Genomic DNA, 113996 nt, shown 5'->3' with positions numbered 1-113996 from the left:
CACGGAGGCCGCGTACGCGTCGTCGGCCGAACGCAGCGCGGTCAGGCTGATCCTGTAGTCGGAGCCGAGGACCGCCGACGCGACCTGCCGCTTCTGCGGTGCGGCGGTGTCCGCGCTCGACGCCCCGGTGCCGGCCGCCCCGAGCGCGGCGGCCGTCAGGACGGTGAGGGCCACGGCCGTGCCGCGGCGGGTGAGAGAGCGAGTCGGGCTCATGAGGTCCCCCGGATGGAACGAGTGGGAATGATCGGAACGACACGGAGAAGCGTTTTGCTCCGGTATCACTGGTTCGGACCCTCCGCACCGCCCGGAGGTTGTACGTCCGCGCGGAACCCGTCCGGACGGGGCCGGCCGGCGAAGCCGACGACCGCGCACCACCGGCGTCACCCCGCCGCGGACGTGAACCCGGGACCGCCCACGGCCGGCCGGGGCGTCCTCACGGCGCCCCGGCGCCGGTGGCGGGGCGGTCCTCGCCGGTCAGGGCATGGGCGAGCGGCATCCGCGAGAGCGTGAACACGCCCGCGGCGATCAGGGCGACGCCCAGCAGCTGGGGCAGGAGCCACCAGCCCGCCCGCACGTACTCGGCGTAGACCGTGATCCCGAGGGCCAGGCTCACGCTCGCGTCACCGAGCGTGATGGCGGGCTGGGACGCCACCAGCGGCCCGGCCTGCAGCGCGTTCTCCAGGAGGAACAGCGCGGACGCCCCGAAGAGCGCGAAGCCGTAGGTCTGCCAGGTGCTGAGGAACGCGGTGACGCCGCCGTCGTCGAGCGTGTGCATCGACGTCTTCATCAGCGCCGCCGTCAGCGCGTACGCGACGGCGGTGGCCAGCCCGAAGCAGGCGGCGCGGGCCCGCCCCTCGGGCCGGCGGAGCGCCGCGACGACCAGGCCGGCGATCGCGGCGGTGCAGACGGCGAGCGCCGGGATCCACCGGTCCATCGGCGCGTGCGTGCGGTTCCCCGCGGGCGACGCGCAGACCAGGACGACGGCGAGTCCGGCCACGACGGCGGACACGGCCGCCCAGCCGGACCGGGACATCCGCCCGCGCAGCAGCACGGTGGCGATGACCAGGGCGAACGGCAGCTCCAGCACGAACAGGGGCTGGACGACCGTCAACGGCCCCGTCGCGAGCGCCACGGCCTGGCAGACGGCCGCGGCGACGACGGCGACGATGCCGGCGAGCCAGACGGGGTGCCGCAGCAGATCGAGCATGAGCCGGGCCCGTAACTTGTCGGACCGGGGCACGCTCAGCGCGGCCTTGCGCTGGAGGACGGTCGCGAGAGCGTTGCTGAACGCGCCGCTCAGCGCGAACAGGACCGGCACGAGGACGTCCACCACGGCCCTCCGGGATGACGAGACGGCCCACCCCCGGGTCCTGCCATGGTGACCTGCCGTCCCCGGTTCCCGCGAACCGGGCGGGGCGTGTCGCGGAGCATCCGGCGCCCGACACGCCGATCACGGCCCGCCGCCCGGTGGTGGGCGGGCGACCGTCGCGGCGGCGGAACCCGGAGACGACTCGACCGGCGGATCACCCTTTATGATCACATGATGCCTCCTGTTCCCGGATGGGCCCTGCTCTCGTCGGGGTGCGCGCCCGTCCTGCTGATCGCGGGCTGGGCGGTCGCGGCGTCGCTGGAAGGGCCCGCCTACGACCCCGCCACCCAGACGATCAGCGTCCTGGCGGCCCACGGAGCGTCGGGGTACTGGGTGATGACCGGCGCGTTTCTCGCCCTGGGCGCCTGCCACCTGCTCACCGCCTGGGGACTGAGGGCGGCCGCTCCGGCCGGACGCGCGGCGCTGGCCGGCGGCGGACTGGCGGCGCTGGCCGTGGTGCTGCTCCCGACGCCGAGCAGCGGCGGGTCCCTGCACCACGGTTCAGCGGCCGCGGTCGGATTCGCGCTCCTGGCCGTGTGGCCGGTCCTGGCCACCGACGGCAGCGGAGCCGCCCCGTGGGCGCTGCGGCCCGCACCCTCGCTCGTGGCGACCGCCGTGATGGTCGCCGGCGCCGTGTGGTTCCTCGTCGAGACCCATCGGCACGGCGTCGCCGGTGTCGCGGAACGCGTCGTGACGGCCGTCCAGTCCCTCTGGCCCTTCGTCGTCGTCACGTCATGCCGCCACCGTCCGCAGGACCGGGACCGGCCGTCGACGTGACCGGCGCGCAGGCCCGGGGCGCGGCCGGTCGGCGCGTCGTCCGGTCAGCGGTCGGACACCCGGTGGGCGTCCGCGGGCCAGGACCCACCGCCGACGATGTGATCCACGATCCTGAACGCCTCACCGATCGGCACGGTGTCCTCGTCCGGGTACTCGTCGTGCTGCCCGTCGGCGAGGACGAACCCGCCGCTCGATCCGCGGGCTCCGGGATCCGCGGCGTGCTCGCCGGGATCGCCCTCCCCGTCGAGGAGCATCACCATCGCGCGCTCGGTGTTCGTCACGACGGCCAGCGAGCGGCCGGCGGAACCGATCAGCCACGTCTCGAGCCGCCCTGCGCCGATCCTCGCCCGAAGGGTCTCCAGCGCCCCCTCGGACGACACCGGGCCGGCGCCGCCGTCATCGACCGTCCAGAACTCGACCATGAGGAGGACGATCCCACGGACGGACCGGGGAGAGGGCCCTCAGCCGGTTCCGCGTTCCAGGACGCGGCGGGCCGCCTCGGCCTCCGCCGCCGACGGGGACAACTCGTCGAGGATGTCGAGCTCGGTGTCGGCCTCCAGCTCCCGCTCCCAGGCCGCCGCGAGTTCCTCCTGCTCCTCACGGGACCTGGCGCCGACGGACTCCCGGTGGTCCGGGTCCAAAGCCGCCAGGAATCGTTCGACCGCGTCCGCGGGCATGCCGTGCTCCTCGTCGCTCGGAAAGGGACCCTCCCGGCCCAGCATGGCCAGCCGGGCCGGGGCCGGCCGTCCGACACGTCCGGCGACCACCCTGATGGCCTCAAGACGTGCGTCCGGCCGACGAACCGGCCCCCGTACCGGTCCGCAGCCGAACGACGGGGGTCAGAGGCCGGTGACCTTGGCGCTCGCCGACACCTCGTAGACGAGGGTGACGGTGCGCCGGCCACCGGGGGCCAGGGGGACGTTCCAGCGGACGATGCCGTCCGCGTCGATCGCGTCGGGCAGGGGGGAGCAGGCGTCCTCGCGCAGGCGTACGTCCACCGCGGAGACCTCGGAGACCGGGATCCGCTCCCGCAGGACGATCACCCTCTCGTCGTGCTCGTCGGGGGCGGAGAACCGGGACAGGTGCAGCCGGACGGTGCGGGTGAGCACGGTCCGCTGGGTGATTCCGGCGGTGTCACGGGTCTCCTCGGTGTGCCGCAGGACCCGGTGGTCGTCGCGGCTGCCGAAGGCGAGGTCGACGGGGGCGCCGGGGGCGGTGAAGTCCAGTGTGCCGCGGCCGCTGAACCCGCTGCCGCGGACGAGGTCGACGGGCCCGGCGAGCAGGGCGTGGCCGGACAGGTTGTCGAACCGCACCACCTGGTCGACCAGGGGCGACAGTTCGGGCGAGCAGGCGTACTCGCTGCTCGCGGCCGTGACGAAGGAGGAGAGCGGCACGCGGTGGGCGCGGCCGTCCGCGGGCACGGAGACCGCTCCGGGGGAGTGCAGCACGCGCACCTCGCCGCCGTCGTCCACCCCCGGCAGGCCGAGCACGGGGGCGGGGCCGAGGTCCGCGATCTCCTCCTCGCGCAGTTCGACGTGGACGGTGCGGCGCTCGGCGGCGGAGCGGTCCTCGAGCGTCAGCCGGTCCTCGCCGAGCCGGGGCGGTTCGGTGGCCCGTGCGGAGCGGGCCGTCGACAGGGTGAGCCGTACGTCCGACCAGTCCTCGCCGGTGCCCTGCCAGACCATCGCGTCGGTGTCCAGCGTGAGGGAGTCCCCGTCGAGCACGGCCCGGTAGGCGGGCCGCCACAGCGCACACGGGGTGAGGTGGCTCAGGCGCAGCCGGGCCGGTCCGGCCGCCGCGGACCGCACGGTCAGCTCGACGTGGCCGACCAGCTCGGCGGGTTCCGTCTCGGAGAGCTCCAGGGCCCGCTGGGCCTCGGAGAGTTCGGTGGCGAGGGCGGCCAGCCGGGCCTCCGCGGCGCGCAGCCGCTCGGCGTGGGAGTCGCGTTCGTCGTCCACCCGGTCCAGTTCGCGGGTCCAGCGGGCCCCCTCGTTCTCCCCGAAGCCGGCGCCCTCGCCGATCTCCCGCAGCAGGTCGGCGGCGAGACGGCCGAGCAGGTCGAGGCGTGCGCGCAGCCGGTCACGCTGCTGTTCCAGGGTGAGCCGCTCCTCCTCCAGGGCCGTCACGCGGCGGCGCAGGGCGGAGTCGTCGTCGGCGGGCCGCGGCCCGCGCGGCGTCCAGCTGCGGACGATCCGCACGTCGAGCACGGCCGTCGGGTGGTCGGCGGTCAGCTCGGCGTGGAGGGTACGGTCGACGGCCAGCGCGCTGACCGGTCCGAGGCGCAGCCGCCGGGTGCCGGCCCTCAGATCGAGCACGGCGGCGCGCTCGACGTGGGCGCGGTCCTCCAGACAGGTGACGGCGGTGACGGGGAGGGGGATCGGCTCCGGTGTCGTGGACATGGGTGTGTCAGCTCCTGCGGTTGCCGCCTGTCAGGGCCTTGCCGGCCGGGATACGGATTTCGTAGCCGCCGTCACGAGCGGCGGTGCCGCCGGGGGGCAGCTCGATCCGCCACAGGCGGGTGCCCGGCGCGTGGTGCTCCGCTCCCGCGCCGTCCTCGGGTGCCGTCCAGTCGGCTCGTTCCTCGATGCGGACGTCCGCGTCGGAGGTGACCGGCACCCGCTCGCGCACCTCCACGGTGACGGGCACCGCGAGCCGGTTGGCCAGCTCCACGCGGACGCGGTGGTCGAGCACCGTGATGTTGTTGCGCAGTCCCGAGGTCGACTCGTGCAGGTTCGTACGGCGGGTGACCCCGATGGCCTCGGCCGGCCCGAGCCCCACCCGGCACACCCCGCCCGGGGCGAGGGTGGGCAGCGCGGCGGTCAGCAGGAAGTCCTCGTCCGCGGTGACCTCCACCGGGCCGGCCAGCAGGGCCTGGTCGGTGGCGTTGGAGAGCACCAGCGTCGTGTACACGACCTGCTCCACGGACGGCACGCAGACGTACTCGGTGCGCAGACCGACCGGGATCTCACCGACGGTGACGGTGTGCCAGGTGCCGTCCGAGGGGATGTCGGCGGGGGCGGCGGCATCGAACCGGTGGTCGAAGGACCCCGCCGACTCGCGGGGCCGCACGGCGTGTCCGGGCAGGGGCAGCGCGGCCACCCGCTCGGCGCGGCGGCGGTACTCGGCGGTCACCGGGTCGAAGGCGGGGCCCGGGAACAGCCGGCCTCGCCGGCCGTCCTGCTCCTCGGGTCCGCACAGGACCAGGGAGGCGTAGTCGAGCTCGGCGCCGCTCGGCTGCGGCGGCCCGGTCACGGGCGCCGCGGGCGCGGGCCCGGCAGGGGCCGCGGACACCGGGGGCGGTGGCGGTGCGGCCCGGCCGGGGGCCGCGGGTGCCGGGGCGGGGGCCGCGGCGGGCCTGCCGCCGGTACGCGGCCTGCCGGCCGGTGCGGGCGGGGGCGGCGACAGGAGGGCGCCGGTCTCGCCGAAGACCCCGGGGGAGGAACCCGCCGCGCCGCCGGGGACCGGGAGCGCGCCGTGCGGCCCGCCGTAGTGCACCGGTGCCGGCGGGGGCGGCGGTGGCGTCGGGGGAGCGGACACGGGACCGCCTCCGACGGCCACGGGCGCGGCGTACGCGTCGGGGCGGGGGCCCGCGGCGTCGTACCCGGCGAACAGGTCGGCCAGCCCCGCCGGGGGCTCGCGCCAGCCCGAGGGCGCGGGAGCGGGCTGGCGGCGCCCGATCCGGACCGAGCGGAGCCGGGGCAGGTCGGTGCGGCGCCGCAGGTCGGCGGTGGCCAGGGCGATGCGTACGCCGGTCCAGTCCTCGCCGGTGCGCTGGGCGACCGACGCGCGCAGCACCAGACGTCCGGCGCCCTCGCCCTGACGGTGGGTGAGGCGGTAGGCCGGCACCCAGACGGCTCCGGGCACCCCGTACTCCACCTCCACCTCCGTCTCCCCCTCCGCGTCACCCGCGCCGTCGAGGGTCAGGACCGCGCACAACGCGGTCGACACGTGCGCCGGCGGTGCGTCGGTGGAGGCACGGGAGAGCCTGTCCTCGGCGACGGTGAGGTCGTGCTCGACCCGGCGCAGCTCCTCCTCCAGTCCGAGGAGCCGGCTGTGCAACCCGGTCAACCGCTCCTCGACGAAGTCCGCGAGCCCCAGCCACGCGTCGACCGGGGTGCGGCGGTGCGGATCGTCCCGCTTGCGGGCCGGCGGCACCGGACGCAGGGCCCCGACCTCCTCGATCAGACCCAGCTGCCGGTCCCGGCGGGCCTGCGCCGCCGCGTACGCGTCGCGCAGCCGCTCCACCTCGCGCCGCAGTTCGTCGGGCGTGCCGGGGGCGAGCGGCTCGGCCTCGACCTCCACCCGGGCCTCGGCGACGCGCACCCCGGGAGCGCCCACGACACGCGCCCGCAGCGACCCCGGATCCATCGAGCGGGGCAGTCCCGCCACCCGCACGCGTCCGTCCGCCGGTACCGTCCCCCGGGCCAGGCGACGGCAGAGCGCGCCCTGCGCGTACACCACCACCGAATCGAGTGCCGATGCCCATCTCCGGGCCGTCTCAGCCGTCATGTGCTCCCCACCCAGCCGTGTCCGTGCGGAGGGAAGCCTACGCCCGGACACGCCGCCGACTCCCCTCGAGTCCCGGTGCCGGTGCGGTCCTCCCGCCCGCGTCCGGCACCCGTCCCGGTGGACGCCCCGGTTCTCACCGGCGGGCCGGCCGGTGTCCGGACCCTCCGGGGGCTCCCACGGCCGTACCGGGCGTCACTCCCGGCGCGGAGGAGCGAGCCGGCGGGGAACGGCAGGGGCCGGCCGGGTTGCGGCGGCACCGGGGCGCGGGTGCGTCCCGTGCCGTTCCGCGTCACAGCCCGGCGTCGGTGAGGATCCGGTGCATCAGGGCGTGCGGCAGCGCGGGGTTGGCGGCGGCCTCGTCGGCGACCTCGGGCTCCGGATCCGACAGCAGCCGCTCCAGCAGCGGATCCGTGACGTTGGGGTGACCGGCGACCCCGCGACGCAGGAAGGGCTTCGCGTCGGAGGCGAGTCGCCGGAGGGCCGCCACGGGCAGTGCGGGGTCCCGCAGGGCGACGTAGCGCACCCACGGGCTCGGCTCGTCGACCAACGTCCGCAGCGTGTGACGGGGGAAACGGGGGTGCTCGACGAGCAGGGGCCGGATGTGGAACACGTCGCCGTGGGCCCGTACCAGCCGTTCCAGGACTTCCGGTGGCGCGTCCGGCCGGCGGGCGGCGGTACGGCGGACCGTGAGGTCCGGGTCGTCGTCCAGCCGGCGCCACGCCTCCTCGGGCAGGTCGCGGCAGGAGGCCAGCACGCGCCGGAACACCGCGTGCCGGCAGTCCAGGTAGGTCATCCGCTCCTCGAGCGGCGCTTCGCGCAGCCAGTCCGGTCCGGTGGAGCACCAGCCCAGCGCCACCTCGGCCGCGATGCTCCCGTCCGCGCGTTCGGCCTCCACGAGTGCGTACAGCCGGTCCCGGGTTCCGGCGTCGACGTGGCGGCTCTGCGCCACCGCGACGCGCACGACCGGATCGTCGACGTCCAGCAGCCGGGCCACCATGTCGGCGGACAGGTGCGGGTTTCCGGCGACGGACCGAAGGACCTCCTCGTCGCCGGTGCGCATGAGCTGTGCGAACTGGTCCGACGTGAGCGGGAGGTGGCGTGCCGCGTTGACGCGCACGGCCGGGTCGGCGAGACAGCGGTCCCTCCACTCCGGCGGGACACCCGGGTGTTCGCGCGCGGTGGCGGCCGCGCGGACCAGCGGATCCGGGTCGGCCAGCAGTCGCACCTGCACCGCGACCGGCCGGTCGTACCAGGTCTGCGCGACTGCGGCGCGCAGCTTCGGGCTCGACGCGCCGACGAGCGCCGTCCGGGGGCGGCCGTACGCCTCCTCCAGGGCGTCGATGCCGAGCGGCACCCCGCGGTCCACGGTGTGGCGGACGAAGTCCGCGTACGCGTCGCGGATCGCCGGATCGGGGTGTTCGGCGATCCTGCGGCGCATCGCCGGGGAGATCCGGTCTCCGTGAAGGTTCACCGCGGTGTCGCCGTCGCCGTGCGCCAACAGGGCCTCGACGACGGCGTCCGCCAGCCGCCCGGGACGCAGCGACATCCCGTGCCGGCCGGCCTCGTGCACCGCCAGGCGTATCAGGACGTCCTGGGGAGCCTTCGGGTTCCGCCCCAGTCCGGACAGCCGCGGGTGGAGGAGGTTCGTCATGCGCTCAACGTAGTCGGCTCCTGCGCGCCGTCCCTCCGTGAGGCGGTCGGCCGCGGCACCGGTGACCGCCGCGGCGGCCGGAGCGGGACCGCCGGCGACGGCCCCCGCCCTGCGGCCGAGCCCCCGTGCTCTCCACCGCTCCCACGTTTTGAACACGTTCAATTCAGGGGTAGGGTTGCCCTCACGCAGAGGGGGAGAGCCGGATGAAGATCGTGATTCCCGGGGGAACCGGGCAGGTGGGCACCGTCCTGAACCGCGCGCTGACCGCGGCCGGGCACGAGGTCGTGGTGCTGACCAGACGGTCGGCGGGGCCCGGTGAGGTCCACTGGGACGGCAGGACACCGGGACCGTGGACGGAGGCGATCGACGGCAGCGACGTCGTGGTCAACCTGGCCGGCCGCAGCGTGAACTGCCGCTACACCGCCGCCAATCTCCAGGAGATGAGGGACTCGCGGGTGCTTTCCACCCGCGTCGTGGGCGAGGCGATCGGCGCCGCGGCACGCCCGCCGCGGGTCTGGCTCCAGATGAGCACCGCCACCGTCTACGCCCACCGCTTCGACGCGCCCAACGACGAGGGCACCGGTGTGATCGGCGGGTCGGAGCCGGCCGTTCCGGGCTACTGGTCCTTCAGCGTGGACATCGCCAGGGCCTGGGAGCGGGAACAGGAACGGGCCGGCACTCCGCACACCCGCAAGGTGGCCCTGCGCTCCGCCATGGTGATGAGCCCCGACCGGGGCGGGGTCTTCGACGTCCTGTCGTGGCTGGCCCGTCTCGGGCTCGGCGGCCCGGTCGCGGGCGGCGCCCAGTACGTGTCGTGGATCCACGACCGCGACTTCGTCCGCGCGGTCGAGTTCCTGGTCGACCGGGACGACCTCGCCGGCCCGGTGAACCTGGCCGCCCCCGAGCCGCTTCCGCACCGCGCGTTCATGCGTGCCCTGCGCGCCGCGTGGCGCGTCCCGGTGGGCCTGCCCGCGACCCGGTGGATGGCCGAGGCGGGTGCCCTCGCGCTGCGCTCGGACACGGAACTGCTGCTCAAGAGCCGGCGCGTCACCCCCGGCCGGCTGCTCGAGGCGGGCTTCGCCTTCGCGTACCCGAGGTGGCCGGAGGCGGCCCGCGACCTGGTGCGGCGCCGGCGGACCGGCTCGCCGAAGGGCGGGCCGGCGGACTCCGCTGCGTGACGCCACGGGACGCGCCCCTGCCTCGGGCGCCGGGGCGCGTCCCCTCGGCCGGGCGACGCCGGGGGCACCCGGCTCGACGGGCGGGTCCACGCCCGCCCGTGGCGGGGACCGGGGCGGCGGAGGACGTTTTCAGGGCACCGGCCACGGGTGACGCCGGCGGCGGAGAGCGGCATCACGCCGGTGCACAGGGCGGCGGGGGTCAGCCCCGGCCGGCGCGCCCCGGCCGGGGCGCGGGGCAGGGCGCCGCGCCGGATCTCCGCCCGGCCCCCGGGATCCTCCTCGCGGGCGTACCCCCGGCTCGCTCGGCGGGAGCGGCGACCCGGCCGGCCGCCGTCCTGGTCACAGGTCGACGCTCTCGCCGGGGCGGAGCCGCCGGATGTCGGCACCCGCCCGTTCGGCTTCGGCGGCCAGGACGTCGTCCAGGACCTTCAGGCCCCAGTCGTTGAGGAGGCCGTCGTGAAGGGCGTAGGCGCGGGGCGGTGCCGTGCGGCGGAGGTACCCGATCATGTCCGGCACCGTCAGCCACGGCGCCTGGCCGGGCAGCAGGAGCGTGGGCGCGTCGGTCACCGTCAGGGCGTCGCCCGGATGGAAGACCTCCCCGTCGACCAGGAAACCGACGTTGTCGACGGGCGGCACGTCCGGGTGGCTGAAGTGATGCCTGTCGCCCACCACCGACACCTCGAAACCCGCGACGGAGAAGTGGTCGCCCTCGCGGACCACCCGCACGCGGTCGCCGAGCCCGCCCAGGTGCCGGGCGACGCCGGCGCAGGTGTAGACGGCCGACCGGGATCCGCGCAGGACCTCCGGGTCGAAGTGGTCGAAGTGTTCGTGCGTGACGAGGACGGCCTCGGCCCCCGCCGTCGCCTCGGGCTCGGGCGTCATCACGCCCGGGTCGATGACGATCGCCCGGCCGTCGTTCTCCAGTCGCACGCACGCGTGACCGTACTTGGTGATCCTCACGGTCCGTACTCTGCCGACCGCCCGGCGGGGCGACGTCGGCGTTCGCGACGAGCCGAACCGGCGAAGGGCGCACGTGCGGCCGACCGGTGCGCCCGGGACCGGCCCGACGGCCACGCCGCCGAGGCGCCCCCTGCCCGGGCAGCGGGCACGGAACGCGCGTGCGGCTCGTCGCCGGCCCGCCGGACCGCCCGCCGGAAAACGAGTTGTCCGCCCGCCGGGGGTGCGGTGAAGATGATCAAGAAAGATCGGCAGCCTGCGCGAGGTCCCATGCACGTCACCGTCCCCACCACCGCCGGCCGGGTACGCGGACGCCGGGAGGGCGAGGTCACGGCGTTCCTGGGCGTCCCCTGCGCGGCACCGCCGTTCGGCCCGCGACGCCTGTGTCCCCCCGAGCCGCCCGGACCGTGGGCGGGAGTGCGCGATGCGTTCGTTCCCGGCCCGTCCGCGCCCCGGCCCGGCTACCTCCCCGCGACGGCCGGGCTGCTGGAGGAGGCGGCGGAGCCGGGAGAGGACTGCCTGGGCGTCGACGTGTGGACGCCGGCCCCGGGCCGCACCGGGGGGAGGCTTCCGGTCATGGTCCGGATCCACGGCGGCGCGTTCCGCAACGAGGCCGGTTCCCTGCGCTCCTCCGACGGCGCGCGGCTCGCCGCCGACGGCGTCGTGTGCGTCACCCTCGACTACCGCCTCGGCGCGGAGGGCTTCCTCCTGCTGCCCGACGGCACGTCCAACCTCGGCCTCCTGGACCGGATCGCCGCACTGGAACGGGTCCGCGACAACATCGCCGGCTTCGGCGGCGACCCGGAGAACGTCACCGTCTTCGGCGTGGCCGAGGCCCGCGCCGCGCACGGAGCGGACACCTGCGTGTACGAGTTCGCCCGGCCCTCGCCCGCTCCCGGCGGTGCCCTCGGCGCCTGCCACAGGGCGGAGATCGGCTTCGTCTTCGGTCACCTCTCCGACCCGCTCGTCGGCCCCGACGCCCCGCGGGAACTCTCCGACGGCATGCGTGAGGCGTGGATCTCCTTCGCCCGCACCGGCCGCCCCGGCGCCCACGGCGGCACGCTGCCGCCGTGGCCCCCCTGGGCCGGGCGACGGCTGGTCATGCGGCTGGGCGACGGCGCCGCCCGGACGCACGAGGACCCCGGGTCCGGCCGGCGGAAGCTCTGGGAACCGCTGCGCCGCCCCCGGCCCGCCGGCTCCCGCCCGGTGAACGCCGGCTCCTGACACCACCGAGCACTTCCCGAGGACGACGATGCCCCTGCCTGCCCCGCACGTGCGGCCCGCGACGCGCGAAGACGTGCCCGTGGCCGTCCGCACGCTCGCCCGCGCCTTCGCGGACCACCCCTTCACGCGGCACGTGGTCGCCGCCGACGGCCACCGGGAACGGGTGCGCCGCTTGCAGGAGCTGTTCCTGACCCGGGTCGCGCTGGAACACGGCCGCGCATGGGTCAGCGACGACCGGCTCGCCGTCGCGGCCTGGACCACTCCCGAGCGGGACCCGGGCCCGGCCCTCGCCGAGGTGGGGCCGCTGGTCGCCGGGCTCGCCGGGGACCGCGCGGCGGCGTTCGAGTCCGCCGAGCGCGCGCCGGCACCGCACCGCCCCGGCGAGCCGGTGTGGTTCCTCGCCACGGTGGGGGTGGACCCGAGCGCCCAGGGCGCGGGTCTGGGCACCGCGGTCCTCCGGCCCGGCCTGGCGGCAGCCGAGCGCGCGGGGTGCGCCGCGTTCCTGGAGACCTCGGACGCGCGCAACGTGCGGTTCTACGAACGTCTCGGCTTCACCGTCACCGCGGAGGTGCCCCTGCCCGACGACGGCCCCGTCACCTGGTGCATGCTCCGGCAGCCCGGTCGCTGAAAGGGGCTTCCGCCCCTTGCCGGTGAACGCCTCGGCGCAGGGAAGGCCGATGCCCCCTCGCCCCTGACGGCTCGTTGTCCCGCGAGGCGCGAGGGGGTTCGGGCGCGGTGCCCGGTCTGAGGGCCCTCGTGCCGGGGCACGTGCGGGACGGGGGACCGGCCGGCGGGGGGACGCGGACAGGCGGACACGCGCAGGGCCCCTCACCCCGCAGCGGTGAGGGGCCCGGTGCTCACCGGGAGGCGGGGCGGTTCAGACGCCCGCGATCGACTGGATCCAGGAGCGGTACGCCGTCACGTTGGTGTACGCCGTGGTCGTCTGGCGGTCGCTGGTGGAGGCGACGCCGACCTGGAGGCCGTTCGCCATCATCGGGCCGCCGGAGTCACCGCCGGCGGTGATGCCGTCGCCCCGGCGGGCGCAGATCGCGGAGCCGCCGTAGGCGTCACCGCAGGCGCCGGTGACCGTGACGTTGGCGACCTTCAGGTAGCGGGACTGGCAGTTGGCCTCCGAACCGCACTGGGAGGTGGCGCCCCAGCCGTACACCTGCACGCTCTGACCGACCCGCACGGAGCCGGACTGTCCGAGCCTGGCGTAGGTCGCCGACACGGAACGGTCGAGACGGACGAGCGCCAGGTCCGCGCTGTGGGTGTAGGTCTGGACGCCGTTGGCCAGGGTGCCGCCGCTGTGCTGGTCCAGGCTGCCGATGCGGAACGACAGGCCTCCGCCGGTGACGCAGTGCTTGGCGGTGAGGATCCAGGTCGGGGCGATGATCGTCGCCGAACAGGTCTCCCTGCCGTTCGAGAACAGCCGGGCGGCCCAGGGACCGCTGGTGGCCTGTCCGCCGCCGATGATGGGCTGCGCGGGCTTGGTGGCCGGGGGTGCCTGCGCCGCGGTGGCGGTGGGAGCGAGAAGCGCGAGGACGGAGACCGCCGCTGCGGCGAGAGCGGGCACGAGCCTTGATATGCGCAAGGTTCCTCGATTCGGAAGACACGTCGGGGACGTGTAGGTGGGGGGCTGACGGCCCGACGGGCCGTGCCCACGGCGAACACCCGCCCGTGATGCGGCAGTTCGCCATGGACATGACCCAGAATTCCGGAGGAACGGCGAACGGGGTACTAACGCTTGGCCATAACACGGCGTTATCCCCGGTCCGCGGATCCCGGGGACGCGAGGACACGAAGGCGGGGCGACGGGGAGGAGACGGTATCGGGCACGTCACCGCCGCCTCGCGCGTGTCCGGGGGCCCCACCGCCCACGCGGTGGTGCCGACCGGGCACACCGGCACCGGCCGGCCGCCGCGGCGGCCGGACGGCCACGAGGTCCGGCAGCGGGCGCACACGTCCCTGACCGGACCGGGCGTCAGGGAGCCGGCCGACCGGGCCCGGCGACCCGTCGCCGAGGTGCGGACCGACGCACGAGTGACGAGCTGTTCCGGCCGCGCCGTCACGGTGACCGGCGCGACGGGCGCCGGACGGCGTACTCGCAGGACGGACCGCGCGCGCGTCCCCCGGCCCCCGCGTCCGGACGCCCGGCACCGCCCGGACCGGGGCGGCGCCCGGCCCGGCCGTGACTCCGGCCGTGCTGCCGCGCGCCCCGTCCGGGGCGGGCCGGGACACCCGCGCCACGGTCGTGGGCCGATAGCGTGTCCGCCGTGATGGTGGGCACCGAAGAGACCCGGCTGGTCGTGCTGCGCGGCAACAGCGCCTCGGGCAAGTCGTCCGTCGCGGCCGGCCTGCGCGCACGGTTCGGCCGCGGCCTGGCCCTGGTCGGCCAGGACAACCTGCGCCGCATCGTCCTGCGCGAACGCGACCGGCCCGGCGCGGCCAACATCGGGCTGATCGATTTGACCGCCCGCTACGCCCTCGACGCCGGGTTCCACGTCGTGGTGGAGGGCATCCTGTACGCCGACCACTACGGCGACATGCTCGCGGCACTGCGCGCCGACCACCGCGGCCCGACCCACGCCTACTACCTGGACGTGCCGTTCGAGGAGACCCTCGCCCGCAACGCCACCAAGCCGCAGACGGGCGAGTACGGCGAGAGGGAGATGCGCGACTGGTACCGGGAACGCGATCTGCTGCCCGGCGGCATCGAGACCGTCGTCGGCGCCGACAGCAGCCTCACCGCGACGGTCGACCGCATCATGCTCGAGTCCGGCCTGGCCCGCCTCCCGGCCTCCGACCGCTGACCGCGCCCCGCACGCCCAGGGCAGGCGGCGCGAGCGACGGGGCGACAACGGCCGCCCCGGTGACCAGGTGCCTGATCGCGGTCCCCGCGCACCCGCGCCGGGGCCGATCGGCGCACGGACGGCGGCCCCGTCCACGCCGGGGACGGCGCGGGAACCGGCGGGCGGCCGGGACCGGTCGAGCCGGTCGTGACGGCCCCCGGAGCGGAAATCCGGTGGCGGTCCCGGGACGTCATGGACGAGCGTGCGGCGCATGAGCGACCGACCCGCGCGATGGACCCGGGCGACCGTCCACCCCGACATGTGGGCCGACCCGGACGACGACCCCCGCAACACGGAAGGTGCCGGTCCGGACGGCGAACTCGCGACGCTGCAGGACTTCCTGACGGACCACCGCATGACCCTGCGGATGAAGTGCGAGGGCCTGGACGCGGAGCAGCCGGCCCGTCGGTCGGTCCCGCCGTCGACGATGTCGCTGCTCGGCCCGGTCCGGCACCTCGCCGAGGCGGAACGGGACCGGCGCAACTGGATCAGCGACGGCGGCCCGCTGCCGAAGCCGTACGGCCGAAGGACGCCGACTTCCACGGAGCCGTCGCCGAGCAGACCGTGGTCGACGCCGCGTACCGCGATCCGGAGCGCGAGCAGGCGGCGACCGACGCCGCGCCGGCGGGGCATCCGGACCTGGGCGAGCGGGTGGGGAAGGACCGGATCGCGATCCGGGAGCTGTCGGCGCACAGGGTCGAGGAGTACGCCCGTCACTGCGGACACGCCGATCTGCTGCGCGAGTGCGTCGACGGAAGGGTCGGCCGGTGACGGGCCCCTGCCCGCACCGCTGACCGGGGCGGGGAACACGCACCCTCCGTTCTCCGGAAGCGTGATGACCACCCGAGGGGTAATGTCCGACAGGACCGCGGTCGCGACGGGCCGGCCGGCCCACAGGTGTGCCCCGGCCGCCCCGCGCGGCCGCCTGGTCCCCGCCATCCCGAGGGAACGACGCACGTCGGAAGGATCCGCCATGGGCACGGTCACCACGAGCGACGGCACGAGCATCTTCTACAAGGACTGGGGCCCACGCGACGCCCAGCCGGTCGTCTTCCACCACGGGTGGCCGCTCAGCGCCGACGACTGGGACAACCAGATGCTGTTCTTCCTCGCCCAGGGGCACCGCGTCATCGCCCACGACCGGCGGGGCCACGGCCGCTCCTCCCAGAGCGCGACCGGCCACGACATGGACACCTACGCCGCCGACGTCGCGGCTCTGACCGACGCCCTCGACCTGCGGGGAGCCGTCCACATCGGCCACTCGACCGGCGGCGGCGAAGTCGCGCGCTACGTCGCACGCGCCAAGCCCGGCAGGGTCGCCAAGGCGATCCTCGTCGGCGCCGTCCCGCCCCTCATGGTGCAGACGCCGACCAACCCGGGCGGTCTCCCGATCGAGGTCTTCGACGGGTTCCGCGCGGCCCTCGCCGCCAACCGCGCCCAGTTCTACGTCGACGTGCCGTCCGGCCCGTTCTACGGATTCAACCGCCCCGGGGCGAAGGTGTCGCAGGGCGTGATCGACAACTGGTGGCGGCAGGGCATGCAGGGCGCGGCCAGCGCCCACTACGCGTGCATCAAGGCGTTCTCGGAAACCGACTTCACCGAGGACCTCAGGAAGATCGAGGTCCCGGTGCTCGTCGTGCACGGCACCGACGACCAGATCGTCCCCTACGAGAACTCGGCACCGCTGTCCGCCGAGCTCCTGCGCAACGGCCGGCTGAAGACCTACGAGGGACTGCCGCACGGGATGCTGACGACGCACCCCGACGTCGTCAACCCCGACCTGCTGGCGTTCGTGAAGGAGTAGGCGCACCTCCGGGTACCTCCGGGCGGGCGGCGACGCGCAGCCCGCCGTCCGCGTCCGGCGGCCGAGCGCTCCCGGGATCCCCGCCGCAGGGGGTGCTCAGCCGCGTTGGACCGGGAGGCTGGGCCGGATCTCGTGCAGGTGCACCACCAGGTCCGCCGACCTCAGCAGGTTGACCCGGTCGCCGGGCGGAGGGAAGTCCGTGCCGATCTCCCGTTTGGGCCGGGCGACGTCCAGCCCGGCACGGGCGGCGAGTGGCACGGTCCGCAGGTCGAGGTACCAGTTCCCGTGACTCACCCGGTCCAGGACGTGCTCGACCGAACCGGGAGCGGCGGACTCCACCGCGAACCGCCTGACGTCCTCGTCGGCCGGGTTCTGCAGCCCCCGTCCGGTGGCGCGCACGGCGCCCCGGCCGAAGGAGAGCCCCACCGCCAGGTAGTCGTCACCCAGTCGCCGTCGGAGCACCGCTCCTTGGGTGAGAGGCAGACCGGGGGTGGAACTGACGGTGTACAGGTGGCTGTTGTGCCCGCCGAGCACCAGCCGGTGGCCGGTGTGGCGGTGCCACCACAGGGCGTTGTCCGCCATGACGGTGTCGCGGTAGGCCATGGCCTCCGGCGCGGCTCGGGGATCCGTGAGGTCGAAGGTGTACATGCGCGCCACCTGGTCGACGACGGTGGCGTGCCGGACCGCCCAGGCGTGGTCGTCGTCCGTCCCGGCGGGTTCGCGGGCGCGGAGCAGCGCGAGGACGCGACCGGTGCGCTCGGCCCGCGCACGGCGCTCGTCCAGGGGCGCGGCCATGGCGGCGCGGATCCACTCGCCGACGGGCACGGTGGGGCGCAGCCCCCGGTACAGCTCGGTGACGGCGGGCAGCAGGTCGGGGTGGGCGCGCCGGACGTGTCCGACGACCCGGTCGTACAGCTCCGGGCCGGCGTAGGCGTTGTCGTCACCGACGAACCTGACCGGATCGCCGGGGTGGGCGACGTTGTACGCGCGCATCCAGCGGATCATGTCCAGGTACTCCTGGCTGTGCAGCAGCAGGTAGGCGTTCTGGAACTCCTCGGACATGATCCGGACGGGATCGCCGCAGCCGGTGAGCAGGTACTGGTCGAGGCGCACACCGGCGCTCCAGCCGGCCTCCAGGACGAAGGAGCGGAAGCCCTTTTGCTCGACCAGGTACCGGAACACCCGGTGCCGGAAGGCGACGAAGTCGTGGGAGCCGTGGGCGGCCTCGCCGATGCCGACCACCGCGGCGTCGCCGACCGCCTCCCCGAAGGGGTGCAGGTCCTTCCAGGGGCCCGTGGGCTCGGTGGTGTGCAGGGGACGGACGGCCCCCTCGAGGGCCGACAGCCAGTCGTCGGTGGTCGCGGGAGCCCCGTCCGAGGTCCCGGGATCCCCGCCGGCCGGGGCCGCCGCGACCGTTCCCGGGAGGGCGGTGAGCCAGACGAGCAGCGCGGCGGCGAGCCGTCTTGTCATGGAGGGTGCCATGACGCCAGCGTCCCTGCCGGGGCGTCGGACCGCGCTCCGTGTGTCACCCGGCCGGAGCAACACCGCGGTCGGCCCGCCGGACCGGACAGGGCCCGTACGTCACCCCGGGACGGGAAGTCCGCCACGGTCGCCCCCCAGGACAAGGGCGCGCTCGCCGGTGAGCCCACGGCCGATCCGGAGGCCTTGGCGGCCTTCGCCCTCCGGACAGGACGTCTTCTCCCCCCCGGAGCCACCGACACCCCGCCCACCGCGGTGGAGGGGGCCCTCGCACGCCTCGCCGTCCGGGCCGTCGCCACGGGAGCCCGCGATCCGCGGGCCGTACGTGACGGCGGCCGCCGGTCCCCGGCCCGTCCGGCCCGACCGCTCGCCGGCGGCGGCGTGCGGGTGATCACCGGGCGTCAGGAAGTGCCGTGCGGGGAGGGGAGGGGTGTGGCGCGGCTGCCGAAGGCGCGCATGGCGAGGACGCCGGCAAGGGGCCCGGGGGCGAGGAGGAGGAAGGCGTGGCGCCAGCCGACGGCCTCGGCCAGCAGGGGGGTGAGCTGGATGCTGACGACGGTGAGGGCGAATCCGATCGCGGTCTGCCCGGTGAGGGCCGTCCCGACGTAGCGGCGGTCGGCGACCTCGCTCAGCGATGTCGAGAACACCCCTGAGTCCGCGATCACGGCGGCGCCCCACAGCGTGCAGAAGGCGAGCAGGAGCGCCGGCGGGGCGTGGAAGAAGAGCGGGGAGAGAAGGCAGCACAGGCCGCTGAGGAGGAGCGCCGCCAGGGCGGCGGGCGGGCGGCCGAAGCGGTCGGCGCCCCAGCCGCCGAGCAGGCAGCCGACCACCCCGCCGATGCCCATGGTGAGGAAGACCGTGACCTCCACCGAGCCCGGCAGGTCTCCCGCGGCGTCGGTCGCCAGGAGGAAGGCCGGGATCCAGGTCCACAGGGCGTAGAGCTCCCACATGTGCCCGAAGTAGCCGAGGTTGGCCAGGCGCGGCCCGCGCTCGGTGAACATGGTCAGCGCGTACCGGGGGTTGCGGGCGGGCGCGGCCGGCGCCGCGTGGGGGCCGGGCCGGACGAAGGCCAGGGATATGACGGAGCCCGCGAGCCCGGCCGCCGCCGCGGCGAGCAGGACACCGCGCCAGGGCAGGGAGCCCAGCCCGGCGATGAGGTGGGGAAGGGTGGAGCCGAGGGTGAGGGCGGCGATGAGGACGCCCATGGTCCTGCCCCGTCCGGCGCTGCCGGCCCAGGAGGCCATGAGCTTCATGCCGGTGGGGTAGACCCCGGCCAGGAACACCCCGGTCATGAAGCGCAGCGGGACGGCGACGGCCGGCCCGTCGGCGAACAGGGCCAGCGCCGCGGTGCAGGCGGCGGCTGCCGCGGCACTGGCGGCGAGCAGGCGCTGGGGCGGGACGCGGTCCGCCAGGTTCAGGGCGGTCGAGGCCACGGCCCCGGCGACGAAGCCGCACTGCACGGAGGCCGTCAGCCACACCGCGCCGCCGGCCGAGAGCCCCCAGGCGCTTCGCAGGCCGGGCACCACCGCCGACATGGAGAACCACACGGCGAGGCCGAGCACCTGCACGGCGGCGATCGCACCCCGCTGCACACCGACGTTCACAGACGCCTCCCTGACCGAGCCATTGTTCTCCTGACCTCGCACGCCGTGGCCGAAGACCGACCCTAACCGCCCCGGGACCCCGGGCCCGGCGGGCCCCTGCGGGACGGTCGGCCGCCCGGAAGGCGGTGCGCGGGCTCCCGGTGGCGGCGGCGTCACATCCGGAGCCGAGGAGCCGGCCGGGGGGCCTGGTGTGCCCGGACAGCCCGCCGGATCCGGTCGCAGGACCTCATGGCCGTGGAGCCGTGTGCGCGACGGCCCCGGGAGCCGGCCTGCCGGACACGCCCGGGACCGTCCGCGGGCGCGGATACGGATGCGGGCGGGGCGCGGGTGCGGGCGCCGACGCGCACGTGCGTCGCCCGCTGCTGCCGGCATCCACGGGGCCGGGGGAGGATCCGGGCGCGGCCCGTCAGCGACGCCGGCGGGCGTTGAGCCGGGCCGCCCGGCGCGTCAGGTGGTCGCGCTCGGCGAGGTCGGGCGCCTTGTGGGCCGCCTCGGCGTACAGCCGTGCCGCCGTCGCCAGGTCGCCGTCGCGCTCGTGGAGGTACGCCGCCACCGCGGCGTGGCGGGGCAGCGAGGGGTCCAGCGCCGCGAGCGCCGCCAGGCCGGCGCGCGGCCCGTCGGCCTCGCCGACGGCCACCGCGCGGTTGAGCCGGACGACCGGGCTGTCGGTCAGGCGCGTGAGTTCGTCGTACCACTCGACGATCTGCACCCAGTCGGTCTCCTCGGCGGCGGGCGCGTCGGCGTGGAGCGCCGCGATCGCGGCCTGGGCCTGGAACTCGCCCAGCCGGTCGCGGGCGAGGGCCGCCTGGAGTATCCCGATGCCCTCGGCGATCGCCCCGGTGTCCCATCGGCCGCGGTCCTGCTCGGCGAGCGGCACCAGGCTGCCGTCGGGCGCGGTCCGGGCGGCGCGCCGGGCGTGGTGGAGCAGCATGAGGGCGAGCAGCCCCGACACCTCGGGGTGGTCGATCGCGGCCGCGAGCTGCCGGGTGAGCCGGACGGCCTCGGCGGCGAGGTCGACGTCGCCGGAGTAGCCCTCGTTGAAGACCAGGTAGAGGACGCGCAGCACGGTGGCGACGTCGCCGGGCCGGTCGAACCGCACGCCGGAGACGGTGCGCTTGGCCCGGCTGATGCGCTGCGCCATGGTCGCCTCGGGCACCAGGTAGGCCCGGGCGATCTGGCGGGTGGTGAGCCCGCCGACGGCGCGCAGCGTCAGCGCGACCGCGGACGACGGCGTCAGCGACGGGTGGGCGCACAGGAAGTAGAGCTGGAGCGTGTCGTCCGCGGCGGGCACGGGCCCGGGCGCCGGCTCCGCGTCGACGAGGTCCTCGCGCCGGCGGCGGGCGGCGTCCGCCCGGGTCGCGTCGAGGAACTTGCGCCAGGCCGCGGTGACCAGCCAGCCCTTCACGTCCCGGACGGGGTCTCCCCCGCTCGAGCGGAGCCGAGGGCTCGGGGAAGGGCCGGCCGCCCACAGGCGGACCGCCTCGACCAGTGCGTTCTGCACGGCGTCCTCGGCCGCCGCGAAGTCGGCTCCGCGGCGGACGAGGATCCCGAGCACGCTCGGCGTGAGGCTCCTCAGCAGGACGTCGTCCATCGGTGGATCACTCGGTGACGGTGTGCGACGCGGTCAGGAACGGACGCACCTCGAGCCACTCGTGGATCGGCTTTCCGCCCGCCCCGGGGGCGGCCGAGAGCTCCCCGGCCAGCTCGACGGCGCGCTCGCGGCTGTCGACGTCGATCACCATCCAGCCGGCGATGAGGTCCTTGGTCTCGGCGAACGGGCCGTCGGTGACCGGCGGGCGGCCCTCTCCGTCGTACCGGACGAACATCCCGTCGGGGGCGAGCGCCTGGCTGTCGACGAACTCGCCGGTCTCCTCGAGCCGGGCCGCGAAGTCGTTCATGTACCGCACGTGCGCCGAGATCTCCTCCGGCGTCCACTGGTCCATGGGCACGTCGTTGACCGAAGCCGGGGCGCCGCGGTAGTGCTTGAGCAGCAGGTACTTCGCCATGGTGCTTCTCCTCGGTGCTGGTACGACCCATTGTGGTCGCGTTCACCCCGGGGACGGAGCCGGCCGCGGTTTCTCGACATGCCGTCCGATTTTTTTCGGGCTCTCACGGGTGGCCCGGGGGAGACGGCGCTTCCCGACTTGATAGGCAAGTGATTACTTGCCTATCCTGTGGCCGTGGCCGACGACCTCTTCAAGGCCCTGGCCGACCCCACCCGTCGCACCATCCTCGACGAGCTCACGCAGAAGTCCGGACAGACACTGTTCGAGATCTGCTCACGACTGAGCATGAAGCACCAGCTCCGCATCTCGCGCCAGGGGGTCTCCCAACACCTCGCCGTGCTGGAGGCCGCCGGCCTCGTCGAGACCAGGCGGGAGGGCCGCTACAAGTTCCACGACCTCAACACGGCCCCGCTGCGGCAGATCGCCGAGCGATGGCTCGTGCCCGACCCATCCGGACCGGAGGACGACACCCCATGAAGATCCACCTGACCAGCGTCTTCGTCGACGACCAGGCCAAGGCTGAGCACTTCTACACCGAGATCCTCGGCTTCGTGAAGAAGCACGACGTCCCGGTGGGGGAGGAGGACCGGTGGCTGACCGTCGTCTCGCCCGACGAGCCCGACGGCACCGAACTCCTCCTGGAGCCCGCCGGCCACCCGGCCGTCAAGCCCTACCGCGACACGCTCGTCAAGGACGGCATCCCGCTCGCCCAGTTCGCCGTCGACGACGTGAATGCCGAGTACGAACGCCTGCGCGGCCTCGGCGTCCGCTTCACCCAGGAGCCCCTGGAGATGGGCCCCGTCACCACCGCCGTCTTCGACGACACCTGCGGCAATCTGATCCAGATCGCGACCAAGCCGCAGTAGGCGGTCGCCGGCGTGCGCGGCCCGGCCGCCGCGACGGCCGGGCCGCGCCCCGGAACGCGCCGGTGGCGCGGGCACGCCTTCGAAGTGCCTCGAAACCCCCTCGGCCCGGCGCCCACGCCGTCCTGCGCCCTCCCTCACGACGACACCCTCCCGGAGACCCGCGACCGCGGCGTGCGCTGACGGGGCGTCGGGCCACTCGTCGGCGCGCCGGCGGGCCCGTCGGCCGATCACGCGCGTGCGCGGGGTTTGGTGGGGCACCGTCGTGCTTCCCCCGTGCCGGGCGTCCGGCCCGGCACGTCAGTCCAGCGTCTGCGTCAGCTCGCTCCGGCCGGGGGAGTGGACGACGCGGCCGCGGGCGCCGTTGACGATCGGCATGTAGGGCGGGACGTGGCCGCACTCGACGTCGGCGATGACCGGCACGTTCAGGGGGCCGAGAGCGTCGAGGACGGCTTCGTGCTGGGTGAGGGAGCTGCTGTCCGGTGCGCCGGTCCGCCCGACGAGGATAGCGTTGGCGCGGTCGAAGAACCCGGCGAGCCTCATGCCGTGCAGGTTCCGGCAGATGGTGAAGGCGTCGTCCCCGGCTGCTTCCACGTACACGAGGAGCCCTTCCGGGGACCGGGTGCGGGCGAAGGCCGTGACGTCGAGGTAGGGCGTCCCCGCGAGATTGCACAGCGTCTCGATGCAGCCGCCGATCGGCCTTCCCCCGGGTCTCCACCGCACCGGTGCCGTCGAGTCGGGTCCACGTGCCCCGGGAGTCGAGCGTGTACTCGCGTACGCCGGGGAGGGCGGCGTAGTCGTCGAAGCCCGTGGTCCGGTGGCGGCCGGGCGGGGTCTGGGTGAACCGGTGGCCCGGGGGCGCGGCGACGACGTCCAGCCACGACAGAAGTCCCTCGGGCACGCGGTAGGGCGTGTCCATGAGGTTGTTGCCGTGGAGGGTCGCCGTGCCGGTGAGCAGGGTCAGCGGTGTGACGAGGGTCGAGATGTCGGAGAACCCGACGAGCCAGGTCGGCTCCGCCTCCCGCAGCCGGTCCCAGTCGAGCAGCGGGACGAGGTCGATCGCGGTCTCCCCGCCCCAGGGCGGCACGACGGCCCGGATGGTGGGATCGGTCAGCATCGACATCAGTTCGCTCGCGCGCTCGGCGGCCGGGGCGCTGACGTGTCCGGAGCCGTCCATGCACCGTCCGACGACGACCTCGTACCCGCGCGCCCCCACGTCGCGGACGGCGACGTCCAGCCGCCGGCGCAGTCCCTCTGCGACCCCGCTCGACGGAGCGGTCACACCGACACGGTCACCGGGACGCAGGGGGCGCGGGTATCGGACTGGCATGCGTCGGATCCTGGCACGGCGTCGGGCCCGGACGACAGCGGATCAGCGCTTACGAGCACCCGGCCGGACCCTGACGGGTGACGCGGCAGCGGTGTTCCGTTCCGAAGCTCGACGGGCCTGCGAGCGCCATCGGTTGTCCAGGTGCCGGTGGGACGTCCCGTGCTGCTCGGGGATGTTGCAGCGGCCGGCGAGCGCGTGGAACGCCTCCTCGGTTTCCCGGGCCACGTCCGGGTGCGCACGCGCGTCCGCCCGGTGACCGCCGTGTTCGTCGAGCATCTTGACGATGCCGTGGGGCGAGGCCGGGATCCGGTCCGGACGGCCGGTGGGCCGTGCCGCCGCGTACGGCCCACCGGGTCACGGAACGCCCGGCCTTCGTCCGTTCCTTCCCGTCCCCGTCCCCGTCGCCGCCCTCACCTCGTGCGGCGGCCTCCACGAGCGGGGTGAGGGGGACGGCGGCCAAGAGCGGTACCGGTCCCGGCGCCGAACCCGTGGTGGGGAGGACGGTCCCCGCCGGGATCGGCCCGCCGCAGGAGCCGCGGGGCCGAGCCCCCGGCGGGACGGCCGTCGTCACCTTCGGGGACGCCCGGCCTCCTCGAGCCGTCGGTGCGGGCGGTCCCCGCCCCGGCTGCGCAGAGGGACGTCCGCCTCGGTGAGCACGCGGTGGACGAATCCGTACGACCGTCCGTGCGCTTCGGCGATGGCCCGTATGGACAGACCTTTCTCGTACTCCTTCTTCATCTCCCGCGCGAGTTCCTCACGGGCCGCGCCCGTGATCTGCTTGCCCTTGTTCACGACCGGTCTCCTTCGGTGATCGGCGTCTGGTTGTGATCGTCGTCTACCCCCGACAGGGGGACAGGCCACAGAACAGCCTGTGCGTCTTCGCGTCACGACCCGCGGTGAATGACGTGATCCCGCCTGACGGCCCTCCCGTCCGGGATGGTGGATTGGAGGCCCTGGTGGTCCGGGCGGGCCGGGGGCGGGCCCACTCGCCGGGCTCGCGGGAAGCCAGGAGCCGGTGGGAGGCGGGGGTTTGCGATTCTTCTTGGCGTCCGGCGTCCGGCGTCCGGCCTTCGGCCTTCGGCGTTCGAGGAAGGGACCAGGTGAACGAATCGGGTGTGCGGCCGTCTCCTGCCCGGGAAGTCGTGAGGGGCAGGCTCTCCGTCTGTCTCGTCTTTGTGATCATGGGGTCGGCCGTCGGGGGATGGTCGGCCCGCGTGCCGGAGATCCGGCACGCGGTCGGCATGGACGAGGCCGCGTGGGGACTGGCCAACACCGCCTCCATGGGCGGTGACCTGGCGGCCCTGGCCCTGGTCACCGTACTGATCGGGCAGACGGGCATGCGCCGGATGAGTTGGGCGGGCGCGGCCCTGATCCTGGTCAACGCCCCCTTGACGGCGTCGGCGTCGACGCCGGGAGCCCTCATCGCGGGCTTCGCGACCTGGGGGTTCGCCGCGAGCCTGTTGTCCGCCCCCACGAACGCCCAGGCGGCCGAGGTCGAACGGCGCTACGGCCGACCCCTGCTGTCCGGCTTCCACGCCTGTTTCAGCTTCGCCCTGCTCTGCGGAGGTCTGCTGGGAACGGTGGCCGCCGCGCTGGACATCACCCCCGCGGCGCAGATGGCCGTGACCAGCCTGGTGCTCGGCGTGGGCCTGCTCACGGCGGGCCGCTGGCTCCCCGATCAGCGGCCCGCCACCCGCGACCACGGGGCAGGAGGGCTGCCGGGGCGCATCCGGCGACGTGTCACCCCGCGGCTTCTGCTCCTGGCGTTCATCGCCTTCCAGGCGTCCTTCATCGAGGGAGCGGTGACGCAGTGGAGCGCCATCTACGCCGCCGACTCGCTGGGGCTGGCGCCCTCTGCCGCCGCCGCCACCTACACCGCGTACGCCGTGGCCGTCGCGGTGACACGGCTGCGCGGTGACCGGCTGACCGAACGGCTCGGACGGCGTCGACTCCTTCGCCTGTCCTCCCTCGCGGCCGGGCTCGGCGCCGTGGTGGTGGTGGCCCGGCCGCACCCGGCCGCGGCGTTCGTCGGGTTCGCGCTGCTCGGGGTGGGCATCGCCTGTGTCACTCCGTCGGCCTTCGCCGTGGCCGGCAGTCAGCCTGGTCTGACCGCGGGAGAAGGGGTGTCGGTGGTGGTCGTCGGGCAGTGGCCCGGATTCCTGCTGGCACCTCCCGTGATCGGTGCGCTCGCCCATCAGTGGGACCTGCGTGCGGCTCTGGCCACGCTGCTCCTCGCCGCCCTCTGCGTGGCGGTCGCCGCGCGCGCGGTGCCGAAGTGAGCGGCGTCCGGAGGCGGGGGACAGGGCTCGACAGCCCTTCCCGGCCGGCACGGCATCGGCGGCGGCACACCCGCCTTGTGCCGGAACGGCTGACCAGAGCACCGGCGGCCCCGCCTCGATGCGGCGCAGTACGGGGGCAGGCGGTCCAGGCCGGGGCCGGTCCGGAGCCGTCGCTCGTCCCACCAGGCGGCGCCCGCTTCGTGCGGTGGACCGACCACGTCCCCGGCCCCGGCCGCGCCCAGGGGCGTTGCACCGCCGAGCACGAACTCGAAGAGGCCATCGGGTCCGGATCCGGGCGGCTTCACGGCAGGCACCGCTGGGCCGCCGTCCGCGCGTCCCGGTGGCCGAGCGGCCCGCTTCGGGTCTCCCCCGAGACGCATGTCTATGATCGCCGTGCTCACCGGCCTGTCGCAGAAGGGGTGGCCGGCGCGAGCTTATGGCTCTTGCGGGATCGGGACGCCCCTGGCGTCGAGCGGTGCGGGTGACCGGCTCCCGCGCACGACATGAGAGGTACGGCACCGTGGTGGACCAGGACGTCCCGGCACTCGACGACCCGGTGGGTCAGTCACTCGCTGGTCACCACGCGCATCTCGCCCGCCGGCTCGGCCGGGCCGCCGCCTACCTGCCGGGAGTCGCGACCTTCTCCACGGTGTCCGCCGGCCCGGACGCGGCGGAATGGGCCGACCTGGCCCGGCTGCTCGGGCCGGGCGAACTCGCCGACATGTTCAGCTGTCCGGCCACCGCGCCGCCGGACTGGGAGCCGGTCTTCCGTCTCGAGGGCCGCCAGATGATCCGGCCCGGCACCGCCCGGCCCGACCACTCCCACCGGGAGACCGGGACCGAGGTGGTCCGGCTGGGCGCGGACAGCGTGGCCGAGATGCTCGACCTCGTGGCGCGGACCCGGCCGGGGCCGTTCTGGCCGCGCACCCACGAGCTCGGCACCTACCTCGGCATCCGCGACAACGGCGTGCTGGTGGCGATGGCGGGGGAGCGGCTGCGGCCTCCGGGCTGGACCGAGATCAGCGCCGTCTGCACCGCTCCCGAGGCACGCGGGCGAGGCCACGCCGCACGCCTGGTCGGTGCGCTCGCCGCGCGGATCCTGGCCCGCGGCGAACGCCCCTTCCTGCACGTGGCCGAGGCGAACGGCGACGCCATCGCCCTGTACGAGCGGCTCGGCTTCACCACCCGCAGGCAGGTGACCTTCCGAGGGTTCCGCACACCGTGACGGCTCTCACCCCGGCGGGCCGCGGCGCACTGCCCACCGCGGCCCCGTGAGCTCCGCCGGACGACGGACTCGCGGCGGTCCCGTGTCCGCCCCGGGCGGCGCCCGGTCAGAGCACGGTGTCCGTCTCCCCGGCCAGCGTGCGCAGGAGACGGTCCTGGAACGCCTCGTCGTGGACGGCGCGGTGCGGTTCCGTCCGCCGGCGGTGGTACCAGTACCCGCCGCTGGTCAGGGCCTCGGGATCGTCGCTGGAGGCGAGCCACGCCTGTGTCCGGTGGCCGAGTTCGAGATCGTCCGGCGCGTGGGGGCCGCCCATCCTGGTCGGCACCCAGCCCGGATCCACCGCGTTGCTCAGCGTTCCGGGGCGCAGGCGGGCCACCGCGGCGGCGAGTGCCGTGACGTACAGCTTGCTGTCGGCGTAGGAGCCCGCGCTTCGGCCCCGCCAGTCGACCCGGTCGAGCGAGGGACGCCCGCTGAAGTGCGAGCCGCTGCTGAGGTAGACATGCCGGCGCGGTCCGCGCAGCAGGGCCGTGAGCAGGTACGGCGCGACGATGTTGACCGGCATGACCGGGGGCCCGCTCCAGACGCCGGCGTTGTGGATGACCGCGTCGAGCGGTCGGGCGCCGTTCAGCTCGGCGGCGATGCGCCGTACGGCGTCGCGTTCCGTGAGATCACCCGTGACGACGTCCGCCCCGCGGTCGGTCAGCGGACCGAGGCTCGCCGCGCGCTGCTGGTTCCGGGCGTGCAGCACGACCTCGTGCCCCTCGGACAGCAATGAGGCCGCCGCGGCACGTCCCAGGCCGTCCGTCGAACCGGTCACCAGGATGCGGCTCACGCGCCCGTCACCTCCCGGACGGGCGGGAACGGAGCGGCCGTCGCACAGCCGGAGGGCACCGAGTGCGTCCGTGTGCTCCGCTCACCGGCGTGCCCGTCGGTGTGCACGGCTGTTCCTCGCACGGCCGCCGCCTCCTTCCTCGTGGTCACGGTGGCGCCCGGAGGGCGTGGCCGCCCTCCGCCCGGAGCACCCCGGCCGCCACCGACGAGGTGCCGGGGGAGGGGTGCGGCCCGGCCGTCCGCGGCATCGCGGTCTGCGGCCGTGGTGCCGGCCGGCGGGTCAGCCGGGGTCGTCGAACATGGCCAGCAGCGCCTGCTCGTCCGTCTCCGGCGCGGGCTGCTCGGGCTGGGGGATCTGCTCGGCCCACACCGTTTTGCCCTGCGGCATGTAACGGGCGCCCCAGCTCTTGGTGAACTGCGCCACCAGGAACAGGCCGCGCCCGCCCTCCTCGGTCGTGGCCGCCCGCCGGATGCGCGGAGAGGTGTTGCTGCGGTCGGAGACCTCGCAGATCAGTGAGTCGTCGCGCAGCAACCGCAGGCCCACCGGCCCCTGACCGCCGTACCGCACGGCGTTGGTGACCAGCTCGCTGACCACCAGCCCGGTGTTGAAGTCCAGCTCCGACAGGTCCCAGGCGGCGAGCTGGGCACGGGTCAGTGCCCTGGCCCGCGCCACGACCGAGGAGTCGGACGGGAACTCCCAGGACGCCACCCGGTCCTCGGGCAGCGCGTGCACACGGGCCAGCAGGAGGGCCACGTCGTCGTGCGGGCCGCCGGGCAGGAGGGTGTCCGCGACCCGGTCGCAGATGTCCTCCAGCGCCGGACCGGCGCGGCTCAGCGAGGCCAGCAGCCGCCCGGTGCGCGCCTCGGTGTCCCCGTAACCGCGGCTCTCCTTGAGCAGGCCGTCGGTGTACATCGTCAGCAGGCTGCCCGCGGGCAGGTCGACGGTGGCGGACTCGTACGGCTGGATCCCGCCGAGCCCGAGCGGCGGACCGGCCGGCAGGTCGATCAGCCGCGCCTCCCCGTCCGGCGTCAGCAGGGCGGGCGGCGGATGGCCGGCCCGCGCGACCGTGCAGCGACACGACACCGGGTCGTACACCGCGTACAGGCAGGTGGCCCCGGTCGCGGGGTCCTGTTCGTCGGCCGATTCGTCGGGGGTGCGGCTGACCAGGTCGTCCAGGTGGACCAGTACCTCCTCGGGCAGCAGGTCCAGCCCGGCCAGCGTCCGCACCGCCGTGCGCAGCCGGCCCATGGTCGCTGCCGCCTGCAGACCGTTCCCGGGCACGTCCCCGACGACCAGCGCCACCCGCATCCCGGACAGCGGGATCACGTCGAACCAGTCCCCGCCCACACCCGCCCTGGCGTCCGCGGGCAGGTAGCGTGAGGCGAGTTCGACGGTGCTCAGCCGGGGCAGGGCGTGCGGCAGCAGGCTGCGCTGCAGGGTGAGGGAGGCGTGGTGCTCCCGGCGGTAGCGGCGGGCGTTGTCCACGCTGGTCGCGGCGCGGGCCGCCAGCTCGCCCGCCAGCGCCAGGTCGTCCTGCTCGTACGGCCTCGTCCTGCCACGGCGGTAGAACCCCGCCAGGCCCAGGACGGAGCCCCGCGCGGACAGCGGAGCGCCCAGGTAGGAGTGCACGCCCTCGCCGAGCAGGTCGACGGGGTGCACCCGGCCGGCCGGGTGCCCGGCCAGGGCGGCGGTCAGCACCGAGTCCGTGACCGGCTGCCCGGTCTCCAGACACCGGGCCTGGGGCGTGCCGGCGGGGTAGTCGGCCGGCTCGTCCACGCGGCCGATCGGGGTGTCGAGGGAGTCCTCGCCCGCCCAGACGGCCACCCGGCGCAGCGCCACGTCGGAGTGCAGCCGTCCGGGCGGTGGCTCCTCGCCGGCCAGGACGCTCTCCACCAGGTCGACGACGACCAGGTCGGCGAAGCGCGGCACGGCGATCTCCGCCAGTTCCTCGGCGGTGCGCCACATGTCCAGGGTGGTGCCGAGCCGGACGCCTGCCTCGTTCAGCAGGGACAGCCGCCCGCGCGCCTCGGCGGCGTGCCGGCCGACGCCCGGCTCGCCCACCAGCAGCAGCCATGCGTCGGTCGATCCGGCGGCGTGCGGTTTCGCCGCCGCGTCGGACGCGTTCACCCCCGCTGCCGCGGTGGGGCGGTTCAGGAGCGGCACATGACGGCCGTCGGGGGCGGTCACGACGGCCGGGCCCGGTGTCTCCGTGCCGGGGGTGCCCTCGAAGCTGACCTCGACCGCCGCGCCCTCCGCGTCGCCGTGGTGCAGCTCCCGGCGGCGCAGCATCGCCGTGCGACCGCCCGCGAGCGGGACCTCGGCGAACGCCTCACCGGTCGAGGAGATCAGCTCGACGGCACGCTCCAGCAGCATCAGCCGCTCCTGCGGGGCCAGCCGGGGCGACGGTCCGCCGAGCCGGGACAGCTCTCCCGATCCGAGGTCCAGCTCGGCATGCCCGCCGAGCTTCCTGGCCTTGCGGAAGGAACGCATCAGCTCCAGCTCGCGGGCCGTGCCCAGCTCCAGCAGACGTTCCCCGATGCGCTCGGTGGCGTCCTGCAGGACCAGCGCCATGCCGGGGTCGGCCAGCACCTGGGGCACGGAGAGGTTGACCGCACCCCGCACGGCGCCGCCCACCGGGTCGCACACCGGCGCGGCCATGCAGGTGAGCTTCTTGAGGTCGTGCAGGAAGTGTTCGTGGCCGACGACCACGAACGGCGCCCTGGTGCTCAGCACCATGCTGACGCTGCTGGTCCCCATGAACCGCTCATCGACGTTGGCGCCCAGCACCAGGGAGGCGGCGTCCATCAGCCTCAGCCCCGCCGGGTCGCCCCGCCGTTCCACGATGTTCGCCCGCGAGTCGGTCAGCGCCACCGTCACCGGCACGCCCGAGAACCGTTCGCACAGGCGGTCCAGCACCGGTGCGGCAGCCCTGATCAGCAGGGAGTCGGGATCCAGGTCACTCTCGATCGGCAGGGCCGCCCTCTCGCGGTCGATGCCGAGCGACTGCGACCGCTGCCAGGAGGCGAGGATCTCCGGGCGTACTCCGGTGACCGGCGTCCGGTCACCGCGACCACCACCCGGAGGAGTCGGATACGGATCCACGTAGTCATGGTAATCGGGCAAATAGGTTGTTTGCTCGGCGCGGACGCTCGGCCGCGGGTGCTCCGGGACGGGGGAGGCGGGTCTGCCGGACGCCGGTGCCCGGGCCGGCCGCACCCCGCCCCACCCCGGTGCGGACGCGGAACGCCCTCACCGCCGCCGCCTCGAGGAACGCGCCGGAGGGCCGGTCCGCCCCTGGAGAAGTCCGCCGGGGGAGCCCGTCCCGCCTCGCTCCGCCCGCCCTTCACCGCCTGTCCCGTCCGTTGACAGAACGCCATGCCGCTCCCATCATGGGAGCGCTCCCATCGGCAGGGTCGGCCGCCGCCCCGCCCTCGCACGACCGCACCGCACCGCACCCACGCACCGTTCCCCGTGCCACCGGCGCGGAACGTCCTGCTGCCGCGTCGGCACTCCGCCCGTCCGGTCGCACGGCCCGGCACCCGCTGCCCCGCCCGTGCCACCGGACCCCGAGGGAGGACCCCCATGCCCTTACCGCAGAGACCGCGCCGGCCGGCCGGTACCGGCCCCCGCCACCTCGCGCGCACCGCCGCCGCCCTGGCCGCCGCGCTCGCCCTGCTGTCCCCGCTGAACGCCGCCGGCACCGCGTCCGCCGCCGCGCGGGAGGTACCGGCCGCGGACGTCGACGTCCGGGTCAACACGCAGGCGTCGCTGGGCCGCATGTCCGACGTCGCACGGGGAGTCAACACGGCCATCTGGGACTCGCACATGAACGATCCCGAGGTCGCCGCCCTGATGAAGGCGGCCGACGTCGGGGCGATGCGCTACCCCGGCGGTTCGTACGCGGACATCTACCACTGGAAGACCCACACGGCGCCCGGCGGGTACGTCGCCCCCGGCACCGACTTCGACTCCTTCATGGGCACCGTCCGTGCCGCCGGCGCCCAGCCCATCCTGATCGCCAACTACGGCTCGGGCACGCCCCAGGAGGCCGCCGACTGGGTCCGGTACGCGAACGTCACCAAGGACTACGACGCGCGGTACTGGGAGATCGGCAACGAGATCTACGGCAACGGCCACTACGGCAACGGCTGGGAGCACGACGAGCACGAGGACAAGAGCCCCCGGGAGTACGCCCGCCAGGTCCGCGCCTACGCCGAGGCCATGAAGGCCGTCGACCCGACCGTCCGGATCGGCGCGGTCCTCACCACCCCGGGCCACTGGCCGGACGGCGTCGTCGGCGAAGGCGATCCGGGCGACTGGAACCACACCGTGCTCTCCGAGGTCACCGACGTCATCGACTTCGTGAGCGTCCACTGGTACGCGGGCGGCGCCGACACCACCGCCGAGGACGCCATGACCAGGCTGACCAGGCTCCCCGGCGAACTGCGGGAGGTGCGCCACCAGATCGACCGGTACGCGGGAGCCGACTCACCGCGCATCGGCATCGCCCTCACCGAGATCAACACCAACACCGGCGGTGCCCTGCTCACCGCCCGCCCCAACGGCCTGTTCGCCGCCGACGCGTACCTGACGGCCCTGGAGAACGGCGTCTTCACCGTCGACTGGTGGAACACCCACAACGGCCCGGGCCGGATCACCACCGTCGACGGCGAGACCGACTACGGCGACATGGGGATGCTGTCCAGCGGTTCCTGCACCGGTGACGTCTGCGAACCGGCGCCGAACACGCCGTTCCACCCCTACTACGGCATGAAGATGACCAGCGAACTGGGCACCGCGGGGGACACCCTGGTCGCCGCCGCGTCCTCCGCGCAGGACGTCTCCGCACACGCCGTGCACCGTCGCGACGGGCGCCTGAGCGTCCTGCTCATCAACAAGGACCCGGACGCCGCCCGGACCGTGGACCTCGAGTACGCGGGCTTCACCCCGTCCGCCGCCGCACCCGAGGTCAGCCGCTACGCGCGCGGCGACGGCGACATCACCGACGTCACCGACGGCGGGGCGTCCGCCTCCCGGGTCACCGTGCCGCCGTACGGGATGCTCGCCGTCACCCTCACCCCGCAGGCCGGCACCGGGCCGGGTGCCTCCGACGCCGAGGCCCCGGGGGCGCCGCGGCTGGAGGCGGTGACCGACACCACCGCGCGCCTGTCCTGGGAGGGTGCGCAGGGCGCGGCCCGCTACCTGGTCCAGGAGCGCGACGGCGCCCACACCCGGCTGGTCGGCGAGACCACCGGCACGTCCGTGACCCTGCGGAACCTGCCCCCGGGCAGCACCCACACGGTCAACGTGCTGGCGGCCGACGCCTCGGGACGGCTGTCCGCGCCGTCCACTCCGCTGACCTTCACCACCGGCACCCCGCCGGACGCCACCTGCGCGGTGACCTACCACCGCGACACGAGCTGGGGCAACGGCTTCGTGGCCACGGTCACCGTACGGAACCTCTCGGACACCCCGCTCACCGGCTGGACCGTGGACTGGGACTGGCCGACCGACCGCCAGTCGGTGTCCTCCGGCTGGAACGCCACGTTCCACCAGACCGGCCGGCACGTACGGGTGACCGCCCCCGAGGGTGCCGGGCCGCTGGCCCCGGACGGCGGTTCGACGGCCTCGTTCGGCTTCGTCGGCGCCAACGACGGGCCCAACCCGCAGCCGACGGTCTTCCGCCTCAACGGCACCGTCTGCTCGGGCGGCTGACGTCCGGCCCGCCCGGGACAGGGGAGGAGGTGACCTGCTCCCGGGCGGAGGACGCGTTCGGTGTCACCGAGGACGGGCGCAGCGGCTCGCCCGCGAGGACGTGAAGCCGCCCGTGTCCCCCGGGGCTCTCCCGGCGGAACGATCTCGTGAGGTGACTCGGCCCGGAAAGTCCGCGCGTCGCGATGAGTCCCGCGGTGTCCGGCGGTCGTACTGTCGAACCCGTCACCGAGGAGGACTTCCGATGCGCAGCGTGACCTATTCGATGAGCGTCTCACTCGACGGCTACATCGTCGGCCCGGACGGCGACTTCAACTGGACGGCGCCCGACGAGGAGGTCTTCCGCTTCTGGATCGACGAGATCCGGCAGGTCGGCGTCCACCTGTTGGGGCGAAGGCTGTACGAGACGATGCTGTACTGGGAGACCGCCGACCAGGATCCGTCGCTCGACGAGTCGATGCTCGAGTGGACCGCGCTCTGGAAGCCGCTCCCCAAGGTGGTGTTCTCCACCACGCTGTCGGAGGTGCAGGGCAACGCCCGACTGGCCTCCGGCGGCCTGGCGGAGGAGATCGGGCGGTTGCGGGCCGAGCCGGGGGAGGGCGAGATCGCGATCGGGGGCGCGACCCTCGCCGCCGAGGCGGCCGCGTCGGACCTGATCGACGAGTACCGGGCCGTGGTCTACCCGGTGCTGGTCGGCGGAGGCGTTCCGTTCTTCCCCCGGCGCGAGCGCCGAGCGGATCTCGAACTCGTCGAGACCCGCACCTTCAGCTCGAGGTTCGTCTACCTCCGCTACCGCGTGGCGCGCTAGCTCGGCCGGCTCGTCCACCGGGCCACGGGAGGAAAGGGCCGGCCGGTGACCTTCCCCCAGCGGTGATCGCTTCCGGTTCCCGTCGGGGAGGAGAGCGGCGCGGGCCGTATCGCCGCCCCCACCGCCCGGGCGTCCCCCGTGCGCCCGGGGCGCCACCGTTCCCGCGGGTGCTTCCTCCAGCGGGGCTCGACTGCCGCGCTGCACACTCCCGGTCATGAGCGAGGCAGCAGAGATGACCACGAAGTGGCTCCGGCAGTGGATCACGGCCCACGGCGGCGTCGCCGGGACCGTCCATGCGCGGCAGGGGGACGAGATGAGGCTGACGGCCGCCGTGAACATCCCCCCGCAGGTCGTGGAGATCGTGCGTGTCGTGCCGAAGGGCAAGGGGATGGCGGGGCTGGCCTTCGAGCGGAACGCGCCGGTGTCCACGTGCAACCTGAAGACCGACACGTCGGGTGATGTGCGGCCGGGTGCCAAGGCGGTGAACGCCGGTGCCGCCGTGGCGATCCCCGTCCATGACGCGGCCGGGCGGATCCGGGGCGTCGTCGGGATCGCCTACCAGGGGGAGCGGCCCATGGACGACGGCGAACTCGCGCTGCTGACGTCGGAGGCGGAGGCGCTGCCGTCGGCGTAGCGGACCCGCCCGGGGTGGGCCGGGGGACTTCGGCTGTCCTCCCCGGCGCCACCGCACGGCGCCCGCGCGGCGGCGCGCCCCGATGCCGGACGGGACAGCGGTGACCGGGCACGGCGCGCACGTGCCCGGCGCCGGCCGTGGTGACCGTCGGCGCCGGGCGCCGGCCCCGACCTGGGCGGGTCCCCCTTCGTGGCCCGGACCGCGCACGCCGTCCCCGCCCGGGTCAGGGCACCAGCACCACCCTGCCGAACACCTTCCCCGCGTCCATCGCGCGGTGGGCCCGCACCGCCTGGTCCAGGGGCAGCACCTCGTGCACGACCGTGCGCAGGTCCCCGTGCGCGGCATCGGCGAACTGGGACGCCCGCACGGCCTGCCGGTCGGGGCCGGGCACGGTGTCGGAACTGAAAGCGGCGAACGACAACGACCTGCGGAAGGCGTCCACAAGCCGCATGCCGAAGTCCGCCGGCGGCTGCCCGCCGACCACACCGACGGCCACATACCGCCCGTTGGGGTTCAGCCTGTCCAGGAAACGGGGAAGCCGGGGCCCGCCCACGACATCGATCACCACGTCGAAGCCCGCCGGTGTGTCCGGTCCGCCCTCGCCGGTGCGGTCGAGGACATGGGTCGCGCCCAGGTCCCGCAGGCGGGCGCCGCGTTCCACCGAGGAGGTGGTGACCGCCACCGCGCTCGCGCCGCGCCCGGCCGCGAGCTGGACCGCCGTGATCCCGATGCTGCCCGCCGCACCGCGCACGAGCACCGTCTCCCCGGGCGTGAAGCGGGCCCGCTCCAGGGCGAAGTGGGCGACCACGCCGGAGCCGCCGAGGGTCACCGCGTCGGCGGTGGTCAGGTCGTCGGGCAGCGCGAGGACGTCCTCGACCGCGGCGACGGCCTGCTCGGCGTATCCGCCGGACAGGCCGGTGGACGCCCACACCCGCCGCCCGATCCACGAGGCGTCCACGCCCTCTCCCACCTCGGCGACCCTTCCCGCGACCTCGCTGCCGAGGAGATGGCCCTCCCGGAAGCCGTAGGCGGCGAGCGCTCCCCGGCGGATCACGGCGTCCACGCCGCCCACCCCGATCGCCTCCGTGGCGACCCGCACCTGCCCCGGGGCGGGAACGGGCGTGGGCACATCGACGGTCTCCAGGCCCTCGGGGTCACCGAACGCCCTGATCACGACGGCTTTCATGGCTGCTCCTCGGGTCGGTGGAAGGACGGATCGCAGTTGCTGCGGCCGTGGACGTCGAGCCGGCCCCCACAGCCGGGGCATCATCGGCGAAGTACGGGGACGGGGCGGCGGCACCGCCATCGGACCGTAACGGAAGCCCGCGTCCTTCTGGCCGAAGTGAGAAACGATGACCGACCATCTGTCTCGGACCGTGCGCTCCGACGCCCACGACAACCGGGTCCGCATCCTGGACGCCGCCCGCGCGGTGTTCGGCGAGGAGGGCCTGAGCGCGCCCGTGCGCGAGGTCGCCCGGCACGCGGGCGTCGGCACCGCCACGCTGTACCGGCACTTCCCGACCAAGCAGGCACTGATCGTGGAGACCTTCGCCGAGCAGCGGCGGGCCTGCCGTGCCGTCGTCGGCGACGCCCTCGCCGACCCGGACCCGTGGCACGGATTCCGGAGCCTGGTCGAGCGGATGTGTGAACTGCACGCGCACGGCCGGGGATTCGCCGAGGCCTTCATGACGGCCTTCCCCGAGGCCGTGGACTTCCCCGCCGAACGGGAGCGGACCCTGCGCGCGGTCGCCGCACTGGCCCGCCGTGCCCAGGAGACCGGCCGGCTGCGCCCCGGTTTCGTCGTCGAGGACCTGGTCCTCATGCTCACGGCCCACCGGGGCTTCCAGGACACGCCGCGTGCCGCCCGGGTCACGGCCTCCCGCCGCTTCGCCGCCTACGTGATCGAGGCGTTCCGCGCCGCACCGGAGACGGGAGTGCCCGCGCCGCTGCCGCCGGCACCACACCTGCCGCTCACGCACCCGCCCAGCACGCCGTGAATCCGCCACCCGGAGGTTCGTGTTCCTCGACCCCTCAAGTCCCCCGGGTTCAGGGAAACCGAAGTCCGTTCAGCGGGAACTCGCGGGTCGGTCCGTGTGTGTCGACCGGGCGTGTCCGTGGGGCCGGCGGGAACCGTGGGGCGGGCCGCGAGGCGGCGGGTTCCGGCCCTGACCTCGGCATCGACCCGGCCCACGGCTTCGTCGTCGTGTCCGAGGACGCCGTACTCGGCGTCGAGTTCGGCGAGCCGCTCGGCCGTACGGGGCGGTGTCCCGCCGCCCCTCCGTCTTCCCGGTCCGGCGACGCTCCGTGCGGTTGGCGGCTTTCGGCCTGACCGTCCGGGTCGGGGAGGCCCACAATGGCAGGCACATGCCATAGGAGGTCGCCATGAGGCCCCTGCGTTCCGAAGGACCCCTCCGAACCGTCGTCCGGGCCGTCGTCGTACTGGCGCTGCTCCTCGGCTGGTCCGCCGCCATCGGGCCGGCCGCGTACTCCGGCCAGCGCGCGGGGCACCAGGCGGCCGTCGCGGTGCGCGGGGGCGACACCCTCTACGGCGCCGGCACCCGCTGCACCGTGGGCTTCAACGCCCGCTCCGGCTCCACGTCGTACGCGCTCGTCTCGGGCCGGTGCGCCCAGGGGGCCAGTACCTGGTACGCCGACCCCGCCCTGACCGTGGGCGTCGGCGTCACGGTGGGCGTCAGTTTCCCGGGCAACGACTACGCGAGTGTTCGGTACACCGCTACGGCGGTCACCTACCCGGGCGAGGTCTCGCTGGGCGCCGGCGCCGGTACCCGCGACATCACCGGCGCGGCGAATCCCGTCGTCGGGCAGTCGGTCTGCCACGTCGGGCGGACCACCGGATACCGCTGCGGGACCGTCCAGGCCGTGAACGTCACCGTCAACTACGGCGGGGGAACCGTGTACGGGCTGTTCCGGTCCACCGTCTGCTCCGAGCCCGGAGACACCGGCGGTCCGGCTTTCTCGGGCGGCACGGCTCTCGGCATCATCGTCGGCAGCAGCGGGAACTGCGCCTCGGGAGGCTTCACCTACTACCAGCCGGTGGCCGAGTGGCTGTCGGCGTACGGCCTGAGCGTCTACTGAGGCAGCTGAGCCGGCCGAGCGCGCGAAGCTCCGGTGCGGCGCACCCGTCCCCGTCGTGATCGGTGAGTTCATGACGGCGTACCGCCCCACCATGAACCACCCCTTGGTGATCCCGGAAGACCGAGCCCGGTGGGGCACGGGAGAGTCCGTCTTCGACGGCGCCGCCGGGGCCGCGCCCTCCGTGAGCCACCGGCCCGGCTCGTGAACCGGCGCGCCGCCGTGCGCCAGGGCCGCCGCCGGCCGGGAAAGCGCGCGTGCCCGGCGGCCGACCCGTGCGGCCGATGTTCTCACAGGTCAAACGCATGTTCCTGTTTGTCACTCGATGAGGTGATGCGGGCATCGTGGACGGGACGAGTGGTCATGCTCCGATCGGCACAGGGCCCGGACCTGCCCGTGCCGGCCATGCCCGACATGACGGGGGGAGCTCGACATGACGTCTGCGCACGGCAACCGGGGTTGGGACGATCAGGCGGTACTGCTGGTGGCGGGGCTGGCGGATCTGGCCGTCACCACCGTCGGCTCGGCCGTGGGGGCCCTGCAGGGGCTGGTACGCCGCTCCGACGGTGCCGAGATCGTGGCCGGTGTTCAGCAGGATCTCATGGCCCGCGGGCGCATCGCCCTGGACCGTTGCGCTGCCGCGCCCGCTGCCCACCTCGAGACGCTGGCCCGGCACGCAAGGGCCCGGCGGACGGTTCACGGCGGCGATGTCTGAGCGCTGGGACCCCGCGGCGTTCAAGGACCGCATCGACACCGTGCTGACCGCGTTCCTCGCGCAGGAAGCCGAACTGCTCGTCGAGATCGATGACGCGCTCGAGCCGGTGGCCGAGCAGCTGCAGGCAGCGGCCCGGCACGGCAAGCGACTGCGTGCGGCGTTCTGCTACTGGGGCTGGCGCGCGGCCGGTCAGCCCGACAGCGACCTCCTCGTACGCGCGGCGGCCGCGATGGAACTGGTCCACGCCGCTGCGGTGGTGCACGACGATCTCATCGACGACAGCCCGCTGCGGCACCACGTGCCCACCGCCCATGTCGCGCTCCGGGCAGCCGTGGCGGGCCGTCCCCGGGAGGCCCGCGACGCGGCCCGCTCCCTGGCCATGCTGGTCGGGGACCACCTGATGGCATGTGCGGGGCAGCTGTTCGCCACCAGCGGCCTGCCCGCCGCCTACCTCGCACGGGCGCGGCCGATGTGGGCCGAGCTCGCCCGCGAGCTGATCGCAGGTGAGTGCCTGGAAATCCTGAACACCGGCACCAGCCCGGACGCGGACGTGTCGCTGAAGGTGGTGCGCTACAAGACCGCGAAGTACACCGTCGAGCAGCCGCTGCTCATCGGCTGCCTGCTCGCCGGAGCCACCCCCGCGCTACGGGCCGGCCTTTCCGCCTACGGGCTCCCGCTCGGGGAGGCGTTCCAGCTCCGTGACGACCTGCTGGGCCTGTTCGGCGAGCCCGGCCGCACGGGCAAGGCGAGCCTGGACGACATCCGCGGACAGCGGCCCACCGCCCTGCTCGCCGCTACCTGGCAGGCCGCGCTGCCCGCCCAACGCGAGCACCTCACCGCGGTATTGGGACGCCCGGACCTCACCGACGAGCACCTGCACGACGTGCGCCGGCTGATGAGCGCACTCCACGCCCCCGAACAGGTGGAGCACATGATCGCCTCCCGGGCGCAGGAAGCGGTGAGCCGGCTGCACACGCTCGACATCCCCCACCCCGCCCGGCGCGCCCTGACCGATCTCGCCCGCCTCGCAACCGACCGCCACCACTGACCCGCCCCTGCGACGCCTCAGCGTCCAGGACGCGCGGCTCACCGAGAGGGACTGCCGACATGACCTACACCGATGCCTCCATGGACGTCCTGCGCCGGTCGGGGGACGAACTCGCCGACGCGGTGGTGGCCGAGCTGTTCGAACGGGGGGAGGTGGGCAAGTTCAACACCCTCATGCGGTACGTCTCCACCGCAGGCGCACCCCTGCCCGACGGCCTGCCCGACGTGGCCCGCGCGTACCTGCAGGCCACCGGCGTGCCGCCGGCCTGGGTGGACTGGACCGAGATGGAGAAAGCCCGGTTGTTCTTCATCGACAACAACGTGCACATCTCCACCGCCCTGTCCTTCGCCTCCATGCCCGCCTGCTACGTCGTCCCGCACGTGGCGAAGCTCCTGTCGGCCACCCACGGACTGAGTTACCCCTCCAAACGGATGGCGGAGACCGGGCAGTTCACCGTCCACCTCATGCAGCCCGACGCCTTCGAAGCCGGCAGTCGCTTCCTTCCGGCCGCGCAGAAAGTCCGCCTGCTGCACGCATCGATCCGGCACCACCTCGAGCGGGAGGGGCGTTGGGACACCGACGCCCTGGGCACACCGATCTGCCAGGAAGACATGATCGGCGGGCAGATGTTCTTCTCCCTGCTCGTCCTGGACAGCCTGCACCGCCTCGGCATCCACATGAGCGCCGAAGGGGCGGAGGCCTACTTCTACGCCTGGCGCGTGGTCGGCGCCCTTCTCGGCGTCGACCAGGAGGCCGTCCCCGGGACGCTGGAGGAGGCGCGGCAGTTCCTGGACCTGTACATGATCCGCCACATGGGCCCCTCCGACGAAGGCGCCCATCTGACACGGCAGCTCATCGACCTCTACGAGGAGGTCGTCCCCGGGACCTTCTTCGACCCCGTCGTCTCCGCCCTGATCCGCCACCTGATCGGCGACACCTGCGCCGACTGGCTCGAGGTTCCCCGCACCCGCTGGGACAGCGTGGTCAAGGCCGTCCCGAGCCTGCTCGGCGTCCTGGAGACCATCGAGGACCGCTCGCCGTTGGGAGCTTGGGCGCTGGACCGTCTCGGCCACCTCACCACCGTCCTCGAACTGTCCTCGCTCACTCGTGGCCGCGTCATGCACTACGCCATCCCCGAGCAGCTGAAGAAGGACTTCGGAGTCACCGGCGGCGTGCCCCGCACCCACCGCTGGGCACCGCCCGCATCCACGATCGCCACCTGACGGAACGGCTCCCGCACCGCGCCGCACAGCCGCCGGTACCGGCAGCCCCCGCCGCGACCTGACGAGCGCGCACGGCCGACGGGCCGGGACGGCCGCCCGCTTCGCCGTACGGGGCCGGGTCACCGGCGCCACCGGCCGGCCCACCACGGCCCGAACACAGGACCGGACCGCAGGCCCACCACGTCCCCGGCACGCCGTCGGGCACCGGCCCACCCGGCAGTGGGACAGCACCCGCTTGCCCCTCGCCGACCTGCACGCCCACCACACGCACCTCCCCTGCGCCCCGCCGCCGGGGGAATGCACTCCAATGGCCCCGCCTTCGGCCTTCTGCCGAGCACGCCACCGTGACGGTCATTAGCGTTGCCGCCAGACGGATGGCCCTCATCAATGAATGCGGATGGTCCGCCATGAATGGATTCGGAAGAGATTCGTCACGACCGGAGTGAGAACGGCGAATCCTCCCGGTGACTCTGCGGGCCTTCCCGTACGTTCCCGCCCACGGTCCCCAGGACCGGCCGGGTGTCCGGCGTTCCGCCGACCGGCCCACCACGTCGCCGTCCGGCCGCATCAGCTCCGGACGAAGTCCGGGCGGCGCTGACTCTGTTCATTCCCACCAACACGGAGGCGATCATGGGCTTCGCTGGCCGGCCCTTCATATTCCTCGCCGTCGCGGTTCTCGGCTCCTCCGCCGGGCTCGCTCTCGTCGGACCCGCGTCGGCCGACGGGGTTCCCCGGAAGACAGCCGCGACTGCGGCGACCCACCCCGACGACGGCTCCTCCGCGAGGAACCGCACCATCCGCGTAGAGGCCCGGCTGCAGGTCGGCGAAGAAATCGACCTGGGGGCGACGGGCCGCAGCGTCGGCGACCAGTTCGTCTTCAGCGGGAATCTGGTGTCGACCGAGGGACCCGGGGAACGCCTCGTCGGACGCGTCGGCGGGTTCTGCGTCCTCACCCGCCTCGAACGCAACGCGGGACAGTGCGTGTCGACCGCGGTGCTGCCGGAGGGGCAGATCACCGTCCAGGGCGAGCAAACCGGAATTCCGGTACCGAGCCCGGTCCTCAACGCGATCACCGGAGGCACCGGGGAGTTCCGCAGGGCGCACGGCCAGGTGATGCAGCGGGTGTTGACGCCGGCGACCTGGCAACTCACGTTCGATGTCTCCGACGTGCAGCCCCGTCGGACCAGGGACGGTCGCGGCCCGTCCGAGGCGCCGATGCCCACACCTTCGTTCTTCCCCGGCAAGTAGCTGCGTCGAGCGGCGTCGACGACGCCCGGGACGCGGTGGCGAGAGCACCGGCTCCCGCCCGCGGCAGGTGTCGGACCGTCCCCGTCACCGGCCTGTCCTGGGCATCGGCCGCGGGCCACCAGGCGGGGGCGCGTCATCCGGGCCGATACCGGAACAGCCGTCGAGCGACCGTGAAACACGCCATGCCGCAGACAGCGTGCAGCGCCTCGGGGACCCGGACCGATCAGCACACAGGGAGAAGCCGTGATCAAGGACTTCCGCACACTCGCAAGCTGGGGCGTCGTCCTGGCGGCCACCGCCACGGCCGTCACCGCCACGATCGGCGCGACCACCGGTGGCCCGCCGAACCCGTCACCGGCCGACCCGCAGCCCCGCCCGACGGCCGGTCAGGAGGAAACGCAGGCCGGGCCCCGGACGACAGAGCGCCGACGGATCGCCACATCGGTCCTGGGCAGGGACTTCCAGTTCACACTCACCGCTCTGAGGTCGCAGACCGATCCGCTCGCGGCATCCCTGCGCCTCCAGGTCTTCACCTTCAAGGACGGCGCGTGGAGGGAGTCGGACCGCGCCCTGGTCGGCAAGGCGGATTCCTGGTTCTGGTTCCCGCTCACCGGCCGCCACGCGGTGTGCGAGTTCTCCACCTCCGGCACGGAGCCCGCGCCGGTTGCCGTCAGCGTGCTGATCACGCCATCGGTCGGCTGCTCGCCGACCGAGAACTTCCGCATCGACAACGGGCAGATCACCCCCGTCTGACAGCGCCCGGGGAAGGGCAGGTCGCGCTCGGCCTCTTCGGTCCACCCGTGATCGCCGCGGGCGGGCGGCCGGGAGGCGTGGTGGCCGGATCGTCCGGTGTGCTCGTCATGGTGTCCTCCGCGGTGTCTCGTGCCGGGCAGTGCCGTACGACGTCCCGCGACGGTCACCGGAACAGACTCGCGATCCGTCCGGAACTCATCGCGGCGGAGCACCCTCGGCCCCGTGCGGTCGGCTGCTCCGCGATTCACCCGCCCCCGTGGCGCTCGCGCCCGGCCCGCACCGCGCCGGGCGGGGCGGACACGGCCGACGGCCCCCGTCAGCCGGGCGCCGGCCGCGCCGCCCGATCCCGCGCGGACCGTCCCTCGTGCGGAGAGCCGGATCGCGTCCGAGGCCACCAGAGAAGCGCGACACGGGCAGGTGACGGCGCGGTGACCGACGCGCTGCCACGAGGCGGCGGGACATACTGTGCGCGTGCGTCTACTGATCGTCACAGTGGGTTCCTGGGGTGATGTGGCTCCTTGCATCGGGCTGGGCGTACGGCTGCGGACAGCCGGGCACACGGTGGCACTGGCCACGCACGCCCGTTTCGCCGATGCGGTGCGTACCCAGGGGCTCGATTTCCGGCCGTTGCCCGCCGACCCGGAGCGCCTGTTCGGATCAGCGGACGGGCAGAGGCTGGTGCGTGCCGCGAGCGCCCCGGCGAGGCTGGCCAGGACGCTGCGGCTGGGACGCGTGTTCCTGTCCCGGTTGGGACGCGGAGTGCTGGCAGCGGCTCAGGAGGGGGCCGACGTGGTCCTGGCCTCCGCGCTCGCCGACCCGCTGTGCGGCCCCGTCACCGAAGCGCTGCGCCTGCCCCGTCTCGGCATCTATCTGCAGCCGGTCCTCCCGACCGGGGCGTTCCCGCCGCTCGCGCTGGCCGGTTGCCGCTCCCTGGGGCCGCGGGGCAACCGGCTGGCCGCGAACGCGCTGCGGTCGGTCACCAGTCACGCCTTCGCTCCGGCCGTGGCGGACCTGCGCCGTCAGCTGGGTCTTCCGGGACGGCCGACGGGCGCCGCCGGCCGGGCTCCGCGCAGCCACACGATCTGTCACGGGTTCAGTCCGGCGGTGGTGCCGCCACCCCCGGACTGGCCCGCCCGGGCACGTGTCTGCGGCTACTGGTGGCCCGTACCTCCCGCCGGGTGGCGGCCCGACGACCGGCTCACCGCCTTCCTGAGCGCCGGCCCGGCGCCGGTCTTCGTCGGGCTCGGCAGCTTCGTCGCCGCGGACGCCGCACGCCTGAGCGCGCTGATCACCCGCGCCCTGCGCAAGGCGGGACTGCGGGGCATCGTGCAGTCCGGCTGGACGGACCTGCACGTCGAGAGCGAGGACGTGCTGACCGTCTCCGAGGTTCCGCACGAATGGCTCTTCCCCCGCATGGCCGCCGTGGTGCATCACGGCGGCGCGGGCACCACGGCGGCCGGCCTGCGGGCGGGCGTACCCGCGGTTCCCGTGCCCGGCCAACTGGACGCGTACTTCTGGGCCGCCCGGCTCACCGCCCTGGGCAGTGCTCCCACCCACGTCCCCTACCGGGATCTGACCGCGTCGCGGCTGGCCGAAGCTCTGCGGCACGCGGTGGACGATCCGGCCTATCGGATCCGCTCCCGCGGCATCGCCGACCGCCTGAAAGCCGAGGACGGAGCCGCCCGGGTCCTGACGGCACTGCACGACGTCGAGGCGTGAGGCGCCGACCGACGACTCACCGCGCGCTGCCACGGTCCGACCGGCTCCACGAGGACTGCGGAAGGGGCGGCTGACACTCCGCCCCCGCACCGGGCGTACCGGGCCGCGCCCGGCGCGCACGCCGCACGCGGCCCGGCCGGGGCCCGGTACCGCGGACGGAGCCCGTCACCCTGCCGGCGTCGCGCGGACGGCCGTGGCGAGGGCTTCGCCGATGGCCCGGGACCCCGCAGCGTTGGGGTGCAGGGGCGCGGCCGTACGAGTGGGCACCAGGCCCTCGATGTAGCGGTCGGCGGGGGCGGCGCAGATGTCGTGTCCGATGCCCGGGGTGTAGGTGTCGACGAAGGTGGCGCCGTGCTCCTCGGCCGTCTGCTTCAGGACGGTGCCGAGGTGATTGACCGCGCCTTGGAGGTAGTCGGCGTCCTGCTTCCAGAAGGGCTGGACGGGGTGGCAGCCGCCGGTGCGGATGTAGTTGCCGTAGCCGACGACGAAGACCTCGGCGTTCGGCGCCCGCCGGGCGATCTCGTCCAGGACGGTGGCGAAGACCGGTGCCCAGGCGTCGATGCGGGCCCTGACCCTGTCGGTGCCGCCGGCGGTGTTCTCCTGCGCGCAACTGGTGCCGTAGGGCTGGGGCAGGACGTTGACGCAGCCCAGCGCTTCGCCGAAGAGGCCGGTGTCGTTGCCGCCGATGGTGACGCTGACGATGTCGGTGGCGGGGGTGAGCGCGTCGTACTGGGGTGCGGTGCCCGGGTGCTGAGGAGCACTCAGGTGCCTGGTGGTGGCGGAGGAGCAGCTGACGTCGGTGAGTTTCGCGCCGAGGGCCTCGGCCGCGATGCGCGGGTAGCCGGCCAGGGAGCGCAGACACGCAGGGCCGGTGGGGTCGGCCGGCGGCACCAGCGGTGCGGCCGCGTAGGAATCGCCGAGCGCGACGTACCGCAAGGGTTCGGCCGCGGTCGCCGCAGCCGTGACCGGTGCCGTGGTTGCCAGGGCACCGGTGGACAGAGCGGTGGCCAGGGCCAGGCGCAGGACCGTCTTCAAGGACGCCTCCGTCCCAGGTGGGGGTGTGGGGTTCTGCCGTGGGACGAGCATGCCCGGGCAACCGGGCCGTCGCACGGCGACTCGGCCCAAATGCAGCAGTGGACCGGCGAGTCGGGCGCTCGCCGGGGCCGAATTCACCCGTACGCCGTCACGTCGGGAGCCGACGACTTCGCCACGGGTCCGGGCGGAGCCCCCGCCGACGGCCGGACCACCCCGTTCGGCACGTCGCCCGGCGGCCGATTCCGCGGTCACCCGCGTGCGGAGGCCGTGTGACCGTGTTCGGCCTCGGCACCGCCGCGCCGGCGGAGTTCACCGCCCACACCGGCGGTGGCACGAGCGTCCCCGGAAGCCGGCCGTCTCACCGGCGTCGACGGCTTCCGGTACGTCGGCACCGGCCTCCCCGTCCGGAAGACGGCTCCACCGGGCGGTGCCGTGCGCCGGGGCGGGACGTCGGCACCACAGCCGCGGGTGTTGCCGCAACACCCCCCACCGGACCGCTTCCGACCTGCGGACCGGCAGTGTTGCGGACGGCCGGGCGGGGACGGCAACGGACCGTGGATGTTGCCGGTTCGTCGGTTGCCTGGCGCAACGGATTCACCTGCCGTCATTGTGTGGCGTGTCGCAAGGCGTGCCCATCCGGGGCGCGCTGTTCCGCCGGCGTCCGGCGGGGTGAGGAAGGGCAGGTTCGATGGACCGTTCGCTTGTGTCGGTGAGGGCGGCGCTGGTGCTGTTACTGGCGGCGTTGGCCGGTGTCGGTGCCGGCCTGTTGTCGGTGCTGGCCGGTAACGGGACAGCGGCCGGCGTGCTCACCGGGCTCACCGCCGCGGGCGGGGCCTTGCCGGTGTTCAACCAGGCGATCGCCCCGGACGCCGGCCACCGCAGGCCGGCCGTGCGCGAGGCCGGGGCGAAGGGCGGGAACACCCATGGGTGAGCTGCGTCCTCTCGCCCAGGACCTGACACCGGAATCGCGGGCGCTGGCCATGGCGCTGCGAGAGCTGTTCGAGGGCCTGCAGGTCTCGGTTCGCCGCTACGCGGCCCGCCGCGTGCGCGACGCCGGCACCTTCTCCCGTTACCTCAGCGGCAGTCGCATCCCGCCGTGGGAAGTGGTGATGGACCTGTTCACCGACGTCGCCGAACACCGGGGCACGGCCGCCACCCCGGACGCCATCGAGCTGGTGCGCCGCCTGCACCGGGCGGCCGTCGAAACCAGCGCCTCACCCCGCCACGCGGTCGAAGTGCTCGAGCAGCAGCTCGCCGAAGCCGACCGGGTGTCCCGCCGCTCCACCGCCCGCGGCGACGCGCTGGGCGACGCGCTGCTGGACCGCAAGCACCGCATCGCCGACCTGGAAGTGCGCCTGAACCAGCTGGAGGCGGAGTGGAGCGCGGAGCGCGAACGAGCCGAACGCCTGGCCGCCGCCAACCCCGGCGTCACCGACCTGCTGCACGAACGCGACCGGCTTCAGGACGAAGTCACCCGCCTGTCCGTCCAGCTCCACGAGGCGCAGAAACAGCGCGACGAAGCCGAACAACGGTGCACCCTGCTGGAGCGACAGCTGGAGGCGGTGGAACAGGTCCAGACCGTCGCCGCTGTGGCACCGGTGGTCCCGCGGGCCATGCCCAAGGTCCTCATCGTCGACGATCAGCCGGACAACCTGCTGGCCATGACCGCGGTCCTGTCCACCCTCGACCAGGAACTGGTCGCCGTGTCCTCCGGACGCGAAGCCCTCAAGGCGCTCCTCGACCACGACGACTTCGCCGTGATCATCATGGACGTCCAGATGCCCGACATGGACGGCTACGAGACCGCTGCCCACATCAAACGGCGTCCCCGCACCCACGACGTCCCCATCATCTTCCTCACCGCCATGGGCGCCGATCCCGAACACTCCGCCCGCGGCTACGCCGCCGGCGCGGTCGACTACATCAGCAAACCCTTCGACCCCTGGGTCCTGCGCGCCAAGGTCGCGGTCTTCACCGGCATCTACCTCGAACAGCGACGCCTCGCCGGGGACCAGTGAGCGCCGGACCCGGCGGCGCCACCGGCAGGCGGCGGCCGGCCGCGGTCCGGCCGGATGCACGGCGAGGAGCCGCCGCCGCCTCGCCGGACGGCCGCACCGGATCGACGGCCGTGGCTGCCGGGCGAGCCGTGCGGGACGCCCTGGGCACTCGCGCGGCCTACCGGCTGCCGGAGGGGCGGCCGGCGGACAGGTGGGAGTCCCAGTCGGCGCGACCGCCGGCGCCCAGGACGCCCACCTGGGCCGACAGCTCGCTGCGGGGGTGGGTCCTCAGCTCGCGCCGGGCGACTCGGGCGACGACCAGGGGGAAGAGCGGCCGCAGGGGCTGGCACCAGCGGAGCCAAGGAGGTGCGTAGACGTGGTGGGAGCGGCGGGTGATGCCGGTGGTGAGCCAGTCGGCGACCTGGGCGGGGCTGTGGACCCGCCGCGCGAAGCGGGGCTGGTTCCGCCGCAGGGCCTGCAGGACGGGATGGTCGTCGATGCCGGCGACCATGTCGGTGCCCGTCCAGTGGAGGTAGGCGACGCCGACGGCGACCCCGTCGGGTTCGACCTCGCCACGCAGTGCCTGGGCGAAGGATTCGGCGCCGGCTTTGGAGGCGCAGTAGGCGCTCATCATGGGGGCGGAGCCGAAGGCGGCCGTGGAGGCGATCTGGAGGAAATAGCCACGGGTGCGGGTGAGCTGCGGAAGGAAGGCCCTGGCGGTATTGGCGGATCCGACGAGATTGACGTCGACGACCCGCTGCCACAGGTCGGCCGGGGTGCTGCCGAACGGGCCCCCGGCCGCGATGCCGGCATTGGCCACCACCACACTCGCCGGGCCCAGCTCGCTCTCCACCCGCCGGGCGGCGCTCTCGAGAGCGGTTCGGTCGGTGACGTCGGCTTCGACGCAGAAGCTCCGGTTCGGCAGTGACTCGGCCGCCCGGCACAGGGTCTCCTCCTCACGGCCGAGCAGCGCGACGAGCATGCCGGCATCGGACAGGCGCTGGGACAGGGCTTCCCCGATTCCGCGCGCGGCGCCGGTCACGACGGCGACCCGTCCGCGCAGCGGTGTGCCGGCAGCCGGGCGGCGGCCCCCGACGGCACCGGAGAGCTCGCGCATCTGCGTCCACATCCCTCATCCACGCCTATGAAGGAATTTCATTCATATACCCCGAAACGCGCACCCGCACGTCCGGGACGAACCGCCCGGGAGCCCGCGGACCGCCGGCGCGCCTGCCTCACCGGCCCGGCTGATGCGAGGAGGCGAGGGGGAGAGGGGGAGAGGCAACTGACCGGAGGGCGTACGGCGCCACCGTCGGCCGCGGACGGGGGCGGCCACCGTGTGCGCGACACCCGCGCCCGGACTGCCCGCAGAGCGGGAACCAAGCCCTCCCTCCCGGCGTTGAGCGGTACACCGGGAGAACCAGGAAGTCTCATGAGGTACGGATCGCAGTACGGCCCCGAATCCCCCTACGGATCGCACGACGTCGTTCGACCCGCGCCCCGGTCGCGCCGTGAGCGAGCCAGGACCGCCTGTCTTCTGATGGCCGGCTGGGTCACTCTGCTGTGGGTGCTCGAGGCCGTCGACACGGCGAGCGGTCACGCCCTGGACACCTTCGGCGTCAGCCCGCGTCGACCGGGCGAACTGCGGGACGTCGTGCCCGCCGCCTTCGTGCACTTCGGCTTCGACCACCTCGCCGCGAACAGCGTGCCGCTGCTGATCCTCGGCTTCCTCGCCGCGCTGTCCGGCATGCGCCGGTTCCTCGCCGTCGTCGTGGTGATCGTCCTCGCCGGCGGCCTGGGAGTGTGGCTGACGGCGCCCGCACACTCCACGACCGGGGGTGCGTCCGGTGTCGTCTTCGGTCTCTTCGGCTACCTGCTGGCACGCGGCTTCGTGGATCGCCGCGCCGGCGACATCGCCGTGGGCGCTCTCGTCGCCGTGGTCTACGGGTCGCTCCTGTGGGGCGTCCTGCCGACGACTGCCGGGATCAGCTGGCAGGGGCATCTCTTCGGACTGCTGGGCGGGGTGGCTGCGGCCTTCGCGTTCCGCAGGCCACGCGACGAGCGTGAAGCGGCCGCAACGGTGCGCGCCCGGAGGACCTGGCAGGCCTGATCGACGCGGGAAGGGTGCCGGCGGACATGGACGGCGATCGCTTCCCACCCCACCGGAGGGGTCAACGCCGTGCTGCGGCGGCTCGCAGTTTCTTGTGCTGCCGGCTCGCGACGGAGGCCGGTACCGGGACGGGCACCTCTGCGTCCTCGTTCATGAGATAGGTGGCGAAGACGCCCCCGGTGCGGACGACGGTCATGACATTTCCCTTCCCGTCGGGGGAGAGGACATTGGTCAGGAGGTATGTGACGGAGTCGTCCCCGGTCCTCGCCGCGGCCAGGGGCCGTACGCTGAAGCGGTGGGTCCAGCCTCGCTGAGAGCGGGCGGTGAACCCGCGGCACTCCGTCAGGGCTTCCCTGAGCTCCGCCATCCAGGTCTCGGCGTCCTGGCCGGTGTGGCTGGTCAGGGTCACACTGCCGGGTGCCGCCTCGGGGGCCGCGCCGTCGGGCTTCATGGTCGCCCAGACCACTGCCTTGCGCGGGTGCTTCGGGCGCACGCTCATCATGTCGGCGATCGGACGGCATGAGGGCCGGTCCGCCGTGACGACGTCCTCGGCTTCCAGGAGGGCCATGCTCTGAGGCACCGTGGTGAAACCGGGGAGCTCGCCGCCGTCGGGCAGCGCCTCCGCCAGTTGCGCCTTGGTCAGCGGTCGTTGTCCTGCCGGGGAGGGCCGGGACTCGCTGGTGGATCCGGCTGCTGGGCCGCAGGCCGTGGTGGCCGCGGAGACGGCCGACAGGACGACGAACATCAACGCGCGTCGTATGACGCTGTGCACAGGCACCTTCTCCTCGACTTGGGAGCGCCTGGTCGTGCGCCCGCTGCCGTGTGGCCGAACGATGATCTCAGACCCGGATCAGGGAGCCAGCCCTTGGCTCCGCGGCGTGAACGCCCGGGACTTCTCCCGGGCCGCTGAGGGCCGCAAAGAGAGTGGAGTCCCAACCCGTCGGCGCGGAAATCCCGTTGATCGCCCCGGTGCACCTGCGTACGCACGACACACTCGTGCGGATCGCGGCAGGGTCCGGCACCCCGGTGGGAACCGCCCAGGTACGCATCCACGTCACGGCGGTGGTCCGCCTGCCGGCCGCCCGCGCCCCGGACCTGCTGGAGGTCCCGCGGGAGAACGATCCGGATGTCGTGCTGCTGGACGGAACCCTCGCGGAGTGCGACCGCGTCGGCGACAGCCCCGCCGACCACTCAGCCGAGCACCGCCGACACGACGTGCGTCTCCAGCTGATCCCATAACCTCTTACATGAAAATGTCAGATGCCACCGGTATCCACTTGGGGGAGGCGATGGTGCTCGGCAGGAGCACGCGTTTGCTCGCAGGCGCCTTGATCGTGGCCTGCACGGTGCTCGTCGGCCCCAGTGCACCGGGCGGCGCCCCCTTCGCCAGGTCACTGCCCGTCGAAGCCGTCAGGGACGTCGTGCCGAACAGGGTCATGACGTGGAACCTCTGCAACCCCTGCGAGGAAAGCGACGCCGACCGGGCAGCGGAGATCGCCGCGTATGCGCCCCAGGTCGTCGGCGTGCAGGAAGCGTGCGTGCGTGACGTCGAGAGGATCCGGGACTATCTGGAGAACCTGCACGGGCTGGTTTACCACGTCGAGTACGGGACGGTTCTCCAGAGCTGGAGCCGCTGTGGGGGAGTGCCGTGGAATCCGGGGGCCTACGGCCAGGCGGTTCTCTCGGTGGCACCGATGAAGGACCTCGTCAGCGTGGAGTACCCCGACGGCGGATCCGAAGACCGTGGGTACATGGCAGTCACCACCACCGTGGGCGGCCGGTCCGTCCGGGTCTTCAACACCCACCTCGCCCAACGACGTCAAGAGGCGGTCCGGGCGGAGCAGGTCGGCGTGCTCGCCGCAGCCGTCGCCCGGCACGACCGCGCGATCGTCCTCGGCGACTTCAACGCCGTGCCGGACGCCCCCGAACTCGCCGGGATGTGGGCACTGGCCGCGGACACAGACCCCCAGTGCCATCCGTCGCCCACCGGCACCTGCAAGCCGACCACCGACTGGCAGAGCAAGTTCGACTACGTTTTCCTGCGGGGCGTCGTCCCGCTCAGGCACCGCGTGCAGCCCACCCCGCACTCGGACCACCACCTGCTGCACACCGACCTGGACGCCGCTTGAGAGCACCCGATCGGCGTTCGTGCCGTTGTGGCGGCATGTCCGTTTCGATTCGCCAGGTCGGTGCGGAACACCCCTCAGCTCGCGGACGTCCTGTCAGCCACCGCCCGGTGGACCGTCGCCCGGGATCTCCGGGAAGTCATGCGGCAGGTGTTCCCACGGGATGCCGGTGCGGTTGACGTACGGAACCACGGTGACGATCTCCCGCAGATCGTGCGCCCGGGCCACCGTGCCGGGCCCGGTTCGCCTGGCCCGCCAGGCGGTGAAGACCGGTTGGACCGAGGCCCAGCGGGCGTCGGAGACTGCACTGCAGTCGGACCGGACGACGGGAGACACTGGCGTGGTGAATCAGCTTCAGGAGATCGCGGGACTGGCCGGTGGTGTGCTGGGCGGGGATCTCGTCGGCGCCTACCTTCACGGGTCTTCCGTACTCGGAGGCCTCAGACCAGCCAGCGACGTGGACGTACTGCTCGTCTCCCGGAGGTCGATGGACGAGCGGGAACGACGGGCGCTCCTCGGTGGTCTGCTGGAGATCTCCGGCTCCCGGAAGGGGGCCCGCCCGGTCGAGCTCACCGTGGTCGTCCAGTCCGGGGTCCAGCCATGGCGGTACCCTCCGACCTGCGACTTCCTGTACGGCGAGTGGCTGCGCGCCGAGTACGAGGCCGGGCAGGTCCCCCGGCCGGAGCCGATGCCCGATCTGGCCCTGCTGATCACGATGGCGCTGACCGGCGACTGCCCCCTCGCCGGCCCGCGGCCGACACAGGTCCTCGGCCCCGTCCCGCACTCCGACCTGGTCCGGGCGAGCGTGGCGGGTATCCCCGAGCTGCTCGACGACCTGGACGGCGACACCCGCAACGTCCTGCTGACCTTCGCGCGCATCTGGACCACGCTCGGCACCGGCCGGATCAGGCCGAAGGACGCCGCCGCCGACTGGGCCCTCGCCCGGCTCCCTCCCGAACACCGCCCCGTGCTCGAGCACGCCAGGCAGCTCTATCTCAACTGCCGTTACTCCGAGGAGAGCTGGAGCGAGACGCTGCAGGCACAGGTCCGTCCGCATGTGGACCGCGTGCTCGCCGAGATCGACCGGTTGAGCCCCCGGGGCCGGCGGACACGACCGCTCCCGATGTCCTGATCACCGAGGGTGTTCCGACCGCGCTGGTCACAGCCACTCGTTCGGGTGTGGCAGGGCCTCGTCCCCCACGGCGGAGCTGCCGGGGACGGCGCGTTGCGCATGCCGACCGCCACGTGGACGATCGTGCGTCGGCGAGACGGGCCGCCGAACTACGCCACCGTCGTGACGATCACGGGTACTCGTACGTCGTGCACTGACGCAAACCGGCCCAATAGTTCTCGGAGCCGTTGAAGTAAACCGCCGGCACCCAGCCCCATCTGCCGTTGTCGGCCATGGTGATCGCCCAGTCCTTCGAGCTGTACCCGTACGCCGAATAGGTGTCCGTGTAGCTGCTCGAACGGCAGACGAACCAGTTGCTGCTGCCGGCGTACACAAGGTCGCCCACGACTTGTCTGGTGGTGTAGGGCTTGTTGTACACAGGCGTATTCGATTTCCAGATCGGACAGTACTGGACGTGACTGACGTTGAAGCTGTAACCGTCCATGTGGGCGACCAGCTGCTTGGAAACCTGAGCACCGCATGCGGTGGCCGCGTACGCGGGCGAGCCGAACCCCACCAGAGCGGTCGACCCGACGGCGAGGGAGGCGACGGTGGCCGCGCCCCTGACCAGGGGACGCCTCAGGGCTGACAGGGCGCGCCGCGCCGTCCCGACGCGCCGGCGCCGTTCGGTGGTCTGCATGGTTCCTCCCCCTGTGAAGACTCTGCAAGGGCAGGGTAGTGAGAGCCGCGGGTCCGCACAGTGCGTAAATGAGTCATGGTCGACGACGCGTTCATGACCGGTCGAAGAAGTCGTCGCCGCGGTCGGGGATCGAGGCAGCGAAGCAGGTGCGGTTCGCCGGCTCGAAGGCCAGGACCGCCGGGGCGCGGCCGGCATGCAGCCGCTTCAGCTCGGGCATCGCCCGACCCCACCCAGATCGTGCGCTGGGGCCACCTGAGTTTCCGCCAGTGGCGGACAGCCCCAGGACCAGGGCACATAACGGTCTACGGCCGGACTACCAAGCCCTCACGCCCGGCCGGGCGGCGCCGCCACCGACGAACGGTCCACAAGACGGGTGCGCAGGGTGTGCATCTCCCGGCGGGGCTCGGCTCCCGCGAGGACGTCGAGCAGCACCTCGGCGGCCGTGGACCCGAGCCGGTGCACCGGCTGCTCGATCATGGTCAGCGGTGGCACCATGACCGCGGCCCAGGCGCTGTCGTCGAACCCGATCAGGGACACATCACCGGGGCACGACAACTCCCGCGCGCGGATGGCCCGCAGTGCACCGGTGACGCCGTCGGTCTCGGTGCAGAACAGCGCGGTGACGCGGTCGGGGAGGTCGAGCATCCGGGCGACCTCCCGGGCCGCCCGCTCCTCCACCTTCGGCCCGACCATCACCAGTTCGGGGTCGAAGGGGATGCCCGCGTCGTCGAGCGCGTCGAGGTATCCGCGCAGGCGCTCCCCGTCGGTCCACAGATTGCGGGACGCGGCGGCGATCAGTTCCCGGCGGGTCGCGGGAGCCTTGTCCACCGGTGGGCCCCAGACGAATCCGATACGCCGGTGACCGGCCGCGATGAGCTTCTCCACCGCCTCGCGCGCCGCGTCCCGGTTGTCGATGACGACGGCGTCCAGATCGAGCGAGGGCACCGCGCGGTCGACGAGGACCACCGGGATTCCGCGGTCGAGGGCCGTGCGGATGTGGCCCACCGAGGAGCGGTCGACCGCCGCCGACGCGACGATCATGCCGTCGACGCGCTTGTCGATGAGGACGTTGGCCGCCGCCACCTCCTCGTCGAGCCTCTCGTACGTACTGACGACCAGCGTGTCGAATCCGCGGGCGCGGGAGGTGTCGCAGATGCCGCGTACGACACCCGCGAAGAACGGGTTGCCGATGTCCGCGACGATGACCCCGAGGGTGTGGGTCACCCCTGTCGACATGCTGCGGGCCAGCGCGTTCGCGCGATAGCCGAGCTTCTCGGCCGCGGCGAGCACCCGCTCCTTCAGCTCCGGGCTGACGTATCCGTATCCGCCGAGCGTGCGGGCGGCGGTCGCCCGGCCGACACCGGCCTCCGCGGCCACCTCGGAGATCGTCGGGGACGCCGACGGGCGGGGCCGCTCTCCTGACATCGCTCGGTACCTCGCTTCTCGTGATCGACGGCTGTCCACATGCTAGACACAGCCGGTGGGCCGGCCACGGCCGAATGCCGCCTCGGTGAAGCACTGGTCGTGGGCGGCGTCCGCGCCGTCGTGCAGCGCGCGTTCCAGCTGGTGACGGTCGGGCGGGGTCGGTCTCCGCCATCCCGCGCGCAGCAGCGAGACCACGAAACCGGCGAGGAAGGCGTCACCGCAGCCCATCGTGTCGACGAGGGGTGCCCCGCTGTCCAGGGGGCGGGCAGGCGCCGCCACGGTCGTGCGGCCGTCGTGGGCGACGGCGCCCTCGGCGCCTCGGGTGGCGAGGGCGAGTCCGGCGCCGCGCCGCACCGCCTCGGCCAGCAGGTCGCGGGTGGCCGTCTCGTCCAGGTGGGAGCAGGACAGCAGCACGAGGTCGGCGTACGGGCAGACCCGGTCCAGGTAGCCGGGCGTGCGGTACTCCTCCTCGCTGGACAGGTCGAAGGTCGTGAGCGTCTCGAGACCGGCGAGCTTGGGCAGTTCGCCCTCGCTGCCCGAGTACACGCTGGAGTGCACCAGGTCGAAGGAGGACACGTAGGCGAGCAGACCGCTGTCGAGGACCAGCGGCTCGCGCACGGTGACGCCGCCTCCGTTCCAGCCGAGGAAGACACGGTCGCCGGAGTCGACCCGGAGGGTGGACACGCCGCTCTCGCCGTCGCGCACGGCGCAGTGGTCGACGGCCACCCCGGTGTCGGCGATGGCCTCGCGCAGGAAGCGGCCGAGGGCGTCGTCGCCGAACACTCCGAGGTACGCCGCCTCCAGGCCGAGGCGTCTGGCGTAGACGGCCACGTTCACGCTGTTGCCGCCCGGGTAGTCGACGCCGCGGTCGACGAACCGGTCGACGATGTTGTCGCCGAAGCCAAGGACTCTCATGGGTTCTCCTGTGCGCTGGCCCGGCACGCCACGGGGCGGGGGCACGGACGGGCGCCCGGCACCGGACTCGGTGCCGGGCGGCGGGTGCGAACTGCGGACTGCGGACCGTGCGGAAGCAAGACGGCGGAAGCGAGACGACGGTCGTGCGCCGCAGCTCCCGGGCGGGACGAGGGCGCCGCACCGGGTCGCGCCGGCCGCTGCCGCCGGGGTCCTTCCCCGGTGCGGCAGCGGCCGGCCGCGTGTCTCAGTAGTCCATGACGCGGTAGTAGCGGCGCAGGTCGAGCGAGTGTCCGCGCACCCTCTCCAGGTGCTTGCTGACCCGGCCCATGACGGTGTCGAGCACCAGCGGTGCGAGCAGGCCGCGGAACTCGGGACTGACGCCGGGCAGCGGGTAGTCGCGGGTGTCGAAGACGGTCACGTCGCGGGAGATGCGCTTGGCGAAGGCCTCGACCCGGTCGGTGAGGGCGCGGGTCTCGTCCTCTCCCTGGAAGACGAGCACGCTCGTGTCCTCTTCGAGGAGTTCCAGGGAGCCGTGGAAGAACTCGGCGCTGTGCACGCGGGTGGTGCGCAGCCACTGCATCTCCTCGAGGATGCACATGGAGTACAGGTAGGTGAACCCCCACAGGTTTCCGCCGCCGACCAGGAAGTGGTAGTCGGTGTCCTTGTGGGCCTCGGCGAAGGCGGCGGCCGTCGACTCGGCCCGCCGTGCCACGTCGAGCAGGACGCCGGGCAGTCCGGCGAGTTCACCGGCGAGCTTGTCGTACCCCTCGAACTCGCCCCGGCGCGCGAGCAGCCGCCCCATGAGCAGCAGCATCTGCGGGTCGAAGGGCCAGGCCTTCGGCTCGGAGACGAGGGCCACGTCCACGCTCCGGGCGACGGGGGACTCGGCGTAGCCCGTGAACCCGACGGTGCGAACCCCCCTCGCCTTGCAGTACTCGATGGCCCGGAGGCTGTCCTCGGTGGTGCCCGACACCGAGGTGAAGACGGCGACCGAGCGCTCACCGAGCGTCGCCTCCGCCCCGGTGACCAGCTCCGCCGCGATGACGGCGTGGACGGGCAGCGTCGAGGTGCGGCGGGCGAGCTGTTCGTACGGCCACATCTGGGCGTAGGTGCCGCCGGCACCGACGAGGAAGAGGTTGTCGAAGCCGTCGTCCGTGAGGCGGTCGGCGAGTTCCTCGATCCGGGGGCGCAGGGCCACCGTGCTCGCCAGCTGGGAGAGGAATTCCGGCTCATCGAATCCGAGCATCTTCGCGTCCTTTCGGGAACGGGTGCGGCCGGCGGCGCTGAGCGACCTGATACCGGTATCACGCGGGCCACACGCTGACACAGCGCATCGACGGCGTCAACAGCGGTGAGGCTCCCGCAGGCGTGCGGCCCACCCGACAAGCGCTCTGATCTGCTGTTTCATCAATCCGCGCGGAGGGGAGCAGTCGCGCTGCGGCATACCCTCACGCCTTTCCGCAGAAGATCTTCGCTCCGGCTCTGGTACCGGTATCAGATTCTCTGTACAGTCGCCGCACGCCAGCGGCCGTCCCCCGGACACCCCGCAGCGGATCCGACGCGCCCGCGCCTTCGGCGGGCCCTCCCATCGACGAAAGGACGCCCATGCGCACACGTGCACTGACGCGGTCCGCGGCACTCCTCGGGGCCTCGGCACTCGCCCTCACCGGCTGCTTCGCCGGACCGGCGAAGGGTCCCGTGGCCGACGTGACCGCGAAGCCGGAGCACTCCGGCACCCTGAGCATCCTCACCAAGTTCGCCGGCGAGCCCCTGGAGCCCTACTTCGAAGACCTCGCCGCCGCGTACGAGCGCAAGCACCCCGAGGTGAACGTCGAGCTGATCCAGGAGACCGACCAGAGCATCAAGGACAAGACCAAGACGCTCACCGCGTCGGACGCCCTGCCCGACATCTACTTCACCTGGACGGGCAACTGGGCGGAGAACTTCATCCGCGGAGGCCGCGCGGCGGACCTCACCCAGGTGATCGGCCCCGACACCGCGTGGGGCAGGACCTTCGGTGAGTCGGCGCTGTCGGCGTTCGCCCACGACGGCCGCTACTACGGCGTCCCGCTGTACAACAACGGCAAGTTCATGGGCTACAACAAGTCTGCCTTCGACAAGGCCGGCGTCGACGTGCCGAAGACCTTCGAAGAGCTGATCGCCGCCTGCCCGGACCTGCGGGAAGCCGGCTACGAGCCCATCGCCTTCGGCAACAAGGACGGCTGGCCCGCCCTGCACTACCTCCAGCAGCTCTTCGCCCACAACGTGCCGACCGACGTCCGCGAGGCCGACTACGACCCGAAGACCGCCACCTGGGACGACCCGGGCTACCTGGTCGCCCTCAAGCAGTTCAAGACCCTGGTGTCCGACTGCACCGACACCGGACGCGGCACCAACGGCGTCCTCTACACCTCGGCACAGGAGGCCTTCGGGCAGGGGAAGGCCGCCATGTACTACCAGGAGATCCTGGAATTCGACAACACCACCTCCGGCGGCATGCTCAAGCCCGGGAACCTGGGCATCTTCCCGCTGCCCGCCGCCGCCGAGGCCAAGGGAAACCCGAAGGTCGTCGAGGGCGCGCCCGAGGGGTACTTCGTCAACGCCCGGTCGCCGCGCGCGGCTCTCGCCGTCGACTTCATGAAGTTCGTGACGAGCACCGCCCACGCGAGGACCCTGTCCGCGCCGCCCTACGGTCAGCCGAGCACCGTGGTCGGCGCGGTGACGCCGCAGACGTCCAGCAAGGCCGTCCAGGAGGGGATCGACCTGGTCAATGAGGCCCCGCGGCTCGCCGGCTGGCTGGACATGGTCACCGCGCCGGAGGTCGCCGACGCGTGGCTGGCCGGCGGCGAGGCCCTCATCAGCGGCAGCAAGTCGCCCGAGCAGGTCATGGACGGCGTGCGCCGGGCCTCCGACTCCGCCGAGTGACCGGCGCGGGCTGAAGGGAATCAATCCGGTGCGCACTCTGTGCCGAAGAGCAGCCGGGCTCGCGTGGACCGTGCCGGCCCTCGTCCTGCTCGCGGTCTTCGTCTACCTCCCGCTCGTCCAGAACTTCGGCTACTCCACTCTGACCTGGGACATCTACAGCGGCAGCCAGCAGTTCGTCGGCCTGGACAACTACCGCGACCTGTTCGCCGACCCGGTCTTCTGGACCTCCTTCACCAACAACCTCTGGTACGCCCTGCTGTCGGTCGTCTTCCAGGTCTTCGGTGCCCTCCTGCTGGCCGCACTCGTCGAGAGCATCCGCAGTACGCGGTGGCAGCGCACCCTCCGGACGATCTACTTCATCCCCTCCGCGATCTCACTGACCGTCGCGGGACTGCTCTTCTACTTCGTCTACGAGCCCAACCTCGGCCTGCTCAACCACGCCCTGGAGGCGGTCGCGCCCGGCACGTTCGACCACGCCTGGCTGGGCCAGGAGAGCACCGCCATGACGGCGGTCATCGCGATGAGCCAGTGGCAGGGCTTCGGCTACTCGACGCTGCTGTTCGCCGTCGCCATCCAGCGGATCCCCGCGGAGCTCCACGAAGCGGCCGCCCTGGACGGCGCCGGACCCGTCCGCCGCTTCTTCCAGGTCACGCTCCCGCTCGTGCGGGAGATGACCGGACTCATGGTCCTGGTCACCGTGTCGGGCGCCTTCCAGGTGTTCAACGAGGTCATGGTGATGACCAGCGGCGGACCCGACAACTCGACCCACGTGCTCGGCACGTGGCTGTACCGCAACGGATTCGTACGCAACGACTTCGGCCACGCCGCTGCCATCGGCACCGTCATCTTCGTGATCACCCTCACGATCGCGATGGCACAGCTGTGGTTCACCCGGAGAAGAAGGGTGGAATGGTGAGCCGTCTCGGCTTCCTCGGCGTCATCGCGCGCCTGTTCATGTGGGCCTTCCTGCTGAGTCTCGCGGTCGTGGTGCTCTACCCGCTGCTGTGGATGATCCTGAACGGCTTCAAGACCAACGCCGAACTCTTCGGCAACCCCTTCGCGCTCCCCACCGACCTGAGCTTCGGCAACTACCGCGACGCGTGGAACCGCGGCGTCAGCGACTACCTCGCGACCAGCGTCCTGGTCACGGTGACGTCCACGGTGGCGACCGTCTTCATCAGTGCCTGGGCGGCGTACGGACTGACGCGGGTGAACATCCCGTTCAACAAGGTGCTCACCGCCGTCATCCTGGGCGGCCTCATGCTCACCCCGACCGTCGCCCTGGTCCCGCTGGTGCGCATGTTCCAGTCGATCGGCCTGTACAACAGCTTCTGGGCACTGCTCATCCTCTACACGGCCTTCCGTGTCCCCTTCACCACCTTCCTCATCCGCGCCTACATGATCGACCTGCCGCGCGAGGTGGACGAGGCGGCGCAGATCGACGGGGCCGGCCGCTGGACCGCGTTCTGGCGGATCATCCTGCCGATGTGCAAGCCCGTCATCACGTCCACCGTCCTGCTGCACGTGCTCTTCGCGTGGAACGAATACCTGTTCGCCATGGTGTTCACCAACGGCAGTGACGTGCAGACCCTGCCGGTCGGCCTGACGAGCCTGATGAGCAAGCACGGCACGGACTTTCCCGTCGTGTTCGCCGGCATGGTGATCGCCGCGGTCCCCGTCGTGCTCCTGTTCCTCTTCGGCCAGCGCTACATCGTCAAGGGCCTGGCCGACGGCGTCGGCAAGTGAACGCCCCCGGTAAGACCCGTCAGCCACATCGGCAGATCACTCATGGCGGTGACCGCTACGGCGGCCGCCTGGGCGGTCACCGCCATGAGCCTTGCCGCCTCACCGGCTGCTGCGGCACCTACCGAGACAACGGCGCCCCTGCCCGGCGACACCTGTACGGCGGCCGACCTCGGCACACGCCACCCGTACATCAAGACCACCGAAGTGTCCCCGACGGTCACCCACTTCAAGGGCTGGTACGTCACCGAGGGCACAACCGGCAACCAGGCCGTCAGCACCAGCACCCAGACGATCATCTCGGTCTCCGTCGGCCTCAACGGCAATGTCGAGGGCAGTTCCGCCGTCGAGACCCTCGGCGAGGTCGGCGCGAGCCTGGGCCTGAACGTAGAGGTCGACCACTCCTCCACCAGCACCGAGTCGAATTCGGTCACGTGGAACTTCAGCCAGCCCGGCTACTACGGCGTCTACAAGGGCACCAAGGAGGTCACCGGTACGGACGGAAGTCTCCACTGCGACCGCGTCCGACAAGGCGACGGCAGTCGGGCGTTGAAATGGATCGAGGGGCCCGACGGCGGCAGCTTCACCACCTACACCACCCCTGGGGAAGGCGCGGTGCGCTGCCAGGACGGTGCGCCCGCAGGCAGCATCACGGCCAAGGCACGAGACCTCCTCGACTGCGGCTCGGCCGCTGTGGGGGCCGAGCACCCGGCGGGTGCGGTGGCGCCGACGGCGAAGCAGAAGCGGGACCGCCTCGTGCAGCGCTCGGCTCTCACCAGCGGCACGTCCGCCGAACAGCCCAAGGCCACCGGGCGTAGCGCGCGGGCAGCTCTCGACTGCACGGCCGGCGCCTGCAAGATCGCCGTACCCGGCAAGCCCCTGTCCTGGGGCGCGCCGCTCCCGGCGGACGACGGTGTCCGCCTGCGGCCCCCGACGATCTTCAGCGCCCACCTGGACAACTGGCGCCTGTGCAACGTGACGGAGCGCAACGGGATCCTCGAGGCGTCCCTGCGGAACGGGGGCAACGGCGGGTGCGCGACCATCGCCGAGCAGAACGCGGCCTCCGAACGGGCGGTCCTGATGACCGCCCCCCGCACGGAGGACGACCTCCAGCGGTTCTACCTCTACCGCGACGTACCCGGCAGCTCGACGGTCGGTGTGCAGAACAAGTACACCGGCTCCATGGTGGGCCACGACCGGTACGCGGACGGGGAGTTCATACGCCAGTACTCCAGCGGCAGGCAGGACGGTACGGGTACGTACACCCTGATCGGAGTCTGACGGCCCACCCTTCGTGAGCGGCCCCGCACGTGAACCCTCGGCCTCCCGGTTTCGTGCGGGGCCCTTGCCGAGGGCGAGACCTTCACGTACCAGCGGGCCCCGCCCTCGCCGGCCAGCTCCCGCACCCGAGAGCGGTGCCAGTCGTGTGAGCCCGTACTCCGGCGGATGGACATGCCGAGCACGGCAGCCAAGCGGGCGCCGGCCCGGCCGGCCAGGGCGGAACGCAGCCGCTCGGTGCGCCGGCCAGGCCTGCGGGTGAGGCCGGGTATCTGCTCCACGGACGTCTGACGCGGGCACCCGGTAGGCCGGCACCGGAACCGCCGGCCCCGCAACTGGAGTACGACGCTTCGTCCGGCGCTCGGAACATCAGCGAGAAACCGCAGGCAGGATCTGTGAACCCGGCCGAGCAGACTCCGCGTCCCGGGGAGACGGCGCCAGCCGTCGTGCACTGCGCGTCGACGGCGGCACCCAGCTGATGAGGCTCTGCCGCGTCCAGCTGTTCAGCAGCGGCGTCCGAAGGACTGTTCAGTAGAGCGGGAAGGCCCAGCCGCCGGGGTACCAGGGTTCGCGTTCGCCGCGGAAGGCCGCCGAGGCCCGGGAGAGCGCACCGCGCCGCAGTTCCCCGACGAGGCCGGCGGCCGCGAGGGCGGCCAACGAGGTGCCGCCGAGGAAGACGGCGCCGAGTTCCGCCGCCGTCAGCCGTAGGTCGGCCGGGGCGGTCGTGGGCTCGCAGAGGACGTTCCCCGCTTCCGCCTGCAGCCGGTGGCGCCCGCCGTTCCACGGGCAGAAGTCGTCCCGCACATCCAGCACGAGGTCCAGCGGAAGGCTGTAACTCCGGCCGGCCAAGGCCCTGTCCACGTCGGCCAGCCGCAGCCACAGGCGGTCCACCGGCGCGGCCTGGACCGCCCGGGGTTCGACGAGCAGGTGGGGCAAGGGCTCGTCCACGGCACCCTCGTAGTCGATCCGGGTCACCAGGTCGATCCCGGCGAGGAAGCGCCACAGCGCCGCATACGCCCGGCGCGAGCACGCCGCCAGCTCCACCACTTCCACCGTCGCGGTACTGCCGCCGAGCCCGTCCGGCGCGGAGCCGTGCCGGTAGAGCGCGTAACCGGTGGCGCGTCCGTCGCGCTCCTGGTGCACGGCGAACCGGAGCGAGGTCGCGCCGCCGCGCCGGTGCGGATGGTCGGCGAGGCGCACCGCCCAGTGGGCCGTCTGCCGGTCGGGCCAGCCGACCGTAGTGGCGCGGACCCGGTCGTAGATCTCCTCGAGGAGGGGGCGGGCCTGGACGGCGTGGTGCAGCCGGACGGTTCCGTCACCGAAGTCGGTGTCCGGGCGAAAGCGCATGGCGCGCCGGTCGCAGCGCATCCGGTTGCCGACCGTCGCGGGGCCGTAGCCGTACCGTCCGTAGATGCCGGCCTCGGAGGGGCGGAGCGCGGCGACCGGCTCGCGCTGCTGCTCGTGCAGGTCGGTCAGCTGGGCGCGCATCATCGAGGTGAGGATGCCGCGGCGGCGGTGCGTCGGGGCCACGCCCACGGAGGCGATTCCCGCCACGGGCAGGACGCCCCCGGGCACGGTCAGCGTCCGGCTGTAGACGGAGGCCCCGGCGACCGGCTCGCCCTCGTCGAACACGGCCAGGGTGCGGGTGAGATCCGTCGCGGCTCGCTGATCGGCGAGCTCCTCCTCCGACCGGTCCAGGCCGTAGGTGTCGGCGATCATGCGTGCCCAGGGCACGAACTCCTGCTCGGCAACACAGCGAAGCTCGAACTGAGAAGTGGTCATCGGGTATGTGTACAGCACGTCTGACGGAGCTGATGACCCGGCCCGCCTGCAGCCGGCTCGCCGTCGGCGCCGCCTGAACTCCCGCACGGTTCGACTCGTCCCCGGCGCCCTTCGCCTCCGGCATCGATGAACATCTGCCGCCCGTCCTCACGGACGGAGCCAGCCGCCTGCCGCCACCCCGAACCACCGTCATCGGGACGTGCAGCCGATGCCCCGCACCCGGCCGGATGCCGGCTCCCGCACGGCGGGGGCCGGACCTCACCGGCGATCAGATCGGCGCCTCGTCGGTCAGCGAAGGCACGTCGCACGGACGGAGGACCATGAGCGAGTCCTCCGAGGTCGCCACCATGGCAAAGGGGAACCGGTCGAGCTCGAGACAGAGTGCGACGTCATCAGGATGGACTCCTTGACGCACGCCCTCCGCCAGTTCGGCGGCGGCGCGCGATTCGGCAGCGCGGCGGACGAACTCGGCAGCGTCCGTCCCGGCCTCGGTGGCCCTCCGCGCGATGTACTGGGCGCACGCCAGATCTTCATCGGCCTGCCCGTCCTCGCCAGTGACCACGAACGTGACACTGTCACTCTTGCGTGTTCGCAGGAGCCGAGCCGTTGCCTCCGCCACCACGAAGCCGGCGCACAGCACCAGCGACGCCTCCTTGACCGCGAGGGCGCCGACCGTTCCCGCCGTGGTCTTCTGCACGACGGTCCGTCCGCCGAGGTCGATGGACCGCAGCAGGCCCGGCGAGTTGACGGTGTCGAACCCGGGCGCGGGCGGACCGTCCTTGAGCGCCACCCAATCCTGGTGGCGAGCCTTGAGTGCCAGGGCTTCGTCCAGCGACTCAGCAAGAACGATCTTTTCCGCCCCCTGGGCAAAGGCCCAGGCAGCCACGGTGAAGGCACGCATGACGTCGACCACGACCGCCACGGGCGGGGCTTCGACCAGCTCAGGGACGCCAAGGAAACGAGAGTCCATTCCGGTCACGATCGCGCATGTCTGACCCGAAGCGCTCAGGGAGTGATGCGTATCACATCTGCGGTCCGGGGGTGTGACATCTCCGGCTGTCTGTGCCTGGGCCTGCTTGCGCGCGGCCGAACGGAAAGGGGGAGCGCGCCCCGGCTGCGGGCCGCTTCCGGCCGAGCCCGCACCGGACGCACCCGAGCCGCTGCTCGTGGCCGCCCACGGGGCGGGATGACGCACCGTCGGGCCGGTTCACCGCCCCGCCCGCACCGCTCCCGGCGGGGAAATGCTGAGCGGCCGGCGGGTGGGTATCCCATAGTGGACCGACATCCATCGACCGACGAGAACGGACGGCCGTGACGACCGCCTACAGCGAAACCCCCACCGAGCGCGTCCCCGGGCGGGCCTGGACCGTCCGGATCACCGGACACAGCGACCGCTCCGCCACCGTCTCCTGCTCCACCCCCGCCTGCCGGATGCCGCCCCGCTCCAAGGACCTCGCCTCCCTGCGCGCCTTCGCCGCCCGGCACGCCGCCGCCCACGCCAAGGCCGCCACCCTCCGCCCCCACGCCTGGTGCCACTGCGGCTCCCAGCGCTGCGCCGCCCACCCCGAGACCACGACGCACTGCGCGGGCGCCGTGCTGCTCGTCCTGCGCCACGACCCCACCGTCGGCCGCGTCTGGAACGTCGAAGAGGTCTGCGAGACCTGCGCCCCGCTGCTCCCGCACGCCACCGTCCTGGCCCGCGCCGCCCAACCCCGGCGCCACACCGCCCGGCCCGCTGCGCAGGCACCGGCCGACCGGCCCGGCATCCCGGGCGGCTTCTCCTCACCCACCGCGGGCCCCGCCGAGGCCGAGAGCCGGACCGCGCCCCCACGCCGGTCCCGCCGCGCCCCGCAGCGCACCCGCCGGCGCTCCGGCCAGGGCCGCTGAGCCGACGAGAACCCGTGATCACGCACCTGTGCCTCCACGATCACATGGTCATCCGCGGGCGGTGCGCTGATCACCCGAGGGCGCCATTCGTTTGGCGACGGGGTCGTCATGACGACCACGGGATGGTCGGCCGGGGCTCTTCAGCCGCTCGAGTGTGGTGCGAGGGCCTGGGGCGTTGCAGCCCATGAGGCGAGCAGGCGAAGTCCCTCTTCGGAGGGTGAGCCGGGTTCGGCGGTGTGGACGGTGAGGGTGAGACCGGGTTCGGCGGCCATCTCCAGGCCCTCGTAGGCGAGGGTGAGGTCGCCGACGGCCTGGTGGTGGAAGCGTTTGGTTCCAGTGCCGTGGTGGCGGACGTCGTGGGAGCCCCAGCGGGTGCGGAAGTCGTCGCTACGAGTGGACAGCTCGCCGACGAGGTCGTGCAGGTCCTTGTCGTGGGGGTTGCGGCCGGCCTCGGTGCGCAGGATGGCGACGGCGATGTCGGCCGCGAGGTCCCAGTCGGGGTAGAAGCGGCGGGAGGCGGGGCCGAGGAAGTTGAAGCGGGCCAGGTTCGCCTGGTTGCCGGGTGAGGCGTGGACGTCGGCGTAGAAGGCACGGGCGAGCCGGTTGGCGGCCAGGACGTCCATGCGGCCGTTGCGGACGAACGCGGGCCCGGCGGTGATGGCGTCCAGGGTCCACTGCAGGCTGCGGTGCGGCTTCCACTGATCCTTGGTACGCCGTCGGCGGGGCCGGCTGAGGGCGTCGGTACCGTCGGCGGCCTGGGCCAGATGGAGCAGGTGTGCGCGTTCGGCGTCATCGAGCCGGAGAGCGCGGGCGACGGCTTCGAGGACGGCCGGGGAGACGCCGGCGAGGCTGCCACGCTCCAGTTTGGCGTAGTACTCGACGCTGACGTCGGCGAGCGCCGCGACCTCGCTCCTGCGTAGGCCGGGGACGCGTCGGCGGGAGCCGGCGGGCAGTCCCGCTGCTCGGGGGTGATCTTCGCGCGCCGCGAGGTGAGGAACTCGCGGACCTCTTCCTGGTTGTCCACCCTCCGACCGTACGTCCGGCACGTCGCGGGAGGGACGTACTGCTGGTACACCCCTCACCAGTGACTCGCTGCGCGCGTGGAGTGCGGGTTACCTGGATGGCGTGGCGCTTCCTCGGCCGTTCCTTCGGCGGGAGGGAGCGCCACGGTCCCACGGTGTTCCCCCTTCCGGGAAGGCCGGCACGCGGGCCGTCCCCAGGCGGTCCGGCCCCTCGTACGTAAGGAAGACCCCATGCGCGGCACAGTGATCCACGCCCCTGGTGACGTCCGTTCCGAGACCCTGGACGACCCGAAGATCCTCCACCCCGCTGATGCCGTCATCCGGACGGCCATCACCTGTGTCTGCGGCTCGGACCTGTGGCCGTACCGTGGTGCGGAGCCGATCGGGGATCCGCACCCGATGGGTCACGAGTACGTCGGCTTCGTGGAGGAGGTCGGCTCCGGGGTCACCTCGCTCCGGCCGGGCCAGTTCGTCGTCGGCTCATTCGCCACCTCCGACAACACCTGCGCGAACTGCAGGAACGGCTTCCCGTCGAACTGCCTGAACCGCGAGTTCATGTCGACCTGCCAGGCCGAGTGCGTGCGCATCCCCAACGCCCGGGGCACCCTGGTCGCCACCGACGAGGTACCCGGCGAGGATTCCTGGCCCGGTCTTCTCACTGTCTCCGACGTCATGGGCACCGGCTGGTGGGCCGCTGACGCCGCCGAGGTCAAGCCCGGCTCGACCGCCGTGGTCATCGGCGACGGCGCGGTCGGCCTGTGCGGCGTGATAGCGGCCAAGGAGATGGGCGCGGAACGGATCATCGCCCTGTCACGCCACGAATCCCGCCAGAAGCTCGCGCGCGAGTTCGGCGCCACCGACATCGTCACCGAGCGCGGTGAGGAGGGCGTGGCCCGGATCAAGGAGATGACCGGCGGGATCGGCGCCGACAGCGTCCTGGAGTGCGTCGGCACCGCCCGGGCCATGAGCCAGGCCCTGCACTCCGCCCGCCCGGGCGGCAACGTCGGCTTCGTCGGAGTCCCTCACGACGTCACCGTCGACGGCCAGGAGCTGTTCTTCTCCCACGTCGGCCTGCGCGGCGGCCCCGCCCCCGTACGCCGCTACCTGCCCGACCTCGTCGACCGCGTCCTTGCGGGCCGGATCGACCCGGGCAAGGTCTTCGACCTCACCCTGCCCCTCGCTCAGGTCGCCGAGGGCTACAAGGCCATGGACGAGCGCCGCGCCGTCAAAACCCTCCTCAAGCCCTGATCCCCTCCACCCGAGAAGGAGCAGCCATGCGGATCACCCGCAGTTCGATCGACACCGTCAAGGGGCCGGCCGACTGGTTCACCGGCGACGTCTGCATCGACGCCGTCGCCGCCTCCCCCGCCCCTTCCCGGGTCACCGCCAACCTGGTGAGCTTCATGCCGGGCGCCCGCACCCACCGGCACCGGCACCCGCTGGGGCAGACCGTCTTCGTCACCGAAGGCGTCGGCCTGTGCCGGCGCCGCGGCGGCCCCGCCCAGGTCATCCGGCCCGGCGACCGCGTCCTGTTCGAAGCGGACGAGGAGCACTGGCACGGCGCCGCCCCGAACCGGCTCATGGTCCACCTGGCCGTCAACGAGGGTGACGACGGCCACGACGTCGTGCACTGGCTGAACCCCGTCACCGACGAGGAATACACCGCCGCCCCGGCCACCGCCTGACCCCGGGCGGCCCGCGCCCATGCCCGCATGACGACCCCACAGACCTTCTCCGTGCATTCCGCAGTCCATCGCCGTCTGGTACGCATCGCTTCGGCAACCGCCCTGCCGCCGGCCGTGACCGCCTGCTCCAGCGGCTCACGAGAAGCCGCCCCGTCCCGTTCGTCTTCCGTTTCGCCGAAGCGGGCGCCGCCGTCGCCCTCGCCGAGGTCCTTCGGTTCGTCGGGACCTGATGCCGGCGAGCGCCCGCCCCGGCCGCCCGGACGTCCGGACCGTGCCGGCCCGATCCCGTCGTCACCGGCCCACGGGATCACCGTCGGCGCCGTCGTCGCGGCTGCGCAGTGTCATGTGGCCGCCGTGGTGCAGCGGTGTGCCCGGCCGCAGACGGGCCGCCTCGTGCCCCGTCTCCCCGTCGAACAGGTGCACCTCACCGTGGCCGCCCCGGGTGACGGCGATCCAGTCGGAGCCCGGTGAGGCGGCCACCGCCCGGCGCTCGACACCCTCCCAGGGGGTGCCGCCGCGACGCGGAGCGCCGTCCATGGCCGGCAGGGGAATCCGGCGGACGGTGCCGTCGGTGCCCAGGAGGACCAGTTCGTCACCGTCGGGGTGGATACGGGTGAAGGCGGTGTGGCGCCGGGCGAGGGCCAGCCGGAAGACGAGCCCGGGGCCGAGTTCCGTGTGGAGCGTGCGGCCCGTCTCCAGGTCGTGGTGCCATGCCTGGTTGGTCCATTCCGGCCAGCGCAGCGGGTCCGGGTCGCCGCCGCGCAGCGTGCTCCACAGCGCCTGCCGGCGGGTGTCGAGCCGGAGGTACCAGCCCCGGGCGGGCGGCCCCCAGGGGATGACCGCCTCGGCGGCGAGTACGTCGCCCTTCCTCCGGGCCCGGTGCACTCCCTCGCCCGTGGCCGCGAACACGTGGCCCGTGACGGGTGCCTGCGCGTCCCCGTGTCCGTCGTCCGGCAGCGGCAGGACCGCGTGAGGCGTGACCGGAGGGCAGCCGGGCGGAGCCGCGAGGAGGTCGGCGAACCGGTGGACGGCCAGCTCACCGGGCTCCCGGTGCCGCAGCACGACGAGCGGATCACCGCCGCCCAGCACCGTCACGCCCGGTTCGCCGACGCGGGCGCGCACCCTCGCCGTGTCCCCGGTGGCCAGGTCGAGGACGGTCAGCAGGTCCGACCACGGTTCGGCGTTCTCGCCCAGGCCGGTGGTGACGGCCAGTCGGCGACCGGACGGGTCGCAGGCGATGTGCTCGGCCGGCACGGCGACCGGGACCGTGCGTTCCACGAGCCTCTCGGCGAACGGATCGAGGACCAGCAGCTCCCCTCGACGGTCGTCGACGCAGGCCGCCCGCCCGCCCGGCAGCGCCAGGAACCCGGCGTGCTCGGAGAGGTGACGGCCGGTGAGGCGACCCACGACGGTGCCGTCCGGCACGGTCAGCACGTGGACGGATCCGTCCACGTGGTCGGAGACGAGCAGAACGGGTGTGTCAGCGGGCATGGGTTCCTCCAGAAGCCGGTCTGGTGAAAACGATTATCATGTATCTTCGGTGCGTTCCCGGTACCTGAGAAAGAGCGAGGGCGTCCATGCTGCGCGCACCGTCGAGATTCGTCCGTAGTTGCATCACCGCAGCGGTGATGGGTTCCCTCCTGGCCGGCTGCGGTTCGTCGGCCGAGGAACCCGCGAGTGACAGGGCCAGGCCGACGGCGAAGACGGACGTCACCGTCGAACCCATCAAGGCGTCCACGGAGTTGACCGACACCAACGGCGTCAAGGTCTCCCTGAAGAAGGAACCCGAGCGGATCGTCTGCCTGTTCGCGCTCTGCGACGACATCCTGACCGAGCTGGGCATCGTCCCGACGGCCACCAACAGCGCGTTGCTCGCCCACCCGGACTTCCTGGGGGAGGAGAGGGCGAAGGAGGTCGACGTCATCCCCGGCGGATTCATCGCCCCGGAGGTGGAGGCGGTCCTCTCCCACAAGCCCGACCTCGTGATCGGCCTGGGGGACACGCACGGCAAGCTCGCCCCGGCGCTCGAGGGCGCCACGACGTTCTGGGCCATGCAGCCCGAGACGTGGGAGGACAGCGTCGGGTACCTGCGCGACCTCGCCGCGCTCACCGGGCGCACCGCCGAGGGCGAGAAGGCCGAGAGGGCCTTCTGGACCAAGCTCGCCGCCGCAGAGAAGGCTCCCAGCGACAAGACCGCTCTCGTCATCTACGGCAGCGACGAGAACTTCGGCGTCGCGACCCCGGAGACCGACGTGGCCGCCAGCCTCTTCCCCAGGATCGCTGACTACCCGTGGAAGTCCCGTGGTGTGGAAGGCAGTTACAGCCTCGAAGAGATCTTCGCCCAGGACGTCGACGTGCTGTTCGTCGAGACGCTGAGCTTCGGCGACGCGGACGGCAAGCTGTCGGAGAAGCTGGCCGAGAACCCCCTCTGGGGCAAGATCCCGGCGGTGAGGAACGGCGACGTCCACGAGGTGGACTCGGAGGTGTGGGCCAAGGGGCGCGGCACCCGCTCACTGGGCGTCGTCCTCGACGAGGCCACGGCCGCGCTGCGGTGAGGACGCCCCTCTCGGTGCCCGCCGCGGCGGGCGTACAGCGGGCGTCGCGCGGCGCGCGGAGGGGACAGCCGCTCCTGGTGGTCGTGCTGCTGGCCGTCTCCTCGGTCTGCGCGCTCAGCCTCGGTACCCCCCACGTCCCACCGCACCGGCTGGTCGCCGCGGTGCTGGACGGGGACACCACGCTCGCCGGGATCGTCGTCACCGAACTCCGTGTGCCCCGCCTGGTGCTGGCGCTCGTCGCCGGAGCCTGTCTGGGGGCGGCCGGACTGGTGCTCCAGGAGGCGCTGCGCAATCCCCTGGCGGTGCCGGAGATGCTGGGCGTGTCGTCCGGTGCCGCGCTGGGGGTGGCCGCGCCGCTGGTGCTGAGCCTGTCACTGCCCGCCGCCGTCCAGCCGATGCCGGCCATCGGCGGGGCCGCGCTCGGCGGCGGGCTCACGCTCCTGGCCGCCGGGCTCGGCCGCAGTCCGTCCGCGGTGCTGCTGACCGGCGCCGCGGTGGCGGCCGCGTTGCAGGCCGCGCTGCTGGTGCTGATGGTCATGGCCGACCAGCTGGACCTCCAGCTGATCTACCGCTATCTGCTCGGCTCCCTGTCCGCCCGGACCTGGGACGACGTGACGGGCCTGTGGCCGTGGCTGCTCGTCGCGGTCCCCGCGCTCGTGCTGTGCGCGCCGGTGCTGTCGGTGATGCGGCTGGGTGACCAGGACGCCGAGGCGCTGGGTGTGCGCGCCCGGCGCGCCCGGCTGGCGGCACTGGCCATCGCGGTGGTGCTGATCGCCCCGGTGACGGCCGTGTGCGGACCCGTGGCGTGGGTCGGCTTCCTCGCCCCGCACCTGGCCCGGTGGTTCAACCCGGCGGCGGGAGCGGTGCGTTGGCTTCCGTGGTCCGCCGCCTGGGGCACGGTCGTCGTGGCCGTCGCCGATGTCCCGGCCCGGCTGGCGCTGGCGCCCGTGGAGACACCGGTCGGCGCGTGGACGGCCCTGCTGGGCGTGCCGGCCGGGGTCGCGCTGATGCGCTCGGGCGGTCGCGGCCGGGCGCCCCGGCGTCGGTCGGCCTGGCGCCGGACGGCAGCCCCGGCCGCGGTGCGCGAGCCGCTGCCCGGACCGCGGAAGGCGGCTTCCGGTGCGGCGGACGCCGTCTCCGGCGCCCCGGCGCCGGACGGCGTCAGCGGAGACGAGCCCGGGCGCGGCGGGATCGGCGGTGGCTGCCCGCCGCCTTCCGGGGCGACCAGAACGGAGGACGCACGGTGACCCGGCGATTCACGGCTCTCGCGGCACTGGCCGTCGTGTGCGCCGGCGTGGAACTGGTGGCCGGGCGCGGCATGTCCCCGGGCGTGGCCTGGGACGTCCTGAACGGCGGCGGTGACCCGACGGAGCGCCACATCCTGTTCCAGCTGCGCCTGCCCAGGCTGCTGGTGGCTCTCTGCGCGGGCGCCTGCCTGGCCGTGGCGGGGCTGGTCCTGCAGTCCGCCCTGCGCAACCCCCTCGCCGGGCCGGAGGTGACGGGCGTGACCCCGGGAGCGGTGCTCGGCGCCGTCACCGCGACCGCCCTGGGGCTCGCCGGCTGGGACTCGCCCCTGGCCGTGGTCCTCGCCGCGTGCGCGGGCGGGTGCGCCGGAGCCGCGCTGCTGTGGCTGCTCGCCGGCCGCGGGCGCGGTGACCCGGCGCAGACCGCCGTGCAGGGGGTGCTGGTGTCGGCGGTGCTCGGCGGACTCACCGCCATGGTGCTCCTCGTGGAGCCGGGCGAGCTCGGCAGCGTCGTGCAGTGGCTGGTGGGCACCACGGAGGGCCGGGTGTGGCAGCACTGGCACCTGCTGTGGCCGTGGGCCCTCGCCTGGGGGGTCGCGGCCTGGCTGCTGGCCGGGCCGTTGACCCTGCTGCGCTGCGGGGACGACATCGCCCTGGCCGTCGGCCTCTCCGCTCGCCGGGCCCGGACCCTGGCCCTGCTGTGCGCGGTGGCGCTGACGGCGGGTGCGGTGGCCGCCGTGGGGGCGCTGGGCTTCGTGGGGCTGCTCGTCCCGCACCTGGCCGTGGCCGTCTTCGGCGCGGACCTGCGGGTGAGTCTGCCCGGTGCCGCCCTGCTGGGCGCGGTGGTGGTGTGCGGGGCGGACGCGGCGGCGCAGCTGTCCTCGCGGCTGCTGGCGGGGGCGCTGGACTCCGGACGGCTCACGCTGCCGGTCGGGGCGCTCACCGCCTGCCTCGGGGCCGCGTTGCTGCTGGTCGTCGTGCGCCGCACGCCGAGCCGTCCGTTCTGACGTCGAATCGAGGACAGAGCATGACCGAGTCCGTGGGGATCCACGTCGAGGGGGTCCACTTCGGCTACCCCGGGCGACCCGTGCTGCGGGGCGTCGACCTGACCGTCCGGCCGGGCGAACTGACCGCCCTCATCGGCCTGAACGGCTGCGGCAAGTCGACCTTGCTGCGGCTGGCCGCCGGGCTGCTGCAGCCGGACGAAGGGCGCGTCCGGCTCGGCGGGGACGACCTCGCCCGGCTGTCCCGGCGCGCCACGGCCCGGAGGGTGGCGCTGCTGCACCAGTCCGCGCCGGCCGTACCGGGCATGACGGTACGTCACCTCGTCCGCCAGGGGCGGTACGCGGCGCGCGGACCGCTGGGCATGCTGCGCGAGGGCGACGACCCCGTGGTGCACCGGGCGCTGCGGGACGTCGGGGTGGAGGGGTGGGCCGACCGTGACGTCGACGCGCTGTCCGGAGGCGAGCGGCAGCGGGTCCGGCTCGCGATGGCGCTCGCCCAGGACACGCGCGTCCTGCTGCTCGACGAGCCCACCACCTACCTGGATCTGCACCACCAGCTCGACGTGCTGCAGACGGTGGTCCGCCTGCGCGAGGAACGCGGGCTCACGGTGGTGATGGTGCTGCACGACCTGGCGCACGCGGCCCGGTTCGCCGAACGCGTCGTCGCCCTGCGCGACGGCCGTGTGGTGGCCGACGGGGCACCGGGCGAGGTGGTGACCCCGGGGTTGCTGGCGGACGTGCTGAAGGTGGCCGGGCGGGTCGGCCGGGACCCCGAGGGAGGCTGGCCGGTGTGTTATCCAGATCACCCCCTCCCAGATCTAGAATATGAAAATCAGATTCATTAGTGTGACGTCACGGCGCTCACTCGAACGCCGTAACTCCCGTACGAACAAGGAGAGTTCATGGACAACGAGCAGGTCTTCACGCCGATCGCCGACCAGGGCCAGCTGGCCCACGCCTCGGCCTCCCACTCCAACGCGCTCGTCGAGAACCCCTTCGACGACAACGAGGAGTAAGCGAGGGCCCACCCGCCCTCGACCGTGGGCCCGCCCGTTGCCTTCCGGGCGGGCCCACGCCCATCCCCCACCCCTTTCGTCAGGAGGATCGTCGTGTCCCACAGCCGACTCGCCCCCGGTGTCGAGGTCGTCGCCGTGCCCGGGCGGGGGCTCGCCGTCCGGACCCCGGAAGGGGAGTTCTTCGGCGTCAGGACAGGGGGTGCCGACAAGGACGTTCTGCTCTCCCGGCTCACGGGCGTGACCACGGGCCCGGTGGACGAGGAACTCGACCGTGTGGTGCGGGCGTTCGAGGAGGCCGGCTATCTGGCGGAAGGGCCGCAGGACCCGCAGTGGCCCGCCGCTCGCCGGGACGTCCGGATCCTCGGCGACCCGGTACTGACCGAACCGCTCGCCGCGCAGCTGGCCGCCCTGGGCGCCCGGCCTCGCACGACGGAGGCCGTCCCCGCCCCGGACGGATCACCGGTGGCCGTCGAGGACCTGCTCGACGGAGAACCCGCCGCAGTCGTGTGGTGCCTCGACGGACCCGTCCCAGACGGGCTGTGGGACGCCGCCGACCGCCTGCCCGACCACGGCGTCGCGTGGCTGCGCTGCCACCGCGAGGCCTGGCAGGCGTACGTCGAGCCGGTGGCCGCCGCTCCCTCGGACGTCACCTCGGCGCACGTCCGGTCCCGTCGGCTCGCCGCCACCCCCGCCCACCGCGAACTGGCCGCGTACTGGAGCGGACCCCGTACCTCCGGCACGCCGGTCCGGCTCGCCCCGCCCGCCGCCACGCTGCTCGCGGCGCTGCTCGCGGACGACCTCGGTCGGTGGGCCACCGGCGCCCCCGACACGGCCGGCCTGCCGGCCCGGCGCCGGCTCCGCCGCGTGGACCTGCGCACGCTGACCGTCACCGAGCACCCCGTCCTTCCGGTGCCCGAGGTCGCACCGACACCGAAGAAGGACGGATGACAGCGTTCGACACGACCGTGGGGGAACTCGCCACCGACGTGGTCCTCCCGGCCGGCGACGGTCCCTTCCCGGCCGTGCTGATGCGCACCCCGTACGACCGGACCCGGCACCGGGCCGAGGCGCGCGGCTGGGCGCGCCGCGGGTTCGCCGCCGTCGTCCAGGACGTGCGCGGCCGGTTCGCGTCACCGGGGGAGTGGCACCCGTACGCGGACGAGGCCGCCGACGGCGCGGCGGCCGTCCGCTGGATCCGGCGGCAGCCGTGGAGCGACGGCCGGCTGGTGGCCGTCGGCGCCTCCTACGCGGCCCACTGCGCCCTCGTCCTCGCCCTCGACGTGCCCGGGGACGCCCGGCCCGACGCCGTCCTCGCGGCCGTACCCGCCCTCGGCCTGGCGGAGACGGCACGCGAGGCGTCCGGCGTGGAGCGGCTGCTGTCCCGCGCCGGATGGTGGGCCGCCCACGGCGACCGGCCGGACTCGGACGAGAGCGCGCTGGACAAGGCCCTCGCGGCGGACCCCGGTCTCCTCACCCACCTGCCGCTCACCGGCCTCCCCGAACGGCTGGGCCGCGGGCTGCCCTCCTGGGCGGGCCTGTGGCGGCACCGCGACCGCGGTCGCCTGATCGCGCGGGCGGCGCACGCCGCCGTGCCCCTGCTCGCGGTGGGCGGCCACCACGACCACTTCACCGAGGACACCGTCGCACTGTGGCACGCCTGGGGCGGACCCTCGGCGCGGCTGTTGCTGGGCCCCTGGGGGCACGGCCTCGGCACCACACCCGGACCCGACGCCGGCCCGGCCCACCGGGTGAACCTCGGCGAGCTGTACGTACGCTGGGCCCGCCGCGCCCTGACCGGCGAACTCGCCCCCGGCCGCCACGGCGCGCAGGGGCTGGGCGAGGCCGACCTGTGGCTGCCCGCCGGTACGAACGGCGAACCGCGCACCCGGCGGCCGCGGCTGCTGCACGGGGCCGCCTTCACCGCCGACCCCGGCCGGCCCGTCCGCTCCGACGACCTGACCGTCCCCACCGACGGCCCGCCCGACCGCTGCCTGCTCGTCACCCCGCCGCTGCCGCGTCCGCTCGACGTGGTCGGCCCCATGAGCCTGAACCTGCGGGCCACCGCCCACACGCCGTCCGCCGACTGGGCCGTCCGGCTGGTCGCCCTCACGCCGGAAGGGGTCGCCGAGCGACTCGCCGTCGGGATCGTCCGGCGCGACGAACCGGCAGGCCGTGAGGCCGCGTTCACCGTCGGCCTCGGCCGGCTCGCGCGCCGGCTGCCCGCCGGCACCCGGCTGCGCCTGGAGATCGCCGGGCATCACTTCCCGGCCCACGCCCGCAATCCGCACACCGGGGAGGACCCGGTGACGGCGAACCGGCTGCGTGCCTCCCGGCGCGAGATCGGTCCGGACGGCGTGGTGCTGAGCCTGCCCGTGCTCCCGTCCCGCCCCACCCCCGTCGACCCCGCGGAGGAGATCCTGAGATGACGACGCTGCCGCTGGAAGCACTCGTCGACCCCGTCTGCGGCATCGTCCGCAAGGTCGAGCCCGTCGAACACCCCGCGGGCGCCCCGCCCCGCTACACCGCGCTCACGGCCGAGATGTCCGACGCCCGCAAACACGGCCTGTGGCCCGCCGACCGGGTCTCTCTCGGCACCACCTTCGGCGACCCCGGTCAAGCCCGCGTCGCCGCGATAGCCGAGGGGGTGGAGCGGTACTGCGGCAACCGCGTGCCGCCGCCCGGCCACCGGGACGCCCCCGTGCGGGCCACCGCCGCCGAACTGGCCGGCAAGGGACTGCGACTCTACGGCCCGGAGGACCTGCCCGCGTACGCCGACTGGCAGTACGCCCGGGAGAAGTTCCCCTACCGCCCCCTGACCCCCGACACCCCGGCCCTGTGGACGCGCGGCACCGAACTGCTGCCCGGCGGAGGAACGACGGATGTCTGGGCGCCCGTCGCGCTCACCCACCTCAACTGGCGCCAGGGCGAACTGCGCGAGCTGCCCCGCACCCACCACCTCAACTACGCCGGGATCGCCACCGGACAGGGGCTCGACGACGCCGTCGAACGCGGCCTGCTGGAGATCGTCGAACGCGACGCCCTGGAACTGTGGTGGCATCTGGACGGCCCGGCCCGCGGCATCGACCCGGCGAGCGTGCCCGGCCTCGCCGACGACCTCGCCGGCTCCGCGTTCGACGTCCACATCGTCGAGATGCACTCGGAGTTCGCCCCCTGCATGGCCGCGCTCGTGCACGACCCGCGCCTCGGCCTGTACGCCGCCGGGTTCGCCTGCAAGTACGACCCGGCCGAGGCCGCCCGCAAGGCGGTCCTGGAAGCCGTCCACACCTGGGTCTTCACCCAGGGCCTGACCGACTCCGACGGCTGGGTGTTCCGGGCCGTGGAGGCCGGGCTGCTCGCCCGCGGGCTGTACCTGGACCATCGTGCCGACGGCCGCTATCTCGACGCGTGCGGTGAGCAGTTCGAGCACGTGCGGGACCTGGGCGCCCATGTGCAGGTGTGGCTGGACGAGAGGATGGCCGCCGAGGCCGGGCGGTTCACCGAACCCGCGCTCGGGACCGTGTCCCTCGACGAGGTCGAACCCGGCAGCCGGCAGCGGCTGGACAGCACGCTGGCCGCGGGCGGCCACCGGGTCATGACCTTCGACCTCACCACGGAGGACGTGGCCGAGACCTCCCTGCGCGTCGCCCGGGTGCTCGTCTCCGGACTGCTGCCCAACGCCCCCGCCGCCTTCGGCTACTTCGGCTGCCCGCGCCTCGCCGAGGCCGCCGTCGCCCGAGGGTGGCGCACGAACCCGCCGAGCGCGCCGGAGGACTTCACGCTGGCGCCTCCGCCGCACATGTGAGGGCCGCACCCGTGGAAGACCTCCGCGAGGACCGCCCGGTGGACCTCGTCGCCGCCCTCGCCCGCGCACGCTCCCCGGAGCCCCCCGGACCCGACACACCCGCGGGGGAGCGGTCCGGGCCTGGTCCGGGCCGCCGCGCCCCCTCCCGCCGGCCGACCCGGCGGAGCTCGACCTGGGGGCCCTGCTGCGCCTCTCGCTGGCCGCGGGGGACGACTCCGGACGCCTCAGGCCCGTGTCCTCCGCGGGTGCGCTGCACCCGGTGGACACCGAGCTGGTCGTGGGCGCGGGCTGCTCCCTGCCGCCGGGCCGCTACGGCTACGACCCGCTGCGCCACCGCGTCCACCGCCTCGGCCGGCAACCGGGGAACACACCGCCGGGGGTGACCGCCCGACTCTCCGTCACCGCACGGCGCACGGTCTCCCACTACGGCCACCGGGCCTGGCCGCTGCTGCTGCTGGACACCGGGCACGCCGCCGCGGCCCTGTTCCTCGCGGCCCGCGCGCTGGGCACGGGCGAGTCCGAGGTACGGCTGGACGGACTCGCCGGGAGCCCCCTGGCCGCCGTGCACATCCCGCCGCCCGGCGGGCGGGGCCAGGCGCACCCGGACGGCGGCGCCCGTGTCCCGGACCTGCCGGGGGGCCCGCCCACCCCCGCCGAACTGCTGGCGCGCCGCAGTACCCCACCGCCGCTGCCGGGCGCTCCGTCCCAGGACACGCTGCGGGAGGTCCTCACCACCGCCGAACGGGCGGGCGCCGGCGACCTGCGCTGGTGCGCCGCGGTCGGCCCACCACGACCCGCACTGGTGGCACTGGCCGCCGACGGCACGACCCTGCGGCGGCACGCGGCGGGAGAGGCCCGCCCGACGCTCGCCGCCTGGGCCGCGGGCCAGGCGTGGATCGCGGACGCGGGCGCCGTCCTGCTCGCCCACGGCTGTCCCGCGGACGCCGACGCCGCGCACATCCGCCGCGCCCACCTGCGGGCCGGCTTCGCCGTCCACCTGGCCCATGTCACCGCCCTGCGCCACGGGCTGGCGGCACGGCCCGTCGGCTCCTGGCAGCAGGCGGACCTCGGCGCCGCCCTCGGAGCCGCCCCGGACCGGGACTGGGTCGTCCACGGACTGGCCCTCGGCACCCGCCACGCCGACGAGGAGAACACCACGTGATCGTCCACCCCGAGCTGCACCGCGCCGCCGGGCACGCCCGGCGCCCCCTGCTCGCGGCCACCCTCCTGCAGGGCGCCGTCACCCTGACCCACCTGGCGCAGGCCGCACTGCTGGCCCTCGCGCTCGCCCACCTGGCCCGCGGTGACACCGGCCGGCTCCCGTGGCTGCTGACCGCGGTGCTCGCCGTCGTCGCCGCCCGCGCCGGGCTCGCCCTGTGGCAGCGGCACGCCGCCACCCGCGCCGGAGCCCGGGTCAGGGTGGCCCTGCGGGACGAACTCCTCGCCCACCTGGGCCGGTTGGGGCCCGCACACCTGACCACCGCGAGGGCCGGAGCCGTACGCACCACCCTCGTCGACGGGGTGGAGGGCGTCGACGCGTACGTCTCCCGCTACCTGCCCCAACTCCTGGTCACCCTCACCGTGCCGCCGCTGGCACTGGCCGCGCTGGCCGTGGTCGAACCGTGGGCACTCCTCGGCCTGGTCCCCGCCCTGCTGCTGGCCCTCGCCGGGCCGCGCGCCTGGGACCGGCTCCTGGCCGCCCGCGGCAAGGAGCACTGGGACACCTACGAAGGGCTCGGCGCCGACTACCTGGAGGCGCTCCAGGGCATGCCCGCCCTCCGTGCCGCCGGCGCCGTCGGGCGCACCCGCGCACGCCTTGAGGAGCGGTCCGCCGCGCTGCACCGGGCGACCGTCGCCAAACTGCGGGTGTCCCTGGTCGACACCGCCATCACCGACCTCGCCATCCAGGGCGGCACCGTCGCCGCCGCGCTCCTGGCGTGCTGGTCGTCCGTCACCGGATCCACCGCGGCGACCGGCACCTACCTGGTGCTGCTGCTGGCCTCCGAGTGCTTCCGGCCGGTCCGCGACCTGGCCCGCGAATGGCACGCCGGATACCTGGGCGTGTCGGCCGCGGACGGCCTCGCGGCCCTGCGCACCGCCGAGCCGGCCGTCCCCGACACCGGAGAGACCCCCGCCCGCTGGACGACCCCGCCCGAAGTGCGCTTCGACGACGTCCGGTTCGCCTACGACGGCACACCGGCGCCCGCCCTCGACGGCGTCTCCTTCACCGCACAGGCGGGACGGACGACGGCGATCGTCGGCCCCTCCGGCGCGGGCAAGTCCACGCTGCTGGCCCTGCTCCTGCGCCACCACGACCCGCAGGAGGGCAGGATCACGCTCGACGGGCGCCCCACGACCGCGTACGCGCTCGACTCGCTGCGGCAGGGCATCGCCGTCGTCTCGCAGGAGACGTACCTCTTCCACGCCACCATCGCCGACAACCTGCGCCTGGCCCGGCCCGGCGCCACGGACGACGAGCTGACCCGGGCGGCGCGCGTCGCCGGGGTCCACGACGAGATATCCGCCCTCCCCGACGGCTACGCCACCGTCCTCGGTGAGCGCGGCGCCACCCTGTCGGGCGGCCAGCGCCAGCGTCTCGCCCTCGCGCGTGCCCTGCTCGCGGACGCCCCGGTGCTGGTCCTCGACGAGGCCACCAGCGCGGTCGACGAGCGCCGCGAAGCGGACATCCTCCGGGAACTGATGAACGCCGCGAGCGGCCGGACCGTCCTGGTGGTCGCCCACCGGCTGGCCGCCGTCCGGCACGCCGACCGCATCGTCGTCCTCGACGAAGGGCGGGTGGACGCCGTCGGCGAGCACGCCGGCCTGGTCGAGGCCGGCGGCGTCTACGCGCGGCTCGTCGACGCCGGCCGCGCCCACCGAGGAGAACTCGCCGCATGAGCAACGCCACCGCCACCGCCGCCCCCTCCGCAGCGGACGTACCCGCGCGAGGCGCGCTGCGGGCCCTCCTCCCCGCCCTCGCCGCGCACCGCGCCATGACGGCCCGCACCTGCGCCGCCGCCCTCCTCGAACAGGGCTCCCTCGTCGCGCTGGTGACCCTGGCCGCGCACACCGTGGGTACCGCCGCCACCGAAGGGCGCGCCCCCTCGGCCGCCACCGTCACCGCGCTCGTCGCCCTTGTCCTCGTGCGCGCCCTGACGACCTGGCGGGAGATGGACCTCTCGCACGACCTGGCCTACCGGGTGCTGGCCGTGCTGCGGGTGCGCGTCTTCGACGGACTCGCCCGCAGCGCGCCCGCCCGCATCGCGGGCCGGCGCAGCGGCGACCTCGCCGCCACCGCCATGGCCGACGTGGAGGCGCTGGAGTTCTTCTACGCCCACACCACCGCCCAACTGCTGGCGTCAGGAAGCATTTTCACCGGGGGCTCCCTGGTCCTCGCCGTGGTGGAACCGTGGCTGCTGGCGGCCGTACTGCCGGTCGCGGCCCTGCTCGCCACGGCGCCCTTCGCCGACGCGCGCGAACGCGCGGCACGCGGCGGCCGCACCCGGACGGCCACGGCGGGGCTGTCGGCCGACACGGTGGAGACCGTCGACGGACTGCGCGAACTGCTCGCCTTCGGCCGGCTCGCGGAACGCCGCCGCACGCTGGCGGAGCGAGGGCGGCAGGTGGGCGACGCCCAGCGCGCCGAGGCCACCTGGGAGGCGGCCGCCGCATCGGTCCGCGACCTCCTCATCGTGGCCGCCGTCCTCGGCGTGGTCGCCGCGGCGGCGCAGTCCGTGACCTCCGGACGGCTGCACGGCGCATGGGCCCCGGCGGCGATGGCTCTGGCCCTGTCCGTCCTCGGTCCGGTCGCGGAGTCGGCGCGCGCCTTGAGCCAGGCCGTGGCCCTGCGCGCCGCGGCCTCCCGTGTCGGCGCGGCCGTCGAGGCCCCCGCCCTCGCCCCGCCGCCCGCCGCTCCCCGCTCCCTGCCGCCCGGTCCGCTGGGCGTCCGGCTGCACGGCGTGCGGTTCGACTACGGCGGACAGCCCGTGCTGGACGGCGTCGACCTGACCGTCCCCCCGGGTGAGACACTCGCCCTGGTCGGTGCCTCGGGAGCCGGCAAGTCGACCTGCGCCCACCTGCTGGCCCGGTTCTGGGACCCCTCCGGGGGAGCGGTCCAGCTGGTGTCCGCCCACGGCGACCCCGTGGACGTCCGGGACGTGAGCGACCCCGAACTGCGGCGTGCGGTCGTCCTCGTGGGACAGGAGACGCCCCTCTTCCACGGCACCCTCGCCGAGAACCTGCGGCTCGCCGCACCCGAAGCGGACGACGACCTGCTCGCCACGACAGCGCGCCGGTGCGGCGTCGACCGGATCGCCGCGATGGACACCCTCGTCGGGGAGCGCGGCGCGACCCTCTCGGGAGGCCAGCGGGCCCGCATCGCCCTCGCCCGTGCGCTGCTGGTACGCCCGCGCGTCCTCGTCCTCGACGAGTCCACCGCCCACCTGGACAACACCGGCGACGCCCAGCTCGCCGCCGCGCTGCGGGAGGAGGGCCGCACCACGATCGTCATCGCCCACCGGCCGGCCACCATCCGCCGTGCCGACCGCATCGCCGTCCTCGAGAAGGGGCGCATCACGGAAGAGGGAACCTGGGAGGAGCTCACGAGCCGCCCCGGCGGCGCGCTCAACCGCGTACTCACCACCCCCTCCTGAGCACGGGACGCCGTCCCGGGGCCCGCGCAGGGGGCTTGAGGGCGCGTGCACCCGGAGACGACTGCCCCCGAACGAACACCGCAACGACGGTCGGCCGGCACGGGGAGGGATCTCACGTGTACGCGCCCTTGCGTCTGAGACCGAGGGTGGATCCGCCGCTCGCCGGGTTGCCGGCGGACCGGCTCTTCCCGCACTCGCTCGTCGACGCGCCGGGGTCGCTCCTCAACGTGCTGCTCCCCGGGACCGTCGCCGAGGACGCCGCCGGCTTCCGCGTCGTCCACCGCCACCACCTGGCCGGACGTGTGTACTTCGCGCACAAGGCGAACCGGCCCAGCGCCTTGTGCGGAGGCCGACGGCCGAGGACCCGGCGGCCGTCGGCCTCGACGTCGCGCCCCCGGAGGGGCTGAGGCACGCACTGGGCTGCGGGTTCACCGGAGACCGCGTCAGGGCCACGTGTCCCGAGGACATCGAGTTCCTGTGGCTTGCGGTGCGCGTGGGAGCGACGGTGAACCTCGACTCGCCCGGAGAGCAGGAACGGCTCTCCGGCCTGGTGCGCACGTACGGCCTCGGCCGGATCGCCGTAGCGGACCATATCCTCGTTCTGGAGGACGGCGGGATCACCGAACGCGGCACGCACCACGACCCGGTCACGGGAGGCGGCACGTACGCCTCCTTCTGGCACCGGCGGACCCGGTCTGACGGCTGGCGGCGGCACGCCCGTGACCTCGCACCCGGCACCAGCGCTCCACCGGACCCAGCGGCAGCGGCACGAGGAAGGCACGACGCGATGAACAACGGCCCCCGGAACACCTGGGACTCGTGGGCGGGTTCCGTCCCACCGCTCGTCTCCGCGAGCACCCTGGAACCCAGCAACGACGCCGCGGCCACGGCAACTCGCCTCGCCCGGGCCGCTCTCGCCGACCAGTACGTGGTGTACGAGGGGGAGGGCGGCGTCTGGCACTTCGCGGCGGGCTCCGCCGTCAGCCTCACCGCGCACGCGGACGCCGTCACCGCGCGGGCGGCGGGACGGACCTGGAACTCCCGCACCGACGGCAGCCCGCTGACGGCGTTCGCGGCGGCGCTGCGCGCCCTGTCCGACGCGGACGACGCGCACGGCGCACGCGGCGGCGGACGCCACTTCTACGGCTGGGCGGCCTTCGAACTCGCCCACCTCCTCCACGCCGACCCCGCGGTCACCGGCGACGGGCCGCTGCTGCACGCGCTGGTCCCGTCCGTCGAGGTCACCCTCACCGGCGACCGGACCGTGGTCCGCGCGGTGGACGACGCGTGGCTCCGCGAGGCCGCCGACCTGCTCGCGGAGTTATTACCGGCACGACAGCCCGCACCCGACGGGACGACGCCGGAGACATCCGAGGACATCATCGCCGCCGGCACCGACGCCTACGGCAGTGCGGTGGCCCGAACGGTCGAGGACATCCGCGCGGGCCTCCTGGAGAAAGCAGTCCTCTCCCGGAAGATCCCGCTGCCCGCCGGCACGCCCGTGGACTTCCCCGCCACCTATCTCGCCGGTCGCCGGGCCAACACCCCGGCCCGCTCCTACCTGCTGGACCTCGGCGGCTACCGGGCGGCCGGATTCAGCCCGGAGACCGTCCTGGAGGTCGGCGAGGACGGCCGCGTCAGCACCCAGCCGCTCGCGGGCACCCGCGCACGCGGCGCGGACCCGGCGGAGAACGACCGCCTGCGGGCGGAACTGCTCACCGACCCCAAGGAGATACACGAACACGCCGTGTCCGTACGCCTCGCCTGGGACGAGATGGCCGCCGTGTGCCGGCCCGGTTCCGTGGTGGTCGAGGAGTTCATGGCGGTCCGGCCGCGCGGCCCGGTGCAGCACCTGGCGTCGCGGGTGACCGGCCGCCTCCGTGAGGACGCCGGGCCGTGGGACGCCTTCGCCTCCCTGTTCCCCGCGATCACCGCCACGGGCGTCTCCAAACGCGCCGCCCTCCAGGCCCTGGCCCGCCACGAGCAAGGACCCCGCGGCTTGTACGGCGGCGCGGTCTTCCGGGGCAGCACCGGCGGCGCCCTCGACGCCGCCCTCGTCCTGCGCACCCTCATCGGTGAGGGCGACGGGACATGGCTGCGCGCGGGCGCGGGGGTCACCGCCCAGTCCAGCCCCGAACGGGAGATCGAAGAGACGTGCGAGAAACTCCGCAGCGTCGCCCCGCACCTGCGGTTCACCGCTGACTGACCGTGGTTCGAGTGTGATCCCACCTCGCCGGAGGCGTCCGGCGCGCAGCCCCTCCCACCGAGGCCCCCTCGGTCCCGCACAGGACACGGCCACCGTGTCACCGTCGCCCGCGTCACGCTGTCGCGAGGCGTGGCACCCCGGATCTGCGGGAGAATCTGTGGGCGGAGACGACGTGCGCGCTCACAGGGCGCCGACCGCCGCTGCCGATGTCGAGCGCGCGGCCGAACCCGGCCGTCGCCTCGATGCCGGAGGCAGCAGTCACGCGGGGCACCGGGGCCATGGGGGGCCACCGGCCGCTCCTGATGCCCTGGCAGGAAACGCGGAACGCATCCCCGACCCGGGGGTGCGTTCCGCATGCGCTCGGCTTTTCCGCGGTGAGGAGCGGTGCCGGGCGGAGTCCTCGTCCCCCACCGGCTCGAGTACGGCAGAGCGCCATCTCCCGGGCGTCCTTGGTGGAGCTGGGTGAGGAGCGCGGTCCTCGTCGTCGGCGCCCTCGCTCTCCACGACGGCGAGGACGGGGGCGTACTCCAGCTGCCTGGCCCAGGTGTCGCCGACCCTGAGCTGGTCACCGGCGGCGGCCGCGAGGCCCGCCTCGGCCAGGTCGTCGCCGGTGCCGAGGCAGGGGAGCACCTGTCCACGCGTTCGTAACGCGTGTTGAGCCCGGTGCCGACCTCCACCACGGTTCCGTCGGGGTGCTCGGAGAGGAAGTCCGTCACCCCTCGGTCGAACAGAAGGGTGCGCGGCGCGCCGGGGAGGCTGGGGAGGTCGTCGAAGCGTCCGAAGTCGTAGTCGGTCGAGGCGACGGTCTCCTCGGCCCGCGCGTCCCGCAGCAGGGCGTGTTCCTTGCGGTTCTCCACCGCGCGGGCGCACAGCGGGATGAGGGGTGTTTCCCGCACCGTTCCCAGGCGCGGCTCCTCCTGCTCCATGAGCGGCCTCTCCGGCACGGGGGTGTACCGGGCCGGACGGTGCCGTGGCCGCGACCACCGTCCGGACCGGAGTTTCAGTGCCCCGTCACGGTGGTGAGGGGGTCGTGCTCGTGCGCGCAGCTCTCGTCGAAGCCGTAGGTGTCCCAGGCGGGGAAGGGATCGGTGGCGGGCGGGGCCTCGTCTTCCCGCATGAGGCAGTCGGCCAGGGCCGCCCGCAGGGATTCCGCGTTCAAGTGGGTGCCGATGAACACGAGTTCCTGGGCGTGAGGGCTGTCGGCGTCACGCGCGGAGGAGGGTTCGAAGCGTGCCACGGAACCGGCCTGGGACCACAGTCCCGTCACCCGCGGCCGGCTGGCCAGCGTGAAGAAGCCCTTGGACCGGAGTACCCGCCCGTGAGCGCCGCTGTCCAGTGCCTCCGTCACGAACGTCCACAGCCGCCCGGGATGGAAGGGCGCCGCGGAACGGAAGACGGTCGAGGAGATGCCGTACTCCTCCGTCTCGGGCACGTGGTCGCCGTTGAGTTCCCTGACCCAGCCCGGAGCCTGTTGTGCCCGCTCCAGGTCGAAGCGAGCGGTGCCCAGGACCTCTGCGGGCGGCACGCGGCCCCGTACGGCCGGCACGATGCGGGCGGCGGGATTGAGGCGTGCCAGGGTGGCCCGCAGCCGGTCGGCGGACGCCGCGTCGACGAGGTCGAGCTTGTTGAGGACGATGACGTCGGCGAACTCGATCTGGTCCATCAGCAGGTCGCTGACCGTGCGTTCGTCGTCCTGGTACTGGTCCAGGCCCCGCTCGGCGAGTTCGTCGCCGCCGGCGAGTTCCGGCAGGAAGTTGGCGGCGTCCACGACCGTGACCATCGTGTCCAGCCGGGCCAGATCGCCGAGGGTGGCGCCGTCGTCTCGGGCGAAGGCGAAGGTGGCGGCCACCGGCATGGGCTCCGAGATGCCGGAGGACTCGATGAGGAGGTAGTCGAAGCGCCCCTCGCGCGCCAGCCGGTCCACCTCTTCCAGCAGATCGTCGCGCAGGGTGCAGCAGATGCACCCGTTGGTCATCTCGACCAGGCGTTCCTCGGTGCGCGAGAGAGCCGCCTCGCCGCCGCGCACCAGGGCGGCGTCGATGTTGACCTCGCTCATGTCGTTGACGATGACGGCGACGCGCAGGCCCTCGCGGTTGGCGAGGACGTGGTTGAGCAGGGTGGTCTTGCCGGCACCGAGGAACCCCGACAGGACGGTGACGGGCAGACGCGGCGAGGGGGCGTGGGTCATGCGGTGTCAGTCCCCGGGGCGGAGCAGACCGCGCTCGTACGCCTTGGCCAGCCGCTGGGGCACGCGGTACGGAACCCCGTCCACCGTGACCGTCACCAGCTGAGGCGTCGTGGCCTTCCACTGCGCGCGACGGTGCCTGGTGTTGCTGCGGGACATCTTGCGTTTGGGCACGGCCATGGGGACCTCCGAGTACGAGCGGTGTGCGCCACAGACGATACATGAAAATGGATGTCATTACCGTTGATGCTTTCGCGCACCCGGACGGATTCCGCTCGGTGCCTTCCTGGCGGCACCGCGCCGCTGTCCCGGATCGGCGAGGCCCGCAGCCCCGGCGGTGACCGGCAGTTCGGGCGCGGCGGCACCGGGCACGGCCAGGTCGTCGTCGGTGAGGGCGTCGGCGACGATGTGCCGGACACCGGCGGCAGCCGGTTCCAGGTACAGCCCGAGGTGGTCACGAAGATGACGGCGGCGAGCACCTCGCGGTCCCCTCGCCGAGGGTGCCCTCCGCCCTGCGGGTGAACCGGCGCCGGCGGCACCACTCGCCGGAACGACGTCCACGGGTCTTCCGGCCCATCCGCTCGACAAGCGCAGCAGTCATCGCCTCGGACTGCCGCGAGACCACGCCAAGTGAAATGGCGCCCAAACGCGCTCCTCACACTGCTCGGCGGAATCGTCACCAGCGCACTCCAGACCCGCGCCACCCGCTCCGTCCGCGACGCCGAACGCGACGACCGGCGTCGGGACGCCCAGCTCGCAGCCGTCACCGCATTGGTTGCTGCGATCGGCGACCACCGACGCGCCATGTGGCGCCGCGAGGACCTGCGCCTGGCCGGAGCGGATGCCGACACCCTCGCTGCCGCCCGGAGCCAGTCACACATCACCAGGTCAGCCGTCACCGCTCCGCTGGTATCCGTGCCGGTGCTCGTCCCCGATCTCGCAGAGGTCGCCACCGCCGCCGCAAGGGCAGCGTTCGGCATCCGCCAGGCCATGGATGCCGATGAGCTCGCCGCTCTCCGGCAGACCGCAATCGACGCCAGCGATCAGTTGGTCAAAGCCGCCAGTCGGCGCCTGTCCTGACGCCTCCGGCATGCCAGAACACGGCTGGTACCGGGTTTCGGCCGTACTGTCCCGGAGCGCCCCGCTCCGGCGACACCGCCCGGGCAGCGCGAGACGGCAGCGACGCGGGCGTTCCATGTTCCCGCCGAGCGGCCGGTGGCGGGCAGTGCCTGTCGGGAACCGCTCGCCGGTCACGGTGGCGGGACCGCGCCGCACGCACACCGGCTTCCTCGTTCCGCCGTCGCCCTGTCACCGGCCGTCAATCCGTCTCCTGGGCGTGTGGGGCCGTGGCGGGCGGATGGGTCGGACGGTCCCGTCCGCCGTCGCGGCCGGACACCACCAGGACGACGAGCCCGACGACGACGGCTCCGGCGGTGACCCGTCCTGCCGCCCGTGCCCACCACCACGGCCGGGCCGCGTTCCCGCGCCCGGCCGGCCGGCCCAGCCGTTCAGCCCGCCGGGCCGGTCTCAGTAGACGGAGCAACAGCAGCACTGCGACCGGCAGTTGCAGCAGCCACAGGACGGTACGCGGCCACTCCCCGTACCAGACGTTGGTTCCGTACAGCAGCGTGTGCCACACGCTCAGCACATGGACGACGATCACGAAACGGTGCAGCCGTCGCCAGGCGTCCGCTCCGAGGCGGTGCCGGACGTAGAACAGCAGCCCCAACGGAACCGCCAGGTACAGGGCCCCCTGACCGAGAGGGATGGCTACCCGGCCGGTTCCGGAGTCGTACCAGCCCGGCACGAAGGTGTCAGCGAAGGCCACCCACAACCGCTCCGCCCACGCCACCCTCGTCTCACAGCGCACGAGTTCCGCCGCGAACATCAGCGCGTGCGCGGACCTCAGGGCCATCGTGGTCAGGCTCGTGGTGCGGTGCCAGCGCTCCAGGGTCTGCCGGGGGACCGGCAGCCGGGTGGGACGCGGCCCCGACAGCAGCAGACCGAGCATGACCGTGCCCCAGGCCCACAGCAGCCCGGACCAGCCGAACGCCTGGCTGAGCAGGTACATCCCGTACGTGCCGGGGTCGTCCATGAACGGCATGACCGCGACCGTGTCCGACTCGCCCGACTCCGTGCGCCCACAGCAACACGAACACGAGCGCCGTGACCACCACCGCCGCGGTGGCGTCGGGCAGGGCGGACCGCAGGTCGCCGCGGAGAGCGACGCGGTCGCCGGAAGGCCGCTGCCGTCCGGGAGGTGCCGCCACCCCGTCTTCGTCCGGCCTCGCGTCTGACGCCATCAGGAGCCTCCCGGGCACGGGCCACCGCAGCAACGGTGCGCATGTGTCGCGAGGCAACAAGTCCGGCTGAAGGCAGAGCAGCCCCCCGAGGCGATATCCGGCCGGAGCCGCCATGAAGACTTCACAGGGCGCACCTGGTTGCTCCGCCTCCCTTCCCCCAGCCGACACAGCAGCCGAAACCTCGCTGTCACAGGGACACGGGCGCCTCCAGGCCCATGCCCCCAGTCGGTCCGCGCCCCGTCCGTCCGGACGCCTCCGTGTCGGGACCGCGACCGGCGACGTCCGCTCACCGACTGCTCCGCGCTGTCCACACCGTGCCGCGGGCCTCGTACTCGAGCATCTCTTCCAGACCGACCGCGGCGTCCGCGCCAAGTTCCCGGCGCACCAGCCACAGGGCGAGGTCCAGACCGGAGGTCACCCCGCCGGCGGTGACCAGGTCGCCGTCGTCGACCACGCGGGCGTTCTTCAGCACGCCCCCCTGCCGCTCCAGGTCGGCCCGTGCCCGGTGATGGGTGGTGCAGGGGCGTCCCGAGGTCAGCCCGGCCGCGGAGAGCAGCATCACGCCCGTGCACAGCGCGCTGACGGTCAGGCCCGGGCGGGTCGCGGCGGCCAGGGCCCGCGGCAGGGAGCCCCGCCGGATCTCGGCCCACACTCCGGGGTCCTCGCGGCGCGCGTACCCGCCGCCGGGGACGACGAGAAGGTCCGCCCCCTCGGGGGCCCACCCGTTGTCGACGCGCAACCTGGTGCCGTAGGCGGCCTCGACGGTACGAGGACCGTCGAGCGTGACGTAGCGGACCTCCGCCTCCCGCTCGGCGAAGTGACCGGAGGCGGAGAACACCTCGTACGGTGCGGCGAAATCGAGTTCCTCCACACCGTCGAACATGACGACGTGGACACGTAACGGACGGTCGCGCCCAGGAGCCGCGGAGACCGCCGCGTCGGCCCGGGTGGCGGCGCCGGCCGTCAGTGTCGCGGCCCCGAGCGCGGTGCCGGCGTGCAGGAGGGTACGGCGGTTCATCTCGGTCGGTGCTCCACTTCTCGGTCGGTCACGGAGGGAAGGAGAGGCTCGTCCGCCAGGTACGGAGGTGCCGGGTCGTACTGGAGGGCACGGCGCACGGCACGGGCGTGCTCACGCCCGTGCAGGTGGCCGACGAGCCACAGGGCGCTGTCGATGCCGGCGGAGACGCCCTGGCTGGTGAGCAGGTTGCCGTCGACCACGTAGCGGGCGCCCCGTACGACGGTGACGTCGCCGCGTCCTTCGAGCGCCTCCTCGTACTGCCAGTGGGTGGCGACCCGGCGGGTCCGGGCCGGGCCGGCGGCGTGCAGCAGGAAGGTCCCGGTGCAGACGCCGACCACCCAGGTCGCGCGCGCGGCGGTGTCGGTGAGCCAGCCGGTCACCCGCTCGTTGTACGGCTCGACCTCCCGGGCGCCGGAACCACCCGGTACGAGGACGACGTCCAGCGGTGGGTGGTCGCCGAGTGTGTGATCCGGCAGTACCCGCATGCCCTGGGAACAGCGGACGGGCGCGGAGCGCTCGGCGACGAGCAGGACGTCGTCCCTGCCGTCCCGCAGTCCGGAGGAGGTGGTGAACACCTCCCACGGGCCGGTGAAGTCGAGTTCCTGCGCCGAGTCGAACAGCAGGATTCCGTACGTCGTCATGTTCAGTCACCCCAGCGTGCGGCGTCGGCCATGGTCTCCATCCGGGTCCTGTGCGGCGGCACGGACCGCTCCCGCAGCAGTTCGGACGCGAGGGAGAAGGGCGGGGCCTTCTCCGGACGGCGCCGTGCCTGGGCGACGATCTCGTCGGTGAGGGTGGTGGCCATGGACAGCCGCGGGTAGGCGGTGTGGATCGCGGCCCCGGTGGCGTCGTCGACGCAATCGGTGTCCCAGCCGAAGTCCATGCCGGCTCCCTGGTGCACCAGGGCGCACAGGGTGCCGCGGCGCTCGGCGACCCCCGGCGTCGTGTGCAGGGCGATGGCCTCCCACACGGCGTCGACGTCGGCGGTGGGCAGGCCCTGCTCGGTGAGGAACTCCGCGGCCGTGTCGGCGCCGTCCACCTCGAACCGCTGGTGGCGGTCACCGGCCCGCGTCAGGCCGATGTCGTGCAGGACGCAGGCCAGGAACAGCAGTTCCGGATCGTAGTCGCGCCCCGGCTCCGCGCCCTGGTGGTCGGCGCGGAGGCGGGCGAACAGCGCGCTGCGGACGCTGTGGTTGGCGGTCGCGGTGGACTCCGTCTCGCGCACCAGGGCCAGCGCGCGGCAGGCGAGGGGAGTGTCGGGGAGCGGCGGGACGCCGGTGGTCATCTCGTCGTTCATGGCATAGATGATCGGCTGCGCCAACTGCCAGTGACAGTGGCAGACTTGCCTCCATGCGAGAGGAAACTGCCACCCCTGCCGCACCGCACCGAGTGGCGGTACTGGTCATCGACGGCGCGCTGCCCCTGGACCTGGGCATCCCGGCCCAGGTCTTCATCGCCGTGCCCGGTGATCCCTATGAACTGACCCTGTGCGGACGGACCGCGGGGTCGGTCCCGACCGCGGCGGGGTTCGCCGTGACGGTGACGGCCGGGCTGGAAGCGGTGCGCGACGCGGACACCGTGGTGGTCCCGGGGTACGCACCGCACCTACGGGAACTCCCGGAGGACGTCCTGGCCGCACTGGCCGGGGCCCACGCCCGGGGCCGGCGGCTGGTGTCCATCTGCACGGGGGCGTTCGCGCTGGCGGCAGCCGGGATCCTGGACGGCCGCAAGGCCACCACCCACTGGAAGTACGCCGACGAACTGGCGGCGCGGTACCCGAGGGTGTCGGTGGACCCGCGCGTGCTCTACGTGGACGAGGGGCAGGTACTGACCTCGGCGGGCGTCGCCGCCGGCATCGACCTGTGCCTGCACCTGGTGCGAAGCGACCTGGGCGCACGGACGGCGAATCAGGTGGCGCGCTCCCTGGTCTCCGCTCCTCATCGCGACGGCGGGCAGGCGCAGTACATCAAACGGCCGCTGGCCCCCGACACGTACGGCGTCACCCTGGCGGCCACCCGGGCGTGGGCCCTGGCCCGCCTGCACGAACCGCTGACGGTCCCGCAGCTCGCCGCGCACGCGCACATGGCGCCGCGGACCTTCGCCCGGCGGTTCGTCACCGAGACCGGCACGACGCCCCTGCGGTGGCTGCTCGCCGCCCGGCTCGACCGCGCCCGGGAACTCCTGGAGAGCACCGACCTCGCCGTCGACCACATAGCCGACCGGTGCGGTCTGGGGAGCCCTTCGAACCTCCGGCTGCACTTTCGGCGCACCCTCGGGACGACACCCACCGCCTATCGCGCGGCGTTCGCCCCGACGGCACGGCCGGACTCCGCCCAGACACACGCCCCGACGACGGCTACCGGCCCGTCGGCCACCTTGCCGTCCCGGCCGGAAACGACACCGGGACCTCCCACGGCGGCCTCATGGCAGTCGACGCCCTCGCCGTTGCTGCCAGAGGGCCTCCGCTCCAGGTAGTCGGTGTTCGGGACGTTGTTGTGACCGATCCGGGCGGGAACGGCGAAGCGGTCCCTGAGCAGTCGCACGAACCGGCGTGGCCGGAGCATGCCGGAAGTGCTCGCCGAGGTCGCGGCAGCGACGTCCCAATTCGCTGTCCGGTTCGACTCTCACTGCGTGTCAGACGTCCTTACCAGGAACAACCTTGATTCGTTGGCGTCACGCCAGAATCGAGGGTGACACTTGCTAGGACATCGTTTCTCATGGCGTGATCGTTCGTCGAGCCACGCATGGCGGATCTGGTGGAGCGGTTGGTGCCGGATGAGTTGTGGTCGCTGTTCCGTCGGGTGGTCCCGCCGATACAGGTCATACGCTCGCAGGGCGGCGGCCGGCGGCGGACAGGTGACCGCGAATGCCTGGCCGCGATCATCTTCGTGGCCACCTCGGGCTGCACCTGGCGGCAGTTGCCGCCGACGTCCGGGCCGGCCGGCCCACTGTCTACCGGCGCTTCGCCCAGTGGATCCGGGAGCGGGTCTGGGCCCGGCTGCGCCGCGTCATCCTCGACGAGCTCGGCGCCCGGGGCGAGTTGGACTGGTCGCGGTGCGCGATCGACTCCGTCAGCCTCCGGGCCGCAAAAGAGGGCCCCTGACCGGATCGAATCCGACCGACCGCGGCAAGAGCGGATCGAAGATTCACCTGATCACCGACCGGAACGGACTACCCCTATCCCTGGGTGTCTCCGGCGCCAATACGCACGACATCCTCGGCCTGCAGCCGCTCGTGCGCGGCATCCCGCCCCTCCGCTCCCGGCGCGGCCCGCGCTGCCGACGGCCGGCCAAGCTCCACGCCGACAAGGGCTACGCCTACGACCACCTGCGCCGATGGCTCAGTCGGCGAGGCATCCGCCACCGCATCGCCCGCGAGGGCATCGAGTGCTCCCAGCGGCTCGGCAGACACCGCTGGGTCGTTGAAAGGACAATTTCCTGGCTGGCCGGCTGCCGACGCCTGCACCGACGCTACGAACACGAAGCCGAGCACTTCCTCGCCTTCGTGGGCATCGCCGCCACGCGCATCTGCCACCGTCGCCTCACCGGGTAGCAGGTTGTCAGTCCCACCAGAACCACCATTCGCGACGCTTCATGAGGTCCTCGTGATACGTGGACCAGTCCAGGTCGGGGTCCACGTAGAAGACGTCCGGGCAGGCCAGGTAGTGCTCCGCAGTGAGGATGTGGGCCTGACGGATATCCGCCGGCCGAGCGGCAACAGAGACATGCAAGCTTTTGTGTCCAAAGCCCACGGCACGGAGACCAAACCGGTCCTCCCAGGAGCGAAGCACCGCTGACAGTTCCTGCGCAGTCATGTGATTCGTCATCCCGAGCCAGCTCAGGGCGGCGGGCGCATCGGCACCCCGCGTGACTTGAACGAGCGCGAGACACCGGGCTCGGCCGTCGCGGACGACAGCGGACGCCACTTCACCCGCGCACGCGTCAACGTCAGTCAACGCTGCCCCAGGCCTCGCGAGACCGGGCCACTCCTGGAACGGCGGCCAAGGATCGTCCGTCCACCATCGGGCGAGCCGTTCCTGTTCTCGGCGCTCACTGTCGTGCCTCCGCACCTTCTTCTCAGGACTTGGACCTGGCGCCGTACGCCGGCGGGTGGCCCGGCGTGCCGCTGTGCGGCGGCACGCCGGGTGGGGTCAGCCGCCGCAGACCGACCGGAGCCTGTAGAACCAGCTCAGGTATGCGTTGTGTGCGTTACGGCCCATGATCCGCAACCGGGAGTCGTCGGAGTTCTCCAGGTGCGTGAAGTTGGCGCTTCCCGTGTAGACGCGCGGAATGATGTCGTCGTCGTAGGCGCCGTCGATCATCATGACCTTGGTGTGCGGGATGATGTCGCGTCCGCTGGTGGTGATGCGGCAGGAACGTCGCTGGATGTTCTGTCCGTTGGAGGCGGCCCGGTCGAGGATGGACGCGACGGTCGCGTCGACGCCGCCTTCGGCGTGGACTATGTCGATCCAGCATCCCTGCCCGCGCAGACGCAGGAGCTCTTCGGCCACGGCCGCGCGGTTCTGGTTGAAGTGCAGCATGGCGATACGGACGTCGGTCTGCTTCCTCTGCCCGTTCTCGGTGTAGGAGCACTTCACCGAGCGCAGCGTATTCACCATGGGGTCCGCGCCGGTCTGCTCGCGCGGGTGGAACAGCGCCCGGTAGGTGGAGCCGGTGGGCGTGGTCCATCCGTACCCGGGATTGACGGGTTGGGTGCGTCCCTTGCGCAGGTCCTCGAAGAACCTGGCGTAAGCCGTGTACATCTCCGCGTCGGAGAGCGTGTAGGCGTCGTTGTAGGAGTGGAACAGGTACCAGTCGGTCAGGTTGGACGAGGACTGGAAGACCACGTTGTTGTCTGTGCTGCCGTCGGGCCAGACGACCTTGGAGAACGTGGCGAACTTGGCGTGCAGGTAGTTCCTGGCCAGACAGCCCCGCTGGACGCCGCAGCCCACCACCCAGGAGCGGCCGGTGTCCTTCTCGCCCAGCTGCTCGGCCAGGCGCTGCCGTACCGGTTCGTTCTTGGCGGTGCTGTTGAGAATGATCTGCACCGAGGCGCCGCGCTGGTGAGCCGCGATCAGCCGGTTCGTCACGGTGGGTATGACCTGCGTGGTGTCCGCCTTGAACTCGTGCAGTGCCAGGCGGATGGTGCCGTCGGCCGGTACCGCGTCGATCAGCTTCACCAACTGGTCGATGACTGCGGACTGGCCGGAGGACGGTGTCCCGCTTCCCGGGCCGGACAGCGGGTCGTTGAACACGGGGCCGTTGATGACCGCTTTGTCACCGGCGGCCTCCCTCCGGCCGGCCGCGGTGACAGCCGCCTGCGGGTCGGTACCGGAGGACGGGCCCGCCTTCGCCGGGACGGTGTTCAGGCCAGGGCTGTTCACCGCCGGGACGGAGTCGGCCGGGCCGTTCACCGGGGTCGGCGCCGTCGGCACCGCGGTGACGGACGCGGTTCCGCCGAGGAGGAGCGCGCCGGTGAGGGCGACGGGTATGAGACGACGCGTCGTCTTGGCCATGTATATGTCCCTTTCGGGTCGAGGGGTTTGGGTCCGTCTCGAGCGCGTAGTCGCGTGCTCGGAGCGTGGGACCTCATCGGACGGTGACAGACACCGCTGCCTCGTCCGCTGAACAGCAACGAGTCCTTGCGGCGGGCACCTTGTTCAGCACCCCGGTGCCAGGGGCTCCTCAGCTCTCGGCCGCCACCCGCCGGCGTCCGGCCCCCGGCGGCCGGAATTCCCCTTATCGGTGGTCCTTTCTCCATGCGTGGTTTCGTGGGTTGGTTTGGGCAGCGCAACTCGATGAGGACGCTGTGTCCGAGGGCCGGGGTGGAAAGGGATCGCCGGGAGGATCCGGTGGACTCGGATGCGGGGCCGGTGGAGCGGTTTGCTGGGGAAGCGCGGGCGCTGCGCGCGGCGGTGGGTGGGTCCACGTACCGGGTGGTGGTGCAGCGCACGCCGTATTCCGACGTGCCCCGGCCGGGAGGCCTTCTGGGGGTCTGCCGGCCGGGGCACGTGCGGGTCGGGGTCGGTGTCAGAAGGAACCGGAGTTCAGCGCCTTCTGGAGGAGGCGGGTGGTGTCGGCGTCCCAGCCGCCGTCGGGCGCGGCCCCGAGGCGGGTCCGCAGGGCGGCGGTGGTCTTCGGGCCGACGATCCCGTCCGCCGTGACCTTCAGGTAGCCCTGGAGGGCCTTGATGGTCAGCGGCCCGAAGGCGCCGTCCACTTCGAGGTCGGCCTGGATGCGGCTGTTGAGCGCGCGCTGGAGCGCGGCGCACGTGGCCGGACCGAACTCCCCGTCGACCTCCAGGGCGTCCGCCTGCTGGACGAGGGCCCTGGGCCGGATCGGCTTGTCGCGGCCGGCCAGGACGGCCTTCATCGTCGCCGCCGAGTTCGGGCCGTACTGGCCGTCGACGGTCAGGCGGTACTTGGCCTGGAAGTCCTTGACCGCCTCCTCGGTGGCGGGCCCGAAGTCGCCGTCCACGACGAGCTTCGTCCTCAGCACCGTGTTGAGGTTCTTCTGCAGGGTCCTGACGGCTTTGCCCTTGGAGCCGCGCCGCAGGATGCCGTCGCCGCTGGGCATCGGGGCACTACCGCCCTGGTAGGCGGGGCGGCCGTAGCCGACGATGCAGGCGGAGTTGCGGCGCCTGCGGCGGAAGGCGTCGGAGGTGTTGCCCTCCAGGGTGGTGATGGTGCGGTTGGAGTGCACCGCCTCGACGATGCCGACGTGGTCGATGGCGCCGAGGGAACGGGAGCCGGACCAGTCGAAGAAGACGATGTCTCCGGGGCGGATCCCGCCGATGCCGTAGTGCCAGCGGCCCTTCTTCTGGAAGTAGCGGGCGTGGGCCACGGTGTAGGCGAACTTGCCGCCGATCGCGGCCAGGTTGCCGGAGTGGGCGGCCGCGTAACTGACGGCCATGTTGCACCACGGGCCGCGCAGTCCGTACCAGCGGGTGACGAGGTTGTTGTTGGAGCCGGGCGGCTGCTCCCTGACACCCAGCAGCTTGCGGGCCGCGGTCAGCATGCCCTGAACGTTCCCCATGTCAGAACTCCTCGTCTTCCGCAAGGGCCTGGACGTCGCCGTCGACGGCGACCGCAGGGTCCTGGCTGACGCCGTCCTGGCTGGGGTCGACGTCGAAGATCCCCGCACCGCCGACGGGGTACGGCGACTGCTGTTCCTGGGTGGGCTGTTCCTGCGTGGGCTCGGTCATGAGCCATTCCTCTCTCGTGTCGGATCCCGCCGGCCGCGGACTCCCGAGGAAGCCGGACCGGCGATGGGCGGCGCCGTCGCGGTGCCGCTCGACATCGAGTCCAGCGGGCCGGACGTTGATAAGCAGCCCGCATTTGTGCAGGTGAACAATCCGCCGGACGTGAAGAGCCGCTTTGCCCGCGAGAGGGGCGGGACCTACGGTGGCTCCACGGGTTGTGTTGTCGGCACACCGTCACAGGACGGGCAGGCGAGGCAGCACAGACCGGACGCAGGCGGGAAAACGGGGACGGGGGAGACGGGATGGGGCGCAAGGAGAAGCCGCTGAACCCGGACGCGGGTCCGGTGCAGCGGTTCGCGGCCGACTTACGGACGTTGCGTACCGAGGCGGGCGCACCGACGTACCGGGCGATGGCACAGCAGAGCGGGTACTCGGCCCCCGCGCTGTCGCAGGCGGCCGCGGGGGAGAAGCTGCCGACCCTGGCGGTCACCCTCGCCTACGTGGCGGCGTGTGGCGGGGACGCGGACGACTGGGAGAAACGCTGGCGGGCCGTCGCCGAGGAACTGGCGGCCGTGCCGAGGGAGGATGCCGACGCCGAGGAGTCGCCGTACCGGGGCCTGATGCGGTTCGAACCGCAGGACGCGGAGGTGTTCTTCGGACGCGACCAGCTCGTGGAGAGCCTGCTCGAGCTGGTGAGCACGCACCGGTGCGTGGTGGTGCTCGGCCCCTCCGGCAGCGGCAAGTCGTCCCTCCTGCGCGCCGGGCTGGTCCCGCGGCTGCGCGATGGCGCCGGACCGCAGACCCCGCTCGCTGCCATGCGCATTCTGACGCCCGGCGCGCACCCGGTCCGCACCCACGCCGAGCGGCTGCGGCCCGCCGAAAACCCCGGGGACACCCTGGTGCTCGTGGACCAATTCGAGGAGGTGTTCACCCTCTGCCCGGACTCCGATGAACGCTCCGAGTTCATCGACCTGTTGCTCACCTCCCGCGAACCGGCCAGTCGGTTGCGGGTCGTCCTCGGCGTACGCGCGGACTTCTACGGCCGCTGCCTGGAACACCCCGAACTGGTCCGGGTGGTACGGGAAGCCGGCGTACCCGTGGGACCGCCGAGCCGCGAGGAGCTGCGCGAGGTGATCGTGCGGCCCGCCACTGCACGGGGACTGACCGTCGAACGGGCGCTGACCGCCCAGCTCCTGGACGAGGTGGCGGGCGAACCGGGCGGTCTGCCCCTGCTGTCGCACGCACTGCTGGAGACCTGGCGGCGACGGTCGGGCCGGATGCTGACGTTACGGGCGTACGAGGCCGCCGGCGGCGTGCAGGGTGCCGTCGCGCAGACGGCCGAAGAGCTGTACGGCGAGCTTGAGCCCGCGCAGGCGACCTTGGTACGGCGCATCCTGCTGCGGCTGATCGCGCCGGGTGAGGGAACCACAGACACCTGCCGCCCGGTTGACCGCGCGGAGCTGCGCACAGCAAGGTCCCCGGCGGCGGAGACCGGCGCCGTCCTCGAACGCCTGGCCCGAGCACGATTGGTCACTTTGGACGGGGACGCCGTCCATCTCGCACACGAGGCGCTGATCACTTCCTGGCCCCGGCTGCGCGCCTGGATCGAGGAGGACCGGCACCGGCTGTACGTGCTGCGACGGCTGACCGATGCGGCTGCCACGTGGCAGGAGCTGGACCGGGACCCCGGGGCACTGTACCGGGGATCACGGCTTGCGGAGGCCGATGAGGTCTTCGCCGACGCGCGCGATGACGGGAACGATCTGACACCGGTGGAGCAGGACTTCCTCGACGCCAGCCGGTCCGCCCTGATCCGGGAACGGCGACGGACGAAGGGGTGGGTGGCCTCCGTGTCGGTGCTGCTCGTGCTGGCGCTGGTCGCCGGGGTGGTCGCCTGGCAGCAGAACCGCACCTCCGACCGGCGGCAACTGGAGGCCGCCGCCCGCCGTGCCGCCACGGCCGCCGACAGCCTGCGTTCCTCCGACCCCGAGCTGGCACTCCGGCTGAGTGCGGCCGCGTCGCAGTTGAGCCGGACCCCGGAAACCCGCTCCGCTCTGTTCGGCGCACTGGGCCAGCACGAGCTGGCCCCCTTCGTCCCGCCGCGGTCCGGTCCGGTGCACGGGTACGTCCTGGACCCGGACGGCCGTTCGCTGACCACTGCCGGCGGCTCCGGTGGGATTTCGCGGTGGGACTTGCGCACCCGCCGGCTGATCAGCAGCCACCGGCTACCGCCTGGCGCGGACCTCATGAGCAGCCTGAGCCCCGACGGCCGGTACATGGCCGTCCATGACGAAGAGGCGGAACGGGCCCGCCTGTGGGACGTCCGGGCACAGCGCTTCCAAGGGGACTGGATCGACCTCTCCGCCCAACAGGAAGCCGTCTCCGCGGAGCCGACCTCTGCCGCGGATCAGGCCGTACCGGACAGCGGCAGCGACGTGCTCCTCCCCGCGGCTGGCACCGCCTACACCGAGGGTTTCAGTTCCGGCGGACGCGCATGGACGCTGCTCACTCGAGACAGGCTGCAGGTGTGGGAGACGCGCGATGGCCGCCGCCTGTTCAACCGGTCACCACCCGGTGCAGGGGCGGACTCCGCTTACGACATCGATCCGGACAACAGGAACCTCGCCGTGTGCACGCGGCGTGGACTGCAGCTGTGGGATCTGCGCGCGCAACGCCGGCTGAGCCTCGACTGGTCCGCGCAGCCCGTGTGCGGACCGGACGACTCGCTGCAGTTCTCCCCGGACGGACGTGTCCTTGCCGTGTCGGCCGTCAACGGCCTTCGGCGCTGGGACGTCACCACAGGCAAGGAACTGCCGAGGCTGAGCCAGGCGGCCATGGAGTACTACGTGTTCAGCAACGACGGGCAGTTCGTGGCAGGTGTGGGCAGCGGGGCGATAGTGCTGTGGCGTACCGACCACTCCCGGTTTCCGGTCTTCCGCCACGCGCTGACCGACTACCAGGCGGAAGACCTGCAGTTCGACCTGGAATCCGGGGTGCTGCGCTACGTGACGCAGGGAACGCGCGACACCGGCGTCGTCCGCAGTGTCGACGTGAGCCGCGTGCTGAAGCCCGCCTGGCGCCGGCACGCCGCTGGCACGGCGGTCCTCAGTGCCGACGGGAGCACGCTGGCCGTTCTGCGTGACGCGGACGGAAGAGCGGGGAACCTCGTCCTGTACGACGCGCGCACTGGAAGGCTGCGGTCCAAGGTGCCCGGAGTTCCCCCGCCGCAGGAGGAGGACCCCTGGACCACCCCGCGCTTGTCGCTGAGCGCCGACGGGCGCCGTCTGGCCCACAGCTCGGGGCCGCGCGGCGGCATGAACAGTTTCACCCGCATCACCGTGTGGGACACGGTCCGACATCGCCGGCTGACCACGGTCGAACCGCCCGACGGCGGTCCGTCGGGCTTCGTCCTGAGCCCCGACGGCCGGGAACTGACGACCCTCGACGAATTCGAGACGGCCGTCACCGTATGGGACGCCGACGACGGCCGCCGACTGCGTCGTACCAGCGGCCGGACAGACCCCGAGGAGTCCGGCGCGGGCGGTACCGTCAACGCGGTGTCACCGGACGGCGGCACGCTGCTGCGCGACGATGGCGCGCTGCTGTCCACCATCGGGCGCCACGACGCACGGGTGATGCTCGATGGCAACGACCTGGCCGCGTTCAGTCCCGATGGCGACATTGTGGCCACGAGTGACGCAGCAGGCCGCATCACCTTGTGGGACGTCAGGCGGCGCACCTCCCTGGGCATCCTGTCCGGGGGACTCTCCACGCACGCCATGACCGCTGAGGAGGACGAGGAGGAGGAGGAGGAACTGACAACGGCACTGGCGTTCTCCCCCGACGGTTCCGTACTGGCGGCGGCGGGGTCCCGCGGCACACTGCGGATGTGGGACGTCGCCTCTCGCCAGAGCCTGGGGACCGGCCTGCCGACCGCGGGCGACGACATCACCTCCCTGGCCTTCTCCCGGGACGGCGGCACACTGCTCCTCGCCGGCAGGCACGTGCTCCTGCAGCGGTACGCCATCGACCCCGCTCGCATGGCCGCCACGGTGTGCCGCCGGGCCGGCGGCACACTGACACGCGAGCAGTGGCGCACGTACCTGGCGGACGTGCCGTACCGGAGGCTGTGCGGGCGGGAGTGAATCACTGCCGTTCCGGCTGCTGTGCCTCAGCAGCCGCACCGTCCGCCGATCAAGGGGGTCCGTGACCTTCCGCCAACTGAAAGTCGCAGGTCAGAGGGGTGCTGTGACAGCATTCCAGGGTGCTCACGCTGGCCGCCGATGACTGTCCGTAGTAGATCGTCCGTTAACAGGTCGGCTCATCCGGCACCAGCCGCTCAGCGATCCCTGCACCGGCAGACTCGAACATTCCAAATGGGATGGTTCGTCAGGGGATCTGGCGTCCTGGTCAGCCGCCGACGCGGATGCCGGGCCGGCGGCTGGGGTCGGGTTCGTGCGTGCGGATGATCTCGCGGGTGACGGGGGGGCGCCGCGGCCGAGGAGGAAATAGCGGAACATGTGCTTCATGGGGCTTCCCTCGGCCCAGGCGAAGGAGCAGTGCGGCTGGGTGCCGGTGGTGTCGCGCAGGGCGAGAAGGATCGCGGCGATGGCGTTCGGAGCGGCCGGGGCCTCGGCACGCAGGATCCGGTGCCCGTCGGCCTCGACGCCGTGGACGGTGAGGACTTCGCCGAAATCGGAGGGGTCGACTACGTCGATCTCCAGGAACAGCACGTCAGCCGGCTGCTTGATCTGGACTTCGACGACCGATGGCGGCATCCGCTTCGGCGAGGCGGTCCGCGGTTCGGTTGTCATCGGGGCCGCGGGCGGTGATCTGGAGACCGGCCTTGTGAGGGCGTTATCGCTCGGCCGCTGGTGTACACCGGATTCGGGCCCATGCTCAACCCGCTGGCACGCTTGGCGCCATTCGACGCCGATCAGTGCCATTCCATGCCTCCAGAAGTGCATCGACATGCCGCTGTCCCCACCGCCCAGGTCACTTCCTTCACCTTTCCGCAGGTCGGAGCGGCCGTTCTTGCGTCCCCTCAAACCAGGCGTCACTGGCGCTTGCTTGTGGCGCCAATGTGGTGCCATGATGGCGCCATGGACCTTACCCCGTATGTCGACACCCTCCGCCGCGAACTCGCGGTGGCCGCCGAGGCCGGCGGCGAGGAGGCCCGCGAGCTGGCCGCGAGGCTCACCGCTCCCCTGGAATCGGCGGCCCGGCTGACCATGCTCGGGGTGCTCTCCGCCGCGATGGACGAGATCACCCGCGAACTTGCCCCCGGTTCCGTCGACGTACGGCTGCGCGGGCTCGACCCCGACTTCGTGGTGACGCCGCCGCCCACCGACGGCGGCGCCCTCGCGGAACCGGCCGCGCCCGCCGAACCGCTCAAAACCCCGGCCCCGGCCGACGGCGACGAAGGCGGCACCGCCCGCGTCAACCTGCGTCTGCCGGCCCACCTCAAGGCGCGCGCCGAGGAGGCGGCGAGCCGCGAGGGCCTGTCGGTCAACGCGTGGCTGGTGCGGGCCGTGTCGGCCGCGGTCGACGGCGGTACCCGGCCGCGTACGGCGGAGAAGACCCAAAGTATCGGACAGAGCTTCACGGGCTGGGTGCGCTGACCGCACCGCACCGCACCCCCACCCACACCACTTCACCCACACCACGTCCCACCAGCGGGGACGCCCTGAAGACCCAAGAGGACGGGACAGCCATGCCTTCTTTCGACACTCCCGAAGCGATCTCGGCCACGACGCACGTGGAGGCCGGCTCCATCCAGTTCACCGCGGGCGACCGCCTCGACACCGCCGTCGAGGTGCGCCCCCGCGACCCGAAGAAGGATCTGGACGTACGTGCGGCCGACCAGACCGAGGTCACGTACGCGAGTGGCGTACTGACCGTCAGGACGCCCAAGCCCCATCTGTTCGGCCGCACCGGGGTTGTCGACGTGACGGTCGAACTGCCCACGGGCTCGCGCATCGACGTGACCGGCGCATGGACGCAGGTGCTCGGTGAGGGCAGGCTCGGCGAGGTCCGCGTGAAGACCTCGTCCGGCGACGTCCGCCTCGATACGACCGGCCCGCTGAAGCTGACCGCTTCGCACGGCTCGATCACCGTGGACCGGGTCGAGGGCAGGGCTGAGATCACCACCAGTTCCGGCAGCCTGCGCGTCGGCCTCGTCGACGGCCCCGCCGTCCTGAAGAACTCGCACGGCACCACGACCGTCGATGCCGCGACCGGCGAGCTGCGGGTGAGCGGCGCCAACGGTGACATCGAGATCCGGCGCGCGGAGGACTCGGTCACCGCCACCACCGCCCACGGCACCCTGCGGGTCGGCGAAGTGGCCCGCGGTACCGTGCAGTTGGAGACCAACTACGGTGCCATCGAGGTCGGCGTGCGCGAGGGCACGGCCGCCTGGCTCGACGTCAGCTCGACCTCCGGCCAGGTGCGCAACACGCTCACCACGTCCGGGACCCCGCAGGAGACCGAGGACACCGTCAAGGTCCGCGCCCGCACCCGGCACGGCAACATCGACATCCGCCGCGCCAAGGCCTGAACGCCACCTCCTCGACCGGCACTGCTCCCGCCCACTTCAGCCTTCGACCGGAGGGCCCCATGCCTTATTCTGTCATGCCCATGTCTCATCAGGGTGATGCTCACACGTCACCGGCAGCCGTCTCCGCCGTTGGTCTGCGCAAGTCGTACGGCGACAAGACCGTCCTGGACGGCATCGATCTGCGCATCCCGGCCGGGTCCGTGTTCGCGCTGCTCGGGCCGAACGGCGCCGGCAAGACCACGGCGGTCAACATCCTGTCCACGCTGATCTCCGCCGACGGCGGCCAGGCCCAGGTCGCCGGCCACGATGTCGCCACGGCACCGGACGAGGTGCGGGCGGCCATCGGGGTCACCGGGCAGTTCTCCGCAGTGGACGGGCTGATCACCGGCGAGGAGAACATGCTCCTCATGGCGGACCTGCACCACCTCTCCAAGCGTGAGGGCCGGCGGGTCACCGCCGACCTGCTGGAGCGCTTCGACCTCGTCGACGCCGCGAAGAAGCCCGCCTCCACCTACTCCGGCGGCATGAAGCGCCGCCTCGACATCGCCATGACCCTGGTCGGCGACCCGCGGATCATCTTCCTCGACGAGCCGACCACCGGGCTCGACCCGCGCTCCCGCCACACCATGTGGCAGATCGTCCGCGAACTGGTCTCCGGCGGCACGACCGTCTTCCTCACCACCCAGTACCTGGAGGAGGCCGACCAGCTCGCCGACCGCATCGCGGTGCTCAACGGCGGCGAGCTCGTCGCCCAGGGCAGCGCCGAGGAGCTCAAGCGGCTCGTCCCCGGCGGCCATGTGCGGCTGCGCTTCTCCGACCCGGTGGCCTACGGGCAGGCGGCGAACGCCCTGCGCGAGACCACCCGGGACGACCAGGCCCTCACCCTGCACATCCCCAGCGGCGGCAGCCAGCGCGAGCTGCGCGCCATCCTCGACCGGCTCGACACCGCCGGCGTCGAGGCCGACGAACTGTCCGTGCACACCCCGGACCTGGACGACGTGTTCTTCGCCCTCACCGAGGGCACCGACCAGCCCAAGGAGGCTGTCCGATGAGCACCCCCCTGGCTCCCACCCGCCCGACCCGGGTCTCCCTCGCCGTGCGCGACTCGAGCACGATGCTGCGCCGCAACCTCCTGCACGCCCGACGCTACCCGTCGATGACGCTGAACCTGCTGCTCACGCCGGTCATGCTCCTGCTGCTCTTCGTCTACATCTTCGGCGACACGATGAGCGCCGGCATCGGCGGAGCTCCCAACCGCTCCGCGTACATCGCCTACATCGTGCCGGGCCTGCTGCTGATGACCATCGGCAGCACCACGATCGGCACCGCGGTGTCCGTCTCCATGGACATGGCCGAGGGCATCATCGCCCGCTTCCGCACGATGGCCATCCACCGCGGCTCGGTGCTCATCGGGCACGTCGTCGGCAGCGTGCTGCAGGCGGTGATGAGCGTGCTCCTCGTCGGCGCCGTCGGCTTGGCCATCGGCTTCCGCTCGACGGACGCCACCGCCCTGGAATGGACCGCGGCGCTCGGGCTGCTCGTGCTCTTCACCCTGGCGCTCACCTGGATCGCGGTCGGCATGGGGCTGACCAGTCCGAATGCCGAGGCCGCCAGCAACAACGCGATGCCGCTGATCCTGCTGCCGCTCATCTCCAGCACCTTCGTCCCCCTCGACGCGATGCCGGGCTGGTTCCAGCCGATCGCCGAGTACCAGCCCTTCACTCCCGCCATCGAAACCCTGCGCGGCCTGCTCCTCGGCACCGGAATCGGTCACAACGGATGGCTCGCCCTCGCCTGGTGTCTGGCCCTCACCGCGCTCGGCTGCTTCTGGTCGAAGGCGGCCTTTAGCCGCGACCCGAAGTAACCGGAGGCCAACCGCCCCACCTCAGGGCGGCGTGCACCGACACCACGTCGGCGTACGCCGCCCCGTCGGCGTTCTCGGCCGCGTCGGGCAGCTGACCCGCGCCTTCGCGGCTCCATTGACGACGCGACGCCATTGATGACGCAGATGACGCCTAAATGGCTAGTTGCGGCGCCATTGATGTGCCATAGTGATGCCATCGATGGCGCGGTGAGTGAGCAAGGGGGCGGATCGTGGAGACAGCGCAGAGCCGATCGCAAGGGGGACCCGGCACTTTCGCCGCCTTCGCCCGCTTCGTTCTCTGTGGCGGCGGGGTGGGGCTCGCCTCCAGTTTCGCCGTGGCGGTCCTCGCCTCCTGGATCCCTTGGGTTCTGGCCAACGCCTTGATCACCGTGGTCGCCACGCTCCTCGCCACCGAACTGCACGCCCGCTTCACCTTCGGCGCGGGTGGGCACGCGACCTGGCGCCAGCACGCACAGTCGGCCGGATCCGCAGCGGCCGCGTACGCCGTAACCAGCGTGGCGATGCTTGCCCTGCACCAGTTGGCGGCGAGGCCCGGTGCGGTGCACGAGCAGGCCGTCTACCTGTCCGCCTCCGCACTCGCCGGTATCGCGCGGTTCGCCTTACTGCGCCTCGTCGTCTTCGCCCGGAAGCACTCGCAGGCCGCGGCCACCAGCAGCGGCGTACCATCCGAGGCGGTCAGCGAGTCCGCCAGGTCCCGTGCTTCCGGCGGGACGGCACTGCGGGGCAGGCCCATCCAGTCGATCACTTGCTGGGCAATACCGTTACGGAACGCGTGCACCACCCCGTCGTCGGCCGGTGAGGGGGTGCCCGGCAGGCCGCGGTGCCGGCGCGGCAACCGTGGGGCGGGACGCCGAGTCGGCACCATGCCCGCCGGCTGTGACCGGTCACCACCCGGCCTCGGAGAACGACCACGGAATCCTCGGGCGCTCCCACTCGAGGCGCGACACCTTGAACACCGTCTGTGCCGTCTCACGGTCGATGCGTTCCGCGACCCGGTGGAGAGCCGTCTCACCGCAGGTCAGCGACCCTCACCGCAATTGCTCAACCAGTCGCAGGAATCAGCGCGTTGTTCTTCTGCAAGCCCTCAGGCGGCGAGCGCCGCTCCGGTAAGGCCGGCGGCGAGCGCGCCGCGCAACAGCACGCGGCGGTTCATCGGGTTGTCTCCATCGTCGGTCTCTGGGAGGGGTGTGGGGAAGCTGTGTTCCCAGGGCGCGCAGCCAGGCCTAAAGGGGCACCGGGAATCCGAAGTCCGTCCGCTACCTGCTCGGTGGCGTCGAGCGTGGTCACTGTCAGCAGTGGGTGGTCAAGGGCGCAGGGCGTAGCAGCGCAGGACGTCGAGGTCGGTGGTGCGGACGACGGACCATCCTGTCGTGAGTAGCTCGGCGTCCGCGGGGGTGATCCCGAGCCCCTGACGGGCCGGGTCGGTGGTCGTGCGGCGGCCGGCGATCTCGGTGACGACCCAGAAGGTGCCGCCGAGCGCGAGGAGTCCGCGGACGCGGTCGAGGAAGGCCGGCTTGTTGTCCATCCACCGGTAGACCAGGCGGCAGGTGATGAGCGCGTAGGCCGGGTCCGGCAGGGCGGTGAGGTCGGCGGCGGTGATGTCCAGGCACCGCCAGGTCGGCCCGGGGCCGGGGCCGGCATCCAGGGTGGAGGCGAGGGCGAGGGCGCTGGGGGAGCAGTCGACGCCGGTCGTGCGATACCCGAGCTCGTGGTGGAGGTGGCGGACGAGGCTGCCGGCGCCGCTGCCGATGTCGAGGGCGGGGCGGCCGTGACCGGGGCCCAGGTACTGGTCCATCAGCTGTTTCTCGGCTTCGCACAGCTGCCGGTACTGGCGGCCTTCGGCCCAGAGCGGTTCCCAGTAGGCGGCGCTCGCGGTGGACGCGGTGGTGGTCACGGTGTTCCTTCCCGGGCGGGTGGCACGGCCCCGGTATCGGGCGGGGTGAGCATGGTCTGCAGGGCGTGGACGGGGGAGACGAGGGGCAGGACCACGGGTACGGTCTGGAGGAGCGCGTCGACGGTAAGGCCGGCTCGGAGGCCGAGGAGGACCGCGAGGGCGCCGGCGGTCGGGGAGGTCATGGAGCGGCTTCCGGCGGTCACCGTGGTGCTGGTCGCCTGCATCCGGCGCAGCACAGCCCCGTCGTCCGGCCCACCTGGCCCGGACACCGCCCGGCAGGCAGCCGCCGCATGCCTGCGCGCGGCCACCGTACGGACGGCCACACACAGGCGTGACGGCATCCTGCAGCAAAGGCCCGGAAAGGGGACATGGACGTCCCGCGCGCCCGGTGGCAGGCTTCCAACCTCTCACCAGTCGGATGCTGTTGCCCGGCCTCACGCATCGCGCTGCGGACCGGCACCCGGTCCCGTCGGCGTCACCGCGCCGGACGAAGAGGTCAGGCCTGCGCCGGCACCTTCTCGGCCTCCTCGGCCCCGGCCTTCTCGGCGGCCGGGGCCACTTCTGTGGCTGCGTCTTCCGCGGCGGGCGCGGACTCGGCCACGGCGGTGTACAGCACGGTTTTCTTCTGCTTCGTCCGCTCGACGCGGCTCTTGGAGACCAGCCGCTCCAGGGTGTTGCGCACGGTATTGATGTCACGGGCCCGTTCGGGGTGCTCCCGCTCCAGGTCACCGGCGACCTCGCTCGCGGTGCGCGGCTGGCCTGCGTGCCTGCCAAGAACGGTCAACAACAGCTCGCCCAGGGACGGTTCACCGTCCTCGGGCGCCGGCTTCTTCGCCGCGGGAGGCTGCTTCGCCGCAGGCTTCCGCACCGTGGTCTTCCTGGTCGCTGACTTCTTGGCCGTGCTCTTCCTGGCGGCCGTCTTCTTGGCCGTGGTCTTCTTCACGGGCGCCTCGGCCGGCTCGTCCTGCCGCTGCTCGGGAACAGCCGCGGAAGCCTCAACAGCCGACTCGGCCTGCTCGGCCGCTTCGGCCGGCCCGGACGTGCTGTCCTGCGGCTGTGCCGACTCCTCCTCGGGCATCTGCGTACCAAAGCGGCCTTCGGCCGGGGCAGACACCGTCTCCAATGCCCTCACCAGCCAGGCTTCGTCCGCCTCGAGCTGTTCAAGGCGCTTGCGCAGACGGGCCTGTTCCTCCCGGTTGGCGCTGAGGTGGTTGGCGAACTGGGTCGCGTACTGGCTCTGCAGGCTCTGGGTGGTGGGCTCTTCCGGCTCGGTGGCCACGCGGCACGCTCCTTCACACGGGGTTGTTGCTGCCGGATGCTACTCACCCGAACGGGACCGTCGCTGCTGTCCTGGGCGAACACCACCCCTGGGAGCAACCGCACACGGCGATCCCCTCCGGAGCCCCGGTGCCCACAGCCCGGCACGACGACCTTCCCGCACGTCCCGCGCCCCCGGAACACGGCACACGCCTCCAGCCCCGGACTTCGGACAGCCATCACGCACGGCCGCTCCCGGCGATCTTCAACCGTCCCTGCTCCGGGGCCCCGCACGATCGGATTGCTCAAGGGCTTCCGCGGCACCGCCACCCGCTGCGACAAGACCGCCACCTCCTAGCGGGCGAAGCAGCGGTCACCCTTGCGTCGTTCCTGCTCTGGGCAAGATCCGTTTGAGGACGGACCCTGGAAGTGCTCTCCGCGGCGCGGATGCACGTCGACCCCGATGCCGGGCGCCCACAGGTCGCCGTTGTCGCCGGCGCTGATGTCCCAGGCGGTCACCTCGTGCGGGCCCACGGTGCCGCGGGCCCGCAGATCGGTGACGATCAAACGGGCGAGTGCGGCGGCCGCCATCGGGTCCGTCTCGGGCAGCGTGGCGCGCCACCATCGGTGCTCGTCCACGTCCTGCCAGCCCCTGGCGCGCATCTGTGCCGCGCGCTCGGGTGTCTGCTCGTGGTCCCGGTCCTGGACGGCGGCGTGGAACTCGCGGTTCTTCTCCGACGGCTCGCAGGCCACGAGCAGGGTGCGGCCCCGGTCCCGTGACGCCCAGAGCTTGAAGCCCGCCCAGTCGCCGGGGGCCTGTACGGGCAGGTGCTCCGCCCAGGAGGCGAGCACCCCCGCCAGTCGCTCCTCGCACGACGCCCAGCCGTCCGCCGCCGCGTGCCCGTTGAAGGTCCAGCCGTGGTCCTCGCCGGGGCCGTGGCGGTCCAGCTGCCACGTGCAGGGCAGGCGGCCCGAGTCGAAGGCGGACCACTCGTCCTGGGCGAACGCTTTCGCCTGATGGACGGAGAGGGTCGCCCCGCCGTGGTCCCCGGACAGCAGCAGGGTCCGCTCGGCGGTGCTCCACCGCACGCTGGGCCCGTGGGCGGTGCCGCCCAGCAGCGTGGGCCGGCCGATGCGCGCCACGATGGCCTCGTAGACCGGCCGCAGGGCCTCACGGCGTTCGACCAGGCCGCTTCCCTCCTCGTGCGTCAGGATCGTGAACGGCCGGTCCAGTTCGGCATCGTCGTGGGTGAGAAGGCCTTCCGCGAGATCCGCCGCGCCCCGGCGGACCGTCCCCGTGGTGTGTGTCATGACGATCATCCTGGCAGTCGCCGCCGACACCGCCGTTCGCAATCACGCACGCTCACCAGTGGACCGGAATCCGCCACGAGCCTTGTCCGGGCACCAGGCTCCGGGCACCAGGCGGGGTCAATGTCCTCGAGCCGCTCGCGCCGTTCCTTGACGGCGCCGGCTAGCGACTTCACCGGCAGGCCTTCGGCACGACGCTGTTCGGTGTCGGCGGCCTTTCTGGCGGCGGCCCGCTGGTTCTTCCGCCGGATACCCACTCGGTGGTCCTGATAGGTGGCGTCCAGCGGGGCCAGGAGGTGTCCGTGTTCGGCTGTCCACCCGCGCGCCGCTGCGGGGCTCTCCTCCCAGGCGACATTGAAGTGGCTCCAGATCATGCCGATGCCTTCTGTCCCTCTTCAACGAGATCGGGCAGGGCCGACTGCCGGGCCACCACCGCCTCGTCGGTGACCTTTGGGACCGTCTGTGGTCCTGGGCGAACGGGCGGGTGACCTGGGGCGTCCACGGGGCCACGGTGCATTCGAAGGGACCTGCCGCCCAGAATGCCGTGGACAGGTCCCGGCAGACCACGACCAGCAGGACGGGCAGGTCGTACGTCGCGTGCAGGTACGCGACGTGGTAAGTCCAGCTTTTCCCGCAGTGGGCCGAAGGGGGGCGGATCGTGTGAGGCGATGTGGAGGCGGGCTCGGACGACATCGCGTGGCGGGAAAAGCGGAGGAAAAAGATCCCGGCACGCGGCAACCCCTCACGGGTCGGCGGCCACTGACAGGGCGTAACCCCGTTCCTCCCCCGTAAGGAAGCCCCGTGGCTGCTCGCTCCCACCGCCGGTCCCTCCGCTCCCGTCGTGCCGCCGTCGTCTGCGCGGCGGTCGTGGCCGCAGGCGTCGGCGCTGGTGTTCTCGTGGTGAACGCCAACGCCGGGACCGTTGACCTGTACCACCAGACGCTCGCCGCGAAGGACGGCTGGGCGTCCTCCGGTACGGGGACCACCGGTGGCACGAAGGCCGACGCCGCCCACACCTTCACCGTCTCCACCCGTGCGCAGCTCGTGAAGGCGCTGGGCTCGGTCTCCGACACCACGCCCCGCATCATCAAGATCAACGGCATGATCGACGCCAACACCGATGACGGCGGCAAGAAGCTGACCTGCGCCGACTACGCCCTCGGTACCGGCTACTCGCTGTCGGCCTACCTCAAGGCCTACGACCCGGCCACCTACGGCCGCTCCAAGCTGCCCTCCGGCACCCAGGAGACGGCGCGCGCCGCCGCCCAGGCCAAGCAGGGCAAGAACATCGTCTTCAAGGTCCCCGCCCACACGACGATCGTGGGCGTCCCCGGTACGAACGCGGGCCTCACCGGGGCCATGCTCCAGATCCAGAACGTGGACAACGTCATCGTCCGCAACCTGACCTTCGCCGCCACCGAGGACTGCTTCCCGCAGTGGGACCCGACCGACGGCGACAACGGCAACTGGAACTCCAACTACGACTCGGTGTCCCTGCGCGGCGCGACCCACGTGTGGGCGGACCACAACACGTTCACCGACGCGCCGCACTTCGACAGCGCCAACCCGAAGTACTTCGGCCGCGAGTACCAGGTCCACGACGGCGCCCTCGACATCACCAAGGGATCCGACCTGGTGACCGTCTCGCGCAACCAGTTCACCCACCACGACAAGACGATGCTGATCGGCGGCAGTGACACCGACAGCGTCGGCAAGCTGCGCGTCTCCCTCCACCACAACGTGTGGAAGGGCATCATGCAGCGTGCCCCGCTGGCCCGCATCGGCCAGATCCACATCTACAACAACTACTACGACACCACGCCCCTCAACGGGTACACGCCGCAGTACAGCATCAACTCCCGTGCCAAGGCCCAGGTCGTAGCGGAGAACAACTACTGGAAGCTGCCGTCCGGCGCGAAGGCCGCCAGGCTCCTCAGCGGTGACGGCACCGGCTCGGTCAAGGGCTCCGGCAACCTCGTCAACGGCACGGTGACCGACCTCGTCGCCGCCTACAACGCCGCCTCGTCCAAGGACCTGAAGACCACGGTCAACTGGACCCCCACCCTCACGACGGGTCTGGAGGCCTCGGCGAGCAACCTGCCGACGTCACTGGCCACGACGACGGGGGCGGGCGTGCTCAAGTAGCACCCGAGACACGCGAGGGCCGGGAGACCACGAACCCCCGGCCCTCGCGTACCCATACCGCACGGTCCGCCGCGCCATGGACTATGAGGGGCCCGGGATGCGTTCCCGGGCCCCTCCGGCGTCTGCCGGGCAGCAGCCCACAGGACGGTTCGCGCAAGCCGCATGACTTTGCTCTCGCCGGCCGGAAGACGGCGGAAATGGTCCACGAGCGGCTCCATCAGGTGCGGGGCACGCAGCACCACAGCGAGCTCGACAGGTGGCGGTGGGACCCGAGGTGAGGTCAGATGCCGCTGAACGCGGCCAGGAACCGCTGCGCGGCGCCGACCGATCGCAAAGCCCTTCCTCGCGTGTTCCCGCTGCCGCGTGGGCTGGTGGCTGTTCTCCGCCCGGTGGTTCAGGCCCTTGTGACAGCGGTGCTCCACCGAGGGCATGACCTCGCGGTGGGCGGCACCGCAGGAGCGCGGCTTGTCCGTGACGACCGCCCGCGGCGCCGTACGGGTCTTCTTCAGCAGCCGGCGGAAGAACCGCCGGTCCGCGGCGGTGTCCCGCCGGTCCGGCACGAGGATGTCCAGCACCATCCCGTCCTGGTCGACGGCCCGCCACAGGTGTTTCAGCTCGCCGTTGACCTCGATGAAGACCTCGTCCAGGTGCCACGTGTCTCCCGGCCGGGGCCGCCGGCGGCGCAGCGCGCCGGCGTAGGCCTGCCCGAACTTGGCGCACCACCGCCGGGCCGTCTCATAGGAGACGATCACTCCGCGCTCGAGCACGAGTTCCTCGACTTCGCGGAAGCTCAGCGGGAAGCGGAGGTACAGCCACACGCAGTGGGGGATCACCTCGATCGGGTACCGGTGCCCCCCTGTACGACGCCGACGCCCTCCCCACGGACGATCCCCCTCCCCGTGATCGATCCGAAGATCATCCCACCCGGTCGATCAACGTGACAGTGCCCTCATCATTGTCCGGGTGGTAGACGCTGAGGTTGCCGTAGGCCGACAGAACTCTGGCCGGGTCACCGGGTTTGTGCCGCAGGGCGGTGTCCAGGAAGGCGAGCGTGGTTGCGGCGACGACGTGCGGGCTGTCGGTGCGGCCCAGGGAGCCGACTATCGAGGGCACAGGCGGCAGGTACAGGGGGC

General features: G+C 73.0%; 97 protein-coding genes and 13 pseudogenes (2 of these 110 running past the window's edge). 57 read left to right on the top strand and 53 right to left on the bottom strand.

Translation table 11 applies throughout. The features are described from left to right. A protein-coding gene (locus GL259_RS03400; protein WP_159529035.1) for a hypothetical protein crosses the window boundary here: on the bottom strand, window positions 1-213 show its 5' portion. The gene continues 237 nt to the left of window position 1, outside the view; the window shows 213 of its 450 coding nt (coding positions 1-213); its start codon is at window positions 211-213; the stop codon falls past the left edge of the window. Window positions 214-433: 220 nt separating this feature from the next. Beyond that, the gene (locus GL259_RS03395; RefSeq protein ID WP_159538330.1) at window positions 434-1330 is read right to left on the bottom strand and encodes a DMT family transporter; all 897 of its coding nucleotides are present in this window, start codon (window positions 1328-1330) and stop codon (window positions 434-436) included. Between the two features lie 213 nt (window positions 1331-1543). On the opposite strand from GL259_RS03395, the gene GL259_RS03390 reads away from it, so the two are divergent. Then, complete coding sequence (locus GL259_RS03390; protein WP_159529033.1) at window positions 1544-2146, top strand: DUF998 domain-containing protein; 603 nt, start codon at window positions 1544-1546, stop codon at window positions 2144-2146. Window positions 2147-2190: 44 nt separating this feature from the next. Here the strand turns inward: GL259_RS03390 and GL259_RS03385 are convergent, their stop codons facing one another. From GL259_RS03385 to GL259_RS37965, 5 genes are all read right to left on the bottom strand, one after another. Beyond that, a complete protein-coding gene (locus tag GL259_RS03385) occupies window positions 2191-2568 on the bottom strand; it encodes a hypothetical protein (protein ID WP_159529031.1) in 378 nt (125 codons plus the stop codon). 39 nt (window positions 2569-2607) lie between these two features. Next, window positions 2608-2823 carry a hypothetical protein gene (locus GL259_RS03380; protein ID WP_159529029.1) on the bottom strand — a complete coding sequence of 72 codons (216 nt, stop codon included), beginning with the start codon at window positions 2821-2823 and terminating at the stop codon, window positions 2608-2610. Between the two features lie 162 nt (window positions 2824-2985). Further along, window positions 2986-4545 (bottom strand): mucoidy inhibitor MuiA family protein, encoded by a 1560-nt coding sequence (locus GL259_RS03375; RefSeq protein WP_159529027.1) that lies wholly within the window; start codon window positions 4543-4545, stop codon window positions 2986-2988. 7 nt (window positions 4546-4552) lie between these two features. Further along, on the bottom strand, window positions 4553-6655 hold the full coding sequence (locus tag GL259_RS03370; RefSeq protein ID WP_159529025.1) for a DUF4139 domain-containing protein: 2103 nt from the start codon (window positions 6653-6655) through the stop codon (window positions 4553-4555). Between the two features lie 289 nt (window positions 6656-6944). Beyond that, on the bottom strand, window positions 6945-8306 hold the full coding sequence (locus tag GL259_RS37965; protein WP_208026420.1) for a hypothetical protein: 1362 nt from the start codon (window positions 8304-8306) through the stop codon (window positions 6945-6947). Between the two features lie 203 nt (window positions 8307-8509). On the opposite strand from GL259_RS37965, the gene GL259_RS03360 reads away from it, so the two are divergent. Beyond that, the gene (locus GL259_RS03360) at window positions 8510-9484 is read left to right on the top strand and encodes a TIGR01777 family oxidoreductase (protein WP_159529023.1); all 975 of its coding nucleotides are present in this window, start codon (window positions 8510-8512) and stop codon (window positions 9482-9484) included. Window positions 9485-9624: 140 nt separating this feature from the next. On the opposite strand, the pseudogene GL259_RS38475 reads toward GL259_RS03360, so the two are convergent. Both GL259_RS38475 and GL259_RS03355 read right to left on the bottom strand, forming a co-directional pair. Further along, a pseudogene (locus tag GL259_RS38475) lies at window positions 9625-9777 on the bottom strand (DJ-1/PfpI family protein); the annotation flags it as partial. A gap of 46 nt (window positions 9778-9823) precedes the next feature. Then, window positions 9824-10444 carry an MBL fold metallo-hydrolase gene (locus GL259_RS03355; protein ID WP_159529021.1) on the bottom strand — a complete coding sequence of 207 codons (621 nt, stop codon included), beginning with the start codon at window positions 10442-10444 and terminating at the stop codon, window positions 9824-9826. Between the two features lie 267 nt (window positions 10445-10711). Between GL259_RS03355 and GL259_RS03350 the strand changes: the two genes are divergently transcribed. Both GL259_RS03350 and GL259_RS03345 read left to right on the top strand, forming a co-directional pair. Further along, on the top strand, window positions 10712-11665 hold the full coding sequence (locus tag GL259_RS03350; RefSeq protein ID WP_159529019.1) for a carboxylesterase family protein: 954 nt from the start codon (window positions 10712-10714) through the stop codon (window positions 11663-11665). A 28-nt stretch (window positions 11666-11693) separates the two neighbouring features. Then, complete coding sequence (locus GL259_RS03345) at window positions 11694-12293, top strand: GNAT family N-acetyltransferase (protein ID WP_159529017.1); 600 nt, start codon at window positions 11694-11696, stop codon at window positions 12291-12293. A gap of 249 nt (window positions 12294-12542) precedes the next feature. Here GL259_RS03345 and GL259_RS03340 read toward each other — a convergent pair whose 3' ends face one another. Beyond that, complete coding sequence (locus GL259_RS03340) at window positions 12543-13259, bottom strand: trypsin-like serine protease (protein WP_159529015.1); 717 nt, start codon at window positions 13257-13259, stop codon at window positions 12543-12545. A 685-nt stretch (window positions 13260-13944) separates the two neighbouring features. Between GL259_RS03340 and GL259_RS03335 the strand changes: the two genes are divergently transcribed. From GL259_RS03335 to GL259_RS03325, 3 genes and pseudogenes are all read left to right on the top strand, one after another. Further along, on the top strand, window positions 13945-14478 hold the full coding sequence (locus tag GL259_RS03335; RefSeq protein WP_208026419.1) for an AAA family ATPase: 534 nt from the start codon (window positions 13945-13947) through the stop codon (window positions 14476-14478). A 298-nt stretch (window positions 14479-14776) separates the two neighbouring features. Continuing rightward, a pseudogene (locus GL259_RS03330) lies at window positions 14777-15288 on the top strand (DUF664 domain-containing protein). Between the two features lie 202 nt (window positions 15289-15490). After that, window positions 15491-16321 carry an alpha/beta hydrolase gene (locus GL259_RS03325; protein ID WP_159529011.1) on the top strand — a complete coding sequence of 277 codons (831 nt, stop codon included), beginning with the start codon at window positions 15491-15493 and terminating at the stop codon, window positions 16319-16321. A gap of 96 nt (window positions 16322-16417) precedes the next feature. Here the strand turns inward: GL259_RS03325 and GL259_RS03320 are convergent, their stop codons facing one another. The 4 genes from GL259_RS03320 to GL259_RS03305 form a co-directional block, all read right to left on the bottom strand. Next, complete coding sequence (locus GL259_RS03320) at window positions 16418-17803, bottom strand: erythromycin esterase family protein (RefSeq protein WP_243762229.1); 1386 nt, start codon at window positions 17801-17803, stop codon at window positions 16418-16420. A 398-nt stretch (window positions 17804-18201) separates the two neighbouring features. Next, entirely contained in the window at window positions 18202-19404 is a 1203-nt protein-coding gene (locus GL259_RS03315; RefSeq protein WP_159529009.1) for an MFS transporter, read from the bottom strand. 406 nt (window positions 19405-19810) lie between these two features. Then, on the bottom strand, window positions 19811-20995 hold the full coding sequence (locus GL259_RS03310) for a DUF6596 domain-containing protein (RefSeq protein ID WP_159529007.1): 1185 nt from the start codon (window positions 20993-20995) through the stop codon (window positions 19811-19813). 7 nt (window positions 20996-21002) lie between these two features. Next, window positions 21003-21410 carry a YciI family protein gene (locus tag GL259_RS03305; protein ID WP_159529005.1) on the bottom strand — a complete coding sequence of 136 codons (408 nt, stop codon included), beginning with the start codon at window positions 21408-21410 and terminating at the stop codon, window positions 21003-21005. 174 nt (window positions 21411-21584) lie between these two features. Here GL259_RS03305 and GL259_RS03300 point away from each other — a divergent pair, with 174 nt between their 5' ends. Both GL259_RS03300 and GL259_RS03295 read left to right on the top strand, forming a co-directional pair. After that, entirely contained in the window at window positions 21585-21887 is a 303-nt protein-coding gene (locus tag GL259_RS03300; protein ID WP_159529003.1) for a metalloregulator ArsR/SmtB family transcription factor, read from the top strand. Then, entirely contained in the window at window positions 21884-22276 is a 393-nt protein-coding gene (locus GL259_RS03295; RefSeq protein ID WP_159529001.1) for a VOC family protein, read from the top strand. The genes GL259_RS03300 and GL259_RS03295 overlap by 4 nt, the downstream gene beginning before the upstream one ends. A 297-nt stretch (window positions 22277-22573) precedes the next feature. On the opposite strand, the pseudogene GL259_RS03290 reads toward GL259_RS03295, so the two are convergent. Beyond that, a pseudogene (locus GL259_RS03290) lies at window positions 22574-23603 on the bottom strand (S66 peptidase family protein). A gap of 567 nt (window positions 23604-24170) precedes the next feature. After that, window positions 24171-24395, bottom strand: coding sequence for a helix-turn-helix domain-containing protein (locus GL259_RS03285; protein ID WP_159528999.1), 225 nt, complete (start codon window positions 24393-24395; stop codon window positions 24171-24173). A 389-nt stretch (window positions 24396-24784) separates the two neighbouring features. Here GL259_RS03285 and GL259_RS03280 point away from each other — a divergent pair, with 389 nt between their 5' ends. Then, window positions 24785-25882: an MFS transporter gene (locus tag GL259_RS03280; protein ID WP_347814608.1), complete on the top strand. Its 1098-nt coding sequence runs from the start codon at window positions 24785-24787 to the stop codon at window positions 25880-25882. A gap of 520 nt (window positions 25883-26402) precedes the next feature. Next, on the top strand, window positions 26403-27107 hold the full coding sequence (locus GL259_RS03275; protein WP_159528995.1) for a GNAT family N-acetyltransferase: 705 nt from the start codon (window positions 26403-26405) through the stop codon (window positions 27105-27107). A gap of 106 nt (window positions 27108-27213) precedes the next feature. Here GL259_RS03275 and GL259_RS03270 read toward each other — a convergent pair whose 3' ends face one another. Both GL259_RS03270 and GL259_RS03265 read right to left on the bottom strand, forming a co-directional pair. Beyond that, window positions 27214-27939: an SDR family NAD(P)-dependent oxidoreductase gene (locus GL259_RS03270; protein ID WP_159528993.1), complete on the bottom strand. Its 726-nt coding sequence runs from the start codon at window positions 27937-27939 to the stop codon at window positions 27214-27216. A gap of 279 nt (window positions 27940-28218) precedes the next feature. Then, on the bottom strand, window positions 28219-31041 hold the full coding sequence (locus GL259_RS03265) for a SpoIIE family protein phosphatase (protein WP_159528991.1): 2823 nt from the start codon (window positions 31039-31041) through the stop codon (window positions 28219-28221). Between the two features lie 480 nt (window positions 31042-31521). On the opposite strand from GL259_RS03265, the gene GL259_RS03260 reads away from it, so the two are divergent. From GL259_RS03260 to GL259_RS03250, 3 genes are all read left to right on the top strand, one after another. Next, the gene (locus GL259_RS03260) at window positions 31522-33654 is read left to right on the top strand and encodes a cellulose binding domain-containing protein (protein WP_159528989.1); all 2133 of its coding nucleotides are present in this window, start codon (window positions 31522-31524) and stop codon (window positions 33652-33654) included. Between the two features lie 241 nt (window positions 33655-33895). Continuing rightward, the gene (locus tag GL259_RS03255) at window positions 33896-34459 is read left to right on the top strand and encodes a dihydrofolate reductase family protein (RefSeq protein ID WP_159528987.1); all 564 of its coding nucleotides are present in this window, start codon (window positions 33896-33898) and stop codon (window positions 34457-34459) included. 214 nt (window positions 34460-34673) lie between these two features. Then, window positions 34674-35093, top strand: coding sequence for a GAF domain-containing protein (locus GL259_RS03250; protein ID WP_159528985.1), 420 nt, complete (start codon window positions 34674-34676; stop codon window positions 35091-35093). A gap of 223 nt (window positions 35094-35316) precedes the next feature. On the opposite strand, the gene GL259_RS03245 is transcribed toward GL259_RS03250, so the two are convergent. Then, window positions 35317-36279: a zinc-dependent alcohol dehydrogenase family protein gene (locus GL259_RS03245; RefSeq protein WP_159528983.1), complete on the bottom strand. Its 963-nt coding sequence runs from the start codon at window positions 36277-36279 to the stop codon at window positions 35317-35319. Between the two features lie 166 nt (window positions 36280-36445). Here GL259_RS03245 and GL259_RS03240 point away from each other — a divergent pair, with 166 nt between their 5' ends. The 8 genes from GL259_RS03240 (at window position 36446) to GL259_RS03205 (ending at window position 44892) form a co-directional block, all read left to right on the top strand. After that, entirely contained in the window at window positions 36446-37090 is a 645-nt protein-coding gene (locus GL259_RS03240; RefSeq protein ID WP_208026418.1) for a TetR/AcrR family transcriptional regulator, read from the top strand. A gap of 385 nt (window positions 37091-37475) precedes the next feature. Next, window positions 37476-38189: a S1 family peptidase gene (locus GL259_RS03235; protein ID WP_159528981.1), complete on the top strand. Its 714-nt coding sequence runs from the start codon at window positions 37476-37478 to the stop codon at window positions 38187-38189. A 430-nt stretch (window positions 38190-38619) separates the two neighbouring features. Further along, on the top strand, window positions 38620-38901 hold the full coding sequence (locus GL259_RS03230; protein WP_159528979.1) for a polyprenyl synthetase: 282 nt from the start codon (window positions 38620-38622) through the stop codon (window positions 38899-38901). Next, on the top strand, window positions 38894-39949 hold the full coding sequence (locus GL259_RS03225; protein WP_159528977.1) for a polyprenyl synthetase family protein: 1056 nt from the start codon (window positions 38894-38896) through the stop codon (window positions 39947-39949). The genes GL259_RS03230 and GL259_RS03225 overlap by 8 nt, the downstream gene beginning before the upstream one ends. Before the next feature lie 59 nt (window positions 39950-40008). Continuing rightward, complete coding sequence (locus GL259_RS03220; protein WP_159528975.1) at window positions 40009-41172, top strand: oxygenase MpaB family protein; 1164 nt, start codon at window positions 40009-40011, stop codon at window positions 41170-41172. Between the two features lie 630 nt (window positions 41173-41802). Next, window positions 41803-42420, top strand: coding sequence for a dirigent protein (locus GL259_RS03215; protein WP_159528973.1), 618 nt, complete (start codon window positions 41803-41805; stop codon window positions 42418-42420). 243 nt (window positions 42421-42663) lie between these two features. After that, on the top strand, window positions 42664-43173 hold the full coding sequence (locus GL259_RS03210; protein WP_159528971.1) for a hypothetical protein: 510 nt from the start codon (window positions 42664-42666) through the stop codon (window positions 43171-43173). A 471-nt stretch (window positions 43174-43644) separates the two neighbouring features. Then, window positions 43645-44892, top strand: coding sequence for a glycosyltransferase (locus GL259_RS03205; protein WP_159528969.1), 1248 nt, complete (start codon window positions 43645-43647; stop codon window positions 44890-44892). 165 nt (window positions 44893-45057) lie between these two features. Here GL259_RS03205 and GL259_RS03200 read toward each other — a convergent pair whose 3' ends face one another. Continuing rightward, window positions 45058-45927, bottom strand: coding sequence for an SGNH/GDSL hydrolase family protein (locus tag GL259_RS03200; RefSeq protein WP_243762228.1), 870 nt, complete (start codon window positions 45925-45927; stop codon window positions 45058-45060). 688 nt (window positions 45928-46615) lie between these two features. On the opposite strand from GL259_RS03200, the gene GL259_RS03195 reads away from it, so the two are divergent. Both GL259_RS03195 and GL259_RS03190 read left to right on the top strand, forming a co-directional pair. Next, window positions 46616-46858, top strand: coding sequence for a hypothetical protein (locus tag GL259_RS03195; RefSeq protein WP_159528965.1), 243 nt, complete (start codon window positions 46616-46618; stop codon window positions 46856-46858). Beyond that, window positions 46851-47945 carry a response regulator gene (locus GL259_RS03190; RefSeq protein WP_159528963.1) on the top strand — a complete coding sequence of 365 codons (1095 nt, stop codon included), beginning with the start codon at window positions 46851-46853 and terminating at the stop codon, window positions 47943-47945. The genes GL259_RS03195 and GL259_RS03190 overlap by 8 nt, the downstream gene beginning before the upstream one ends. Before the next feature lie 157 nt (window positions 47946-48102). Here the strand turns inward: GL259_RS03190 and GL259_RS03185 are convergent, their stop codons facing one another. Continuing rightward, entirely contained in the window at window positions 48103-49041 is a 939-nt protein-coding gene (locus tag GL259_RS03185; RefSeq protein ID WP_159528961.1) for an SDR family oxidoreductase, read from the bottom strand. 423 nt (window positions 49042-49464) lie between these two features. Between GL259_RS03185 and GL259_RS03180 the strand changes: the two genes are divergently transcribed. Then, complete coding sequence (locus GL259_RS03180) at window positions 49465-50034, top strand: rhomboid family intramembrane serine protease (RefSeq protein ID WP_243762227.1); 570 nt, start codon at window positions 49465-49467, stop codon at window positions 50032-50034. Between the two features lie 61 nt (window positions 50035-50095). Here GL259_RS03180 and GL259_RS03175 read toward each other — a convergent pair whose 3' ends face one another. Beyond that, window positions 50096-50806 (bottom strand): hypothetical protein, encoded by a 711-nt coding sequence (locus GL259_RS03175; RefSeq protein WP_159528957.1) that lies wholly within the window; start codon window positions 50804-50806, stop codon window positions 50096-50098. A 185-nt stretch (window positions 50807-50991) separates the two neighbouring features. Between GL259_RS03175 and GL259_RS03170 the strand changes: the two are divergent. Beyond that, window positions 50992-51267 (top strand): annotated as a pseudogene (locus GL259_RS03170) (IS5/IS1182 family transposase); the annotation flags it as partial. Between the two features lie 56 nt (window positions 51268-51323). After that, window positions 51324-52163 (top strand): endonuclease/exonuclease/phosphatase family protein, encoded by an 840-nt coding sequence (locus GL259_RS03165; RefSeq protein ID WP_159538322.1) that lies wholly within the window; start codon window positions 51324-51326, stop codon window positions 52161-52163. Window positions 52164-52256: 93 nt separating this feature from the next. Here the strand turns inward: GL259_RS03165 and GL259_RS03160 are convergent, their stop codons facing one another. Next, window positions 52257-52496 carry a transposase gene (locus tag GL259_RS03160; RefSeq protein WP_208026417.1) on the bottom strand — a complete coding sequence of 80 codons (240 nt, stop codon included), beginning with the start codon at window positions 52494-52496 and terminating at the stop codon, window positions 52257-52259. A 7-nt stretch (window positions 52497-52503) separates the two neighbouring features. Here GL259_RS03160 and GL259_RS03155 point away from each other — a divergent pair, with 7 nt between their 5' ends. Next, window positions 52504-53292 (top strand): aminoglycoside adenylyltransferase family protein, encoded by a 789-nt coding sequence (locus GL259_RS03155; protein ID WP_159528953.1) that lies wholly within the window; start codon window positions 52504-52506, stop codon window positions 53290-53292. Window positions 53293-53461: 169 nt separating this feature from the next. On the opposite strand, the gene GL259_RS03150 is transcribed toward GL259_RS03155, so the two are convergent. The 5 genes and pseudogenes from GL259_RS03150 to GL259_RS03130 form a co-directional block, all read right to left on the bottom strand. Further along, window positions 53462-53971, bottom strand: coding sequence for a hypothetical protein (locus GL259_RS03150; RefSeq protein ID WP_159528951.1), 510 nt, complete (start codon window positions 53969-53971; stop codon window positions 53462-53464). A 97-nt stretch (window positions 53972-54068) separates the two neighbouring features. Then, window positions 54069-54188: pseudogene (locus GL259_RS03145) on the bottom strand (GNAT family N-acetyltransferase); the annotation flags it as partial. A gap of 107 nt (window positions 54189-54295) precedes the next feature. After that, complete coding sequence (locus GL259_RS03140; RefSeq protein WP_159528949.1) at window positions 54296-55396, bottom strand: LacI family DNA-binding transcriptional regulator; 1101 nt, start codon at window positions 55394-55396, stop codon at window positions 54296-54298. Between the two features lie 42 nt (window positions 55397-55438). After that, window positions 55439-56311: a PfkB family carbohydrate kinase gene (locus GL259_RS03135; RefSeq protein ID WP_159528947.1), complete on the bottom strand. Its 873-nt coding sequence runs from the start codon at window positions 56309-56311 to the stop codon at window positions 55439-55441. A gap of 244 nt (window positions 56312-56555) precedes the next feature. Beyond that, a complete protein-coding gene (locus tag GL259_RS03130; RefSeq protein ID WP_159528945.1) occupies window positions 56556-57557 on the bottom strand; it encodes an SIS domain-containing protein in 1002 nt (333 codons plus the stop codon). A gap of 359 nt (window positions 57558-57916) precedes the next feature. On the opposite strand from GL259_RS03130, the gene GL259_RS38470 reads away from it, so the two are divergent. The 4 genes from GL259_RS38470 to GL259_RS03110 are packed head-to-tail and all read left to right on the top strand — an operon-like array spanning window position 57917 to window position 62260. Then, a complete protein-coding gene (locus tag GL259_RS38470; RefSeq protein WP_159528943.1) occupies window positions 57917-59236 on the top strand; it encodes an extracellular solute-binding protein in 1320 nt (439 codons plus the stop codon). A gap of 28 nt (window positions 59237-59264) precedes the next feature. Continuing rightward, the gene (locus GL259_RS03120; RefSeq protein ID WP_243762226.1) at window positions 59265-60152 is read left to right on the top strand and encodes a sugar ABC transporter permease; all 888 of its coding nucleotides are present in this window, start codon (window positions 59265-59267) and stop codon (window positions 60150-60152) included. After that, window positions 60146-60982 carry a carbohydrate ABC transporter permease gene (locus GL259_RS03115; RefSeq protein ID WP_159528941.1) on the top strand — a complete coding sequence of 279 codons (837 nt, stop codon included), beginning with the start codon at window positions 60146-60148 and terminating at the stop codon, window positions 60980-60982. The genes GL259_RS03120 and GL259_RS03115 overlap by 7 nt, the downstream gene beginning before the upstream one ends. 42 nt (window positions 60983-61024) lie before the next feature. Continuing rightward, the gene (locus GL259_RS03110; RefSeq protein WP_159528939.1) at window positions 61025-62260 is read left to right on the top strand and encodes a hypothetical protein; all 1236 of its coding nucleotides are present in this window, start codon (window positions 61025-61027) and stop codon (window positions 62258-62260) included. Between the two features lie 525 nt (window positions 62261-62785). On the opposite strand, the gene GL259_RS03105 is transcribed toward GL259_RS03110, so the two are convergent. Together GL259_RS03105 and GL259_RS03100 are read right to left on the bottom strand one after the other, a co-directional pair. Beyond that, window positions 62786-64039, bottom strand: coding sequence for a GNAT family N-acetyltransferase (locus GL259_RS03105; RefSeq protein ID WP_159528937.1), 1254 nt, complete (start codon window positions 64037-64039; stop codon window positions 62786-62788). Between the two features lie 268 nt (window positions 64040-64307). Beyond that, entirely contained in the window at window positions 64308-65009 is a 702-nt protein-coding gene (locus tag GL259_RS03100) for a 2-phosphosulfolactate phosphatase (RefSeq protein WP_159528935.1), read from the bottom strand. A 341-nt stretch (window positions 65010-65350) separates the two neighbouring features. Here GL259_RS03100 and GL259_RS03095 point away from each other — a divergent pair, with 341 nt between their 5' ends. Continuing rightward, a complete protein-coding gene (locus tag GL259_RS03095; RefSeq protein WP_159528933.1) occupies window positions 65351-65926 on the top strand; it encodes a hypothetical protein in 576 nt (191 codons plus the stop codon). Between the two features lie 140 nt (window positions 65927-66066). Here the strand turns inward: GL259_RS03095 and GL259_RS03090 are convergent. Continuing rightward, window positions 66067-66950, bottom strand: a pseudogene (locus GL259_RS03090) (helix-turn-helix transcriptional regulator). Window positions 66951-67179: 229 nt separating this feature from the next. Between GL259_RS03090 and GL259_RS03085 the strand changes: the two are divergent. Continuing rightward, the gene (locus tag GL259_RS03085) at window positions 67180-68196 is read left to right on the top strand and encodes a zinc-dependent alcohol dehydrogenase family protein (protein WP_159528931.1); all 1017 of its coding nucleotides are present in this window, start codon (window positions 67180-67182) and stop codon (window positions 68194-68196) included. Window positions 68197-68222: 26 nt separating this feature from the next. Beyond that, the gene (locus GL259_RS03080) at window positions 68223-68633 is read left to right on the top strand and encodes a cupin domain-containing protein (protein WP_159528929.1); all 411 of its coding nucleotides are present in this window, start codon (window positions 68223-68225) and stop codon (window positions 68631-68633) included. Between the two features lie 291 nt (window positions 68634-68924). Here the strand turns inward: GL259_RS03080 and GL259_RS03075 are convergent, their stop codons facing one another. Then, window positions 68925-70124, bottom strand: a complete 1200-nt coding sequence (locus GL259_RS03075) for a hypothetical protein (RefSeq protein ID WP_159528927.1) — start codon at window positions 70122-70124, stop codon at window positions 68925-68927. A gap of 137 nt (window positions 70125-70261) precedes the next feature. Here GL259_RS03075 and GL259_RS03070 point away from each other — a divergent pair, with 137 nt between their 5' ends. The 12 genes from GL259_RS03070 to GL259_RS03015 all read left to right on the top strand — a co-directional run bounded on the left by GL259_RS03070 (window position 70262) and on the right by GL259_RS03015 (window position 85112). Beyond that, the gene (locus GL259_RS03070; RefSeq protein ID WP_243762533.1) at window positions 70262-71188 is read left to right on the top strand and encodes an ABC transporter substrate-binding protein; all 927 of its coding nucleotides are present in this window, start codon (window positions 70262-70264) and stop codon (window positions 71186-71188) included. Window positions 71189-71277: 89 nt separating this feature from the next. Continuing rightward, window positions 71278-72435 carry an iron ABC transporter permease gene (locus GL259_RS03065; protein WP_159538318.1) on the top strand — a complete coding sequence of 386 codons (1158 nt, stop codon included), beginning with the start codon at window positions 71278-71280 and terminating at the stop codon, window positions 72433-72435. Beyond that, entirely contained in the window at window positions 72432-73439 is a 1008-nt protein-coding gene (locus GL259_RS03060) for an iron ABC transporter permease (RefSeq protein ID WP_159528925.1), read from the top strand. The genes GL259_RS03065 and GL259_RS03060 overlap by 4 nt, the downstream gene beginning before the upstream one ends. Before the next feature lie 20 nt (window positions 73440-73459). Continuing rightward, the gene (locus GL259_RS03055) at window positions 73460-74281 is read left to right on the top strand and encodes an ABC transporter ATP-binding protein (protein ID WP_159528924.1); all 822 of its coding nucleotides are present in this window, start codon (window positions 73460-73462) and stop codon (window positions 74279-74281) included. Between the two features lie 57 nt (window positions 74282-74338). Next, complete coding sequence (amiA, locus tag GL259_RS38465; protein WP_243762225.1) at window positions 74339-74452, top strand: streptamidine family RiPP; 114 nt, start codon at window positions 74339-74341, stop codon at window positions 74450-74452. Between the two features lie 93 nt (window positions 74453-74545). Then, a complete protein-coding gene (locus GL259_RS03050; RefSeq protein WP_159528923.1) occupies window positions 74546-75400 on the top strand; it encodes a hypothetical protein in 855 nt (284 codons plus the stop codon). After that, window positions 75397-76878: a CocE/NonD family hydrolase gene (locus GL259_RS03045; RefSeq protein WP_159528922.1), complete on the top strand. Its 1482-nt coding sequence runs from the start codon at window positions 75397-75399 to the stop codon at window positions 76876-76878. The genes GL259_RS03050 and GL259_RS03045 overlap by 4 nt, the downstream gene beginning before the upstream one ends. Further along, a complete protein-coding gene (locus tag GL259_RS03040) occupies window positions 76875-78254 on the top strand; it encodes a YcaO-like family protein (RefSeq protein ID WP_159528921.1) in 1380 nt (459 codons plus the stop codon). The genes GL259_RS03045 and GL259_RS03040 overlap by 4 nt, the downstream gene beginning before the upstream one ends. A 232-nt stretch (window positions 78255-78486) precedes the next feature. Next, window positions 78487-79416, top strand: coding sequence for a SagB/ThcOx family dehydrogenase (locus GL259_RS03035; RefSeq protein ID WP_243762224.1), 930 nt, complete (start codon window positions 78487-78489; stop codon window positions 79414-79416). Beyond that, window positions 79413-81152, top strand: a complete 1740-nt coding sequence (locus GL259_RS03030) for an ABC transporter ATP-binding protein (RefSeq protein ID WP_159528920.1) — start codon at window positions 79413-79415, stop codon at window positions 81150-81152. Before GL259_RS03035 ends, GL259_RS03030 begins: the two co-directional genes overlap by 4 nt. Further along, window positions 81149-82906: an ABC transporter ATP-binding protein gene (locus GL259_RS03025; protein WP_159528919.1), complete on the top strand. Its 1758-nt coding sequence runs from the start codon at window positions 81149-81151 to the stop codon at window positions 82904-82906. Before GL259_RS03030 ends, GL259_RS03025 begins: the two co-directional genes overlap by 4 nt. A gap of 787 nt (window positions 82907-83693) precedes the next feature. Beyond that, on the top strand, window positions 83694-85112 hold the full coding sequence (locus GL259_RS03015) for a salicylate synthase (protein ID WP_159538316.1): 1419 nt from the start codon (window positions 83694-83696) through the stop codon (window positions 85110-85112). A 468-nt stretch (window positions 85113-85580) separates the two neighbouring features. Here GL259_RS03015 and GL259_RS38460 read toward each other — a convergent pair. The 4 genes and pseudogenes from GL259_RS38460 to GL259_RS02995 all read right to left on the bottom strand — a co-directional run. Next, window positions 85581-85742, bottom strand: a pseudogene (locus GL259_RS38460) (cobalamin biosynthesis protein CobW); the annotation flags it as partial. A 370-nt stretch (window positions 85743-86112) separates the two neighbouring features. Beyond that, window positions 86113-87300: a GTP-binding protein gene (locus GL259_RS03005; protein WP_159528918.1), complete on the bottom strand. Its 1188-nt coding sequence runs from the start codon at window positions 87298-87300 to the stop codon at window positions 86113-86115. Window positions 87301-87306: 6 nt separating this feature from the next. Next, the gene (rpmF, locus tag GL259_RS03000; protein WP_159528917.1) at window positions 87307-87477 is read right to left on the bottom strand and encodes a 50S ribosomal protein L32; all 171 of its coding nucleotides are present in this window, start codon (window positions 87475-87477) and stop codon (window positions 87307-87309) included. 239 nt (window positions 87478-87716) lie between these two features. Further along, a pseudogene (locus GL259_RS02995) lies at window positions 87717-87898 on the bottom strand (transposase); the annotation flags it as partial. 29 nt (window positions 87899-87927) lie between these two features. Between GL259_RS02995 and GL259_RS02990 the strand changes: the two are divergent. Continuing rightward, a complete protein-coding gene (locus GL259_RS02990; protein ID WP_159528916.1) occupies window positions 87928-88377 on the top strand; it encodes a protein kilB in 450 nt (149 codons plus the stop codon). A 238-nt stretch (window positions 88378-88615) separates the two neighbouring features. Here GL259_RS02990 and GL259_RS02985 read toward each other — a convergent pair. From GL259_RS02985 to GL259_RS02970, 4 genes and pseudogenes are all read right to left on the bottom strand, one after another. Next, a pseudogene (locus GL259_RS02985) lies at window positions 88616-89600 on the bottom strand (ferric reductase-like transmembrane domain-containing protein). Window positions 89601-89886: 286 nt separating this feature from the next. Then, complete coding sequence (locus tag GL259_RS02980) at window positions 89887-90618, bottom strand: DJ-1/PfpI family protein (RefSeq protein WP_159528915.1); 732 nt, start codon at window positions 90616-90618, stop codon at window positions 89887-89889. Next, window positions 90615-91259, bottom strand: coding sequence for a DJ-1/PfpI family protein (locus GL259_RS02975; RefSeq protein WP_159528914.1), 645 nt, complete (start codon window positions 91257-91259; stop codon window positions 90615-90617). The genes GL259_RS02980 and GL259_RS02975 overlap by 4 nt, the downstream gene beginning before the upstream one ends. Before the next feature lie 2 nt (window positions 91260-91261). Then, window positions 91262-91915 carry an HD domain-containing protein gene (locus GL259_RS02970; RefSeq protein WP_159528913.1) on the bottom strand — a complete coding sequence of 218 codons (654 nt, stop codon included), beginning with the start codon at window positions 91913-91915 and terminating at the stop codon, window positions 91262-91264. 53 nt (window positions 91916-91968) lie between these two features. On the opposite strand from GL259_RS02970, the gene GL259_RS02965 reads away from it, so the two are divergent. Together GL259_RS02965 and GL259_RS02960 are read left to right on the top strand one after the other, a co-directional pair. Beyond that, the gene (locus tag GL259_RS02965) at window positions 91969-93093 is read left to right on the top strand and encodes a helix-turn-helix domain-containing protein (protein WP_347814607.1); all 1125 of its coding nucleotides are present in this window, start codon (window positions 91969-91971) and stop codon (window positions 93091-93093) included. 278 nt (window positions 93094-93371) lie between these two features. After that, a pseudogene (locus GL259_RS02960) lies at window positions 93372-94170 on the top strand (IS5 family transposase). A 7-nt stretch (window positions 94171-94177) separates the two neighbouring features. Here GL259_RS02960 and GL259_RS38455 read toward each other — a convergent pair. The 4 genes from GL259_RS38455 to GL259_RS02940 all read right to left on the bottom strand — a co-directional run bounded on the left by GL259_RS38455 (window position 94178) and on the right by GL259_RS02940 (window position 97821). Then, entirely contained in the window at window positions 94178-94543 is a 366-nt protein-coding gene (locus tag GL259_RS38455; protein ID WP_279578650.1) for a DUF4253 domain-containing protein, read from the bottom strand. Window positions 94544-94768: 225 nt separating this feature from the next. Then, a complete protein-coding gene (locus GL259_RS02950; protein ID WP_159528911.1) occupies window positions 94769-96133 on the bottom strand; it encodes a phospholipase D-like domain-containing protein in 1365 nt (454 codons plus the stop codon). A 514-nt stretch (window positions 96134-96647) separates the two neighbouring features. After that, window positions 96648-97652: a peptidoglycan-binding protein gene (locus GL259_RS02945; RefSeq protein ID WP_159528910.1), complete on the bottom strand. Its 1005-nt coding sequence runs from the start codon at window positions 97650-97652 to the stop codon at window positions 96648-96650. 1 nt (window position 97653) lies between these two features. Next, window positions 97654-97821, bottom strand: coding sequence for a hypothetical protein (locus tag GL259_RS02940; protein ID WP_159528909.1), 168 nt, complete (start codon window positions 97819-97821; stop codon window positions 97654-97656). 299 nt (window positions 97822-98120) lie between these two features. On the opposite strand from GL259_RS02940, the gene GL259_RS02935 reads away from it, so the two are divergent. Continuing rightward, a complete protein-coding gene (locus tag GL259_RS02935; RefSeq protein ID WP_159528907.1) occupies window positions 98121-101963 on the top strand; it encodes a hypothetical protein in 3843 nt (1280 codons plus the stop codon). 123 nt (window positions 101964-102086) lie between these two features. Here the strand turns inward: GL259_RS02935 and GL259_RS38450 are convergent, their stop codons facing one another. Next, entirely contained in the window at window positions 102087-102764 is a 678-nt protein-coding gene (locus tag GL259_RS38450; protein ID WP_243762222.1) for a hypothetical protein, read from the bottom strand. 156 nt (window positions 102765-102920) lie between these two features. Here GL259_RS38450 and GL259_RS02925 point away from each other — a divergent pair, with 156 nt between their 5' ends. The 5 genes and pseudogenes from GL259_RS02925 to GL259_RS38445 all read left to right on the top strand — a co-directional run. Beyond that, a complete protein-coding gene (locus GL259_RS02925) occupies window positions 102921-103439 on the top strand; it encodes a toxin-antitoxin system HicB family antitoxin (protein WP_159528905.1) in 519 nt (172 codons plus the stop codon). Window positions 103440-103531: 92 nt separating this feature from the next. Beyond that, complete coding sequence (locus GL259_RS02920; RefSeq protein WP_159528902.1) at window positions 103532-104374, top strand: DUF4097 family beta strand repeat-containing protein; 843 nt, start codon at window positions 103532-103534, stop codon at window positions 104372-104374. Between the two features lie 80 nt (window positions 104375-104454). Further along, a complete protein-coding gene (locus tag GL259_RS02915) occupies window positions 104455-105426 on the top strand; it encodes an ATP-binding cassette domain-containing protein (RefSeq protein ID WP_243762221.1) in 972 nt (323 codons plus the stop codon). Continuing rightward, window positions 105423-106238, top strand: a complete 816-nt coding sequence (locus GL259_RS02910; protein ID WP_159528898.1) for an ABC transporter permease — start codon at window positions 105423-105425, stop codon at window positions 106236-106238. Before GL259_RS02915 ends, GL259_RS02910 begins: the two co-directional genes overlap by 4 nt. 230 nt (window positions 106239-106468) lie before the next feature. Beyond that, window positions 106469-106897, top strand: a pseudogene (locus GL259_RS38445) (GtrA family protein); the annotation flags it as partial. On the opposite strand, the gene GL259_RS02905 reads toward GL259_RS38445, so the two are convergent. The 6 genes and pseudogenes from GL259_RS02905 to GL259_RS02880 form a co-directional block, all read right to left on the bottom strand. Continuing rightward, window positions 106816-107004, bottom strand: a complete 189-nt coding sequence (locus GL259_RS02905) for a hypothetical protein (protein WP_159528896.1) — start codon at window positions 107002-107004, stop codon at window positions 106816-106818. The pseudogene GL259_RS38445 and the gene GL259_RS02905 overlap by 82 nt on opposite strands. A gap of 558 nt (window positions 107005-107562) precedes the next feature. Continuing rightward, window positions 107563-108153, bottom strand: a complete 591-nt coding sequence (locus GL259_RS02900) for a class I SAM-dependent methyltransferase (protein ID WP_159528894.1) — start codon at window positions 108151-108153, stop codon at window positions 107563-107565. Beyond that, a complete protein-coding gene (locus tag GL259_RS02895; protein ID WP_159528892.1) occupies window positions 108150-108377 on the bottom strand; it encodes a hypothetical protein in 228 nt (75 codons plus the stop codon). The genes GL259_RS02900 and GL259_RS02895 overlap by 4 nt, the downstream gene beginning before the upstream one ends. Window positions 108378-108649: 272 nt before the next feature. Then, window positions 108650-109432, bottom strand: coding sequence for a BlaI/MecI/CopY family transcriptional regulator (locus tag GL259_RS02890; RefSeq protein WP_159528890.1), 783 nt, complete (start codon window positions 109430-109432; stop codon window positions 108650-108652). A 332-nt stretch (window positions 109433-109764) separates the two neighbouring features. After that, window positions 109765-110721 carry a hypothetical protein gene (locus GL259_RS02885; RefSeq protein ID WP_159528888.1) on the bottom strand — a complete coding sequence of 319 codons (957 nt, stop codon included), beginning with the start codon at window positions 110719-110721 and terminating at the stop codon, window positions 109765-109767. 101 nt (window positions 110722-110822) lie between these two features. Further along, window positions 110823-111104 (bottom strand): annotated as a pseudogene (locus GL259_RS02880) (helicase associated domain-containing protein); the annotation flags it as partial. Between the two features lie 415 nt (window positions 111105-111519). On the opposite strand from GL259_RS02880, the gene GL259_RS02875 reads away from it, so the two are divergent. After that, window positions 111520-112863, top strand: a complete 1344-nt coding sequence (locus tag GL259_RS02875) for a polysaccharide lyase family 1 protein (RefSeq protein ID WP_159528884.1) — start codon at window positions 111520-111522, stop codon at window positions 112861-112863. A 289-nt stretch (window positions 112864-113152) separates the two neighbouring features. On the opposite strand, the pseudogene GL259_RS02870 reads toward GL259_RS02875, so the two are convergent. Next, window positions 113153-113702 (bottom strand): annotated as a pseudogene (locus GL259_RS02870) (IS6 family transposase); the annotation flags it as partial. A gap of 76 nt (window positions 113703-113778) precedes the next feature. Continuing rightward, on the bottom strand, window positions 113779-113996 hold the 3' end of the coding sequence (locus GL259_RS02865) for a hypothetical protein (RefSeq protein WP_159528882.1). It continues 1303 nt past the right edge of the window; 218 of the gene's 1521 nt are visible here — the last part of the coding sequence; the start codon falls outside the window, past its right edge; it ends in the stop codon at window positions 113779-113781.

It is taken from the genome of Streptomyces sp. Tu 3180 (assembly GCF_009852415.1).
Taxonomy (GTDB): domain Bacteria; phylum Actinomycetota; class Actinomycetes; order Streptomycetales; family Streptomycetaceae; genus Streptomyces.
Note: the sequence above shows the minus strand (reverse complement) of the source record. Positions and strands in the feature narration are given on the sequence as shown.

What these genes read in the sequence shown, in the direction of transcription:
- GL259_RS02920 (WP_159528902.1), top strand. Translation starts at nt 103,532, where the DNA reads ATGCCTTCTTTCGACACTCCCGAAGCGATCTCGGCCACGACGCACGTG.
- GL259_RS03025 (WP_159528919.1), top strand. Translation starts at nt 81,149, where the DNA reads ATGAGCAACGCCACCGCCACCGCCGCCCCCTCCGCAGCGGACGTACCC.
- GL259_RS03255 (WP_159528987.1), top strand. Translation starts at nt 33,896, where the DNA reads ATGCGCAGCGTGACCTATTCGATGAGCGTCTCACTCGACGGCTACATC.
- GL259_RS03225 (WP_159528977.1), top strand. Translation starts at nt 38,894, where the DNA reads ATGTCTGAGCGCTGGGACCCCGCGGCGTTCAAGGACCGCATCGACACC.
- GL259_RS03215 (WP_159528973.1), top strand. Translation starts at nt 41,803, where the DNA reads ATGGGCTTCGCTGGCCGGCCCTTCATATTCCTCGCCGTCGCGGTTCTC.
- GL259_RS03085 (WP_159528931.1), top strand. Translation starts at nt 67,180, where the DNA reads ATGCGCGGCACAGTGATCCACGCCCCTGGTGACGTCCGTTCCGAGACC.
- GL259_RS03045 (WP_159528922.1), top strand. Translation starts at nt 75,397, where the DNA reads ATGACAGCGTTCGACACGACCGTGGGGGAACTCGCCACCGACGTGGTC.
- GL259_RS03245 (WP_159528983.1), bottom strand. Translation starts at nt 36,279, where the DNA reads ATGAAAGCCGTCGTGATCAGGGCGTTCGGTGACCCCGAGGGCCTGGAG.
- GL259_RS03190 (WP_159528963.1), top strand. Translation starts at nt 46,851, where the DNA reads ATGGGTGAGCTGCGTCCTCTCGCCCAGGACCTGACACCGGAATCGCGG.
- GL259_RS03140 (WP_159528949.1), bottom strand. Translation starts at nt 55,396, where the DNA reads ATGTCAGGAGAGCGGCCCCGCCCGTCGGCGTCCCCGACGATCTCCGAG.
- GL259_RS02935 (WP_159528907.1), top strand. Translation starts at nt 98,121, where the DNA reads ATGGGGCGCAAGGAGAAGCCGCTGAACCCGGACGCGGGTCCGGTGCAG.
- GL259_RS03115 (WP_159528941.1), top strand. Translation starts at nt 60,146, where the DNA reads ATGGTGAGCCGTCTCGGCTTCCTCGGCGTCATCGCGCGCCTGTTCATG.
- GL259_RS02975 (WP_159528914.1), bottom strand. Translation starts at nt 91,259, where the DNA reads ATGACGACGTACGGAATCCTGCTGTTCGACTCGGCGCAGGAACTCGAC.
- GL259_RS03250 (WP_159528985.1), top strand. Translation starts at nt 34,674, where the DNA reads ATGAGCGAGGCAGCAGAGATGACCACGAAGTGGCTCCGGCAGTGGATC.
- GL259_RS02940 (WP_159528909.1), bottom strand. Translation starts at nt 97,821, where the DNA reads ATGACCGAGCCCACGCAGGAACAGCCCACCCAGGAACAGCAGTCGCCG.
- GL259_RS02980 (WP_159528915.1), bottom strand. Translation starts at nt 90,618, where the DNA reads ATGAACCGCCGTACCCTCCTGCACGCCGGCACCGCGCTCGGGGCCGCG.
- GL259_RS03350 (WP_159529019.1), top strand. Translation starts at nt 10,712, where the DNA reads ATGCACGTCACCGTCCCCACCACCGCCGGCCGGGTACGCGGACGCCGG.
- GL259_RS03070 (WP_243762533.1), top strand. Translation starts at nt 70,262, where the DNA reads ATGGGTTCCCTCCTGGCCGGCTGCGGTTCGTCGGCCGAGGAACCCGCG.
- GL259_RS38470 (WP_159528943.1), top strand. Translation starts at nt 57,917, where the DNA reads ATGCGCACACGTGCACTGACGCGGTCCGCGGCACTCCTCGGGGCCTCG.
- GL259_RS02885 (WP_159528888.1), bottom strand. Translation starts at nt 110,721, where the DNA reads ATGACACACACCACGGGGACGGTCCGCCGGGGCGCGGCGGATCTCGCG.
- GL259_RS03345 (WP_159529017.1), top strand. Translation starts at nt 11,694, where the DNA reads ATGCCCCTGCCTGCCCCGCACGTGCGGCCCGCGACGCGCGAAGACGTG.
- GL259_RS03320 (WP_243762229.1), bottom strand. Translation starts at nt 17,803, where the DNA reads ATGGCACCCTCCATGACAAGACGGCTCGCCGCCGCGCTGCTCGTCTGG.
- GL259_RS03100 (WP_159528935.1), bottom strand. Translation starts at nt 65,009, where the DNA reads ATGGACTCTCGTTTCCTTGGCGTCCCTGAGCTGGTCGAAGCCCCGCCC.
- GL259_RS02945 (WP_159528910.1), bottom strand. Translation starts at nt 97,652, where the DNA reads ATGGGGAACGTTCAGGGCATGCTGACCGCGGCCCGCAAGCTGCTGGGT.
- GL259_RS03375 (WP_159529027.1), bottom strand. Translation starts at nt 4,545, where the DNA reads ATGTCCACGACACCGGAGCCGATCCCCCTCCCCGTCACCGCCGTCACC.
- GL259_RS03040 (WP_159528921.1), top strand. Translation starts at nt 76,875, where the DNA reads ATGACGACGCTGCCGCTGGAAGCACTCGTCGACCCCGTCTGCGGCATC.
- GL259_RS03005 (WP_159528918.1), bottom strand. Translation starts at nt 87,300, where the DNA reads ATGACCCACGCCCCCTCGCCGCGTCTGCCCGTCACCGTCCTGTCGGGG.
- GL259_RS03240 (WP_208026418.1), top strand. Translation starts at nt 36,446, where the DNA reads ATGACCGACCATCTGTCTCGGACCGTGCGCTCCGACGCCCACGACAAC.
- GL259_RS02970 (WP_159528913.1), bottom strand. Translation starts at nt 91,915, where the DNA reads ATGAACGACGAGATGACCACCGGCGTCCCGCCGCTCCCCGACACTCCC.
- GL259_RS03180 (WP_243762227.1), top strand. Translation starts at nt 49,465, where the DNA reads ATGGCCGGCTGGGTCACTCTGCTGTGGGTGCTCGAGGCCGTCGACACG.
- GL259_RS03080 (WP_159528929.1), top strand. Translation starts at nt 68,223, where the DNA reads ATGCGGATCACCCGCAGTTCGATCGACACCGTCAAGGGGCCGGCCGAC.
- GL259_RS37965 (WP_208026420.1), bottom strand. Translation starts at nt 8,306, where the DNA reads ATGACGAACCTCCTCCACCCGCGGCTGTCCGGACTGGGGCGGAACCCG.
- GL259_RS03295 (WP_159529001.1), top strand. Translation starts at nt 21,884, where the DNA reads ATGAAGATCCACCTGACCAGCGTCTTCGTCGACGACCAGGCCAAGGCT.
- GL259_RS03230 (WP_159528979.1), top strand. Translation starts at nt 38,620, where the DNA reads ATGACGTCTGCGCACGGCAACCGGGGTTGGGACGATCAGGCGGTACTG.
- GL259_RS03235 (WP_159528981.1), top strand. Translation starts at nt 37,476, where the DNA reads ATGAGGCCCCTGCGTTCCGAAGGACCCCTCCGAACCGTCGTCCGGGCC.
- GL259_RS38450 (WP_243762222.1), bottom strand. Translation starts at nt 102,764, where the DNA reads ATGGCACTGATCGGCGTCGAATGGCGCCAAGCGTGCCAGCGGGTTGAG.
- GL259_RS02950 (WP_159528911.1), bottom strand. Translation starts at nt 96,133, where the DNA reads ATGGCCAAGACGACGCGTCGTCTCATACCCGTCGCCCTCACCGGCGCG.
- GL259_RS02910 (WP_159528898.1), top strand. Translation starts at nt 105,423, where the DNA reads ATGAGCACCCCCCTGGCTCCCACCCGCCCGACCCGGGTCTCCCTCGCC.
- GL259_RS03150 (WP_159528951.1), bottom strand. Translation starts at nt 53,971, where the DNA reads ATGCAGACCACCGAACGGCGCCGGCGCGTCGGGACGGCGCGGCGCGCC.
- GL259_RS03075 (WP_159528927.1), bottom strand. Translation starts at nt 70,124, where the DNA reads ATGCCCGCTGACACACCCGTTCTGCTCGTCTCCGACCACGTGGACGGA.
- GL259_RS03380 (WP_159529029.1), bottom strand. Translation starts at nt 2,823, where the DNA reads ATGCCCGCGGACGCGGTCGAACGATTCCTGGCGGCTTTGGACCCGGAC.
- GL259_RS03360 (WP_159529023.1), top strand. Translation starts at nt 8,510, where the DNA reads ATGAAGATCGTGATTCCCGGGGGAACCGGGCAGGTGGGCACCGTCCTG.
- amiA (WP_243762225.1), top strand. Translation starts at nt 74,339, where the DNA reads ATGGACAACGAGCAGGTCTTCACGCCGATCGCCGACCAGGGCCAGCTG.
- GL259_RS03130 (WP_159528945.1), bottom strand. Translation starts at nt 57,557, where the DNA reads ATGCTCGGATTCGATGAGCCGGAATTCCTCTCCCAGCTGGCGAGCACG.
- rpmF (WP_159528917.1), bottom strand. Translation starts at nt 87,477, where the DNA reads ATGGCCGTGCCCAAACGCAAGATGTCCCGCAGCAACACCAGGCACCGT.
- GL259_RS02965 (WP_347814607.1), top strand. Translation starts at nt 91,969, where the DNA reads ATGCGAGAGGAAACTGCCACCCCTGCCGCACCGCACCGAGTGGCGGTA.
- GL259_RS03105 (WP_159528937.1), bottom strand. Translation starts at nt 64,039, where the DNA reads ATGACCACTTCTCAGTTCGAGCTTCGCTGTGTTGCCGAGCAGGAGTTC.
- GL259_RS03055 (WP_159528924.1), top strand. Translation starts at nt 73,460, where the DNA reads ATGACCGAGTCCGTGGGGATCCACGTCGAGGGGGTCCACTTCGGCTAC.
- GL259_RS03135 (WP_159528947.1), bottom strand. Translation starts at nt 56,311, where the DNA reads ATGAGAGTCCTTGGCTTCGGCGACAACATCGTCGACCGGTTCGTCGAC.
- GL259_RS03305 (WP_159529005.1), bottom strand. Translation starts at nt 21,410, where the DNA reads ATGGCGAAGTACCTGCTGCTCAAGCACTACCGCGGCGCCCCGGCTTCG.
- GL259_RS02895 (WP_159528892.1), bottom strand. Translation starts at nt 108,377, where the DNA reads ATGCAGGCGACCAGCACCACGGTGACCGCCGGAAGCCGCTCCATGACC.
- GL259_RS03390 (WP_159529033.1), top strand. Translation starts at nt 1,544, where the DNA reads ATGCCTCCTGTTCCCGGATGGGCCCTGCTCTCGTCGGGGTGCGCGCCC.
- GL259_RS03195 (WP_159528965.1), top strand. Translation starts at nt 46,616, where the DNA reads ATGGACCGTTCGCTTGTGTCGGTGAGGGCGGCGCTGGTGCTGTTACTG.
- GL259_RS03220 (WP_159528975.1), top strand. Translation starts at nt 40,009, where the DNA reads ATGACCTACACCGATGCCTCCATGGACGTCCTGCGCCGGTCGGGGGAC.
- GL259_RS03165 (WP_159538322.1), top strand. Translation starts at nt 51,324, where the DNA reads ATGGTGCTCGGCAGGAGCACGCGTTTGCTCGCAGGCGCCTTGATCGTG.
- GL259_RS02915 (WP_243762221.1), top strand. Translation starts at nt 104,455, where the DNA reads ATGTCTCATCAGGGTGATGCTCACACGTCACCGGCAGCCGTCTCCGCC.
- GL259_RS03310 (WP_159529007.1), bottom strand. Translation starts at nt 20,995, where the DNA reads ATGGACGACGTCCTGCTGAGGAGCCTCACGCCGAGCGTGCTCGGGATC.
- GL259_RS03370 (WP_159529025.1), bottom strand. Translation starts at nt 6,655, where the DNA reads ATGACGGCTGAGACGGCCCGGAGATGGGCATCGGCACTCGATTCGGTG.
- GL259_RS03325 (WP_159529011.1), top strand. Translation starts at nt 15,491, where the DNA reads ATGGGCACGGTCACCACGAGCGACGGCACGAGCATCTTCTACAAGGAC.
- GL259_RS03335 (WP_208026419.1), top strand. Translation starts at nt 13,945, where the DNA reads ATGGTGGGCACCGAAGAGACCCGGCTGGTCGTGCTGCGCGGCAACAGC.
- GL259_RS03385 (WP_159529031.1), bottom strand. Translation starts at nt 2,568, where the DNA reads ATGGTCGAGTTCTGGACGGTCGATGACGGCGGCGCCGGCCCGGTGTCG.
- GL259_RS03260 (WP_159528989.1), top strand. Translation starts at nt 31,522, where the DNA reads ATGCCCTTACCGCAGAGACCGCGCCGGCCGGCCGGTACCGGCCCCCGC.
- GL259_RS03280 (WP_347814608.1), top strand. Translation starts at nt 24,785, where the DNA reads ATGGGGTCGGCCGTCGGGGGATGGTCGGCCCGCGTGCCGGAGATCCGG.
- GL259_RS03015 (WP_159538316.1), top strand. Translation starts at nt 83,694, where the DNA reads ATGAACAACGGCCCCCGGAACACCTGGGACTCGTGGGCGGGTTCCGTC.
- GL259_RS02925 (WP_159528905.1), top strand. Translation starts at nt 102,921, where the DNA reads ATGGACCTTACCCCGTATGTCGACACCCTCCGCCGCGAACTCGCGGTG.
- GL259_RS03110 (WP_159528939.1), top strand. Translation starts at nt 61,025, where the DNA reads ATGGCGGTGACCGCTACGGCGGCCGCCTGGGCGGTCACCGCCATGAGC.
- GL259_RS03185 (WP_159528961.1), bottom strand. Translation starts at nt 49,041, where the DNA reads ATGCGCGAGCTCTCCGGTGCCGTCGGGGGCCGCCGCCCGGCTGCCGGC.